Source organism: Pseudomonas retamae, assembly GCF_043496865.1.
Taxonomy (GTDB): domain Bacteria; phylum Pseudomonadota; class Gammaproteobacteria; order Pseudomonadales; family Pseudomonadaceae; genus Aquipseudomonas; species Aquipseudomonas retamae.
This window is the reverse complement of sequence record NZ_JBIEIL010000010.1, coordinates 1-115,343: the sequence shown is the minus strand read 5'-3', so window position 1 is coordinate 115,343 and position 115,343 is coordinate 1. Positions and strand designations below refer to the sequence as shown.

The window sequence follows — 115,343 nt, the reverse complement described above, 5'->3', positions numbered from 1 at the left end:
GGCCCTCGCACTGACGCTTTGCGCCATCCTCGCCCTCGGTGGCGCGCTGTTGCTCGGCATCATCGCCTGGGCACCGAAGTGGCCGGATCAAGCCTGGCTGTGGGTGCTGAACAATCTGCTGCTGGTGACGCTGGTCGAGGAAGCGTTGTTTCGCGGCTATATACAGGGCGGCCTCAGCCGTCGCTTGCAGCACTTGCCCTACGGCGAAAACCTCGCGCTGTTGCTGGCCTCGCTGCTGTTTGGCCTGGCGCATGTCGGTGCCGGCTGGACCTGGGTGTTACTGGCAGGGATGGCGGGGGTCGGCTATGGTCTGGCCTACCGTTTCGGCGGACTGGGCGCGGCGATCGCCACGCATTTCGGCCTGAACCTGCTGCACTTCGGCCTGTTCACCTATCCGATGCTGGCCAGTTGACGCAAGCGCCGTTTTGCGACGCCGTACTTAAATCTGAAAAAAAACTTCAATAAAAACCTGTCAGCGCCGACAACCTTTCAAAGCCTTGCGGATTGAACAACATGCGTAATAACCAGCCCATCACACAACGCGAACGGACTTTTCCGGCACAGCAACGGTTGATTTCCACAACCGACGCCAAGGGCGTGATCACCTACTGCAACGACGCCTTCGTCGAAATCAGCGGGTTTTCGCGTGAGGAGCTGATCCGTGCGCCGCACAATCTGGTCCGTCACCCTGACGTGCCGTCGGCGGTGTTTTCGCACATGTGGGGCACACTGAAACAAGGCTTGCCATGGATGGGCATTGTCAAGAATCGCTGCAAATCCGGTGACCATTATTGGGTGAATGCCTACGTCACACCGGTATTCGATGGCAGCCAGGTGATCGGTTACGAGTCGGTGCGCGTCAAGCCCACTGCCGAACAGATCCGCCGTGCCGAAGCGCTCTACCAACGCATCAACCAGGGCAAGTCGGCGATTCCATCCACCGATAAATGGCTGCCGATCCTGCAGGACTGGCTGCCGTTCATTCTGGTTAGCCAGTTGAGCTTCATGATCGGCGCGACCCTGACCTCACAGTGGGGCTTCGCCCTCGCCGCCGCGCTGTCGGTGCCGCTGGGCCTGATGGGCCTGCAATGGCAGCAACGCGGGCTCAAGCGCCTGCTGCGCCTGGCCGAGCAGACCACTTCCGACCCGCTGATCGCGCAGATGTACACCGACAGCCGCGGTGCGCAGGCGCGTCTGGAAATGTCGATCCTCAGCCAGGAAGCCCGCCTGAAAACCTGCCTGACCCGCCTGCAGGACACCGCCGAACACTTGACCGACCAGGCCAAGCAGTCCGACGCCCTGGCACACAACAGCTCGACCGGTCTGGAACGCCAGCGTGTGGAAACCGAACAGGTCGCCACCGCCGTCAACCAAATGGCCGCCACCACCCAGGAAGTCGCCAGCCACGTACAACGCACCGCTGACGCCACCCAGGAAGCCAATCGCCTGACCGGCCGTGGCCGTGACATCGCCGGCGAAACCCGCGAAGCCATCCAGCGCTTGTCGGTGGTCGTCGGCGAAACCGGCCTGACCGTGACGCAACTGGCCAAGGACAGCGACGAAATCGGCGGTGTGGTCGACGTGATCAAAGGCATCGCCGACCAGACCAACCTGCTCGCCCTCAACGCCGCCATCGAAGCGGCGCGTGCCGGCGAGATGGGCCGCGGCTTCGCCGTGGTGGCTGACGAAGTCCGTCAACTGGCGCAGCGCACCAGCGAATCGACCGGCCAGATTCACGCACTGATCGCCAAGCTTCAGCAGACCGCCTCCAGCGCCGTACAAACCATGGAAGCCGGGCATCGCCAAGCCGAAGAAGGTGTCGCGCGGGTACTGGAAGCGGACCAGGCACTGGTCGGCATCAGCGAAGCAGTGGCCAACATCACCGACATGACCACGCAGATCGCTGCGGCAACCGAAGAGCAAAGTGCGGTGGCTGAAGAGATCAGCCGCAACATCAGCAACATCTCGGAACTGGCGGACCAGACCTCGGAACAAGCGCATAACTCGGCGTTGCTGAGTGAAGAGCTGACCAAGACGGCGAATACGCAGTATTCGTTGGTGGAGCGGTTTAACCGCTGATTGGAAGGCTGGAATCAAAAAACCCGGACGGCGTGAGCTTCCGGGTTTTTTGTTGCTTGTTGAAATGACGGTGTTCGGCGGAGCGCTTTCGAACAGGCGCTGGTCATGCGGGAATCTCGACGATCAAGTCACTGCGCAGAAGGCGTTTAAGACCAATCCAAAATACGTTTAAAACACGCACCAAATCATCACCTGCAGCCTACAGCCCCATTCGCCATTACCTACATCAACGACAGAATCCGCTGGCTTGAACGCCTGACGCACGGGCTCTATCGTGACCTTGTTCCAAAAAACCGCGAAACAATTGGAGAATAGGTTGCTCAGAGGAACGCCTGATCAAGAGAATTTTTCTTAATCTGCCCCGTTACTCAATACGCAATTCTCAACAATCATCCACAGCTTACTAAGGCATTCAACTTAGAAAAGAGGACTGGATCATGTTAAAAAGAAAAAAGTACGTGACTCTTGATAAAACAAACCGCCCTTTGATGTTCAAAGCGTCCCCAACGATAAATGGCTACGGTGGAGGCTGCGTCTTAGAAGGCAAATACTTTATTTATCGGCCAGACTGCGGCGGCCCTAGAATTCCGGGTCCGAGGTAACTCCTAAACGTCATTATTGAGCGCCCCACAGGGCGCTCATTAATCGGTCCAGTTCACATAAAGCCAAGGAGTGGCCATGAACAACGAAGGAAAGCGCTATCAAGCGCCCACCCCTAATTCAGCACAGCAATACCCCGCCGCAGATAAAATAGTGCACGTAAATCCCTTATCATCCTGCAAGTCGATAGTAATCGACAGTAGTATCGGCAGAATCATGAGTGGCAGTTTCGAGCAATCCATATCCAAAAAAGAACCGGACAGGGATCAAATAATTCGCCAACTCACCCAAGACGAACCTGTCTTAACGCCCACTTATTGGCAGGGATTAATAATACTGCCACCCGCCCACAAATACACATACGATACCAAATTAAAGACCGGCACCATTGAGACCAACCTCACCCACCTTCAAGACCAACATCTGTTCGAAAATCAAGACCCTTTTGAATTGATAATTGAACACATCGCCAAAGAGCATATTAAAAACAAACATGACAAGCTTGTAGTGCGTTTCTCGGGAGGTGTCGATTCAACGTGCTTGCTACTTGCAGCGATCGAAGTCGCTGGAAAAGATCGTGTTACCGCCATAACCTGGTTCGATGAGAAATGCAGTGCAAATAACGATAGAAACACAGCCACCGCTTTATGCAACACACTTGAAGTAAACCACATACTATTCAAGCTCGAACCCGAAGACTTCTTTCAGGAAGTGAGTCCGACTGATTATTTCCACATCAACTCCAGCATGGCTTCAGAGCAAGTATTCAGGAAAGAAAGAGAATTTATCCTCGCCCAGCTAGGAGACGAATTCATTATATTGGATGGGCATGGAGGTGATCATTTGTTTTTAGACCCCGTCCCCTCGGCTGCATTCCAACATCTAATTAGAGAAAATAGATTTTTCAAGGGTTTTAATATAGCTGCAACGATCGCCAAACTGACAGGGTCAAACCTCTACCAAACCCTTACTCGAAACAGGCGACAACAACACAACGAGACTGATCAATTAAGTTATTTTTTCAACAAGAAATTCTTGCCGCGTAGGGGTGCAGAAAAACCCAAGAGTCTAGCCGAGAAACATGTACAAGCTATAGCACAGGCCGTTTCTCAGAACGCGATGAGTACGACCCTTAACAAGTTCGGCAAAATAATATATCCATTCACAAGCCAGAAAATCATTGAATATGCACTCACACAAGACCCATACAGCATGTTCGATGAAAGTGAAACCAGAATACCATTAAAGCGAGCCTTCAGAAAAAAACACCCACACATACTACTTCGACGTGACAAAGGGCATATAACAGGCGCCTATCAAAAATCATTAAAATTTCATCAAAAAGACATTATAAGCAAGCTCCGCAGCAGTTGGATGAACAAAGAAAACATCATTAACATGCCCAACATAGAAAACTCTATAAATCGCTCAGCAATGGGATTTGGAGGCGTCGAAAAAAATCTGCTCAACATTATATGCGCGTCCTTAATTAAAAACCGTTAAGTAGAGAAAAGGCAAAATGGATTTTACTTTTCAGCCTCACGCACACGCCATCTTAATAGACAAGCAACTCGTCATCCTTGATGAAAAGCTCGACACATACTTGATTTTTAACGAATCGAAAACCAATACGCTGATTAACGGCGATAAGGACTGCGATGAATACAACGAGATTCGACATGAGCTCACCTCTCTAAACATCATCACTGACTCTATGAACAACACTAAACCTTTAACAAAAGCGAATGATGACTACGAAGGTATTGATAACTACACGTGGAGAATAAAAACGCAAAACCCTCGTCAGCCATTTAAATTGCTACCGACAATGAGGGCATGCCTGGATCTCCTGCATTTAAAGCTAACAATCGCACTCGGCGGCCTGGAAACCTGTCTAAATAGCATGAGAGCTTCAAAAAAAGCTCTATCAGGAAACCCTTTATCAGCTTGGCACGAAGGTATTGAAAGCTATGCGCAAGGCGTTCGTATCGCTTCATTTGTATTGCCATTTAAGGTCAAGTGCCTCGAGTCTTCTATCTGCCTTTTCAAATACGCCATAAGAAACAATAAGAACTGTGACTTCTTTATTGGCGTTCAGTTATATGATTTCCTTTCGCACGCATGGATCGAAATAAATGGAGAAGTCATTGCCGATGATCCACACCTATCACGCAAGCTCCCTAAAATACTAACAATATAAGGCTGCCCAACAATGAACTGGCTTCATCAATACATAAAAATCTTTAAAATAATATCGAAAAACTATCGCTGGTTTACAGCCAGCTTTGTCGGAATATCAGCCATATTTCTCCTCTGCAGCGCCCTTAACTCCGCACTCCCGGTAATATTGAGGAATGCTGCCAACTCGATTCACGAGTCAAACAGCATGCAAACACAGTTTCTGTTTTTTGCAGCATCTTATTCGGCCATATGGACTCTCTCGCAGGTTCTTTCGAATATACGTGGAATATTATCAGCCTGGATACTTGCAAAGTGCGACACTACAATCTACGAAACAATCATTAACAAGATTTTTCAATACCCATATAAAAAACAAAAAAAACTGGACCCAGGATTTGTTGTAGCCGACATAAACAGATCCGCAAGCAGTTTCAGCATGATAACCATAGGCGTATTTTGGACAATTACCCCTATTGTTGTGGAAATCATCATCGCCATAAGTGTGCTGTACACGATCATGGGCTCCGCCTATGCATTCCTGTTTCTTCTCTCCTCGTTAGTACTTATATGCATATCGATCTACGTCGCCAGGTCCAGCTCCAGCATTCACCGAGAATTATTTGAGGCAGACGCCAAACTGTCCAGCTATACAGTCGAAAGACTTGGCCGCACCTACGACATAACGCTCAATAGCACCCAACTTAAGGAGTGCCATTCAGGAAAAAATTTTTTTAACAACTACGTCAAAACAATCAGAAAAGCCAATCTTCATATGGGCATTCGCATCGCCGCCCAGGGATTAGCAATTGGAATCGTTTTGGCTTTTTTCGTAATCTTGTCAGGAGTTGATTATCGTTTAACCTTTACCTCAGGTGATTTCATCATGATCACCGGCTATATCACAATGTTCACGATGCAATTACATCTCATGGCTGGAACACTGATAAATCTTCAGGGAAACCTTGTCTCCCTGGATGACGGTGTGAAATATATTGAAGAAAAAACCAACATCTCGCATTTCCCGCGCACTTCTCCCACCGGGCAAGGTTTTGTTCTTAGAGACCTATCTCTTACCAAGGAAAACAACGTTATATTTTCCAGAATCAACTATCAATTCAAACAAGGTGTGAATATTATATCGGGTAGCTCTGGCGCAGGAAAAACAACACTCATCAATACACTTTTAGGTCTCGAAGATAACTACACTGGAGCAGTACATTATAGAGGACACTTGATAAACGAGACCATGAGCGAATTCATACTCTCTGAGGTTTCCGTTGCACCACAGCAACCTATACTCATAGCTGGCACCTTTAAAGACAACCTGCTTTATGGAGCGAAAAATGTCTCATCGCAAAAGCTAAGATGGGTCATAGAACTTCTGGGGTTTTCAGAAGACGACTCTGAAACAGAAAGATTATTGGATACCGTGATAGGCGCTGCGAACAGCGAACTCAGCGGGGGAGAGAAACAACGAATTGCCATCGGCCGAGCAATTCTAAGAGATAAACATACGTTAATACTAGACGAGCCGACCTCTTCACTTGACGAGATAACTGCTCACAAAATCATTGATTGGCTTGCCGCCAACATACCTTGCTTAATAATTGTCACTCATGATGCTGGTTTGAAGAAAAAATACGGCGTGGCAATAGAGCTGAGCGAACATTACCCTCAGAGCACTTAGCCGCTCAGCGTGTTCCCCGCCCGCGAGGAGTGTTACCACTTCCGAGGACGACCTCACTGAAACAACACAGACATTGCCTACAATTGCGCCGGAATGCGCTGACTGGAAAGCCCGGACGGTGAAAGGTGCCCGGTCTTTTTGGTTCCGGGATTGGTGACGTCTGGCAGACCGCTATCGCGAGCAGGCTCACTCCTACACTCGATCTGCCGTGGTCACCAATTATGCGTCCGGCCACGGCTTCCTGGAGTGAGCCTGCTCGCGATGAGACCTTTGGTGTGGACGGATTGCTCTTTTTCGCCAACGGCCCCGTGCCTTTGATATCCGGCCCGTGGCACACCGCGCATCGCTGGAAATAGAGAGCTTTGCCGTTGACGTTTTCCGCCTGGGCCGGCGACGGCTGACTGGCCAACAACGCCGCGAACGACGTGCACACCAGATATTTCATGCGCCCGGATAATGTAGCCAACAGGTCATCCATGACAGGTCTCTCGCAATAGAGCGCGAGACGCTAGCCTTTGCGGCTGTGTGTGTCCAGCGAGTTTTCCGATACACGCTTCCACGTTCTGGCAGCAGCGCAATTCAGGCGCGGGACTGTGTCGCCGCAATAGCGGCACATTAGCATGACTACCCCTTCAGAACTCCTGCATGCGGACGACAACCTCCGCAAATCCGTTCCTTGTTGTGAGTCCTTCATGAAGAAGTTCGCTGTCCTGATGTTCGCCGTTCTGTTCCTGGTCGGATGCGCCAACCAGAAATTCAAGCCTGAATACCGTACCCAGATCCACACCGTGAAAATCCTCCCGGTGTCATGGAAACCCCGGGAAATGAGCTATATGGGCCGCGAACAAGCTTGGGGCGCCGCCATTGGCGCGGGCGTCGGCACCGGCGTCGGTCTGGCGGCGGGCGCTGGCAAAATCGGTACGGCGGCACTCGGCGGCGCCGGTTTTGCCGCTGGTTTGAAGGCCGGCGACCTGGCCTCCATGTCGACCGTCGATGCGATTCTGTACAACATGGAAACCGCCAACATCAACCTCGGCGACCTGGTGAAAAAGAGCTTCGAAGAAAAACTCGCCGCCAGCGGCCGCTTCAAAATCGTCGGTGCCAACGAACCGGCGGACGCGCAGATTGAACTGACCGTATTCAACTGGGGCTTCGCTCTGACCCAGGGGTTCAGCAGCGTGGTTTACCCGACCATCGCGGTCAGCGGCGTGATGAAGCGCGGCGACGAGTTGATCTGGCAGCGCAACGAACCGATCACCGCGTTTAACGGCGCCAACACCTACGGTTACGAGCCACTGCGCTATCGCACCGAACCGGAACTGGTACGCACCGCGTTGAACGGTGTTTCGCAGATTGTCGCCGACTATCTGGTCAAGGATTTGAACGAGTAAGGGGATGGCGCTGCGCGGAGCTGCGCCACACGCAATTCCACGCTGCTGGGCCGCTATTTCCTCGACGCCGGCAATCGTCGACAGCGAGTCACCCGCCGAACTGCTGAACCCAGCGACGGGTGGCTGAAATAGCGCAGCCATCCCGCGTCGCCCGTTTTACACTTGAAAGCCCGGACCGCGAAAGCTGTCCGGGCTTTTTGTTTGTGATCTGGAATTCTTGGGGGCAGGCAGATCGTCATCGCGAACAGGCGAAGGCCTACATTGGATCTGCGGTGATCACAGGTTTATGTACCCGGTCACGATCCCCTGTAGGAGCGAGCCTGCTCGCGAAGAGGCCTTCTCTGCCGACGACGATCTCACTCAAGCAATGCCGACACTGCCTACAACTCGCCCAGAATGCGCCGACTGGTGCTCGTCGAGGCAAGGTTCTATCGTTTGCCGGTCAAAACTTATTCACATAAGCTGGTCAGCATGAATACACATCCTTCGGAGGCTCCGATGGCCACCACCCGAAAAACCGACAAACCCAGCAAAAAGGAAGTTCGTGAAGAACTGACATTCCTTGATGTTCGGCAAGCCGCGCGTGATGGGCAGAAAGTGTTCGATAAATTTGTGATTACTGGCAGGCTACCTATTACAAAGTAGGCTTGGATGCCAGCCATCAAAATTTCTGCACTTTTTGAACGAATCAAGAACTGGCAAAACTTTGCTGCACACTTCTACAACTACAAAATTTGCGATGAATTACCTGCCATTTTCGAGCGGGATGAACGACTCGATCTGAGCGACATGCATCATATTCATCTTGCCAGTACACAGGCGCTGCAGGCTCGATGGGCAAAAATCAATCGTCAGTATTACCGGACAGCATTGCGTGACGACGCTGACAATGACTTTTGGTTGATCTATGCGTATGACGCCTTTCGCGATGAGTATTTACTACTGACAATTACCGGCCCGGATGCTCATAACCGAAAAGAGTGGGGATCTTTTTTGCGCAGCGTGCATTGTGAAATCGTTGAACCCTGGGCACTAGGCAGGATTATCTTTCCCGATCTGGATGATTTGTGATTCAAAGAGCTGATCGAGACCGGCAACAAGCGAAAGATCGCTACCTGCGCACCGTCCATACCGATCATCCGTAAGAGCTGTGGCAGGCTGCGATCTTTTTATCCTGCAAAACCGGGTAGCGAAAGCTTCCGGTTTTTTTATTAGGTGTCTGAAATTGATAGTGCTTGGCAGACCACCCTCGCGAGCAGGGCTCCCACTTCGGAGCGTAGTGGGATCACAGATTTGTGTCCGACGACAACTCCTGTGGGAGCGAGCCTGCTCGCGATGAAGCGATAACAGCCAATGAAATTATTGAGGCAACTTCAGCTTATCCAACAGTCGATTGACCAACAGCTCGTTCAGCATGATCACCTGTTGCAGCGCCAGCAGCGGTTTACGCTCCGGGCCGCCTATGGAATGGGCGATGTTGCCGGCCATGGCATGAGCGTATGAAAGCGACGCGCTCGCCTCGACCAACAAGGTTTCGTCATCCAGCGACGGGTCGACGAGATAGACCGGGCGATTTTTCGGCGAGCTTGGCGCGGCTGCCAGGTCTTCGGGCTTGAGGTAGTAATCGAGGGCGCGGTCGGTGGCTTCTTTGACCTTTTGCGGGGTCAGCGCCGGGTCGTGGGGGATTTGGTCGGTGACGGGTGGGTTGGGTGTGATTTTGAACATGGATGAAACTCCTATCGCAGTTTAGGAAGCCATCACGCTCGCTACCAAACGAGTGGGTGGTGGCCATACGCGGGTTGGTAGACCGGCTGCAATAGGAACCCGGCGCCCGCGAACGAGCCCCACGCATGACCACCATAAAGTCGAGCATCAGTTAAGAAACTCCAATCAGGTGTTGCCACACGGCTACTACAGACGGGCTACCAAACCCGATCACTGTTTTGCAGTGACCGGCAAACGATATAGCCCGCCCCATAGCCGTGTAAGCCGGCGGATTCTGGCGTAGGCGTAGGTAATGGCGCAAGGAGTTGTAGCCGTTATGGCGTAACGGCTCGTGTAGTTTAAACGCTGGTATCCGATGATTTTTAAGTGCTGGGATCACCTCTGACAGGCTGGTTGGTTTGATGTCGTTTGAACGAGAGCTTTCGCGAGCAGGCTCGCTCCCACATTTGGATTGGGTGCATCAGTGGGGGATTGGTCGGCTCGGAGGTCGCCATCGCTGGAAAGCCAGCTCCCACAGGGATTGAGTTCAGCCGGTAGATAATCGTCGGTTGTCAGGGCGTCATCGCGAGCAGGCTCACTCCAGTTGGATTGGGTACATCCGTAAGAAACAGGTCGGCTGTCAGACCGCCTTCGCGAGCAAGCTCGCTCACAAAAGCAAAGCAGCGCAGCTGCCCGCGGCGAAGCCGCACCACTCAACAATGAGCGTTAGCTCGAGTGCTTTTGATCTTGCGTCACCGGCGACGTCGGAAGGCTGAGTGGAGGGATTGATCCGGGCGTGGGAGCGCAGCGACCGTCTGGCGCAGCCAGACACAGCGGAAGGAGGTGCAGCGAAGCAAACCGTAGCCGCTGCGCCCGGATCAGTCCCGGAGCGAAGGGACCCGAGCCTGCGAGGGCCGAACGCAGGAGCGAGCCTTTTCAGTTACCTTTTTGGCGTTTGAAAAAGGTGACCCGCCGTAAGGGCGGAACCCTAAGCAGCCGTTACCGCAGCAACGGATATGCCCTCAAGAGCCAAGATCAAAAACGCCCCCCTCACCCCAACCCTCTCCCCCAAGGGGGCGAGGGAGAAAGGGGGCTGATCTTCATGCGGTTTAAAATTTCGGCCCGGCTCAAAATCAATTGCGGAGAAATTCAGCCACCTTCTGCGCAGCACTCGCCAAATGATCCGAATGCGTAAAGCCAGAAGCCTTGAGCGGCTTCAAATCATGGTCCCCGGAGGCCAACCAAAACATCTCAATACTCGGCGATAGATCGTAAGCCTCGACAGCGTCCCGATTGCCGAGAGCATCCCGCTCACCTTGCACCATCAACGTCCGCGTGCTCAGCAAAGCCAAATGCTCAACCCGCGGCTTCTCCGGCTTGCCCACCGCATAAAACGGATACCCCAGACACACCAGCGCGTCTGCCGCCAACTCATCCGCCAGCAAACTGGCCATCCGCCCGCCCATCGACTTGCCGCCAACCGCCAAACCGCCAGCGACATGACGCCGCACAACCGCAAACACCTCCCGCCAGCAATCCAACAACTTCGCCGCAGGATTCGGCGGACGTTTAACCCCATCCACCCGCCGCTGCGCCATATACGGAAACTCAAACCGCAATACATTGACCCCAAGCCCGGCAAGGCGCCCGGCCATGTCGTTCATCCAGTCGCTATCCATCGGCGCACCAGCACCGTGCGCCAGGATCAACGTCGCCGAAGCCTCACCAACAGCCGCATCCCAAAGCCACCCATGATCACGCACACAGTGCGCCCATTGATCCCCGTCAATACTGGCCTTGTGCTGTTTGTCCATGCTTGCCTCGCTTTTAGTCTGCCTATAACTCCAGGCGAAGGATTCGCGCGGTTTGCGCGCGCTCACTTCGGCTGAACCGTGGATGGGGAACCATGAACACTTCTATCAGTACCGCCTACAACTACAAGGTGGTCCGCCAATTCGCCATTATGACGGTGGTGTGGGGCATCGTCGGCATGGGCCTCGGGGTTTTTCTCGCCGCTCAATTGGTCTGGCCGCAGCTCAACTTCGATTTGCCCTGGACCAGTTTCGGCCGTCTGCGCCCGCTGCACACCAACGCGGTGATCTTCGCCTTCGGTGGCTGCGCACTGTTCGCCAGTTCGTTCTACTCGGTGCAACGCACCTGCCAGACGCAACTGTTTGCACCGAAAATCGCCGCGTTCTGCTTCTGGGGCTGGCAATTGGTGATCCTGTTGGCGGCGATCAGCCTGCCGCTGGGCTACACCAGCTCCAAGGAATACGCCGAGCTGGAATGGCCGATCGATATCCTGATCACCATTGTCTGGGTCGCCTACGCGATCGTGTTCTTCGGCACGATCATGCAGCGCAAGACCAAGCACATCTATGTCGGTAACTGGTTCTTCGGCGCCTTCATCATCACCGTGGCGATTCTGCACATCGTCAACAACCTTGAGCTGCCGGTGAGTTTCACCAAGTCCTACTCGCTGTACGCCGGCGCGACCGACGCCATGGTGCAGTGGTGGTACGGCCACAACGCCGTGGGCTTTTTCCTCACCGCCGGCTTCCTCGGCATGATGTATTACTTCGTGCCGAAACAGGCCGAGCGTCCGGTGTATTCGTATCGCCTGTCGATCGTGCACTTCTGGGCGTTGATCACCCTGTACATCTGGGCCGGCCCGCACCACTTGCACTACACCGCGCTGCCGGACTGGGCGCAGTCGCTGGGCATGGTGATGTCGTTGATTCTGCTGGCGCCGAGCTGGGGCGGCATGATCAACGGCATGATGACGCTGTCGGGTGCCTGGCATAAGTTGCGCAGCGACCCGATCCTGCGCTTCCTCGTGGTGTCGCTGGCGTTCTACGGCATGTCGACCTTCGAAGGGCCGATGATGGCGATCAAGACTGTAAACGCCCTCTCCCACTACACCGACTGGACCATCGGCCACGTTCACGCCGGCGCGCTCGGCTGGGTGGCGATGATCTCGATCGGCGCGCTGTACCACATGATCCCGAAAATCTTCGGCAAAGCGCAGATGCACAGCATCGGCCTGATCAACGCGCATTTCTGGCTCGCGACCATCGGCACCGTGCTCTACATCGCGTCGATGTGGGTCAACGGCATCGCCCAAGGCCTGATGTGGCGCGCAGTGAACGAGGACGGCACGCTGACCTATTCCTTCGTCGAAACCCTGGTGGCCAGCCATCCGGGCTTTGTCGTGCGGCTGATTGGCGGGGCGATTTTCCTGAGCGGCATGTTGCTGATGGCTTACAACACCTGGCGCACCGTGCGGGCCTCGCAGCCTGCCGACGTCGTCGCTGCCGCGCAGATGGCCTGAGGAGTCCGCCATGAAACACGAAACGATTGAAAAAAACGTCGGCCTGTTGATGTTGCTGATGGTGTTCGCCGTGAGCATCGGCGGCCTGACCCAGATCGTCCCGCTGTTCTTCCAGGACGTCACCAACAAACCGGTGGAAGGCATGAAGCCCTACACCGCGCTGCAACTGGAAGGGCGCGACATCTATATCCGCGAAGGCTGCGTCGGCTGCCACTCGCAGATGATCCGCCCGTTCCGCGCCGAAACCGAGCGCTACGGGCACTACTCAGTGGCCGGTGAGAGCGTATGGGATCACCCGTTCCTCTGGGGCTCGAAACGTACCGGTCCGGACCTGGCGCGGGTCGGCGCGCGTTACTCGGATGACTGGCACCGCGCGCATTTGTACAACCCGCGCAACGTCGTACCGGAATCGAAGATGCCGGCCTACCCGTGGCTGGTCACCCAAGCGGTCGACAGCAGCCACACCGAAACCAAGCTGAAAACCATGCGCACCCTCGGCGTGCCGTACACCGACGACGACATCAGCGGCGCGGTCGCCAGCCTCAAGGGAAAGACCGAAATGGACGCCCTCGTTTCCTATCTGCAAGTGCTCGGCACTGCGATCAAGAGCAAGAGGTGATTCATGATCATTGAAATGAGCACTGGCCTCATACGCGGCCTCGGCACGGTCGTGGTGTTCGTCGCCTTCGTTGGCCTGACATTGTGGGTATTCAACCGCAAGCGCACGCCGGAGTTTGCCGAAGCACGCTTGCTGCCGTTCGCCGACGAACCACTACCCGAAACACCTTCAGCCCCTGAAACAAGGAGTACCCGGCCATGACCACCTTCTGGAGTACGTGGATCTGCGTACTGACCATTGGCAGCCTGATCGGCCTGACCTGGTTGCTGATCGGCACCCGCCGGGGCGAGACCAAGGGCAGCGTCGACCAGACCATGGGCCACAGCTTCGACGGCATCGAGGAGTACGACAACCCGCTGCCGCAGTGGTGGTTCATGCTGTTCGCCGGCACGCTAGTGTTTGCTGTGGGCTATCTGATTCTGTATCCGGGCCTGGGTAACTGGAAAGGCATCCTGCCCGGTTACGAGGATGGCTGGACCGGCGTGCACGAATGGGAAAAGGAAATGAACAAGGCTGACGCCCGCTTCGGGCCAATCTTCGCCAAATTTGCGGCGATGCCGCTGGAAGAAGTAGCCAAGGACCCACAGGCGCTGAAAATGGGTGGCCGTCTGTTCGCCTCCAACTGCTCGGTGTGCCACGGCTCGGATGCCAAAGGCGCGTTCGGCTTCCCTAACCTCGCCGACAGCGACTGGCGCTGGGGCGGCGACGCCGAAACCATCAAGACCACCATCATGGGCGGGCGGATGGCGGCGATGCCAGCCTGGGGCGAAGTGCTGGGTGAAGCCGGGGTGAAAAACGTTGCGGCCTACGTGCGCCACGAACTGGCCGGCCTGCCACTACCCGCCGACAACAAGGCGGATCTGCAGGCCGGGCAGCAAGCATTCAGCACGACTTGCGTCGCCTGCCATGGCGCCACCGGCCAAGGCACTGCGGCGATGGGCGCGCCGAACCTGACGCACCCGGCCGGCTTCATTTATGGCACCAGTCTGACCCAATTGGAACAGACCATTCGCCACGGTCGCCAAGGACACATGCCAGCGCAGAACGAGCTGCTGGGCAACGATAAAGTACAACTGATTGCCGCTTATGTGTACAGCTTGAGCCATGAATTGAACACAGAAAAACTGATTACTGAAGACACCAAGAAATAGGCATTGCGTACATAACTGCCGCGGTTTTCTCGCTGCGGCAGTTTCCCGCCCCTTTGCGACGCATTGTCGCACCCCTCACACCCTCTCCTTTCGGAACCCCGGATTCGGGTCTACGCTTCATCGAAGCGGACCGGCTCGTTGCGGTCGTAGATTGATTTTGCGCGATGCGTTCGATGAACCGGCAGATGGATTCGCCGCCAACGCCAATGGATACCGGCTGTTGCGCCGATTGCCCTTCATCCTCCCGAATACGACGCTGGAACAGACGCCGTCGGCAGCGATCCGGACCACGCAGATTTTTCGTCCACTGCGACATTTTGTCAGAGGCCATTTTTGACCTTACGCGGCACATGGAAAGGCCGCAGAATCAGCGTTGGAAAGCATTGACTCAGGTCATGGCGCGTTGCAATGACCCCCTGCTTTATACATACTTGCGGCCGATTTTATCCCTATAAAAATACCCAAACCGTGGAACCTTAGAATGAGCACAGCAATCAGTCCGACTGCTTATAACTATAAGGTAGTCCGCCAGTTCGCCATCATGACGGTGGTCTGGGGGATCCTTGGCATGGGGCTCGGTGTCTTCATCGCCTCTCAACTGGTCTGGCCGGAACTGAACTTCGGTCTGCCGTGGACGAGCTTTGGACGCTTGCGCCCGTTGCACACAAACCTGGTGATTTTTGCCTTCGGTGGTTGTGCACTGTTCGCCACTTCCTACTATGTCGTGCAGCGAACCTGCCAGACGCGACTGATTTCCGATAGCCTCGCGGCCTTCACCTTCTGGGGCTGGCAAGCGGTGATCGTCGGCGCCATCATTACCTTGCCGCTGGGTTACACCACCACCAAGGAATACGCCGAGCTGGAATGGCCGATCGCGATTCTGCTGGCAATTGTCTGGGTCACCTACGGTCTGGTGTTCTTCGGCACCATCACCAAGCGCAAGACCAAGCACATCTATGTCGGTAACTGGTTCTACGGCGCGTTCATTGTCGTGACCGCGATGCTGCACATCGTCAACCACATGTCGCTGCCGGTCAGCCTGTTCAAGTCGTACTCGGCCTACTCCGGTGCCACTGACGCGATGATCCAGTGGTGGTATGGCCACAACGCGGTGGGCTTCTTCCTGACCACCGGTTTTCTCGGGATGATGTACTACTTCGTGCCGAAACAGGCCGAACGCCCGATCTACTCCTATCGGCTGTCGATCGTGCACTTCTGGGCACTGATCACCCTGTACATCTGGGCCGGCCCGCACCACCTGCACTACACCGCCCTGCCGGACTGGGCGCAGTCGCTGGGCATGGCAATGTCGATCATTCTCCTGGCGCCAAGCTGGGGCGGCATGATCAACGGCATGATGACCCTCTCGGGCGCCTGGCATAAATTGCGCACCGACCCGATCCTGCGTTTCCTCGTGGTATCGCTGGCGTTCTACGGCATGTCGACCTTCGAAGGGCCGATGATGGCGATCAAGACCGTCAACTCGCTGTCGCACTACACCGACTGGACCATCGGCCACGTACACGCCGGTGCTCTCGGCTGGGTAGCGATGATCTCGATCGGCGCGATCTACCACATGATTCCGAAACTGTTCGGCCGTGCGCAGATGCACAGCACCGGCCTGATCAACGCGCACTTCTGGCTCGCCACCATCGGCACCGTGCTCTACATCGCCTCGATGTGGGTCAACGGCATCACCCAGGGCCTGATGTGGCGTGCAATCAACGATGACGGCACCCTCACCTACTCGTTCGTCGAAGCACTGCAGGCCAGCCACCCGGGCTTCATCGTCCGCGCGCTGGGCGGGGCGTTCTTTGCCAGCGGCATGCTGCTGATGGCGTACAACGTGTACCGCACCGTCCGTGCGTCGGACCCGGTTGAAGCCGAAGCCGCCGCCAAGATTGCCGTCGTTGGAGCTCACTGATGAAGCATGAAGCTGTCGAGAAGAATATTGGCCTGCTGGCCTTCTTCATGGTCATCGCCGTCAGCGTCGGTGGCCTGACCCAAATTGTTCCGCTGTTTTTCCAGGACGTCACCAACAAGCCGGTCGAGGGCATGAAGCCGCGCTCGGCGCTGGAACTGGAAGGCCGCGACGTCTACATCGCCAACGGTTGTGTCGGCTGCCACTCGCAGATGATCCGCCCGTTCCGCGCTGAAACCGAACGCTACGGGCACTATTCGGTTGCCGGTGAAAGCGTCTGGGACCACCCGTTCCTGTGGGGTTCCAAACGTACCGGTCCGGACCTGGCCCGTGTCGGCGGTCGTTACTCCGATGACTGGCAACGTGCGCACTTGTACAACCCGCGCAACGTGGTGCCCGAGTCGAAAATGCCGGCGTATCCGTTCCTCGTGGAAAACAAGCTCGACGGCAAGGAAACCGCGAAAAAAATGGAAGTGTTGCGCACCCTCGGCGTCCCTTACACCGACGAAGACATCGCCGGTGCACAGGATGCGGTGAAGGGCAAAACCGAAATGGACGCGCTGGTGGCCTATCTGCAAGGCCTGGGCACCATCATCAAAAGCAAACGGTGAATCTGATGGATATCGGGATGATTCGCGGCCTGGGCACCGTTGTCGTGATGGTGGCCTTTATCGGTCTGGCATTGTGGGTGTTCAGCCCCAAGCGCAAGTCGGAGTTTGAAGACGCGACCTTGTTGCCTTTTGCGGATGATCCCGAAGCCATCAAGCACGTCGAGCAAGCTTCTAGGAGTAACAAAGAATGACTACATTCTGGAGTCTGTACGTCACAGTCCTCAGTCTCGGTACGATCTTCGCCCTGACCTGGCTGTTGCTGTCGACCCGCAAGGGCCAGCGCAGCGAACAGACGGACGAGACGGTCGGCCACTCCTTCGACGGGATCGAGGAGTACGACAACCCGCTGCCGAAATGGTGGTTCATGCTGTTCGTTGGCACGATCATTTTCGCCTTGGGCTACCTGGTGCTGTACCCGGGTCTGGGCAACTGGAAAGGCCTGTTGCCCGGTTACAACTATCTGGATAACGAGAAGCAGACCGCGTTCGCCAACGGCCAGACCGGCTGGACCGGCGTACACGAATGGGAAAAGGAAATGGCCCGTTCGGACGCCCGCTTCGGCCCGATCTTCGCCAAGTTCGCGGCGATGCCGATCGAAGAAGTCGCCAAGGACCCACAGGCACTGAAAATGGGCGGCCGACTGTTCGCCTCCAACTGCTCGGTGTGCCACGGTTCCGACGCCAAGGGTGCCTACGGCTTCCCTAACCTGACAGACGCCGACTGGCGCTGGGGCGGCGAGCCGGAAACCATCAAGACCACCATCATGGGCGGCCGCCACGCGGTGATGCCGGCGTGGGCGGAAGTGATCGGCGAGCAAGGCGTGGCCGACGTGGCAGCGTTTGTCGTGACCAACCTCGACGGGCGCAAACTGCCGGAAGGCACCAAGGCCGATCCGGCCAACGGGCAAAAACTGTTCGCCGCCAACTGCGTGGCCTGCCACGGCCCTGCCGGTAAAGGCACCCCGGCCATGGGCGCGCCTGACCTGACCCATCCGGGCGCGTTCATCTACGGCTCGAGCTTCGCGCAACTGCAGCAAACCATCCGCTACGGTCGTCAGGGCCAGATGCCGGCGCAGGAACAACTGCAGGGCAACGACAAGGTGCACCTGCTCGCGGCGTATGTTTACAGCCTGTCCCACGGTGAAAAAACACCGGAAGCGAACGCCGAATAAGGCTGACGCTCGATGTAAAAAAGGCCCCGCCAGTTTCGATTGGCGGGGCCTTTTTCATACTGGCATTCACGCTTTGAGACATTTGGTTGATGGACCGGTGCAGCGCTGCCCTGTAGGTTTTTTTTACCGCGATAAACCGCATCGCGGATAACCTTCAAGGATGAAGCCGAATGTTGAACACAGACGAACGTACGCTGCAAACGCAACCACAGCCTTACCCTGATGATCAGTCACCAGCCACAACATCGGCACAACCCGAACAATCAACATCGCAAAATGCCCTGAGCCCCCCCGGTAACGGTGGCGGTCTGGACGGCCTCGGCGGAGGCAGATTGCCCTGACAGGCCCGCGAGTCGCACCTGATGCTTCCCAAACTCAGCGCCCCTCTCCTATGGCGTGGGGTGGGCTTTCGCCAGTGCCGTTATGACAGTGACAAACCGATCGTCTGCAAATCAGTTTTTCGATTGCTGGGAAAATCCGCAGTAGTAACGTTCTACTTAATATCCTTTGGAGGGCGGACATGATGGCCATCACGATCATTTCTAACGGCGAGTTCAATCGGGACACCTGTGCCGCCAAAAAAGCCGCGCATCAAGGTCCCGTCATCATTACCGACCGGGGCAAGCCTGCCCATGTACTGCTTAGCATCGAGGAGTACCATAAACTGACCGGCAGCCAGGCCAGCATCGTCGAGCTTCTGGCGATGCCGAGCACACTGGAAATCAAGTTCGAAGCCGAACGTGCCGTTATTACCCCCCGTAACGTTTACCTTTCTTAATGCCCAGTCACCGGCGGTTTTTTTTCATGGGCGTTGGGCAAAGATTGAATGCACCGCAACGGTGTCGATCAGCGTCCGGTCACGCCACTGGTTGTTCTTCACCAGATAGATTTCCAGCTGCTTGCGGTCATCGGTAAAACTGGCGGTCAGATACGTCTGCTGAGAGGTACTGCCACTCAAGAACATCGGCACGCTCCCCTTCCAGTAGGCGTCCCCTCCGTCCTGATGCCAATGGCCGGCAAAAATGGCTGTCACCTGATATTTGTTGATCATGTCCAGGAAGCGCTTGTTTTGCTCCGGGGCAACTTTATCGCCGAACGGTTTATGCATATTGATGATGATGGCGTAGCCCCCGATCCGGGCGAGTCGGAGGTCGTTTTCCAGCCAGTCCAGCGCGTTATTGATTTGAAACGTTGTCGGGTTCAGTGGGTGAGCAATTCGGGTGGTATAAGATGGATCGTTATTGAGCTGAACCATGTGAACTTCACCTATATTCTTCGAATAAGCGAGGCTGCCTGAATAGGTTTTGCTTAAAAATCCACTGGTGATTTGCAGGTCAAAGCTGTCGACCCGACCTTCATGATGCTCTTTGAACTCGACGATACTTCCCGCCGCACAACTATTGCTAAAACAATCGTCGACATTATTTTCATAGTCGTGGTTACCCAAACCGTACAGGTACTCACCCTTGAAGTGTTTGTCCAACATCTCCCTCATGAACGAACGTTGCCAGCCATGTCCAAAAGCGGTTATATCGCCGTTGATCATCAAAGGGACCTGCGCTTGAGTACCATGTTGATTTCTGAAGTCGGCGATGCTCGCCAACTGCGTTTCCACCAGCCACTTGGAGCGGGCGTCGAATTCGGAATCGGGTTCGAAGTCCCCGCTGTCCGTCTTGTCTGTCCACGGGTATTGCGTATCCGATGCAAAAACCATGTGCTTCGGCGTACCCGTTACAGCCTGAGCGGAGGCACCGGATGCCAATAAACACACACTTAGCACGGCGCTCGCAAACTTATTGAAAGGCATACATTAAACTCCATTTAAATTATCTACAGGCGAACCACTTTCGCCCCAAAAGAACTTATTCGAAAACAAGACGAAGTACAAAGCACCAACCCATGACAATTAATTAGTTATATTTCAGACACACAAACCAACAAGCGCCAGAACGACTGCTCAATGCGTGACGAACATTGCCTCAACAACTAAACACAACAAGCCTTCTCAACCATACATAACGTTTTCTGCCATTGAAAACGTGCAGATGCCTCCATTGAGCCAAGCCGGTTTATAGTCAGGCAGCACCGGCAGCGGCGGTGGACTGGTCAAGCCGTGGAATACTCAAGGAGCTGCGTGGCAAAAACCGTCCATACTCAACAAGTCAATTGATCTGCGTCAGGCTTTCACACGATCGCTACACCATCCGCACCCTTTACCCAACGCGACCAAAGGTCGCACCCTTGAGCCAGAGCGACAGGCGTATCATCGCGCCACTGCAACAGCCCTTTTTGACCTTGGTTGGCACGTATCGACCAAGGCATTTTTCCACTGCCGTGGGATGCAATGATGAGCAACCAGATTCCGGTACACGACGTCACACCGCCGAGCAAAAACCCGAACAACAGCGTCGACCTTTACGCCTCGCGTGAAAAAATCTACACCCGCGCCTTCACCGGCCTGTTCCGCAATCTGCGGATGCTCGGCGGTGCGGCGTTGTTTCTGCTGTATTTCGGTACGGTGTGGCTGAACTGGGGCGGCCATCAGGCCGTGTGGTGGAACCTGCCGGAGCGCAAGTTCTTCATTTTCGGCGCGACGTTCTGGCCGCAGGACTTCATCTTGCTGTCGGGCCTGTTGATCATTGCCGCGTTTGGCCTGTTTTTCATCACCGTGTATGCCGGACGGGTCTGGTGCGGGTACACCTGTCCACAAAGCGTGTGGACATGGATTTTCATGTGGTGCGAAAAGGTCACCGAAGGCGACCGCAACCAGCGCATCAAACTCGACAAGGCGCCAATGAGCGCCAACAAGTTCCTGCGCAAAGCGGCCAAGCACGCGCTGTGGCTATTGATTGGTTTTGTCACCGGCATGACCTTCGTCGGTTACTTCTCGCCGATCCGCGAACTGGTCATTGAGTTCTTCACCGGCCAGGCCGATGGCTGGTCGTACTTCTGGGTCGGTTTCTTCACCCTCGCCACCTATGGCAACGCCGGCTGGTTGCGCGAGCAGGTGTGCATCTACATGTGTCCGTATGCGCGCTTTCAGAGCGTGATGTTCGACAAGGACACGCTGATCGTTTCCTACGACCCGCGCCGCGGCGAAAGCCGTGGCCCGCGTAAAAAAGGCATCGACTACAAGGCGCTGGGCCTGGGCGACTGCATCGACTGCACGATGTGCGTGCAGGTCTGCCCGACCGGCATCGACATTCGCGACGGCCTGCAGATCGAGTGCATCGGCTGCGCCGCGTGCATCGACGCCTGCGACAGCATCATGGACAAGATGGATTACCCGCGCGGCTTGATCAGCTACACCACCGAACACAACCTGTCGGGGCAGAAAACCCATAAACTGCGGCCACGCCTGATCGGTTATGCCGTGGTGTTGCTGGCGATGATCAGCCTGCTGGTCACGGCGTTCTTCATGCGTTCGCTGGTCGGTTTCGACGTCAGCAAGGACCGCGTGCTGTACCGGGAAAACGCCGAGGGCCGGATCGAAAACGTCTACAGCCTGAAAATCATGAACAAGGATCAGCGCGATCACACCTACATGCTGCAAGCCGAAGGTCTGCCGGACCTGCGCCTGCAAGGCAAGCGCGAGATCAAGGTGGCTGCCGGCGATATCGTCAGCATGCCGGTCGAGTTGTCGAGCGCACCGGAACGACTGCCATCGAGCACCAACGAGGTGAAATTCATCCTCAAGGATGCCGATGACGACAGCGTCCACATTGAAGCCAAGAGCCGATTCATCGGCCCGCAAATTCGTTGAGAGAACTGCATATGTCTGCCGCAAACGCTGCAAGCCCCTGGTACAAGCACCTCTGGCCATGGATCATCATCGGCATTCTGGCCTGCTCGGTGGCGCTGACCCTGTCGATGGTGACGATTGCGGTGAACAACCCGGACAATCTGGTCAACGACAACTATTACGAGGCCGGCAAAGGCATCAACCGTTCGCTGGACCGTGAACTGCTGGCGCAAACCCTGAAAATGCGCGCGGCGGTGCATCTGGACGATGTCACCGGTGAAGTCGACCTGCGCTTGAGCGGTGACAGTCAGCCGAAGACACTGGAATTGAATCTGATCTCGCCGACGCAGCCGGAGAAGGATCGCAAGATTGTTCTGGCTCGCAGCGAGAGCGAGACCGGGCGTTACATCGGTCAGTTGAATGACAAGGTTGAAGGTCGGCGGTTTGTCGAGTTGCTGGGCAGTCAGGATGAGCATGTGTGGCGCATGTTCGAAGAAGAACTGGTCAGCCATGACAAGGATTTGCTGCTGGGCGATGAGCCGTTGCAGGGTGCGGAAGACCTGAAAAAGTGAGTCAAGGTCAAAAGCCCCTCACCCTAACCCTCCCCCCGAGGGAGAGGGGACTGATCTTCAGCGCTTCGGGGTCTTGCGGATGACCGTAACAATGTCGGCGACTGACACCGCTTTGATCGTTCCCACTCTCCAGCGTGGGAACGCAGCCAGGGACGCTCTGCGTTCCAGCCGAAGCGGACGCGGAGCGTCCGGGGAGGCATTCCCACGCGGAGCGTGGGAACGATCATCGGAACGCGCACCATGACCACCCCGCTCGCCTGCTACCACTGCGCCCTGCCCGTCCCCTCCGGCAGCCGCTTTACCGCCGTCGTCCTCGGGCAACCGCGCGAATTCTGTTGCCCAGGCTGTCAGGCCGTGGCCGAAGCCATCGTCGCGGGTGGCCTGGAAAGCTATTACCAACACCGCAGCGAAGCCTCGGCCAACCCCGAAGCCCTGCCGGTGCAATTGACCGACGAACTGGCGCTGTACGACCGCGCTGACGTCCAGCAACCGTTCGTGCGCCACGAAGGCGAGCTGGCCGAAACCACGCTGTTGATGGAGGGCATCAGTTGCGCCGCCTGCGGCTGGCTGATCGAGAAACATCTGCGCACCCTGCCTGCGGTTGCCGAAGCGCGGCTGAACCTGTCCAACCACCGCTTGCACGTGCGCTGGGCCGATGCGCAACTACCGCTGAGCCAGATCCTCGCCGAACTCCGCCACATCGGCTACGCCGCCCACCCCTATCAGGCCGACCGCGCCAGTGAACAACTGGCCAGCGAAAACCGCCGCGCCCTGCGCCAGCTCGGCGTCGCCGGGCTGTTGTGGTTCCAGGCGATGATGGCGACCATGGCGACGTGGCCGGAATTCAACATCGACCTCAGCCCCGAGCTGCACACGATCCTGCGCTGGGTCGCGCTGTTTCTGACCACGCCAATCGTGTTTTACAGTTGCGCACCGTTTTTCAAGGGGGCGATGCGCGATCTGCGCACGCACCACCTGACCATGGACGTGTCTGTTTCATTGGCGATTGGTAGTGCTTACATCGCCGGCATCTGGACAGCGATCACCGGTGTCGGCGAGTTGTATTTCGATGCGGTCGGCATGTTTGCGCTATTCCTGCTCGCCGGTCGCTATCTGGAACGCCGCGCCCGCGAGCGCACCGCTGCCGCCACCGCGCAACTGGTCAACCTGCTGCCGGCTTCCTGTTTGCGGCTGGATGCCAACGGTCAGAGCGAGCGCATCCTGCTCAGCGAACTGCACGTCGGCGAGCGGATTCTGGTGCAGCCCGGCTCGGTCCTGCCGGCGGACGGCAGGATCATCGACGGCCAGTCGAGCATCGACGAGTCGCTGCTGACCGGCGAATACCTGCCGCAACCGCGCACGCTCGGCGATGCCGTGACCGCCGGGACGCTGAATGTCGAAGGCGCGTTGACCGTCGAGGTTCAGGCGCTGGGCCACGACACGCGCCTGTCAGCGATCGTGCGCCTGCTCGACCGCGCCCAGGCCGAGAAACCGCGACTGGCAGAAATCGCCGACCGCGCCGCGCAATGGTTCCTGCTGTTGTCGCTGATTGCTGCTGCCGCCATCGGCCTACTGTGGTGGCAACTGGATGCGTCGCGGGCGTTCTGGATCGTTCTGGCGATGCTGGTCGCGACCTGCCCGTGCGCACTGTCGCTGGCGACGCCGACCGCGCTCACAGCCGCCACCGGCACCTTGCACAAGCTCGGTTTATTGCTGACCCGCGGGCATGTACTGGAAGGCTTGAACCAGATCGACACGGTGATTTTCGACAAGACCGGCACCCTCACCGAAGGCCGCCTGGTGCTGCGCTCGATCCGCCCCCTCGGCGCGCTCGACAGCGAGCAGTGCCTGAGCCGGGCCGCTGCCCTGGAAAACCGTTCGGAACACCCGATCGCCCGCGCTTTCGGCCGTGCGCCGTTGGCCGCTGATGAAGTACACAGCACGCCGGGGCTAGGCCTTGAAGGCTCGGTGGCCGGGCAGCGCTTGCGCATTGGTCAGGCAGACTTCGTTTGCGCGCTGAGCGGTGCCAGCGTCCCATCGATGCCGAATGAAGCAGGCCAATGGTTGCTGCTCGGTGATGAAGCCGGTCCGCTGGCGTGGCTGGTACTCGACGATCGCCTGCGCGACGATGCCCCCGCCCTGCTCGCCGCGTGCAAGGCGCGCGGCTGGCGCACCCTGCTGCTGTCCGGCGATAGCTCGCCAATGGTCGCCAGCGTCGCCGCCGAACTGGGCATTGACGAGGCTCGCGGCAGTTTGCGCCCGGACGACAAGCTGCAAGTACTGCAACAACTGCACAAGGAAGGCCGCAAAGTGCTGATGCTCGGCGACGGCGTCAACGACGTGCCGGTGCTGGCGGCGGCCGACATCAGTGTGGCCATGGGCTCGGCGACCGATCTGGCGAAAACCAGTGCCGATGCAGTGCTGCTGTCGAACCGCCTCGACGCGCTGGTGCAAGCGTTCACATTGGCACGGCGTACCCGTCGGGTGATCATCGAGAACCTGCTGTGGGCCGCGCTGTACAATGGCCTCATGTTGCCGTTCGCCGCCCTCGGCTGGATCACTCCGGTGTGGGCCGCGGTCGGCATGTCGATCAGTTCGCTGACCGTGGTGCTCAATGCCCTGCGCCTGACTCGCCTGCCGGGTCCGCCGCACACCAGCACCCGGGCAGAAACCCGCCCGCTACCGGCCTGAGCCGCGCGGGCCTGGAGTACCGATGCCAGCTCTCTACGTGATGATCCCCGCTGCACTGCTGATCGTGGCGATCGCCGTGTACATCTTCTTCTGGGCGGTGGACAGCGGCCAGTACGACGACCTCGACGGCCCGGCGCACAGCATTCTGTTCGATGATCAGGATCCGAACCACACCGCTGCCGTGGACGAAGCCAAGGCCGGCAAACCGGACGACAAGGCGCCACCGCATGCTTGAACTGGCGCCACTGCTGGTTTCCGCCCTGATTCTTGGCCTGCTGGGTGGCGGCCACTGCCTGGGCATGTGCGGCGGCCTGATGGGCGCACTGACCCTGGCGATTCCCAAGGAGCAGCGCAGCCGGCGCTTTCGTTTGCTGCTGGCGTACAACCTCGGGCGGATTCTCAGCTATGCCACGGCCGGCCTGCTTATCGGCCTCGCCGGCTGGGCGGTGGCCAACAGTCCGGCGGCGCTGTTCATGCGTGTACTGGCCGGATTGCTGTTGATCGCCATGGGCTTGTATCTCGCCGGTTGGTGGAGCGGGCTGACGCGTATCGAAAGCCTCGGGCGTGGACTGTGGCGTTATATTCAGCCCGTGGCCAATCGCTTGTTGCCGGTGTCGAGCCTGCCGCGTGCATTGGTGCTCGGCGCGCTGTGGGGCTGGCTGCCGTGCGGGCTGGTTTACAGCACGTTGCTGTGGTCGGCGAGTCAGGGTAATGCGCTCGATAGTGCCTTGCTGATGCTTGCGTTTGGCCTGGGGACCTGGCCGGTGTTGCTGGCAACCGGGCTGGCGGCGGAACGGGTCACCGCGATCTTGCGCAAGCGCAGCGTGCGTATGGCCGGTGGGTTGTTGGTGATTGTGTTTGGTGTCTGGACCCTTCCCGGTCCGCATCAGCATTGGCTTATGGGTCATTGATCGGCGGTGCGGCCTTCGCGAGCAGGCTCGCTCCCACACTGATCGCATGAACACCACAGATCTCATGTGGGAGCGAGCCTGCTCGCGAAGAGGCCCGCACAAACAATACAAATCCCCTGTTGATGCAAATCAAGATGCCCCGCCGCCCCCTCCCCTAGACTCGCCCACACTGCCAGCCTATCCGGGGGAATGCCCGCATGCTCGACGCCATTCGTTGGGACACCGATTTGATCCGCCGCTATGACCTGGCGGGGCCGCGCTACACCTCGTATCCGACCGCCGTGCAATTTCACGGTGAGGTCGGCACCTTCGATCTGTTCCATGCCCTGCGCGACAGCCGCAAAGCCCAGCGCCCGTTATCGCTGTACGTGCACGTGCCGTTCTGCGCGAACATCTGCTACTACTGCGCCTGCAACAAGGTCATCACCAAGGACCGCGGACGCGCCGCACCGTACCTGCAGCGGCTGGAGCAGGAAATCCAGCTGATCGCCTGTCACCTTGACCCGGCCCAGAAAGTCGAGCAACTGCACTTTGGTGGCGGCACGCCGACTTTCCTCAGCCACGACGAACTGCGGCAACTGATGGCGCACCTGCGCAAGCATTTCAATCTTCTGGACGATGACTCCGGCGATTACGGCATCGAAATCGACCCCCGCGAGGCCGACTGGTCGACCATGGGCCTGCTGCGCGAGCTGGGTTTCAACCGCGTCAGTATAGGCCTGCAAGACCTCGATCCGGCCGTGCAGCGCGCCGTCAATCGCCTGCAAAGCCTGGAAGAAACCCGCGCAGTGATCGATGCCGCGCGCACGCTGCAATTTCGCTCGATCAACATCGACCTGATCTACGGCCTGCCCAAGCAGACCCCGGACAATTTCGCGCGCACCGTCGAGGAAGTAATCAGCCTGCAGCCGGATCGGCTCTCGGTGTTCAACTACGCGCATCTGCCGGAACGCTTCATGCCGCAGCGGCGGATCAATGGCCACGAACTGCCTGCGCCGGCGCAAAAGCTGGAAATGCTCGAACGCACCATTGCGCAGCTCACCGCCGCCGGCTATCGCTACATCGGCATGGACCACTTCGCCCTGCCCGACGATGAACTGGCGATTGCCCAGGAAGAACAGACCCTGCAACGCAACTTCCAGGGCTACACCACCCACGGCCATTGCGACCTGATTGGCCTGGGCGTTTCGGCGATCAGCCAGATCGGTGACCTGTATTGCCAGAACACCAGCGATCTCAGCCAGTACCAAAACACCTTGGCGAGCGCACAACTGGCGACCAGCCGTGGCCTGGTGTGCAACGCCGACGATCGTTTGCGCCGCGAAGTGATTCAGCAACTGATCTGCAATTTCAGCCTGCAATTCGCCGACATCGAGCAGCGGTTCAACATCGACTTTCAGGGCTATTTTGCTGAACTGTGGCCGCAACTGCAGGGCATGGCCAACGATGGCCTGATTGAACTGGATCGCGAGCGGATCAGTGTGTCGCCGGCCGGGCGCCTGCTGGTGCGCTCGGTGTGCATGGTGTTCGATGCGTATCTGCAACAACAGAACCGTCAGCGCTTTTCGCGGGTGATCTAGTTTTTGGTGAGCAAGGCGCCGACCTTGAGGTTCTGGTCAGGGGTCATTGCGGACTGGCCCATGACTTTGGACAGGGCCAGGTTGGCGGTGACCACGCCGCTGTTCAGCGCGGCAATGGCCCCGCGCAGGGCGGCAAGCTTGTTGATTCGTTCTTCGTTGGACAGGGTCTTGTCAGCCATGACCTTGTTCATCTGCGCCTTCTTTTCAGCGATCTGTTTTTGCAACTTGCGGATCATCTTCAGCAATTGCTGGATGTTTTCCGGCAGGCCGCTGTTGTCGATATCGCTGTTTTCACCGCCGACGCTGGCGGCCTTGGCGATCGACGCACCGGACAGCGACACTTTGACGCCCTCGACCAAGGTCGGGGTTGCGGTGTTCAACGCGTCAGCGTCGCGCTCGTTGGCGACGTCGTTGCCGGCGACCTCGAGCAATGCCGGAACGCCGCTGTTACCGGGGCTTAGCGTGCCAATGGCAGTCATCGGATCCTTCCTTTCATGCGGTCTGATACCTGTTTATCGGCCGCTTTTGCGCTGACTTGATGTCTGTGGGACAACGCCTTCATACGCTGGCCTGAAGGTCCCTCGGTGAGTTACCCTTACGTCTTATGTGTGTTTTCCCACAAGGATTGAAGAAATGTCCGAGCCAGTCAAACTGCGCGCTCACACCCAGGCCCATTGCAAGGATTGCAGCCTGGCCCCGCTGTGTCTGCCACTCTCGCTGAATCTGGAAGACATGGATGCGCTGGACGAAATCGTTAAACGCGGCCGCCCGTTGAAAAAGGGTGAATTCCTGTTCCGCCAGGGCGACACGTTCGATTCCGTTTATGCAGTACGCTCCGGCGCTCTCAAAACGTTCAGTCTCAGCGACAGCGGCGAAGAACAATTGACTGGCTTCCACCTGCCGAGCGAACTGGTCGGCCTGTCTGGCATGGACACCGAGAAACACCCGGTATCGGCCCAGGCACTGGAAACCACCTCGGTCTGCGAAATCCCTTTCGAACGCCTCGACGAACTGGCCCTGCAACTGCCCCAGCTGCGCCGTCAGTTGATGCGCGTGATGAGCCGGGAAATCCGCGACGACCAGCAAATGATGTTGCTGCTGTCGAAGAAAACCGCCGACGAGCGCATCGCCACGTTTCTGGTCAACCTGTCCGCACGTTTCCGCGCCCGCGGTTTCTCGGCCAACCAGTTCCGCCTGAGCATGTCGCGCAATGAGATCGGTAACTATCTGGGCCTGGCGGTGGAAACCGTGTCGCGGGTGTTCACGCGTTTTCAGCAGAACCAACTGATCGCCGCCGAGGGCAAGGAAATCCACATCCTCGACCCGATACAGCTGTGCGCGCTGGCCGGTGGCTCGATCGAAGGCTGATCACGACCCGCGGTTGAGCGAATCGTTTCAGCCGCGGGTATACTGCGCTGTTTGCAGCCCTGCCAGGACACCTCGACGATGGTCTTCGACTCCTTCGACATCAAATCCCTTATCCGCCCTGTGATCGACTTCCCGAAACCGGGCGTGATCTTTCGCGACATCACCCCGCTGTTCCAGTCGCCGACGGCGCTGCGCCTGGTGATGGACAGCTTCGCCCACCGCTATGTCGAAGCCGACTTCACCCACATCGGTGCGATGGATGCCCGCGGTTTCCTGATCGGTTCGGTATTGGCCTATCAGTTGAACAAGCCGCTGGTGCTGTTCCGCAAGCAAGGCAAACTGCCGGCGGACGTGCTCGCCGAAGGCTATGCCACCGAATACGGCGAGGCCTTTCTGGAAGTGCACGCCGACAGCCTGTGCGAAGGCGACTCGGTGGTGATGTTCGATGACCTGATCGCCACCGGCGGCACGCTGATCGCGGCCGCCAACCTGATCCACCGCATGGGCGCGCGCGTGCATGAAGCGGCGGCGATTATCGACTTGCCGGAGCTGCAAGGCTCGCAGCGTCTGCAGGACATGGGCATTCCGACATTCTGCCTGACGCAGTTTGCCTTGACCGATAAATAAGCAGCGCCTGTTTAAACGCCTTCGCGAGCAAGCTCGCTCCCACAGGGGAACGCAATTCAACTGTGAGCGAGCTTGCTAGCGAAGGGAGTCAGCAGGCACACCGCAAGGCCTCAAGCCCCATCTTTCTTTGATCGCCAATGTTGATCATCAAGCCATCGAATACTTCAACTCAGCGATCTGGATCTGGCTTGATCGCGATATCAGGTACCGGCTGGTAGAACGGTCCATAGTCCAACAGCAATTCCTCCCCCTTCTTGATATCCGACAGCGCTACGTAGAACGTGAGGTTTTTCCCTACCGCGATGGAGATGACATTGTTCGATTTCCACACGGGTCCGCTTTTCAGTTGCGAAGTGTTGATCAGGCTCAGAGTATTCCCCGTGTGCAGCCCGCTCACGGTGCGTTCACCCGAACGTGTACCGAAAATATAGGTCAGCACAGCCTCGGAACCTTGCTTGCGTTGTTCCTGAAACAACGACGCCTCTGATGGGTGGTATTTGCCCGCATAAGGTCCGAGCACTTCAAACTGGGCAATATCGCGCCGCGCCCATACCGAAGCGCCGCGGGCCGGCCCGCCATCATCCAGCGCGGTGATCACTTCCACGCTTTCATCAAATCGGGACTGGTGTTGTCCCTCGCTACGCAGCCAGTCTTTGATCGACGCCTTGATCTGAGTCGAAACCCGCGTCTTCGTCGCACTGTCGAGTCCGTCAAGCAGGCCATTCCAGTAGGCGATACGGATTTCCTCAATGGGCCCTTCAAGTGACCGGGTCAAGCTGAGTCTTGGGTCTGCCGGATCCTGCAGAATCGGCAGCGTATTGTCGATCTGATGGCGACGTAATGGCGTAGAGACACCGGGCTCAATCTTGATCACAACAGGCTCGACCGCCGACGAGGGGCCGGGGACTTCTGCATCCTGTGGCGTATCGGTCCACCTGGCCTGATCCGCCGCCTTCGGCGGCGGCGGATCCAAAGGATCTGATGCTGGCCGCTTTCGTGTCGTGCTCGCACCAGCCTGCTCCGCCGCGACATGTTGCTCCGCTCGATCGAGACGGCGCATGGTGCCCTCTTTCAAGGTGCCGTCTGCATCAACCAAAGTTGCCCAACGGCTCGGGTTGAGCTCGTATTTGCGCATGAACTCCTCAGGTGTCATTGAGTTGTCAGGCTGCTCGAACTGCACTCGCCATTGGTGTAAATGGTCGTCGGTAATCGTTTTGTAGCTGCGACCGGCCAGCCTGTTCATCAGCGCCTCGCCGCTGGGGGTCAAACGGCCATTTAGCCCCACATACGATTTCAGCCGGTCGGGATCAAGGTGGTAGTGGTCAGCAAAGACTTTCCTGGTCATTGCATAACGCGCCTGCTGGGTCATGCTCTGCCAACGACGAATGTTGACTTCGCTTATCTTGTTGAAAGGCATGTCAGCAGGGCGATCACGCACAATCACCCCAGTAGCACTCAGCGTGCCATCAGGCTGTACGTAATGTTCGAAGGTTTTAGGGAAGAGATTATGCTTTCGGGCAAACTCTTTAGGGGTCAGCCTTAACCGCTTCTTGAGCCGTAATGCCTCCCAGGCCCGCAAATGTTCAGCGGTTACCGCGGTTGTTTTGGCGTCCTGGCCCGCTTCGGCAACGTCAGAAGACGGCGTGGTGTTCTGCCCTGCCCGATCCAGACGCCGCACCGCTTCATCTCTTAATGAACCGTTGTCATTAACGAATCTTTTCCATTTGACTGGATTCAGTTTGTTGCGCCTGACGAATTGTTCTGGCGTGACAGCGTCGTCCGCACTGGCCATGAGCTTGCTCCAATCGCGTAAATGCTCATTGGTAATCGGTTCGTAGATACCACCGTCTGCCTTGAACAAAAGCGTCTCACCAACCGCAGTCAAGCGCCCGTCCGCATACACGTGGTTTTTCAGTGTTCCCGGGTGTAAATGGTACTGACCGGCAAACCCTTCCAGGGTCGTTGCGTCTCGCACTGGTTCTGACATGCCTTGCCAGTTGCGGACGTGCGTAGCCGTCACCATATCGAAGGGCAGGTTGGCGGGGCGGTCGCGCACCAGCACGCCGACGTCACTCAGCCGGCCGTCAGCCTGCACATAGTGGGCAAAGGTTTTCAAAGACAGGTGGTTCTGTTGGGCAAAGCCTGCCGGGGTCAACCTGCGCTGCTCTTGCGGTGAATGCGCCTCCCAGGCCCGCAAATGCTCGGCAGTGATCCTGTTCCTGTGCGTACCCGGCGCCTGGACCGGCGGTAGTGCGAGGTTTTTCTTCGCCTGTTGCAGACGTTGCGCAGCCGCCTTTCTCAAGGAGCCATCAGGCTTGACTTGATACCTCCACAGATTCGGGTTCAGCCCATGCTGACGCAGGAACGCCTCCTCGGCAATCGGTCCATCCGCTTGGGCAAAAAGCTTGCTCCACTGAAGCAAATGCTCATCGGTAATCGCCTTGTAGGCGCCCCCATCCGCCTTGAACAATAGAGCTTCTCCGGCGGGTGTCAGCGTCCCTTTGCTCCGTATGTACGACCTGAATGTATTGAGAAACAAGTGGTGATGTGCGGCAAATCCATCAATGGTCATTGCATCGCGCGCCGGCTGTGTCATGTTTTGCCAATGACGGACGTGCTCGGCGGTTATCTCATTGTAGGGCGAGTCCACTGGACGGTCTCGCACCAGCACGCCCGTAGCGCTTAACTGACCGTCAGGTTGTACAAAGTGCTCAAAGGGTTTTATGGACAAATGATGTTCCTGCGCAAAACCCTTTCGTGTAACCCGCAATTGTTCCTCGGCTGACAGGGCTTCCCACGTTCGCAGATGTGCGCCCGTGATTCTTTGCGGGCGTGAAGGGCCTGCTGCAGGCTCGGTGGTGCTGATCCGCGCGACACGTTGCAGAGCAGCTTTTTTCAGAGAATCATTGCTGTGGACGTATTTCTCCCAGAGTCGTGGATCGAGCCCGTGTTGTTGCCTGAACTGCCCTGCCGTAACTGCGTTGTCAGGTTGCTCGTATAGCGCCTTCCACTGGCGTAAATGGTCATCGGTGATTTTGTTATAGATGCCACCCCCCTCCCGATACAGCAGCGATTCACCTTGGAGCGACAGGCTGCCATCGACGTGTACGTGATTTTTGAACGTCTGCGGCTGCAGGTGATGATGAGCGGCAAATCCTTCCTGGGTCATCGCATCGCGCGCTTGCTTACTCATGGATTGCCAGCTACGAACGTGCGCTGCAGTGATCGTATTGAAGGCCGTCCCGATAGAGCGGTCACGCAGGAGCAGTCCCGTAGCACTTAGCTGGCCGTCAGCGTTTACGTAATATTCAAAGGTTTTTACAGAGACGCGATTCTGACGTGCAAAGCCTTGGCGGGTGAGTGTCAGCTGTTCCTCGCGCGACAACGCCTCCCACGCTCGCAAATGTTCAGCGGTAATATTCCCGCCGCCGGATAAACCCAGGCGTTGCCATTGGTCACCGTGAACATGCTGGATCAGCAACTCGGTTTGCCGGGTATTGTGATAAACCCGCGCCTGAACGACGCCGTCTTCCGTGCGCGTGACCTGTCGCACTTGGTACACAGCCGTTTTACCCCGGTTATCAATATGGCGTACATGGGAAAGATGCCCATCGGCTGCAACATAGACACCCTGGCTGTTGCGCGTAAGTCCGGCGATACGGGATTCGGGCACGGCGAGGCGAGCGTAGCGCTTATGACTCAGCCCCTGCGCCTCGTCTATGTGGGCTGTCCAGACCTGGCCTGCAACAGCCTGGGTCGCAACCTCGAACGCCTCGAGCGGACTACCGAAAGGCCTCATGGAATCGGCGTCAAAGGCGTACCAATGTCCGCCCCTGAGGACCGCGGCGACCTCCAACTTCTGTCCCGCTACATACACCCCCCCTGTTGCCGCTGCGTCGTACTGTTTGCTGACCGCCTTCAAGACATCGTAACTGGCGGCGCCCCCCCTGAGCCTGTTGATCGCTCTGGCGCCTTTGGACAGTACGTACAAACCTCCAATACCGGCAAGCTTGGCCAAATCTCCCAACCCACTGACGGGATTGAGCAATTCTATGGCCGATACACCAATAACATTGACCGACCTTGAGACTTTGGCTCCGGCAGAAACGGCAGTACGTCCGATCTTGAGGAGTTTTCCGGCAGTGGCGGCGCCAGCGGTGAGGAACCCGAATACGTCCAGCAGCAGATCAAATACGCCCTCGCCATAACGACCATCCCGAAGGTTGACTATCGCAGCCCGAAAAGGAATCAGGTTCAGCACAAAATCGTTCAAGGGCTTGGGAGCGAAATACTCGTCCAAAGGGGTTTGCCCGCGTGCCAGTTGCTTGATTGCTGGATCATCAAGATCAAGGTGCTGGACAAATACATCGGCAATGCAATGGGCTCGATCGCTGTTGAAGCTGTTCAATAGCGAGTCGTCAAAAGATCGCTCGCGATCCAGATCATTTCCGGTATCACGTGGTTCAAGCGCTTTGGTCGTGAAGTATTTGTTGCCTTCCCTTGATTCCCTGCTCTTCGCTTTGTTCAAATTCGCCCGTTCAATCGCACCTTTGTCGAAGTTGATTTCGTAGGCTTGAAAGCTTCCACACAGTTCGGTCCTGAGGAGCAGCCAGGGTTCTTTTTGTTCCGGGCTATTATTGAAAAAACCGTCGGTGGTATACCAACTTTCCTGGAAAAAGCTGAGTTTTCCAAATTGCAGATTTTTCCTGTCTGCCAATGGAAGCTGCGCGATCATGTGCCTGACCGTTGTTGCCACTGCGGATTTTTTCGCTCTGATTGCAATGGCGAACTGTTCTTCGAAAGCTGCCAGTACACCGAATGTCGGATTGTCGTTTATTGCCCCCAGCGGGAGGCGAGGGTCGCTGGACTTGAGGGGCCGCAGATTGGGCAAGTCCATCATGGCGTAATCCAGGAGCGAATGAGTACCGGCAAATCCGCTTTGCCCGCTTTCCCCGCGATACGTATCTGTACTGAGCGCCTTCACCTCAAACAGCGCACCTAAATCACCGAATCGCTTCTTCAGGATTGCCAGTGCGATGTCTTTGCGCGTTGATATCTCCTTGATGAGTACGCTGGAGGCGGTGAGCCGATCATCAAGTTGTGCGTTGAATGCATTTCTCGCCGTTTCAAGTGTCGCGGCAATGTAGGTGTCATCGTTGGATTTTTTTATCACTCCGTCAGCTATTGCCCAATCGACTACCGCAGTAGTCTGGGCGCGTTGAGTGGCGGCGGAGTCGATCTGGCGGAATTGGTCAGCATCATTCATGACCTGAGCAAACGTCATGTCGAGCACCTTGCCCGGCTGCAAAGCCTCGATCGTCATTGCCGCGATCGTCAGGTTGGCCCAGGCCTGGCTGCCAATTGTTACGCCAGGGGGAACCCGGTGAATCAAAAAAGTCGGCGCCGTTCGGGCCAGCAAGATGCGGGCACCGACTTTTGCCAATACGGCGCTGGTGCGACCGGTCGAGCTCAGGTGCTCAGCAAGTCCATCCACGACCGCGCGAGGAGCTTCTCCCCAGAACTGCTCACTGGCCAGATCAAAGCCAGCGATTTTATTGCGAACGGGAGCGACGATTGACTCGGGATCCATCTGCAGAGCAATCCCGGCCAGCAGATAATCCGTCACGCTGCTATCGCTTTCTATGCCCTGCATCTTCTGTTGCAGCGCTTTGCCCATCAGTTGCCCCTGTGGGGAGGCGACCAACGCTTGGAGCATCTGCGCCGGCTCATGCTGGAGCTGTGTCGGCACAGAGTGGCAATAATTCAGGAACTCGAGCACACCGCCTTTGGTTTGCATGACCAGCGGCTGATCACCCGAATGGTGTTGATGGCTCATTGTGAAAAGACGCAAGCGGCGTCGTTCGTCTGCGTTCAAAGGAATAGACCATGACAGCGCTCCTCCCAGATTGCCCAAGGGGCGCACCTGGGCAGTGGCGGCTTCGGCAAGGTCCGGACGCATCGTCGAGTGATCACGCAACGGAAAATCCCCGCTTGATCGCTCAGGCGTGGTCAACGGATCGTCTTTGTCGGCTGGTGGGTCTGCCTGTTTATCTGGCGTACGGGCTAAAAACGGTAGACGTGAGGGTGCTGGGGTAATGCCGGTCATGAAAAATACCTGTCCATGGTAAAAAATCATCCTGCTGTGCTGCTCTCAGGGAATGTACTTGCCAACCCGTGATGCAGTCACCTCACGCCCGCACTGAATTTGATTCAAATTATCTTCGCTGTCATCCAGACAAGCTTGCTCACAGCAGCCTCACGCGCTGAGTCAAAGCCCCATCTGCTTGCTGATGATCTCGTTCATCACTTCCCGCGTGCCCCCGCCGATTGAAAGTATGCGGTTATCCCGATACAACCGCTCCACCAGACTTTCGCGCATGTAACCGAGCCCGCCGAGAATCTGCACCGCTTCGCTGGTAATGCGGTCGGAGGTGTCCGTGGCAAAGTTCTTCGCCATGGAAATTTCCTTGATCACGCTCTGCCCCGCCGCCATCTTCGCCGCTTGCCGATAGGTGAATTCCCGCGACACTTCCAGCGCCGTGGCCATTTCGGCGAGGCGATGCTTGATCACTTGAAACTTGCCGATCGGTTTGCCAAAGGCCTCACGCTCGCGCGCCCATTTCAGGCTCTGTTCCAGTGCAAGTTGCGAGGTCATGTTGGCCATCAGCGCCAACGCCAGACGTTCGCTCTGGAAATTGCCCATGATGCAGGCGAAGCCCATGTTTTCGGCACCGATCAGATTGCCCAGCGGCACTCGGCAATCGTCGAAGAACAGCTCGGCGGTGTCCGACGCCCACCAGCCCATCTTCTTCAACGAGCGGCCGACGGTGAAACCCGGCGTGCCCTTCTCGATCAGCAGCAGGCTGATGCCGCCGAAACCCGGCGCACCGGTACGCACCGCGACCGTGTAGAAATCGGCGCGCACGCCACTGGTGATAAAGTTTTTGCTGCCACTGACCCGGTAGCTCTCGCCGTCACGCACGGCACGCGTCTGCAGGTTGGCGACGTCGGAACCGCCGCCGGGTTCGGTCACCGCCAGGGCACTGATCTTCTCGCCGCTGAGCACTTGCGGTACCACCTGATCACGCACTTCAGGCCGTGCCCACTTGACGATCGGGGGCAAGCCGATGTCCAGCGAGCCGAGCCCCGCCACCAGGCCACCAGAGCCGCAGCGCATCAATTCCTCGCTGGCGGCGACCTTGGCAAACAGATCGCCCGCATGGCTGCCACCGAGGGCTTCGGGATAACCGATACCGAGGATGCCCGCCGCGCCGGCCTTCAGGTACAGCTCACGCGGGAAGCTTTCGGCTTCTTCCCACTGGTCGACGTCCGGCAGGATCTCGCGCTCAACAAAACGCCGGACGCTGTCGCGGACCAATTGATGGCTGGGGTCGAAGTATTCCTGGAAGGCAGGCATGGGCGAACTCCACGGAGGGGTTCGCCGAACTTAACCGAGCGCTTGCTTGGTTTTCAACACAATTGTGCGGAGTCAGTTAAACCGAGGCGCGCCATTCGCGAGCAGGCTCGCTCCCACAGGGGATTTGTAGTGCACACAGACCCCATGTGGGAGCGAGCCTGCTCGCGAAGGCGTCAGAACAGACACCGCATGATCAGAGGGAAATCGGTTTGCGCCCGGCAAACGAATGCGCCAGCGTGCCGCCGTCGACCAGTTCCAATTCGCCACCCAGCGGCACGCCGTGAGCAATCCGCGAGGCAATCAGACCCTTGTTCTGCAGCAGTTGCGCAATGTAATGCGCGGTCGCTTCACCTTCCACCGTCGGGTTGGTCGCGAGGATGACTTCGGTAAACGTGCCCGCTTCTTCAATCCGCGCCATCAACTGCGGAATGCCGATCGCCTCAGGCCCGAGGCCATCGAGCGGCGACAAATGCCCCTTGAGCACGAAATAACGTCCACGAAAACCGGTCTGCTCGACCGCGTAAACGTCCATCGGCCCTTCGACCACGCACAGCAACGTGTCGTCGCGGCGATTATCGGCGCATTGCGGGCACAGATCGTCTTCGGTCAGCGTGCGGCATTGCCGGCAATGGCCGACCCCTTCCATGGCCTGACTCAGCGCCTGGGCCAGACGTATGCCGCCGCTGCGATCGCGCTCGAGCATCTGCAACGCCATGCGCTGGGCGGTTTTCTGACCGACGCCGGGCAAGGTGCGCAAGGCGTCGATCAGTTGGCGAATCAAAGGGCTGAAGCTCATGGGGAAAAGTCCGACAAAACAACGAGACGCGGTTTATACCCGCGCCTCCGGCCAGCGTCAAATGCTCAATCCTCGGCGACCTTTACCACCAGTTTGCCGAAATTGCGCCCTTCCAGCAGACCGATAAACGCCTCGGGCGCCTGCTCCAGACCTTCGACCACGTCCTCGCGGAACTTGACCTTGCCATCACGCACCCACGGCACCATGTGGCTGATGAATTCCGGCTGGCGATCGCCGTAGTCGTCGAAGACGATAAAGCCCTGAATGCGCACGCGCTTGGTCAACAACGTGCGCTGCAACATTGGCAGGCGATCCGGGCCTTTCGGCGCTTCCGAAGCGTTGTACCCGGCAATCAGGCCGCACAACGGAATGCGCGCCTTGGGATTGAGCAACGGCACCACCGCATCGAAGACATGGCCGCCGACGTTCTCGAAATAAATGTCGATGCCCTCGGGGCAGGCCTTGGCCAATTGCTCGGCGAAATCGTCCGCCTTGTGGTCGATGCAGGCGTCGAAGCCCAATTCCTCGACCACGTATTTGCATTTCTCGGCACCGCCGGCCACACCGACCACACGCAGGCCTTTGATCTTCGCCACCTGGCCGACCACCGAGCCGACCGCACCGGAAGCGGCGGCGACCACCAGGGTCTCGCCTTCTTGCGGCTGGCCAATGTCCATCAGGCCCATATACGCGGTCATGCCCGGCATGCCCAGCACACCGAGGGCCATGGACGGACTCGGCAGGCCGGCGGGAATCGGGATGATGTTACGGCCGTCGCTGATGCTGTGGCTTTGCCAACCAGTCGCGCCGACCACCAGATCGCCCTTGTGGAATTTCGGATGACGCGAATCCTCAACCCGGCTGACCGCGCCGCCGGTCATCACTTCACCGATCTGCACTGGCGCGGCGTAGGACGGTGCATCGCTCATGCGCCCGCGCATGTACGGATCGAGCGACAGGTACAGGGTTTTCAGCAGCACCTGACCGTCTTCGAGATCCGGCAACGCTTCGCGCTCAAGACGGAAATTCTCCGGGGTCGGCGCACCGGTCGGGCGCGAGGCGAGGACGAAGCGTTGGTTGAGGGTGAGAGGGTCGGACATGTCAGCGTCTCCTGGGAATTGGAATTCGGCGGTATAGGGAGCAGACCGTTGTGGCTTTGGTGTGTTCGATGTTTCTTCAGTTGTGCCGAGGTTAGTTCATTCGCGAGCAGGCTCGCTCCCACAAGGGAATGCATTCCAAATGTGGGAGCGAGCCTGCTCGCGAAGGCGTCAGTCCAGCCGGCACATGTCCACCAGGCAGAAACAAAAATGCCAGGCACGATGCCTGGCATTTTGTGTAGCTCATCTGCCGCCGGTTGGCGAATCAGAATGGCAGTTTCATCCCCGCTGGCAGGTTCATGCCGGCGGTCATGCTGCCCATTTTTTCCTGGCTGTTGGCTTCGATCTTGCGCACCGCGTCGTTGACGGCGGAGGCGACCACGGCTTCGAGCATTTCCTTGTCGTCTTCGCTCATGCCTTCGACCAGGCTCGGGTCGATGGTCACGCTCTTGACGTCATGACGGCCGGTCATCACCACGGTGACCATATCGCCGCCGGCCTTGCCGATGACTTCGGCGTTGGCCAGTTCTTCCTGCATCTTGGCCATTTTTTCCTGCATCTGCTGCGCCTGCTTCATCAGGCCGGCCATGCCACCTTTCATCATGGTAATCACCTCAAATGTACTTGGATCAAAACAGCGCCCGGCGAAGTCGGCCGGGCACCTTCAGTTATTAGCCTTGGGTGACCAAGGCGTCGACAGGTTCAATAGTATCGTGTCGCACCACCGCGCCGAACTGCTGAACCATCTGCTGGATGAACGGATCGCCGTGGATCGACTCCTCCGCCTCGCGCTGACGGTTGGCACGGCGCCGTGAGGCCGCCTGGGCCGGAGTTTCCTGCTCGGGCTTGATCAGCTCGATGGTCAGGCTCAGCGTACGCCCGTGGAACTGGTTCAGCGCGTCATTGAGACGGCGCTGCTGGGTGGCGTTGAACAGCGCACTGTGCGCCGGATCAAGGTGCATCAGCCAGTGATCGCCATACACCGCGATCAGCGTGCAGTTGGCGGCGATGCTGCCGGTCATGCCGGAAATCGGCAGTTTCGGAAACAGCTCCAGCCATTGCGCTGCCAGACCGGTGGCCGGGGCCGCAGCCGGTTCAGGCTCGGGTTCCGGTTCGGGGTCGGCGGCGTGTTCGCTGGCCAGTTCGTCGAGGTAGCTATAGGCCGAATCGATGTCCGGCTCGATGTAGTCCTCGTCCAGCGGCGGCTCGTCATCCAGATCAATGCCCGGCGTGGCGGCATCGACATCAGCAACCGACGGCTCGGGAATCGGTGCAGCGGCCCACTCCGGCGCATCCGGTACGACGCTGTCCGGCGTCGGCAGCGGCATCGGCGGCAACTCGGGTTGCTCGGCGGCGGTTTCCAGCACCGGCTCGACGGCGGGTTGCTGCGCCGGCGCAGGCTCGGCCTCGGCTTCTACCGGGTCGTTCCACGGCAGATCAACCACCGCTTCGACGGCCACGGGCTCAGGCTCTGCCACGGGTTCCGGTTCAGCGGCTGCAACTGGCGCGGGCGCAGCGGCCGGCACAGGTGCGGCCACTGGCGTCGGGGCTGGCGCAATGGGCGCGACGACCACCGGCGCAGGCTTGGGCGCGGCAGCCACGGCGTTTGCGGAATCAACTGTGGCCTGGCTGATCCCCACTGGCTTTAGCGGCTGCCTCGGGGCGTCCGCCGTGTCGGCCGGTCGGAACGCCAGCATCCGCAGCAAGACCATCTCGAAACCACCGCGCGGGTCTGGCGCCAGCGGCAAGTCGCGACGACCGATCAAGCCCATCTGGTAATAAAACTGGACGTCTTCGGCCGGCAACGCGTGGGCCAGCGCCAGCACGCGATCACGGTCGCCGTGGCCATTGTCGACGCCTTCCGGCAATGCCTGGGCGATCGCCACACGGTGCAATACGTTGAGAATTTCCGAGAGCACGCCGTTCCAGTCAGGGCCCTGCTCGGCCAGATGCCGCACGGCTTCGAGCAACGCTTTGGCGTCGCCTTCGATCAATGAATGCAGGACGTCATAGACCTGCCCATGATCCAGCGTGCCGAGCATCGCCCGCACGTCGGTGGCAAGGACCTTGCCTTCACCGAAGGCGATGGCCTGATCGGTCAGGCTCATGGCATCACGCATCGAACCGTCAGCGGCGCGACCGAGCAGCCACAATGCATCGTCTTCGAACGGCACGTTTTCCGCCGTCAGCACGTGGGTCAAATGCTCGACCACCCGCTCCGGCGTCATGTTCTTAAGGGAAAACTGCAGGCAGCGCGAGAGAATCGTTGCCGGAAGTTTCTGCGGATCGGTGGTCGCCAGGATGAACTTGACGTACGGCGGCGGCTCTTCGAGGGTTTTCAACAGCGCATTGAAGGAATGGCTGGAGAGCATGTGCACTTCGTCGATCAGGTAGACCTTGAAGCGCCCACGGCTCGGCGCGTACTGCACGTTATCGAGCAGCTCGCGGGTATCTTCGACCTTGGTCCGGCTGGCGGCGTCGATCTCAATCAGGTCGACAAAACGGCCCTCATCGATTTCCCGGCACACCGAGCACTCGCCGCACGGGCTGGAGGTGATACCTGTTTCACAGTTCAGGCATTTGGCAATGATCCGCGCGATGGTGGTCTTGCCGACCCCACGCGTGCCGGTAAACAGGTACGCATGGTGCAGCCGCTGGCTGTCCAAGGCATTGATCAGAGCCTTGAGCACATGGGTCTGGCCGACCATTTCGCGGAACGAGCGCGGACGCCATTTACGTGCAAGAACCTGATAACTCATCGAAAACCGTCGCAACGAAGGAAGCTGAAGCGGCTAATGCTAGCGGAGCAAGGGCAAAATTGCATCCGGTGTCCGCGCCTAAAATGGCTAAGCTGCACAAGCAGAGGCTTTTATCGGCTCGGGATCGGGAATTACCGGAGCGTTTATGCGGTGGGCCATGGGGGCATTGCTGGGTATCAGCCTGAGCGCGACGGCGGTCGAACCGCCGCTGCGCTTCGCGGTGTCCGACAGCTGGGCGATGCCGATGGTGCAACTCGAACGCAATCGTCCGACCCAGGGCATCCTCTACGACCTGATGCTCAGCCTGTCGACGCAGGTCGGCGTGCCGGCTGAATTCATCGTGCTGCCCCGCGCCCGCGTGCAAAACGCCATGGAAAATGGCGAGATTGATGTGCGCTGCTATGCCGCCCAGTCGTGGCTGCCGAATCAGTCCGGCGATTACCTCTGGAGCGTGCCGCTGCTGTTCCAGCGCGACCTGCTCATCAGCCGCAAGGACCAGCCTGCGGCCACCGATCCCGCTCGCCTGCCCCGCCAGGCCATCGGCACGGTGCGCGGTTACAGCTACCCGACCCTGCAACCGCTGTTCGAAGCCGATCAACTGCAACGCGAAGACGCGCGCAATCAGGAACAAGTGCTGGAAAAACTGCTGGCCGGGCGCTACCGCTATGCCGTGAGCAATCAATGGACGCTGGACTGGTTCAATCAGCGCCTGCTGCCGGTCCAGCAACTGCGAGCGGTGGCCGTGCTGCAGGAGCAGGAGGTGGGGTGTTACGTGAGGAATGATCCGAGCGTGCCGGTGCAGCGGATATTACGCACGTTGCTGCGGATGAAGATGTCGGGGGAGATTGAGGAGATTATCCGGCTGTACACCGGTAACCCCGAAAACAACCGATAACACTGTGGGAGCGAGCCTGCTCGCGAAAGCGGTCTCACAGTCAACTCATCTCTGGCAGGTCTGACGCCTTCGCGAGCAGGCTCGCTCCCACAGTTGATCCAGGGTGCTGGCCAAATCGCAGACACAAAAAAACCGCAGTGGGCGAAACCCATGCAGTTCTGGTTGAAGCGTTAGATTGTTCGTTAAGGTGGCAACCCCACCAGCCACACCCCGGCACACAATGTTCCCGCTGTGGCTGCTGCCTTCCGGCTCTGACCAGGTTCACGGGTAATCGTTGCGGGGGGACCGATGGGGTCACCATAACGACGCTTGCCTGTCGGCGAGCCGCGCCATTGTACCTGTCTGAGACGAAGTTACAACCCTGGTTGCAGATTAAAAATATCAAGGGGCTCAAGCACTTGCTATTGCGCCTGGAGCACCTCGTCCGCCCGCCCTCCCGCCTGCTGGATGACCAGATGGATGAAGTGCAGCTTGGCAATCGCCGGCGCTGGCAGCACGAACGGGTAGAAATCCGGCTGCCCCATGCTGCGCGACAATTCGTTGAGCATCCCGGCCAGTTCGATCCACGCGTTGACGAATGACAGAAACGCCGCGCCACCGGGATGCTCCGGGTCGTACAGCGTGCTGGATGGAAACGGTTGGTAGTCGAAGTCCATTTCCCGCGCGCTCATGCCAAAGCCCAGCGCAGTATCCACGGCGTCCATCATGTGCAGGTAATGCGCCCAGGTTTCCGCCCAGTCTTCCCACGGGTGCATGGTCGCGTAAGCGCTGACGTACTGCTGCGGCCAGTCCAGCGGGGCGCCCTGCTGGTAATGCCGGTCGAGCGCTTCGGCGTAACTGGCGCGCTCGTCGCCGAACAGGCTGCGGAACGCGCCGAGCCAAGGGCCGTTGGCGATCAGGCGATCCCAGTAATAGTGGCCGACTTCGTGGCGAAAATGCCCGAGCAGCGTGCGATAGGGTTCATGCATCTGCGCCCGCACCTGCTCGCGATGGGCGTCGTCGGCTTCCTTGATGTCGAGGGTGATCAGGCCGTTGGCATGGCCAGTCATCGGCGCGTTGCCTTCGAGGTCAATGCCGATGAAGTCGAAGGCCAGCCCGGTTTCTTCGTCGACGCTTTTCGGGATGACCGGCAGGCCGAGGGTGATCAGTTGCGCGACGAGGCGGCGTTTGGCGATTTCGACTTTGCGCCAGCGCTCCGGATTCTCCGGGACGGAGAGATCGGGAATGGTGCGATTGAGACTGCAGGCGATGCACAGGTTGTCGTGCTCGTTTGCCGGCAGCAGCCAGTTGCACGCAGCGGCTGTATCGAGGTTGGCGCAGCGGCGAAACAATCCGGCGTCGGGATCGGCATCCAGGGTCCAGGTACCGGCCTGCGGCCCCGGTTGCAGGGAGGTCAGGCGGCTTTCTTCGGGTTGATAGCCAAGCAAGGCGTTGCACGCCAGGCACTGGCTGTTGCGAAAGAACAGCGACTGCCCGCAGCGGCACGGCCAGATTTTGCTGTTGCGTGAAGACCCGGCCATGAACGGCGCGATGATGCGGGAACTGAGCTGCTCGAAGAAGCGGTGCATGGCGATCTCTCCCTGGGACTGGCCAAGACTAGATCATCCTGGCGCGAAGATTGTTCCCACGCCTTCTCGACTGATCGTTCCCACGCTCCGCGTGGGAATGCCGCCCCGGACGCTCCGCGTCCGCTGTGACGCAGAGCGTCACGGGATGCGTTACCACGCGGAGCGTGGGAACGATCAGTTGGGGGGGGGGGCGTGGGAACGATCAGGTCGAGCTCATACGGAAATACCGTGGGTTTTGAGAAAAGCGATAAACGCCTCTTCATCCATGACCTTCACGCCCAGCTCATTAGCCTTGGTCAGTTTCGAGCCGGCACCGGGGCCGGCGACCACGCAATGGGTCTTGGCCGACACCGAGCCCGCGACTTTCGCGCCGAGGCTCTCCAGATGCTCCTTGGCGACATCGCGGCTCATCAATTCGACCTTGCCGGTCAGCACCCAGGTCTCGCCGGACAACGGCAGGCCTTCGACGACTTTCTTCTCGCTCTGCCAGTGCATGCCGAAATCACGCAGCTGTTTTTCCGATGCTTCAGCCAGTTGCCGATGCTCGGGAACCGCGAAAAACTCGCGCACCGAATTCGCCTGCTTCTCCGGCAAGGCCTGGCGCATGTCCAGCCAGTCGGCCATCATCACGGCTTCAAGCGAGCCGAACTTGTCGGCAAGTTTCTGCGCGCCACCCGGGCCCACCGAAGGAATATGCAGCTTGTCGAGAAACCCACCCAGCGTGGTGCTCGCGGCGAACTCGGCGCCCAGTTCGCCCTGATCCTGAATCTGCAAACCGTGGCCAAGCAACTCGCTGATGACCTGCTGGTTATGCGCATCTTCAAAGAAACTGTGAATCTCGTGAGCCACTTCCAGACCGACGTCCGGCAGGTAGGTCAGCACTTGCGGCAGGGCCTGTTGTACCCGCTCCAGCGACCCCAGCGAGCGCGCCAGCACCTTCGCCGTCTCCTCGCCAACATCAGGGATGCCGAGGGCGTAGATGAAACGCGCCAGGCCCGGCTGTTTGCTGTCCTCGATGGCCTTCAACAGCTTGTTGCTGGACACCTCGGCAAAGCCTTCCAGATCGACGATGTCGTCGAACTTCAGCGCGTACAGATCAGCCGGGGAATTGACCAGACCTTCGTCGACCAATTGTTCGACGCTCTTGTCACCCAGCCCTTCGATATCCATGGCCCGGCGCGAGACGAAATGAATGATCGCCTGTTTGAGTTGCGCGCCACAGGCCAGACGGCCGACGCAGCGATACACCGCACCTTCGCTGACGGTTTCCTTGCCCTTGCTGCGCTTGATCAGTTGCGTGCGCTCGACATGAGAACCACAGACCGGGCAATTCTCTGGAATGGCCACTGCTCGCGCGTGTTCCGGGCGACGCTCGGTGACCACTTGCACCACTTGCGGAATCACATCACCGGCGCGGCGAATGATCACCGTGTCGCCGATCATCAGCCCCAGTCGCGCGACTTCGTCCATGTTGTGCAGCGTGGCATTGGCGACGGTAACGCCGGCGACTTTCACCGGCTTCAAGCGCGCCACTGGCGTTACTGCACCGGTGCGGCCGACCTGGAATTCCACGTCGAGCAGTTCGGTGAGCTCTTCCATGGCCGGGAATTTGTGCGCGATCGCCCAGCGCGGCTCGCGGGCGCGAAAGCCCAGTTCGCGCTGGTCGGCAATGCTGTTGACCTTGAACACCACGCCGTCGATTTCATAGGCCAGCGAGTCACGCCGCGCGCCGATGTCGCGGTAGTAATCCAGGCATTCGTCGATGCCCTTGGCCAGTTTCAGTTCGTGGCTGATCGGCATACCCCACTTCTGCAATTGCTTGAGGTTGCCGATGTGGGTGTCGGAAATGTCGTGCGAGACCTGGCCGATGCCGTAGCAGCAGAATTCCAGCGGCCGGTTGGCGGTGATCTTCGAGTCGAGCTGGCGCAGGCTGCCAGCCGCGGCGTTGCGCGGGTTGGCGAAGGTCTTGCCGCCGATTTCCAGTTGCGAGGCATTGAGGCGCTCGAACCCGGCCTTGGACATGAACACTTCGCCGCGCACTTCCAGCGTCGCCGGCCAGCCTTCGCCGTGCAGCTTGAGCGGGATGTTGCGCACGGTGCGCACGTTGACGCTGATGTCTTCACCCGTGGTGCCGTCGCCACGGGTGGCGCCACGCACCAGCACACCATCCTGATACAGCAGGCTGACCGCGAGGCCATCGAGTTTTGGCTCGCAGCTGTACTCCACGGCCGCCCCGCTGCCGAACAGATCGCCCGCGGGCAGGTCGAGGCCTTCGGTGACGCGGCGATCAAACTCGCGCATGTCGGTTTCTTCGAAGGCGTTGCCGAGGCTAAGCATCGGCACTTCATGCCGCACCTGAGTGAACGCGGTGAGCGCCACGCTGCCGACGCGCTGGGTCGGCGAGTCGCTGGTAATCAGTTCCGGGTTGGCCGCTTCCAGCGCCTTGAGCTCGTGGAACAACCGGTCGTACTCGGCGTCCGGAATGCTCGGCTCGTCGAGAACGTGGTAGCGGTAGTTGTGCTGGTCGAGTTCAGCGCGCAGCTCGAGGATGCGGTTTTTCGCGGCGGTCATGGTGGTCTCTCATAAAGCAAAAGAGCAGCCGAGGCTGCTCAATCATTCTGCCGATCGTCCCGTTAAACAGGAACAACCTTTTGTATCAACGCTTCTGGGTCAGGGCACGGCGCTCGAATTCGACGATGCGCTGGCGGTAGTGCTCGATGGTCTGCGCGGTCAGAACGCTGCGCTGGTCATCTTTCAGTTCGCCATTGAGTTCCTGAGACAGCTTGCGGGCTGCGGCCACCATCACGTCGAAGGCTTGCTTCGGATGACGCGGGCCTGGCAGGCCGAGGAAGAAGCTCACCGCCGGGGTGCTGAAATGGTCGATGTCGTCCAGATCGAAAATGCCCGGTTTGACCGCATTGGCCATGGAGAACAGCACTTCACCGTTGCCAGCCATGCTTTCGTGACGATGGAAAATATCCATTTCGCCGAAACGCAGACCGCTTTCGAGGATGTTCTGCAACAGCGCCGGGCCTTTGAAGCCGGCTGGATCGCGGCAGATCACGCTGATCACCAGGACTTCTTCGGCCTGCGGCTGATCCTTGTCGGCCACCGCCGGCGAAGGCTTGCTGTCTTCAGCGAAGTCGTCGTCACGGCTGTTGAAGCTCGGGCCACCGTCCAGATCAAGGTCAAGGTTCAGGTCGCCCTGTGCCGGACCGTTGCTGCCCCGCTTGCCACGTTTCGAACCGGATTCGCGCGGCTCGCGGGCTTCACGGGCCGGCATGCTCACCGACGGCAGATCGTGCTCGTCCAGTTGCGGTTCCTTGTGCGTGTCCAGTACGCGGGCCGGGCCCAGCAGCTCGGCGCTGCTGTCCTCGTCCGGCAGGTTGGACAGACTTCGGTCAAGACGGAATTTCAGTTTTCCCTTGCCGCCGCGCATACGGCGCCAGCCATCGAAAAGAATACCGGCTATCACAATGATGCCGATGACGATCAGCCACTCGCGCAGACCGATTTCCATGTAATCCCGTGCCTCTATAAAAAATGCTGAAAAATAAGGGGTTTACACTGCGTAAACCGCTTTAAAACGTGGCGCCAACTCTATGTTCTGACAGGCGTTTTGCCCACGTATACGAAAAATTGACATTAAACTAGCACGACCAAAGGCAACTTTACACCGTCTGTCTCAATGGCTTGCGCGAATATGTCGAATCGCCAGCTCATTCGCCTCGGTAAAAAAGTCCTACAGACCTCGATTACCTTTCCGACGCACGCCGCATCAGGCGTCCACCATCGCCATCGCCTCCTCGACATCCACCGCCACCAGCCGCGAACAGCCCGGCTCGTGCATCGTCACGCCCATCAACTGTTCGGCCATTTCCATGGCGATCTTGTTGTGGGTGATATAGATGAACTGCACGGTCTGCGACATCTCTTTGACCAGGCGTGCATAGCGTCCAACGTTAGCGTCATCCAGTGGCGCGTCAACTTCATCGAGCATGCAGAACGGTGCCGGATTCAACTTGAAGATGGCAAAAACCAGGGCCAGTGCCGTCAGGGCTTTTTCGCCGCCAGAGAGCAAATGGATGGTGCTGTTCTTCTTTCCGGGCGGCTGCGCCATGATCGTCACCCCTGTATCGAGTAGATCTTCGCCCGTCAGTTCCAAATACGCGCGCCCGCCGCCGAAAACTTTTGGGAAAAGCGCCTGTAAACCGCCGTTGATCTGATCAAAGGTATCCTTGAAACGGTTACGGGTCTCCTTGTCGATCTTGCGAATGACGTTTTCCAGAGTCTCGAGCGCTTCGACCAGATCGGCATCCTGCGCATCCAGATAACGTTTACGCTCCGATTGTTGCGTGTATTCGTCGATGGCCGCGAGGTTGATCGCGCCCAGGCGCTGAATCCGCGCGTTGATGCGTTCGAGTTCTTCTTCGGCTTCGCGTTCACTGGCCTGTGCGGTCAATGTCGCGAGCACACCGTTGAGATCGTAGCCGTCTTCGAGCAACTGATCCTGCAAGGCCTTGCGCCGCACGGTCAGGGCTTGCCATTCCATGCGTTGCTGTTCGAGCTGGCCGCGAATCAGCTGCGATTGCTGCTCGGCCTGGGTGCGGCGTTTTTCCGCGTCGCGCAGTTCGCGGTCGGCGTCTTCCAGGGCGATTTGTGCGGTCTTGAGTTCTTCGTCGACGGTCATGCGTTTGTCGAGCAGCTCTTCGAGTTTCAGGCGCAGCTCTTCCAGCGGCGCCTCGCCCTCCTCCAGATTCAGACTCAACTGTTCGCGTTTTTCGGTGAGGCGCTCGGCCTGCATTTCCAGACGCTCAAGCGCCTGGCGCGTGGAGTCGTGCTGCGCGCGCAACGAGCCGAGACGCACGGCCAGCTGATGGGCGTGATCCTTGTGCTGGCGGGCTTCCTGACGCACCCGATCGAGGCGTTCGCGCAGGCTGTCGCGCTGGGCCAGCAGCAACTCGCGCTGCTCGGTATCGAGCGCCATGGCGTCCAGCGCTTCCTGCAATTGCATGCGCGCTTCGCCGACCTGTTCGTGTTCCAGCTCGCGTTGTTCGGCGAGTTCTACCAGTTCTTCATCGAGACGCGTGCGGCGCAGGGTCAGTTGCTCAGCCTTGGCTTTGCCGGCGGACAGCTGCGCTTTCAATTCGCCTTGCTGACGGGCTTCGTCCTGCAGCAAACGGCGCAGATGTTCGCGACCGTTTTCCTGCTGACGCTGCTGCGCACGCAGGGTTTGCAGGCGCGCTTCCATGGCTTCGACCGTGGCTTCTTTCTCTTCGCGTTCGAGGTGCAGCGCTTCGATTTCCTGACCACGGGCGAGCATGCCGCTTTCCGCTTCGCTGGCCCGGCGCACGCGCAAAAAGTGCCGACCGACCCAATAGCCATCGCGACTGATCAGGCTTTCGCCAGCGCCGAGCTGCCCGCGCATGGCCAAGGCCTGCTCGAGGCTGTCCACCGGTTTGACCTGAGCGAGCCACGGCGACAAATCGATCTGCGCCTCGACTTTATCCAGCAGACTGCCGGCCACGCGCACGCCATCGCTGGCCGGGCTGAGCAGACGCAGATCGCCTTGGCTGAAGCCGGACAAATCGAAGCCGCTGAAGTCGTCGACCAGCACCGCTTGCAGATCGGCGCCGAGCACGGTTTCCACCGCCAGCTCCCAACCGGCCTCGACCTTGAGGCCTTCGGCCAGACGCGGGCGCTCGGTGAGGTTGTGTTCCTTCAACCATTCAGCGGTGCCGGTGCCCGGGTCGAGCGCCGCCTGTTGCAAGGCTTCAAGGGATGCGAGGCGACCGTTGAGCCGCTGCAGATCACCCTGTGCCTGTTGCTGCGCGGTCAGCGCTTGCTGCAGTTCCTGGCGCAGCTGTTCGAGTTTTTCGACCTGCGCTTCTTCGCTGGTCTGCAAATCTTCCAGCGTCGCTTCGGACTCGGCAAGTTGCTCGTTGAGCGCCATGATCGCCGCGTCTTCCGGGTCGGCGGACAGCAGCGCGCGTTCTTCGCCGAGGCGTTTCTGCCGGTCGGCCAGACGCTCCATGCTCGACTCGAGTTGCTGAATGCGCGACTGCTGCACTTCGGCCTGACGCCGCGGTTCGGCCGAGGTCAGGTTGAACGCGTCCCACTGCTCCTGCCAGCCGTGCATCACGCTTTCGGAATCTTCCAGTGCAGCGGCGGCTTCTTCGGCAGCGGCGCTGGTGACTTCCTGCTCGGGGACGAGCATGTCGAGCTCTTCGCCGAGGGTCAGCAACAAGGTGCGGTCGTGGCCCAAGTGCGATTCGGTTTCCAGACGCGCGCGTTCGGCTTCTTTCAGATCGTCCTGCAATTGGCGCAAGCGTTGCTGCCCATGCTGGATGCTCTGCTCGACCCGGGCGATGTCGCCGCCGACCGAATAGAAACGCCCCTGCACCAGATTGAAGCGCTCGGACAGATCGTGGTGGCCGTCGCGCAGGCGCTCGATGGCCGCGTCAGCGTTACGCTGCTCGGCGACCAACGCTTCGAAACTGATTTCCTGGGTGCCGATGATCGACTCGCGCTGGCCGACCTGCTCGTTGAGATCCTGCCAGCGCAGGGCCGACAGTTGCGCCTTGAGCTGACGCTCCTCGGCCTTGAATTCCTGATACTTCTTCGCTGCTTCGGCCTGCCGGTGCAGGCGTTCGAGCTGGCGCTCCAGCTCTTCGCGCAGGTCGGTCAGGCGCGCGAGGTTTTCGTGGGTGCGGCGAATGCGGTTTTCGGTCTCGCGGCGGCGCTCCTTGTACTTGGAGATGCCAGCGGCTTCTTCGATAAAGTTGCGCAGATCCTCGGGCTTGGATTCGATCAGCTTGGAGATCATCCCCTGCTCGATGATCGAATAGCTGCGCGGGCCGAGGCCGGTGCCGAGAAAGATATCGGTGATGTCGCGCCGACGGCATTTGGTGCCGTTGAGGTAATAAGTGGTCTGGCTGTCGCGGGTGACTTTGCGGCGAATGGAGATTTCCGCGTACGCCGCGTATTCGCCGAGCAGTGTGCCGTCGGAGTTGTCGAACACCAGCTCGATGCTCGCCTGGCTCACCGGTTTGCGGCTGGTCGAGCCGTTGAAGATGACGTCGGTCATCGACTCGCCGCGAAGGTTTTTCGCCGAACTTTCGCCCATCACCCAGCGTACGGCGTCGATGATGTTCGACTTGCCGCAACCGTTCGGCCCGACCACTGCCGCCATGTTACTGGGGAAGTTCACCGTGGTCGGATCGACGAAGGATTTGAATCCCGCCAGTTTGATGCACTTGAGCCGCACGCTTAAGCGACCGTCAGCGCAGACACCACCAGATCACAACTGCGCTGGGCGTACGCCGTCAGCACGATGCGGATCTGCGGCAAATCACGGGCGAGCACGGCAGCGAGCAGGCGTTCGAACAGCTCGAGGAATTCGCTCATTTCTGCCTTGCGCTGTTCGAGGGCGAGAAAGTACGCACGGCTCATCGCCGGTTGCAGGTTCTCGACGGTTTCCTGCAGATACGGGTTGTTGGCGAACGGATAGGCGGCGCGCATCACCGCGAAGCTGTCATCGACAAAGCTGCGGATATCGCCGCGTTCGTAATGCCCGGTCAGGCGCTGCTGGATCTGCACGAACGGCGCCATGTCCGACTGCACTTGCCAGCCGTTGGCTACCGAATTGCCGAGCAGGATGTACAGCTCGCTCATCAGCGTGCACAGGCTCTGCACCTTGTGCGCAGTGAGTTCGGTGACGTGGGCGCCACGCCGCGGCAGGATCGCAATCAGGTGGCGGCGTTCGAGGATGAGCAAGGCTTCGCGGACCGAGCCGCGGCTGACATTGAGCGCCAGCGTGACCTTCTGTTCCTGGATGCGCTCTCCCGGCTTCATTTCGCCACGAATGATGCGCTCGGCGAGGTGGTGAGCGATTTGCTCGGCGAGGCTGTCCGGCGCCTTGAACGTCATGGTTGTCCTTCAAACTCTATCGATCTGCACAAGCGGCGCAGTGTAGCGCAAATGCACGGTCATGGCGGAGTGCCCACTCAGCGGTTTTTGGCACGATTCCCGCAAAAAAGCGCAGTGACCGATGAGGGTCAATACTGAATAGACACGTTGTTGATCGGCGAAACCGATTTTCCTGACCTTTAAGTCAGAAAACCATTGACCGAAAAGTCAGACCTGCTAAATTCGGTTCACGTCGGTTAACAACAATAATGAGTCTGCGAGGCCTTCCGTGATCCAGTTTTTACTTAACCAGGAACTCCGTAGCGAGCACGCCCTGGACCCGAATCTGACTGTGCTCAATTACCTGCGCGACCATGTCGGCAAGCCTGGCACCAAAGAAGGTTGCGCCAGCGGTGACTGCGGCGCGTGCACCGTGGTGGTCGGCGAGTTGCAGACGGATGACGCCGGGCGTGAGCACATTCGTTATCGCAGCCTCAATTCGTGCCTGACCTTCGTCTCGTCACTGCACGGCAAACAACTGATCAGCGTCGAAGACCTCAAACATAAAGGCGAACTGCATAGCGTCCAGCAAGCCATGGTCGAGTGCCACGGCTCGCAGTGCGGCTTCTGCACCCCCGGTTTCGTCATGTCGCTGTTTGCCCTGCAAAAGAACAGCGATGCCCCGGATCACGCCAAGGCCCACGAAGCGCTGGCCGGCAACCTCTGCCGCTGCACTGGCTATCGGCCGATTCTGGCGGCGGCCGAGCAATCGTGCTGCGCTAAACAGCCAGACCAGTTCGACGCTCGCGAAGCCGAAACCATCGCCCGCCTCAAAGCCATCGCCCCGACCGATATCGGCGAGCTCAACAGCGGCGACAAACGCTGCCTGGTGCCGCTGACCGTGGCCGATCTGGCCGACCTCTACGACGCTTATCCACAAGCGCGCCTGCTTGCCGGCGGCACCGACCTGGCCTTGGAGGTGACGCAATTTCACCGCACCTTGCCGGTGATGATCTACGTCGGCAACGTCGCGGAAATGAAGCGCATCGAAACCTTCGCAGACCGCCTCGAAATCGGCGCCGCCACCGCCCTCTCCGACTGCTACGAAGCGTTGAAAGCCGAGTACCCGGACTTCGGCGAACTGCTGCAGCGCTTCGCCTCCCTGCAGATCCGCAATCAGGGCACGCTCGGCGGCAACATCGGCAACGCCTCGCCGATCGGTGATTCGCCACCGCTGCTGATCGCCCTCGGCGCGCAGATCGTGCTGTGCAAAGGCGAGACCCGCCGCACCCTGAACCTGGAAGATTACTTCATCGATTACCGCGTCACGGCCCGTCAGGAAAGCGAGTTCATAGAAAAAATCATCGTTCCGCGTGCCCGCGCCGAGCAGCTGTTCCGTGCCTATAAAGTGTCGAAGCGTCTGGATGACGACATTTCCGCCGTCTGCGCCGCGTTCAATCTGCGCGTGGAAAACGGCGTGATCGCCGACGCCCGTGTCGCCTTCGGCGGCATGGCAGCCATTCCGAAACGCGCCGCGCATTGCGAAGCCGTGCTGCTCGGCCAGCCGTTCAATAACGCCGTGATCGAACGCGCCTGCGCCGCACTGGCCGAGGACTTCACGCCGCTGAGCGACTTCCGCGCGAGCAAGGAATATCGCCTGCTCAGCGCGCAGAATCTGCTGCGCAAATACTTCATCGAACTGCAAACACCGCACATCGAGACTCGGGTGACCGCTTATGTCTAACCATCACGGCGTAGAGAAAACTCAAGCTGAACTGGCTGAACTGTTCGCCAAAGACCTGACCACCGGCGTCGGCCGCAGCGTCAAGCACGACAGCGCCGCCAAGCATGTGTCCGGTGAAGCGCAGTACATCGATGATCGGCTGGAATTCCCCAATCAATTGCACCTGTACGCGCGTCTGTCGGACCGTGCCCACGCAAAAATCCTCAGCATCGACACCCAGCCCTGCTACGCCTTCGACGGCGTGCGCATCGTCATCACCCACGAAGACGTGCCGGGCCTGAAAGACATCGGCCCGTTGCTACCCGGCGATCCTTTGCTGGCGATCGACGATGTGCAATTCGTCGGGCAACCGGTGCTCGCCGTCGCGGCGAAGGATCTGGAAACCGCGCGCAAAGCGGCGATGGCCGCGATCATCGAATACGAAGACCTGGAACCGGTGCTCGACGTGGTCGAAGCCCTGCGCAAGCGCCACTTCGTACTGGACAGCCACACCCACCAGCGCGGCGATTCCGTTTCGGCACTGGCCAGCGCCGAACACCGCATTCAGGGCACGCTGCACATCGGCGGCCAGGAACACTTCTATCTGGAGACGCAGATCTCCTCAGTGATGCCCACCGAAGACGGCGGCATGATCGTCTACTGCTCGACGCAGAACCCCACCGAAGTGCAGAAACTGGTCGCCGAAGTGCTGGATGTGTCGATGAACAAGATCGTCGTCGACATGCGCCGCATGGGCGGTGGTTTCGGTGGCAAGGAAACCCAGGCTGCGAGCCCGGCGTGCCTGTGCGCGGTGGTCGCGCACCTCACCGGCCAGCCGACCAAGATGCGCCTGCCGCGCGTCGAAGACATGCTGATGACCGGCAAGCGCCACCCGTTCTACGTCGAGTACGACGTCGGTTTCGACAGCACCGGTCGCCTGCACGGGATCAACATGGACCTGGCCGGCAACTGCGGCTGCTCGCCGGACCTGTCGGCGTCGATCGTTGACCGCGCGATGTTCCACTCGGACAACTCCTATTACCTCGGCGATGCGACCATCAACGGTCACCGCTGCAAGACCAACACCGCGTCGAACACCGCCTATCGCGGCTTCGGCGGCCCGCAAGGCATGGTCGCCATCGAAGAAGTGATGGACGCGATCGCCCGCCACCTCAACCTCGATCCGCTGGCAGTGCGCAAGGCCAACTATTACGGCAAGACCGAACGCAACGTCACCCACTACTACCAGACCGTCGAGCACAACATGCTCGAAGAGATGACCGCCGAACTGGAAGCAAGCAGCCAATACGCCGAGCGCCGCGAAGCGATCCGTCGCTACAACGCCAACAGCCCGATCCTGAAAAAGGGTCTGGCGCTGACCCCGGTGAAATTCGGTATTTCTTTTACCGCGAGCTTCTTGAACCAGGCCGGTGCGCTGATCCACATCTACACCGACGGCAGCATCCATCTGAACCACGGTGGCACGGAAATGGGCCAGGGTCTGAACACCAAAGTCGCGCAGGTCGTGGCTGAAGTGTTCCAGGTCGAAATCGACCGCGTGCAGATCACCGCGACCAACACCGACAAGGTGCCGAACACCTCGCCGACCGCCGCTTCCAGCGGTGCCGACCTCAACGGTAAAGCGGCGCAGAACGCGGCAGAAACCATCAAGCAACGTCTGGTCGAATTCGCCGCGCGGCATTTCAAGGTCAGCGAAGAAGACGTCGAATTCCGCAACGGCCATGTGCGCGTGCGTGAACACATTCTGACCTTCGAAGCGCTGATCCAGCAGGCGTATTTCAATCAGGTGTCGCTGTCGAGCACCGGCTTCTACAAGACCCCGAAAATCTACTACGACCGCAGTCAGGCCCGTGGTCGTCCGTTCTACTATTTCGCCTTTGGCGCGGCGTGCTGCGAAGTGATCGTCGACACCCTGACCGGCGAGTACAAGATGCTGCGCACCGACATTCTTCACGACGTCGGCGCCTCGCTGAACCCGTCGATCGACATCGGTCAGGTCGAGGGCGGATTCGTCCAGGGCATGGGCTGGCTGACCATGGAAGAGTTGGTCTGGAACAACAAGGGCAAGCTGATGACCAACGGCCCGGCCAGTTACAAGATCCCGGCCGTGGCGGACATGCCGCTGGACCTGCGGGTGAAACTGGTGGAAAACCGCAAGAACCCGGAAGACACGGTGTTCCATTCCAAGGCTGTCGGTGAACCGCCATTCATGCTCGGGATTGCCGCCTGGTGCGCGATCAAGGATGCGGTGGCGAGCCTCGGTGACTACAAGCATCAGCCGAAAATCGACGCGCCGGCGACCCCGGAGCGGGTGCTGTGGGGCTGCGAGCAGATGCGCCAGCTCCAAGCGGTGAAAGCTGTCGAAGCTGAAACCGAGCTGGCTCCGCTCTAGAACCGAGGCGCGGCTTTCGCGAGCAGGCTCGCTCCCACATTTGGAATGCATTGCCAATGTGGGAGCGAGCCTGCTCGCGAAGAGGCCGGCACAGACAACGAAGATGTCGAGGTGAACATGTACAACTGGATCGACGCCCTCGCCGACCTGCAGAACCAGGGCGAGCCCTGTGTGCTGGTGACGATCATCGAAGAACTCGGCTCGACGCCACGCAATGCCGGCTCGAAAATGGTCGTCAGCGCCCACCGGATGTTTGACACCATCGGTGGCGGGCATCTGGAATACAAGGCCATGCAGATCGCCCGCGACATGCTCGCCAGCGGCAAGCAGGACACCCATCTGGAGCGCTTCAGTCTCGGTGCCAGCCTCGGCCAGTGCTGCGGTGGCGCCACGGTGCTGCTGTTCGAACCGATGGGCCAGGTGCAGGCGCAAATCGCTGTATTCGGCGCCGGCCATGTCGGTCGCGCCCTGGTGCCGCTGCTCGCCAGCCTGCCCTGCCGGGTGCGCTGGATCGATTCGCGCGAGGCGGAATTCCCTGAGCACATCCCCCACGGCGTGCGTAAAATCGTCAGCGAAGAGCCTGTGGATGAAATCGATGACCTGCCCGCCGGCAGCTATTGCATCGTCATGACCCACAACCATCAGCTCGATCTGGAACTCACCGCCGCCATTCTCAAACGCAACGACTTCGCCTGGTTCGGCCTGATCGGCTCGAAAACCAAGCGCGCCAAGTTCGAACATCGCCTGCGTGATCGCGGCTTCGACCCCAACGTGGTGCAACGCATGCGTTGCCCGATGGGCATCAGCGAAGTCAAAGGCAAACTGCCGGTGGAGATCGCCATTTCCATCGCCGGGGAAATCATCGCCACCTACAACGCCAACTTCGGCCAGCACAGCGCCAGCGCCGAACCGATTGCCCGATTGCTGCCGGCCTCGCGCCGCAGCCAGTCCGCAAAACTCAAAGCCTCAAACTGATTAGAGAACCCTCATGCCTCTGACTCGCAAAGCCTACCGCGCCGCCATCCTGCACAGCATTGCCGACCCCGCCGAAGTCGGCATCGAAGCCTCCTACGAATATTTCGAGGATGGCCTGCTGGTGGTTGATGGCGGCAAGATCAGCGCCCTCGGCCACGCCAGCGACCTGCTGCCGACCCTGCCGGCGGACATCGAAATCGAGCATCATCAGGACGCGTTGATCACCCCGGGCTTCATCGACACCCACATCCACCTGCCGCAAACCGGCATGGTCGGTTCCTATGGCGAGCAACTGCTCGACTGGCTCAACACCTACACCTTCCCCTGCGAAAGCCAGTTCGGCGACAAGGCCCACGCCGACGAAGTCGCGGACATTTTCATCAAGGAACTGCTGCGCAACGGCACCACCACCGCGCTGGTGTTCGGCAGCGTGCACCCGCAATCGGTGAACTCGTTCTTCGAAGCGGCGGAAAAGCTCGACCTGCGAATGATCGCCGGCAAAGTGATGATGGACCGCAACGCCCCGGACTACCTGGTCGACACCGCTGAATCCAGCTACGTCGAAAGCAAGGCGTTGATCGAGCGCTGGCACGGCAAGGGCCGCCTGCACTATGCGGTGACCCCGCGCTTCGCCCCAACCAGCACCCCGGAACAACTGACCCTCGCCGGGCAACTGCTGACCGAATACCCGGACTTGTACATGCAGACCCACATCAGCGAGAACCTCAAGGAAATCGAGTGGGTCAAGGAGCTGTTCCCGGAACGCAAAGGCTACCTCGACGTTTACGATCACTATCAGCTGCTCGGCGAGCGCTCGGTGTTTGCTCACGGCGTGCACCTGTGCGATGAAGAATGCGCGCGGCTGGCCGAGACCGGTTCGGCGATCTCGTTCTGCCCGACCTCCAACCTGTTCCTCGGCAGCGGCCTGTTCAACCTGCCGATGGCCGAGAAGCACAAGCTCAATGTCGGCCTGGGCACGGATGTCGGCGGCGGCACCAGTTTCTCGCTGCTGCAGACGCTGAACGAAGCGTACAAGGTGATGCAACTGCAAGGCGCGCGGCTGAGCCCGTTCAAGTCGCTGTATCTGGCGACGCTGGGCGGTGCGCGGGCGCTGCGTCTGGAGGATAAAATCGGCAACCTGCAACCGGGTTCCGATGCGGACTTCCTGGTGCTGGATTACAACGCTACGCCGCTGCTCAGTTACCGGTTGAAGCAGTCCAATAACATTGCCGAAACGTTGTTTGTGCTGATGACTTTGGGCGACGACCGCACCGTGGCGCAGACCTATGCGGCGGGGGCGTTGGTGCATCAGCGCTAAGCCTCCGCACTGATCGTTCCCACGCGCATAAAAAATCCCCCGAGAGTGTTCACCTCGGGGGATTTTTATTGCAGGTCGGATCGCCTTCGCGAGCAGGCTCGCTCCCACCTTTGAAATGCATTCCCCTGTGGGAGCGAGCCTGCTCGCGAAAGCCGCGACTCGGTTTCAGCTCAGAGCTTGGCGCTCGAACGCCCCGGCTTCTTGGTCTGCAACAAATGCGAGAACACCGCATGCAGGTCATCCGACGCGCCTTCCTCGTCGAGGTTGAGCTTGCTGTCGATGTGATCCATGTGATGCATCATCAGGTTCACCGCCAGTTCGCCGTCGCGTTTTTCGATCGCGTCGATCAACTGGGTGTGTTCATCGTACGAACAGTGCGAACGGTTGCCGCTTTCATACTGGGCAATGATCAGCGAAGTCTGCGAGACCAGGCTGCGCTGAAAGCTGATCAATGGCGCGTTCATCGCCGCTTCCGCCAGCTTCAGGTGAAATTCGCCCGAGAGACGAATACCGGCGCCGCGATCACCGCGCGAGAAGCTGTCGCGTTCATCATTGACCATCTGCCGCAATTCGGCGATCTGCTCGGCCGTGGCGTGCTGCACCGCCAGTTCAGTGATCGCACGCTCGACCAGACGGCGTGCGAGAAACACCTGACGCGCCTCTTCAACGCTCGGGCTGGCGACCACCGCGCCACGGTTGGGCCGCAACAACACCACGCCTTCATGGGCCAGACGCGACAGCGCGCGGCGAATGATGGTGCGGCTGACCCCGAAGATTTCCCCCAGCGCTTCTTCGCTCAACTTGGTGCCGGGCGCCAGACGCTGCTCGAGGATTGCCTCGAAGATATGCGCGTAGACAATATCGTCCTGGGTTCCGCTGCGCCCGGCTTTGCCTGCTCGCGGTTGTTTCTTGAGGGGTTGCAACTGTTCGTTCATGGGCACTCGGGTCGGAAGAACTGCGGCGAATAGACCGTGACTGTAATACGGCACAGTAGGTCGCTGGCAAGTATCGCGTAAAAAACAGCGCGATTGTACACAATGAATGGTGGCAACACGACTGTACGGCTGTTTGTGAGTTCGGCTGTATTGCAACGATGTGTCAGGTTTGAGTTTAGGCTTGATCGTAGAATCCGCCTTCGCCCACGCCCCCTGTAGGAGCGAGCCTGCTCGCGAAAGCCATTTCACATTCACTATGAATGCTGACTGACCCACCGCTATCGCGAGCAGGCTGACTTCTACAGGTGCTGTGTTGAGGCGGGGATCTTCATTGGTATAAGGAACACCACCGTCATGACCGACGCCACTCACGCCCGCCTGCGCCCCCTCGCTGACACCACACCGTCCGCCATCGTCGCCGGTTTCATTGCGATGATGACCGGTTACACCAGTTCGCTGGTGCTGATGTTTCAGGCCGGGCAAGCGGCGGGCCTGACCAGCGGGCAGATTTCCTCGTGGATCTGGGCGATTTCGATCGGCATGGCGGTGTGTTCGATCGGCCTGTCGCTGCGCTATCGCACGCCGATCACCATCGCCTGGTCGACGCCCGGCGCCGCACTGTTGATCACCAGCCTCGGCGGTGTGAGCTACGGCGAGGCAATCGGCGCCTACATCACCTGCGCAGCGCTGGTGACCATTTGCGGCCTGACCGGCAGCTTTGAGCGGCTGGTAAAAAAGATCCCCGCCTCGCTGGCCGCAGCATTGCTGGCCGGGATCCTGTTCAAGATCGGCAGCGAAATCTTCGTCGCTGCGCAGCACCGTACCGGGCTGGTGCTGGGGATGTTCTTTACTTATCTGCTGATCAAACGGCTGTCGCCACGCTACGCGGTACTTGCCGCCTTGTTGGTCGGCACCGCGCTGTCGGGCGCCATGGGCCTGCTCGACTTCAGCGGCTTCCATTTGGAAGTGGCCACGCCGGTCTGGACCACACCGCACTTTTCACTGGCCGCGACCATCAGCATTGGCATCCCGCTGTTCGTGGTGGCCATGACCTCACAGAACATGCCCGGCGTCGCGGTCCTGCGCGCCGACGGCTACAACGTCCCGGCCTCGCCGCTGATCACCACCACCGGCATCGCCTCGCTGCTGCTGGCGCCGTTCGGCTCTCATGGCATCAACCTCGCCGCCATCAGCGCCGCGATCTGCACCGGCCCGCACGCCCACGAAGACCGCAACAAGCGTTACACCGCTGCCGTCTGGTGCGGAATTTTCTACGGGCTTGCCGGGGTGTTCGGCGCGACGTTGGCGGCACTGTTTGCCGCGTTGCCGAAAGAGCTGGTGCTGTCGATTGCGGCATTGGCGCTGTTTGGTTCGATCATCAATGGCTTGAGCATTGCCATGACTGAGGTGAAAGAACGTGAGGCGGCGCTGATTACCTTTATGGTTACGGCGTCGGGGCTGACGTTGTTTTCGATTGGGTCGGCGTTTTGGGGGATTGTCGCGGGGGTGCTGACGCTGGTGATCCTCAATTGGCGCAAAGCCTGAGATCAAAAGCCCCTCATCGGAACGCCGCCCGCCTAACCCTCTCCCGGGGGGAGAGGGAACTGACCTGGGTGTCTGGAAAAGGTGCGCCGACATGGGATACCGAGTCGAACTCACATCTTGAAAAGCCCACAGATCGGCTCCCTCTCCCTCCGGGAGAGGGCTGGGGTGAGGGGCGAATCCACCACCAAACCCAAGCCGACCATAAAACCCCAGACGAAAAAAAACGGCGACCCTCAGGTCGCCGTTCTTTTCAGTATCACTTGGCCGCGTTGATCGGCTTTTCCGGATACCACACGTCCAGCAACGGGCTGACTTCGTACTTGGTCAGCTCGGAGCGGTTTTTCAGCCAGGCTTCAACGGCAGCGCGCTGCTCTTCGTTGACCGAGCCACGCTTCTGCAGGCACACCAGACCGAAGTCATCGCCGCCGACATAACCCAGACCGTTGGCTTCCATGGCTTCTTTGATGAATGCTTCGAGGAAAGCGTCAATGGCTTCTTCGGACAAGTCTTCTTTGAAGTCCAGGTTCAGTTCGAAACCCAGCTCTTGAAATTCATCAACGCACAGTTTTTTGCGCAGACGCTGGGAACGGTTAGTCGCCATTGGAACAATCCTCTTAAGTAATAACGGCCGGCACTTTACCAGTTTAAGCCGGCGATTGCCCGACTCTCTGGCCTCTGTGGCCGACCGCCTGTAAAAAATAACGATTTGCAACGCCCCGACACGGCACAAGCTGTTACAGCTTGGGGCATAATGCCGACACTTTCATGACCACTGAGGGCTTTTTCATCCATGCCCTCGTTATTTTCCCCTCGGCTGTAGGGTTTTATTTCATATGATCAAATCGTTGCGTCCATTGCTTCTCGCCGGCCTTCTTCTGCCGCTGGCCCTGCCTGTCTCCGCTGCCACCATCAACACCGCCCTCACCCCCAACGTCGAAAAAGCTCTCAAGGCCAGCAAGCTGCAGCCCAGCGCCCTGTCGCTGGTGATGGTGCCACTGGAAGGTCCGGGCACGCCGACCGTGTTCAACGCCGACGTGTCGGTGAACCCGGCCTCGACGATGAAACTGGTGACCACTTACGCGGCGCTGGAAATGCTCGGCCCCAACCACCAGTGGAAAACCGAGTTCTACACCGATGGCGATCTGAGCGGCGGCATTCTCAACGGCAACCTTTACCTCAAGGGCGGCGGCGATCCGAAGCTGAACATGGAAAAGCTCTGGCTGCTGATGCGCGACCTGCGCGCCAACGGCGTGACCCAGATCACCGGAGATCTGGTGCTCGACCGCAACTTCTTCATTCAGCCGCAACTGCCGGAATTCAACGACGACGGCAACGACGACAACAAGCCGTTTCTGGTCAAACCCGACTCGCTGCTGGTCAACCTCAAGGCGCTGCGCTTCGTCGCGCGCAACGACGGTGGCCGTGTGCTGATTTCCGTTGAGCCACCGATCGCCAGCATCCATATCCAGAACACCGTCAAGGCGCTGCCGTCCAAGCAGTGCACCGGCGGCGTGCGCTACAACCCGGTGCCGCAGGCTGACGGCAGCGTCAACGTGACGGTTGCCGGGCAGTTGGGCGAAGGTTGCAGCTCGCAGACCTACCTGTCGCTGCTCGACCACGCGACCTATACAGCAGGTGCCGTGCGCGCGATCTGGAAAGAACTGGGTGGCAGCATCCAGGGCCAGGATCGTCTGGCCTCGACGCCGAGCAATGCCAAGCTGTTGGCACGCGCCTACTCGCCGGACCTCGCCGAGATCATCCGCGACATCAACAAATACAGTAACAACACCATGGCCCAGCAGTTGTTCCTCAGCCTTGGTCAGCGCTTTCGCAACGAAGCCGACGGTGACGACGCCAAGGCCGCGCAACGCGTAGTACGTCAGTGGCTGGCGAAGAAGGGCATTACCGCGCCGCATCTGGTGATGGAGAACGGCTCCGGCCTGTCCCGCGCTGAACGTGTCAGCGCCCGTGAAATGGCGAGCATGCTGCAGGCCGCGTGGCACAGCCCGTATGCTGCCGAATACATCAGCTCGATGCCCATCGCCGGCACCGACGGCACCATGCGCAAACGCCTGAAGACCACCGCCATGCGCGGTGAAGCGCACATCAAGACCGGTACGTTGAACACCGTGCGGGCGATTGCCGGGTTCAGCCGCGATGTGAACGGCAACACCTGGGCGGTGGTGGCGATTCTGAATGACAAGGCACCATTCGGTGCATCGTCAGTGCTCGATCAGGTGCTGCTGGATCTGTACAAACAGCCGAAGCTGCCGCAGACCGCGTCGGTCCTGTAACCGGATTCTGCAAACACCATAAGCCCCTGTGGGAGCGAGCCTGCTCGCGAATGCGGAATGTCAGTCGACATCAATACCGACTGAACGACCGCTTTCGCGAGCAGGCTCGCTCCCACAGAAGCAAGCATCTGGTTTGAATCAGTTCATCTGCCGCTCAACCCGATCCCGGCCATTCTGCTTCGCTGCGTAAACACCCGAGTCAGCGCGCAGCAACAACGCATCTGCGCCCTCCCCCGGCCGCCAACTGGCGATGCCGAAACTCGCCGTGACCACGCCCACCACATCCACCGGCGCACTGCGCAGGCCTTCCCACAGCTCCATCGCCAGCATGTAAGCGTGCTCGCCATCGATGTCCGGGCACAGCACCATGAACTCCTCGCCGCCCAGACGGCAGAACACATCGGTGCGGCGCAGGCGATGGCCGATCCGCTCGCACACCGCTTGCAACACCCGGTCGCCCACGGCATGGCCGTAGTGGTCGTTGATGCGTTTGAAGTGGTCGATGTCGAGCATGATCACTGACAGTTCGCCACCGCCGCGCTCGACCCGGGCCATTTCGGTGGTCAGGCGCTCCTGGAAGTAGCGGCGGTTGTGAATGCCGGTCAGCGAGTCGGTGATCGACAACGCGCGCAGTTCTTCTTCCACGCGTTTGAGGTCGGAAATGTCCGAGATGTAGCCGTGCCACAACACGCCGCCGCCCGGCTGCTCCTCCGGCGTTGCTTCACCGCGCACCCAGCGCAGGCCGCGCTCGGGCAGTTGCACGCGATACTCCTCGCGCCACGGACTGAGGCTTTCGGCCGAGGCGCGGATCGAGGAGCGCACACGGGTCACGTCCTGCGGATGGATGCGAGTGAAGATCGCCTCAGCGTTGAACAGCAGCACATCCGGTTCCAGCTCGTAGATCTCGCGGATACCGTCGCTGGCATAGATCACGCTGAAGCGCCCGTCGAATTCCATCTTGAACTGGTAGATGCCCCCGGGCACATGGGCGCTGAGCTTCTTCAGCAGTACATCGCGCGCCGCTAGCACCTCATGCACGCGCTTGCGCTCGGTGATGTCGATGCAGATCGCCAGATGTCCGACCCACAAACCCTGCTCATCGAGCACCGGGGTGGCGAGCATGTTCACTGGCAGGTGACTGCCGTCGCTGCGCACCAACGTCCATTCGCGGGCCTCGTGACCGCCGACTTCGCCGCCCTCGACGAGCATGGCATGGCAGGTCGGGATGCTCTTGCCGTAGCGCGCGCTCAGCTCCGCCGCGCGGGCGGCCAGTTCGCGGGGCAGGTGCAGGTTTTCCAGAGTCATGCGGCCGACGACTTCGGCGCTGCTGTAGCCGAGCATCTGCTCGGCGCCGGGGTTGAACGTATTGATCACACCGCGCAGGTCCGTGGCGATGATTGCCACCTGGGTCGCCGCGTTGAGCACCCCGCGCAGTTGGCCGTGGGTACCGCGCAGTTCCTGTTCGCTGGCATGCAGTTCCTGGGTGCGCAGTTCAACCAGGCGCAAGGCGCGCTGGCGCTGGCTGACCAGCACATAAAGCAGCGCGCTGAGCAACAGACTGAGCAAGCCGCCCAGCACAACCACGCTGCTGAACGACGAGTGGTTGGCCTGCATGAATCCTTCGCTCGGCAGGATATCGACCTGATAGTCGTGATCAGCCATGCGCACCAGCCGCGTAGCCGCCAGATCGCTCGGCGCCGCTTGATTGCTCGACTCGAACAACACCTCATGCTGGTCATGGGTCGACAGATCGAGAATGCGCACCGAGAGATAATCATGCAGCGCATCCGGCAAGCCGTCGGCCAGCAACTGGCGCATGCTGATCACCGCCATCACATAGCCGAACGGCTGTGTCTCGCCTGGACGAATCACCGGTGCCAGCAGCAATACCCCACGCGCATACGACGGCTCTATGCCGACCAGATGCATCGGTTGCGACACCACCAGGCTGCGCAACCGGTCAGCGCGCTGCAAGGTTTCGCGGCGCAATGGCTGAGCGAGCAAGTCATAGCCCAGCGGCGCCGGCAGCCGGCTCTGCGTCTGGGTGTACAGCACCGGCACGTATTCATCGCGCGGTGCCGCCAGTTGCAGTTCGCCGTTTGCGTCCAGCTCACGGAGGGTGAACGTGCTCAGGCCTTCGTCACGCACGCGTTGCTCGAACAGCGCACGTTCGGCGCCGCTGATTCTGGGGGCATAGGTATAGGCTTGGGTGCGCAGCAATAACGGTCGGGAGTAACCGTCGAATTCGGCGCGGGAGACTGATTCGGAATTGGCGAAGAAGCGGCGCAGGCCATCAAGGCGTTGTTCCTGATCCTGAAAACGTTCTTCGATGCGGCTGTAGCGCTCGTTGGCCAGCAGCTGGAAGCGCTGACGCAGTTGCTGCTGAAACTGGTTGTAACTGGCCCAGGCGAGCAGCCCCGTGAGGATCCCGCCGGCGAGCAATACCAGCATCGCGACCAGCCAGGCCGAGACGTCTTCACTGATAAAGCCCAGTATCTTCGGGCGCACGGGGTGCAACGACATAAAGACCACTCACTGCGCGAGCATTACGGGAAAACCCCATTGACCGTGTGTGAGTTATAGCTATTAGCCACTAATTTAGCTAGCGCGGGCGAATCCGCGGAGCCTTTTAAAATCAAGGCTCTGAGGATCCAATCCCGGCAGGCGTCAACGAGCCGTGATTTTCCAGGCGCGATGGATCTTGGTATTGCGAGCGAAATCCGGATCAATGGTCTGCGCGCTGATTTCCTCGACTGCATAACGCTCGGCGAGGTTTTCTTCCAACTGGAACTTGCGGAAGTTGTTGGAGAAATACAGCACCCCGCCCGGCGCCAGACGCGCCATCGCCAGATCGATCAACTGCACCTGATCACGCTGCACGTCGAAGATGCCTTCCATGCGTTTGGAGTTGGAGAAGGTCGGCGGGTCGATGAAAATCAGGTCGTACTCGTCACGACTGCTTTCCAGCCAGGCCATCACGTCGCCCTGCTCCAGACGGTTCTTGTCCGAGAAACCGTTCAGCGACAGGTTGCGGCGCGCCCAGTCCAGGTAGGTTTTCGACAGGTCGACGCTGGTGGTGCTGCGCGCGCCGCCCTTGGCCGCGTGCACGCTGGCGGTCGCCGTGTAGCAGAACAGATTGAGGAAGCGCTTGCCGGCGGCCTCTTTCTGAATGCGCATGCGCATCGGCCGGTGATCAAGGAACAGGCCGGTGTCGAGGTAGTCGGTGAGGTTGACCAGCAGCTTCACCCCGCCTTCATTGACCTCGACGAACTTGCCCTGCGCCGCCTGACGCTCGTACTGCTTGGTGCCGCTCTGACGCTCGCGACGCTTGACCACCACGCGGCTCTTGTCGACATTCAGCGCCTGCGGAAGCGCTGCCAGCGCGTCGAACATGCGCGCCGAGGCTTTTTCCGGGTCGATGGATTTCGGCGCGGCGTATTCCTGAACGTGCACCCAGTCGTGGTACAGATCGATCGCCATCGCATACTCAGGCATGTCGGCATCGTAGACACGGTAGCAATCGATGCCTTCGCGCTTGACCCACTTGCCCATGGCCTTGAGGTTTTTCTGCAGGCGGTTGGCGAACATCTGCCCGCCTTCGCTCAAGCGCGGCTGCTCGATCACCGGCGCCGGGGCTGGGGTCGGCTTGATCGGGTTGCCGTTTTTGTTGAACTTGCGTTCCTGCGGCTCGTCCGGGGTCTGATCGTAGGCCGCTTGCTCACGCTCGGCCTGACGCTGTTCCGGGGTCCGCCGCTCGCCAGTGACAAACTGGTCCGGCAGGACCTTGATCAACAGCAGCTTGCACGGCAGCGCGCCGTTCCAGAACGAATACTGTTTGTGGCTGCGAATGCCCATGCGCTTGCCCAGGTCCGGGGCTCCGGTGAACACCGCCGCTTCCCAGTTCAGGCAGGCCTGACGCAGACGCTCGCCGAGGTTCTGGTAGAGATACAACAGGCTGGCTTCGTCACCCAGACGCTCGCCGTACGGCGGGTTGCAAATAACCAGGCCTTTCTGGTTCTGGTCCGGGCGCGGCTCGAACGTCGCGACTTCGCCCTGATAGATCTTGATCCACTCGCTCAGGCCGGCGCGTTCAACGTTGTTGCGGCCCGGCTGGATCAAGCGCGGATCGGCTTCGTAACCACGAATCCACAGCGGTGGCTTGGCCAGACCGGTCGCGGCGCGCTCGACGGCTTCTTCGTGAAGTTTTTTCCACAACGCCGGGACGTGACCCAGCCAGGCGGTGAAGCCCCACTGCTCACGGCGCAGGTTCGGTGCCATGTCGGCGGCGATCATCGCCGCTTCGACGAGGAACGTACCGACACCACACATCGGGTCAGCCAGTGCGCCACCTTCGGCAGCAATACGCGGCCAGCCGGAACGGATCAGAATGGCGGCGGCGAGGTTTTCCTTCAGCGGCGCCGCGCCCTGCTGCAAGCGATAGCCGCGCTGGTGCAGGCTGTGGCCGGAAAGGTCGAGGGAGAGGATCGCTTCGCCGCGATCCAGACGCAGGTGAATGCGCAGGTCCGGATTGAGCTTGTCGATCGACGGGCGGTCGCCCTGAGGCGTGCGCAGTTTGTCGACGATGGCATCTTTGACTTTCAAGGCGCCGAAGTGGGTGTTGTCGATGCCCGAACCGTGGCCGCTGAATTCAACGGCGAGGGTGCCGTCGCTGAGCATGTGGTCCTGCCAGTCGATGTCGAGCACGCCGTGGTACAGGTCTTCGGCGTCTTTCATCGGGAAGCGCTTGAGCACCAGCAACACACGGTTGGCCAGACGCGACCAGAGGCACAGGCGATAGGCGGTTTCCATGGTCGCCATGCCGCGCACGGCGGAGGTGTGCTCGCGCGCTTCTTCAAGGCCAAGCCCGACGGCTTCCTCGATGAGCAGGCCTTCAAGGCCTTTGGGGCAAGTGAGGAAGAGTTCGAAACGGTCGGACATGGTGATTTCCAGAGCCTTTGGCTAGTGGATCGGCAACGCATTGCCGATCCGGTTTTCAATCAGGCGCTTTTCTGAAAGAGCGCCCGCGTGGCACGAAGGTGTGCCGTTCCATCCCCGCTGCTCGGGTTAAAAGAGCTTAGATGCCGGGACAGATAAAAAAGTTGAAGCAACAAAATGTCTTGAAGTGACCCTTCGTCGCTTATTACCTGAGCGCAAACGTGGGTCATTCTCACTAAAGAATTAACCCCATCATCCAGCGCGGCGCCGATCATACCGGGGTTTGCTCAACAAACGTTCAATTAATACGCGGTTACTTATTGCCATAGCATCCTTTCCGTTACGTGCTTATGACAAAACGGTCATTCCCTCGCTGTGACTCATTGGTTAGAACTGCATACAGGTTGACGTCGCAACGGCGTCAACACCTTGGCTCGCCACGCCGGCAGCGAGCCGCACCATGGCAGGTTTTTTCTGCCAGACCTCAATTGAGGTCAACGCGACACTACAGTCAACAAGTGAGGGAAACACCCTATGAGAAGACTTAAGCGTGATCCGTTGGAAAGAGCGTTTTTGCGCGGATATCAATATGGCGTTGGTGGCAAATCCCGTGAGCTTTGCCCATTTACTCTACCGTCGGTACGTCAAGCCTGGATCAACGGCTGGCGAGAAGGACGCGGCGACAACTGGGACGGTATGACCGGCACTGCGGGAATCCACAGACTCAACGAACTTCACGCCGTCGGCTGACACAGGGCATTTATTCCGACACGACAATCTGAATATGTAACGAATTAACCACGCACGTCCCTCCCGGACGGCGGGCTACGGCCCAGGGGCTCCTTCGAGGAGCCCTTTTTATTGCCTGCGAAAACACTGAGCTGAACACCTAACCTGTGGGAGCGAGCCTGCTCGCGAAGGCGGTGTATCAGACCCTGATAATGTGACTGACAAACCGCTTTCGCGAGCAGGCTCGCTCCCACAGTAGATCACCGTGGTGTCAGATGGCTCAGCGCAGCGCGGCGATGGCGTCGACCGCTTCGCGAATCAGTGCCGGGCCTTTATAGATGAAGCCCGAATAAATCTGCACCAGGCTGGCACCCGCCTCGATCTTCTCGGCCGCGTGCTTGCCTTCGGTGATCCCGCCGGCGGCAATGATCGGCAAACGCCCGGCCAACTCACCCGCCAACACCTTCACGGTGTGGGTGCTCTTCTCGCGCACCGGTGCGCCGGACAGACCGCCCGCCTCGTCGCCATGCTCCATGCCTTCAACGCCGACCCGGCTGAGGGTGGTGTTGGTCGCGATCACCGCGTCCATGCCGGTTTCGATCAACGCCTGCGCCACTTGCACGGTTTCTTCGTCGGTCATGTCCGGGGCGATCTTGATTGCCAGCGGCACATGCTTGCCGTGGCGCAGCGCCAGTTCGGCGCGGCGCGTGGCCAGGTCCGCAAGCAACTGCTTGAGCGAATCACCGAACTGCAGGCTGCGCAGCCCCGGGGTGTTCGGCGAGCTGACGTTAACCGTCACATAGCTGGCGTGGGCATAGACCTTGTCGAGGCAGATCAGGTAATCGTCGACCGCACGCTCGACCGGGGTGTCGAAGTTCTTGCCGATGTTGATGCCCAGCACGCCCTGGTATTTCGCTGCGGCGACGCGCGCCAGCAGGTTGTCGACGCCGAGGTTGTTGAAGCCCATGCGGTTGATGATCGCCTCGGCTTCCGGCAGGCGAAAAATCCGTGGTTTCGGGTTGCCCGGCTGCGGACGCGGGGTCACGGTGCCGATTTCCACAAAGCCAAAACCCAGTTGTGCGAAACCATCGATGGCCGCGCCGTTCTTGTCCAGACCGGCCGCCAGCCCGACGGGGTTTGGGAACTCCAGGCCCATGACGGTCACCGGCACCTGCGCCGGCGCCTTGCACAGCAAGCCGTTGAGGCCCAAACGTCCACCCGCGCCGATCAGATCCAGCGACAGATCGTGGGAGGTTTCCGGGGAAAGTTTGAACAACAGCTGACGGGCCAGGGTGTACATGGGCGGCGATGACTCGGGCGGCGAAAAGAGGCGGCGATTATAGCCGGGCATCACCCTGCGGCGCGAGGCGCACGCCACAAATCGCGCCGGTGGCATATGCCTTGCACTTTCCCGGTTATCAACTCGCCGGCCAATGACGGCAGACGAGCACGGACAATGGCGTCGTCGACAAGTTTGCCTGGGCAAAGTCCGCGGCGGCGCTTTTTTTTCGAGGTGGCGATGTATGAATGAACTGACGGTCGGGCCACTGGCCTGGGTCAATGGCAGCGATGCGCCAGAAAAGAGCGCGATCAACCTCGGCTTCATGGCCCTGAGCGATTGCGCCTCGGTCGTCGTCGCGGCCACGCAGGGCTTTGCCCAGCCTTACGGCCTGACGCTGAACCTCAAGCGTCAGGCCTCGTGGGCCAATCTGCGCGACAACCTGGTCAGCGGCGAACTCGACGCCGCGCACAGCCTTTACGGGCTGATCTATGCCGTGCACCTGGGCATCGGCGGTGTCGCGCCCACCGACATGGCGGTGCTGATGGGCCTCAACCAGAACGGCCAAAGCCTCAACCTTTCACGCAACCTGCAAAACCTCGGCGTGAACAGTCCTGAAGCGCTCGACCGCCACGTGCACCAAAGCCGCGCAAAACTGACCTTCGCCCAGACTTTCCCCACCGGCACCCATGCGATGTGGCTGTATTACTGGCTGGCGAGCCAGGGCATTCATCCGTTGCAGGATGTCGACAGTGTGGTGGTGCCGCCGCCGCAAATGGTCGCGCACCTGCAAGCCGGGCGCATCGACGGTTTTTGCGTCGGCGAGCCGTGGGCCGCCAGCGCGGTGCAGCAGGACCTGGGTTTCACCCTCGCCACCAGCCAGACCATCTGGCCCGATCACCCGGAAAAAGTCCTCGGTTGCACACGTGAATTCGTCGAGCAATACCCGAATACCGCGCGGGCGCTGGTGATGGCGATTCTCGAGGCCAGCCGCTTCATAGAAGCCAGCCCGGAAAATCGTCGCAGCACCGCACACCTGCTCAGCGCGGCGGAATACCTCGATGCGCCGGTGGCATGCATCGAACCGCGTTTTCTCGGCGACTATGCCGACGGCCTCGGCAATCGCTGGCAAGACCCGCACGCGCTGCGCTTCCACGGCAACGGCGAGGTCAACGTGCCGTACCTCTGCGATGGCATGTGGTTCATGACCCAGTTCCGCCGCTGGGGCTTGTTGCGCAGCGACCCGGACTACCTCGCCGTCGCACGTCAGGTTCAGCAACTGCAGTTGTATCGCGACGCCGCAACCGCTGTCGGCGTGGCCGCCTGGGGCTCCGACATGCGCAGCAGCCAGTTGCTCGACGGCAAGGTCTGGGACGGCAGCGATCCGGCCGGCTACGCGCGCAGCTTCAAGCTGCACGCGCTGAGCGACGACGCTCCCCTGCTTGCCCAGCGCTGACCGGAGGCCGCGAACATGTTGCGCATTCTGCTGATCAACGACACCGCGAAAAAAGTCGGCCGTCTCAAGGCCGCATTGACCGAGGCCGGTTTCGAGGTGATCGACGAGTCCGGCCTGACCATCGACCTGCCCGCACGCGTCGAAACGGTGCGCCCGGACGTGATCCTGATCGATACCGAGTCACCGGGGCGCGATGTCATGGAGCAAGTGGTGCTGGTCAGCCGCGACCAGCCACGGCCGATCGTGATGTTTACCGATGAACATGACCCGACGGTGATGCGCCAGGCGATCAAGTCCGGGGTCAGCGCCTACATCGTCGAAGGCATTCACGCCCAGCGCCTGCAGCCGATTCTCGACGTGGCGATGGCGCGCTTCGAAAGCGACCAGGCCTTGCGTGCGCAGTTGCAGGCACGGGATCAGCAACTGGCAGAGCGCAAGCGCATCGAGCTGGCCAAGGGCTTGTTGATGAAAATGAAGGATTGCAATGAAGAAGAAGCCTACACGCTGATGCGACGCCAGGCCATGAGCCGGCAGCAGAAGCTGATACAGGTGGCGGAGCAGATTATTGCGATGAGCGAGTTGCTCGGCTGACTGATCGTTCCCACGCTCTGCGTGGGAACGATCTGAAAAATCAAAAGCCCCTCACCCTAGCCCTCTCCCGGAGGGAGAGGGGACTGATTGGGGGATGCTCTGGGAGTGCGCCATCCTGTGATTTCTGCTGTGAATCCATAATCGACGCGGTCTCTCAGGGCGATGTTTGACGTCATACACCTCGATCAGTCCCCTCTCCCTCTGGGAGAGGGCTAGGGTGAGGGGCTTTTGATCTTTCCCCTGTTGGCACAAATCTCGCTTTGTAAAACGCACAGGTAACCAACGGCGGTTGCCCCACCCTCGACAAAGACGTCGCTCACCCCATTCGCCCTTGCGCGAATCCGGTAGCGGCGTTTTTGCGTTTTGGCCCCACAGACCGGGGCCGGTGGTGCGGCCGTGCAGGCGCTCCACCTGCTGTGCATGACTCCCGAGACTCTTATCAGCTGAGGTGCGCGATGAATTCAAGCTTCTGGAAATCCGGCCACACCCCGACATTGTTCGCGGCCTTTCTGTATTTCGACCTGAGCTTCATGGTCTGGTACCTGCTCGGCCCGCTGGCGGTGCAGATTGCCACCGACCTGCAACTGACCACCCAACAACGCGGCCTGGTCGTCGCCACGCCGATTCTCGCCGGCGCGGTGCTGCGCTTCATCATGGGCATGCTGGCCGATCGGCTGTCGCCGAAAACCGCCGGGCTGATCGGTCAGGTCATCGTTATCTGCGCGCTGTTCGGTGCGTGGAAACTCGGTATTCACAGTTACGAGCAGGCGTTGATCCTCGGCCTGTTCCTCGGCATGGCCGGCGCGTCGTTTGCCGTGGCCCTGCCGCTGGCCTCGCAATGGTATCCGCCAGAGCATCAGGGCAAAGCCATGGGCATTGCCGGTGCGGGCAACTCCGGCACGGTGTTCGCCGCGCTGCTCGCGCCGGTGATTGCCGCTGCATTTGGCTGGAGCAATGTCTTTGGTTTCGCCCTGATCCCGCTGATTCTGACGTTGGTGCTGTTCGCCCTGCTGGCGAAAAACGCCCCGCAGCGGCCGAAACCAAAAGCCATGGCCGATTACTTCAAAGCCCTCGGCGACCGTGACAGCTGGTGGTTCATGTTTTTCTACAGCGTGACCTTCGGCGGCTTCATCGGCCTGGCCAGCGCCCTGCCCGGCTATTTCAACGATCAATACGGCCTGAGCCCGGTCACCGCCGGTTACTACACCGCCGCCTGCGTATTCGGCGGCAGCCTGATGCGCCCATTGGGCGGCGCGCTGGCTGATCGCTTCGGTGGCATCCGCACCTTGCTGGCGATGTACACCGTCGCCGCCATCTGCATCGCCGCCGTCGGCTTCAACCTGCCAAGTTCCTACGCCGCTCTGGCGCTTTTCGTCTGCACCATGCTCGGTCTGGGCGCCGGCAACGGTGCGGTGTTTCAACTGGTGCCGCAGCGTTTTCGTCTGGAAATCGGTGTGATGACCGGGTTGATCGGCATGGCCGGTGGCATCGGCGGTTTCGCTCTGGCGGCCGGCATGGGCGCGATCAAACAGAGCACCGGCAGCTATCAACTGGCGCTGTGGTTGTTCGCCAGCCTCGGCGTACTGGCATGGTTTGGCCTGCACGGCGTCAAGCGTCGCTGGAGGACCACCTGGGGCTCGGCAGCGGTAACGGCGGCGCGAGTCTGAGGCGTCGATGGCTCTGCAACTGAGCTTTGCCGAAGCCAGCGCCACCGGCCCGCGCGCGGAGAATCAGGACGCGCTGCGTTCGGTGACGCCGGCGCCAGCGCTGGCCGCAAGCAAAGGTTATCTGTTCGCCATTGCCGACGGCGTCAGCCAATGCGCCGATGGCGGCCTCGCCGCGCGTTCGACCTTGCAGGCGCTGGCGCTGGACTACTACGCCACGCCGGAAACCTGGAGTGTGGCGCAGGCACTGGATCGTCTGTTGCTTGCGCAAAACCGCTGGTTGCAGGCCAATGGCGGCGGGCAACCGCTGCTGACCACGATCAGTGCGCTGGTGCTGCGCGGCCGGCGCTTCACCCTCGCCCACGTCGGCGATTGCCGGGTGTATCGCTGGCACGCCGAGACGTTGCAGCGCATCTCCGAGGATCATGTCTGGGACCAACCGGGCATGCAGCATGTGCTCAAGCGCGCGCTGGGGCTGGATCAGCACCTGGTACTGGATTTTCTCGACGGTGAACTGCAGGAAGGCGAAAGTTTCGTGCTGCTCAGCGATGGCGTCTGGTCGACGCTGGGCGATACCGCAATCGCGGCGATTTTGCGTGATCAACCGGATCTGACGAACGCCGCACAAACGCTGATCAACGCCGCGCATCTGGCCGGCAGTCAGGACAACGCCAGTGCCTTGCTGGTGCGCGTCGATGCGCTCGGTGAGTCGAGCATTGGCGATGCCTTGATTCATCTGCAGCAATGGCCCTTGCCGCCGCCGCTGAAACCCGGTCAGTCATTCGAAGGCTGGCAGGTGCAAGGCATTGTTGCGCAGAGCCAGCAATCGCTGCTGTATCGGGTCGCCGATGGCCAGGGCCAGTCGTGGCTGTTGAAAACCTTGCCGGCGCGCTTGGCGGACGATCCGCAGGCCGGGCAAGCGCTGCTGTCCGAGGAGTGGTTTCTCAGGCGCGTCGCCGGTCGGCACTTCCCCGAAGTACATGCCTGCCCGCAGCGCCAGCATTTGTATTACGTGATGCGCGAATACCCCGGAACGACCCTCGCCCAATTGTTTCAACAACGCGGCCCGCTGCCGCTGGCGCAGTGGCAGGACATTGCCGAGCGCTTGCTGCGCGCGGTTGGCCTGCTGCATCGGCGGCAGATTCTGCACCGCGACATCAAACCGGAGAACCTGCATTGGGGCGATGACGGCGAATTGCGTCTGCTGGATTTTGGCCTCGCCTACTGCCCCGGTCTGTCGCAGGACGCGCCGTCGACGTTGCCGGGAACCCCCAGCTTCATTGCCCCGGAAGCCTTTCGCGGGGATTTGCCAAACGTGCAGCAGGATCTGTATTCCGTCGGCGTGACCCTGTATTACCTGCTCAGCGGGCATTTTCCGTATGGCGAGATCGAAGCCTTTCAGCGGCCGCGATTTGGCGTGCCGGTCAGCGCCAGTCGTTTCCGCCCGGACCTGCCGGAATGGCTGGCGCAGAGCCTCGAGCGCGGCGTCGCGGCCGATCCACAGCAGCGCTTTGAAACGGCGGAAGAATGGTTGCTGCTGCTGGAACAGGGCGAGCGGCGCAGTTTAAGCGTGCGGCCCAGACCATTGCTGGAGCGCGAGCCGTTGAAGGTCTGGCGGACCATGGCGCTGGTGGCCTTGTTGGGGAATGTGGTGCTGCTTGTGTTGTTGTTTCATGGTTGAAACCGTGGCGCGCTATTCGCGAGCAGGCTCGCTCCCACAGGGGTTTTGTGAACGATACACAACCCATGTGGGAGCGAGCCTGCTCGCGATGACGCCAGATCCGACACTGCAAATCTCTCCGCTTGAATGCGCCACGAACGAGCAACACGCCTCCAATCGGTGCAGAAAACGCCCTCCATTTTCAGCCAATCCCCAATAAACCCGCCATTCCCCAAGTTGGCACAACCACTGCATTACCCCATTCAACACACACATAAAGCCCAACCTTCAACGACGAAGGCTGGGTTCCCCGAGAGAACGGGACCAGGACAAAGGCGTCCTCGCTAGGCAACTAGCGGGACGCCTTTTTTTGTTTGCGCAAAATTTGTCGAGCACGGCCCGACGGCCCAACAGAGGCCCGCCGCAGCTCCCCGGAGAACCTGATGAAAAAACTCAAACTGGTGATGATCGGCAATGGCATGGCCGGGGTTCGCACCCTCGAAGAGCTGCTGAAACTGAGCAACGAGCTGTACGACATCACGGTCTTCGGCGCCGAACCGTACACCAACTACAACCGCATCCTGCTGTCGCCAGTGCTGGCCGGTGAGCAGACCTTCGAAGAGATCGTACTCAACGACCTCGACTGGTACCTGGAAAACAACATCAAACTGCTGCTCAACCGCAAAGTGGTGGAGATCGACCGGGTCAAGCGCCGGGTGATTGCCGAGGACGGCAGCGAAGCCGAATACGATCGCCTGCTGATCGCCACCGGCTCGACGCCGTTCATCCTGCCGATCCCCGGCAACACCCTGCAGGGCGTGATCGGTTACCGCGACATCGCCGACACCCAGGCGATGATCGACACCGCCAAAACCCATAAGCACGCCGTGGTCATCGGCGGCGGCCTGCTCGGCCTCGAAGCGGCCAACGGCCTGATGCTGCGCGGCATGCACGTCACCGTGGTGCATCTCGGTGAATGGCTGCTGGAGCGACAACTGGACAAGACCAGCGGCCAGCTTCTGCAATCGGCGCTGGAATCGCGCGGGCTGCATTTCCGCCTGTGCGAACAGACCCAGGCCCTGCATGACGCCGGCAATGGCCGGGTCGGTTCTGTGCAGTTCAAGAACGGCGACATCATCCCCGCCGATCTGGTGGTCATGGCCGCAGGCATCCGCCCTAACACCGAACTGGCGGAAAAGGCCGGCATCCCGTGCAACCGCGGGATTCTGGTCAACGACACCCTGCAAACCTACGACCCGCGTATCTATGCGATCGGCGAATGCGCAAGCCACCGCGGCATCGCCTACGGCCTGGTCGCGCCGCTGTTCGAACAGGCCAAGGTCTGCGCCAACCACCTCGCGCAATTGGGTTTCGCCCGTTATCAGGGCTCGGTGACCTCGACCAAACTCAAAGTCACCGGCATCGACCTGTTCTCCGCCGGCGACTTCATGGGCGGCGAAGGCACCGAAACCATTACCCTCTCCGACCCGATCGGCGGCGTGTACAAAAAACTGGTGATCAAGGATGACGTGCTGGTCGGCGCCTGTCTGTACGGTGATACGGCAGATGGCGGTTGGTATTTCCGGCAGATTCGTGAGAATCACGCCATCGGCGAGATCCGCGATCACTTGATGTTCGGCGAAAACGCTTTGGGCGACGTAGGACATCAAGGCCAGGACAAAGCCATGGTCATGGCCGACAGCGCCGAGGTCTGCGGTTGCAACGGCGTGTGCAAAGGCACCATCGTCAAGGCAATTCAGGAACACGGCCTGTTCAGCGTCGACGAAGTGAAGAAACACACCAAGGCTGCCAGCTCCTGCGGTTCCTGCGCCGGCCTGGTCGAGCAGATCCTGATCAACACGGTCGGAGGTGCGGCGGACGTCAAACCGAAAAGCGAAAAAGCCATTTGCGGTTGCAGCGATCTCAACCACGGCCAGATCCGCCAGGCGATTCGCCAGGAGCATCTGCTGACCATCGCCGAGACCATGAGCTACCTGAACTGGCGCACGCCCAACGGCTGCGCGACCTGCCGCCCGGCGCTCAACTACTACCTGATTTCCACCTGGCCGGGCGAAGCCAAGGACGATCCGCAATCGCGCCTGATCAACGAACGCGCCCACGCCAACATTCAAAAGGACGGCACCTATTCGGTGGTGCCACGGATGTGGGGCGGCGTGACCAATCCTTCAGAGCTGCGGCGTATTGCCGATGTGGCTGACAAGTACAACGTGCCGATGGTCAAGGTCACCGGCGGTCAGCGCATCGACTTGCTCGGCATCAAAAAGCAGGACCTGCCCGGCGTGTGGAAAGACCTCGACATGCCGTCCGGCCACGCTTATGGCAAATCCATCCGTACGGTGAAGACCTGCGTGGGTAGCGAGTTCTGCCGCTTCGGCACGCAGAATTCGACGCAACTGGGCATCGACCTCGAGCACGACCTGTTCAACATGTGGTCGCCGCACAAGGTGAAGCTGGCAGTGTCCGGTTGCCCACGCAACTGCTCGGAAGCGGGCATCAAAGACGTAGGAATCATCGGCGTCGACTCCGGCTGGGAGATGTACATCGGCGGCAACGGCGGGATCAAAACCGAAGTTGCCGAGTTCTTCGTCAAACTGAAAACCGCCGATGAAGTACGCGAATACAACGGCGCCTTCTTGCAGCTGTACCGCGAAGAAGCCTTTTACCTCGAACGCACCGTGCATTACCTGCAACGGGTCGGCATGGAGCACATCAAGAAGAACGTGCTCGAAGACGCCGAGCGGCGCAAAGCCTTGAACGAGCGCCTGCAATTCTCCCTGTCGTTCGAACAGGACCCGTGGAAAGAGCGTCTGGCGCAGCCGCAACTGAAGAAAGAATTCGATGTGATCCCCGTGAAAAACCTGGAGGTGCCGGCATGAACTGGCTCGATATCTGTGGCCTCGACGAGATCAATGCCCTCGGTTCGCGAATCATTGCCGGGCCGAAAGGTGACATAGCGATTTTTCGTACCAGCGACGATGAGGTTTTCGCCCTCGACGACCGCTGCCCGCACAAGGGCGGGCCGTTGTCGCAAGGCCTGATCTACGGCAAACGCGTAGCCTGCCCGCTGCACAACTGGCAGATCGACCTCGAAACCGGCGAAGCCCAAGCGCCGGATATCGGCTGTGCCCATCACCATCCGGCGCGGGTCGAGAATGGTCGGGTGCAACTGGCCCTGCGGGACGCCATCTGATGAACCGCCAGACGACCGCCTCGACCTGCTGCTATTGCGGGGTCGGCTGCGGCGTACTGATCGAGCATGACGGCGAGCGCATCCTCGGCGTCAGCGGCGATCCGGCGCACCCGGCCAACTTCGGCAAACTGTGCAGCAAAGGCTCGACCCTGCACCTGACCGGCGACCTCGCCGCCCGCGCGCTCTACCCGGAGCTGCGTCTGGGCAAAGGCCTGGCGCGCAGCCGCACAGACTGGGACACCGCGCTGGAACACGCGGCCAATGTTTTCGCCGACACCATCGCCGAGCACGGACCGGACAGCGTGGCGTTCTATATCTCCGGGCAGTTGCTCACCGAGGATTATTACGCCTTCAACAAACTGGCGCGGGCGCTGGTCGGCACCAACAACATCGACAGTAATTCACGGCTGTGCATGTCTTCGGCCGTGGTCGGCTACAAACGCAGCCTTGGTGCCGACGCGCCGCCGTGCAGTTATGAAGATCTGGAGCTGAGCGATTGCGTGATGATCGTCGGCAGTAACATGGCCTACGCCCATCCGGTACTTTTCCGCCGGCTGGAAGAAGCCAAAGCGCGGCGCCCGCAGATGAAAGTCATCGTCATCGATCCGCGGCGTACTGACACCTGTGATCTGGCCGACCTGCACCTGGCGATTCTGCCGGGCACCGATGTCGCGCTGTTTCATGGGATTTTGCACCTGCTGCTGTGGGAAGACTGGGTCGACCGCGATTTCATCAAGGCACACACCGAGGGTTTGGCCGAACTGAAAAATCTGGTCCGCGACTACACTCCGCAAATGGTCTCGCAACTGTGCGGCATCAGTGTCGAGCAATTGCAGCAGTGCGCCGAATGGGTCGGCACGTCCCCGAGCTTTCTGTCGCTGTGGTGCATGGGCCTGAATCAGTCCACCGCCGGCAGCGCGAAAAACAGCGCGTTGATCAATCTGCACCTGGCCACCGGGCAAATCGGCCGGCCGGGCGCAGGACCTTTCTCCCTGACCGGTCAGCCGAATGCCATGGGCGGGCGCGAAACCGGCAGTCTGTCGAATCTGCTGCCCGGCCACCGCGACGCGGCCAACCCGGCGCATCGCGCTGAAGTGGCGGAATACTGGGGCGTAGAAAATTTGCCGGAAACGCCCGGTCTCAGCGCCATCGAACTGTTCGAGAACCTGCGCAGCGGCAAGGTCAAGGCGCTGTGGATTGCCTGTACCAACCCGGCGCAATCGATGCCGGACCAGAGCGCGGTGCGCGCGGCCCTTGAGGCCTGCCCGTTTGTGGTACTACAGGAAGCGTTTCGCACCACCGAAACCGCCGCCTTCGCTGACCTGTTGCTGCCCGCCGCCAGTTGGGGCGAGAAGGAAGGCTCGGTGACCAACTCCGAGCGGCGCATTTCCCACGTTCGCCAGGCGATTCTCCCTCCAGGCGAAGCACGGCCGGACTGGGCGATCACCGTGGATTTCGCCCAGCGTCTGGAGCAACGTCTGCGTGCGCAGCAACCGAGCCTGTTTGCCTTCGCTGAGCCGGCGCAATTGTTCGATGAATTCAAATGCCTGACCCGTGGCCGCGATCTCGATCTGTCCGGCATCAGCCATGCGCTGATTGACCAGATCGGCCCGCAACAGTGGCCGTTCCCGATCGGTGCCCGGCAAGGCACGTCACGCTTGTACACCGACGGGGTTTTTCCGACCGCCAGCGGTCGCGCGCAATTCATCGCCGAGCCGTACCGTGCCGCCAAGGAGCAACGCGACGCGCGCTTCCCGCTGACCCTGCTCACCGGGCGCCTGCGCGATCAGTGGCACGGCATGAGCCGCACCGGCACCGCTGCGCAACTGTTCGGCCATGTCAGCGAAGCCGTGCTCAGTCTGCATCCCGACGAGATGCGCCGGCACCGTCTGCAACCAGGCGATCTGGTCAATCTGAAAAGCCGTCGCGGCGCGGTGATTGTCGCCGTCAGCAGTGATGACAGCGTGCGTCCCGGTCAGGCGTTTTTGCCGATGCACTGGGGCGATCGTTTTCTCAAGGGCGGTGTGAACAGCCTCACCCAGCCGGCCTTCGATCCGTTATCGAAACAACCGGAACTGAAACACAGTGGCGTACGCCTGGAGCCGGTCCATCTGCCATGGCAGCTGTTCGCTTTGATCGAGGGCGATGTGCAGCGGCATTTCGAGACGCTACGGACGCTCTGCGAGGCGTTTTCCTACGTCAGCCTCAGCCTTGTCGGACGCGAACGTCCGGCGCTGCTGATACGCGCTGCCAGCCACGAGGCGCCGGATGCGCCATTGCTCGCGCAAATCGATCAATGCCTGGCATTGATCGACGGCCCGGTCCTCGCCTACGACGATCCACGCCGCGCGATTGGCAAGCGCGTGCGCATCGAGAACGGCCGGATTACCGCGATTCGTCTGGCCGGCGAAACCCTCGCGCAACATTGGCTGCAAGGTTTGTGGCTGGAGGGTCGTGCCGACGAACAACTGCGCCGCTGGTTGCTGGCGCCGATGAGTGCGCCGCCGGGCAATGCCGGGATGCAGGTGGCAGCAAACAAGACTTTGTGCAACTGCAAAAACGTCAGCCTCAACGCCGTCTGCGCTGGCATTCGCCAGGGTCTGGATCTGCAGGGTCTGAAAAATCAATTGGGCTGCGGCACGCAATGCGGCTCGTGCGTCCCGGAAATCAAACGCCTGCTGGCCGCCGATGTGCAGCCGGCCGCCGCCATATGATGAGGAAAACACCATGAATGCAAAAGTCTGGCTGGTGGGTGCAGGTCCTGGTGATCCGGAATTGCTGACCCTCAAAGCGGTACGCGCGTTGCGCGCGGCCGATGTGGTGCTGATCGATGACTTGGTCAACGAAGCGGTGCTGGAACACTGCCCCGACGCGCGGATCATCAGCGTAGGCAAACGTGGCGGCTGTCGCTCGACCCCGCAAGCGTTCATCCACCGGCTAATGCTGCGTTACGCACGCCACGGCAAATGCGTGGTGCGGCTCAAGGGTGGTGATCCGTGCATTTTCGGCCGTGGCGGTGAAGAAGCACAGTGGCTGCGCGAGCGCGGCGTCGAGGTGGAACTGGTCAACGGCATCACCGCTGGCCTGGCCGGCGCCACGCAATGCGATATTTCCCTGACCTTGCGCGGCGTCGCCAGGGGCGTAACGCTGGTGACCGCGCACACTCAGGACGACAGCCAACTGAACTGGCAGGCACTGGCACAGAGCGGGACGACGCTGGTGATCTATATGGGTGTGGCCAAACTCGGCGAGATTCGCGAGCAACTGCTGGCCGGAGGGATGGCGGCGGAGACGCCGGTGGCGATGATCGAGAATGCTTCACTGCCGCAGCAGCGCGAATGCCGCAGTGACCTGAGCGCCATGAGTGAGGATGCCCGGCTGTTCGAACTCAAAAGCCCTGCGATTCTGGTGATCGGGGCAGTCGCCGCGACTCAGTCCGCGCAGTACGATCTGCCTTCGATGGTGACGGCCTGAGCAATCCCCGCCTCGGCAAATCGCAGACAAAGAAAAGCCCGGCCTAAGCCGGGCTTTTCTCAGAGCGGCAGCTAATTACTTAGCTTGAGCTTCAACCTGCGCTTCTACGCGACGGTTAACAGCACGGCCAGCGTCAGTTTTGTTGTCAGCAACTGGGCGGGATTCGCCGTAGCCAACAGACTGAACGCGGGACGATTCAACACCGTACTGGTTGGTCAGAACTTGCTTAACGGCGTTTGCACGACGCTCGGACAGTTTCTGGTTGTAAGCGTCAGGACCGACGGAGTCAGTGTGACCTTCAACAGTAGTGGTGGTGGATGGGTACTGCTTCATGAAGTCAGCCAGGTTCTTGATGTCGCCGTAGCTGTTTGGCTTGACGACCGACTTGTCGAAGTCGAATTTCACGTCCAGCTCAACACGAACAACTTCAGCAACTGCTGGGCAGCCATCAGCGTCAACAGTTACGTTGGCTGGGGTGTCCGGGCACTTGTCAACGTTGTCGCAAACGCCATCGTTGTCGCTGTCGGAGCAGACTTCAGCTGGTGCTGGAACTGGAGCAGCAGCAGGCTTGGAGCCGCCACCGAAGTTCACACCGATACCGACGCTAGGAGCCCACTCGGTGTCGCCCTGGTCGATGTTGTATTGAGCTTCAACGCCAGCACGGGCGTAGAAGTTCTCGGTGAAGTACAGCTTGGCACCGCCGCCAACGTTGGCGAAGGTGGAACGGTTACGACCGTTCGAACCGTTCTGGTCGATGCTCTGGTCAGAGAAACCGGCCGAAACGTATGGACGAATCATGTCGCCTGGGTTGTTGAAGTGGTACAGAGCGTCCAGAGCGGTGTTAGCGCCTTTGACGTTCTTGCCATCGTCGGCACGTACGTTGTGCACTTCGTCGTAGCCCAGACGCAGTTCTACGTCGTCGGTCAGGAAGTAACCGATCGAACCGCCGAACAGGTTGCCGTTGTTCTTGAAGTTACGAGCGCTGTCGAATTGTTCTTTCTTAGCGAAGCCTTCGATTTCAACTGCGCCTTGGCCTTGTGCCAGAGCGCCGAACGAAGTGGCGGCAATCAGAGAACCAATGGCCAAGCCCAAGGTGTTTTTCAGTTTCATCCGTTAAATCCCCATCTGGTGATTGTGAAGCAGTCCCGCAAACCGGGGGACAACTCGGCGGCAAGTCTATCAGAACTTGCCTACACGTAAGAGATATTTGCGCTGAACTAAGTTTCAGCAATGCCTGCAAATTTCTCACGCAATTTATCTAGAGCGCGTTTGTAACGCATTTTTGTCGCACTCAAACCCATGTGCATGATGTCTGCGATCTCCTGAAACTCCAGCTCTGCGACAAATCGTAGCACCAGAATTTCGCGGTCAATCGGATTCACATACACCAGCCAGCGATCAAGCCCACCCTTCTCCTCCGGTTTCGGCGCCTTTTCTTCAGACGCTTCTTCAAGAGGGTCGAGGCTGAGAGCGTCCATCAAGCGACGCTTACGCCGTTCCTTCCGATACTGCGTGATGCATTCGTTGTAAGTGATGCTGTAAAGCCAGGTTTTGAACTTCGATTTCCCCTCGAAGTTCTTCAGGCCATACAGCACCTTCAGCATCACTTCCTGACAGACATCGTCTGCGTCGCGATCGTTCCCAAGATATCTCGCACAGACATTAAATAATGTTCGCTGGTAACGCCGCATCAACTCTTCGTAGGCGCGCGTTACGTGAAAAAGCTCGGTGTGCGAGCGCGCGACCAACTCCTCATCAGAGAGCTCGCGGGGGTCGTAGCGCGTGGATAGCGTTTGGGCTTTATTCAAAACAAGTCGTGCCGACAGTCAGGTCAATGTCCACCGCAGCCAGCCTCGGCTGGCATTTTGCGGCGGCATACATTAGCAGGGTTTGCCGGTTTAGCGGCTACTCACATGCTGTTCCAGCAGGATCCGATTGGAGAGAGAGACTAGCTCACCCTCATCGGTCAGCAATGTGGTTTTAACCGTGCCGATCTCTTCGATCTGGCCTTCGACCTCGCCAACACGCACTTGTTGCCCAACCTCGTACAACTCACGCACATAGATTCCCGCAAGAATCTGACCGGCAATTTCCCGGCTTCCCAAACCCATGGCCAGCGCAACGGCCAGACCAACGGTAATCAATACGATCACAATCACGTGGTTCAGCAGGTCGGTCTTGACCTCGAGCTGACTGATCGCCACCGAGATACTGATGATGATCACCAGCCCCTGCGCGATACGCCCCAGCCCCGAAGCGTAGTCCAGGCCTACGCCTTCCGCCGCCCCGCGCACCAGGCCATTGGCCAATTGCGCGAGCAACACACCGACCAGCAACACCAGCGCGGCGCCGAAGACTTTCGGCAGATACAGCGCCAGCATGTCCAGCGTAGCTGAAACTCGCTCAAGGCCAAGGGATTCTGCTGCAGACACCAGGAAAATCAGCAGAACGAACCAGTAAACGATTTTACCGATCAGGGTCGAGATCGGCACCTGCAGCCCGGCACGCGACAACAGCTTGGTCAGACCGGTGCCGCCCATCAGGCGATCGAGGCCCAATTTGGCCAGCAGCTTGGAGAGCAAGGTGTCGAGCAGCTTGGCCACGACGAAACCCAGCAGCAGCACCACCAGTGCGCCGAACAGGTTCGGTATGAAATTAGCGACTTTGGTCCACAACGCAGTCATTGCAGTGACGAGGCTCTGAGTCCAGAGATCAAGTTCCATATTCAATCAGCCTTATCAGCAGTGCGAACAGCAGGTTTACGAAGACGGGAAACCGGCGAGACATGCGCCGAGCCATTGTTCAGGGCGATCATCAGCGCGGGCAGCCAGCGGCCCAGCAGGCTGAACAGATCACCGGCGCCGACCTGGCGGTTGGCGGTTTTGAGTACGCGGCCCAGGCAAGCGTCGTCGTCGCGGCTGGACGGCGAGGCGTTGAGCATGTCGCGCAAAGACTGTTCAAACGGATCGTGCATACGCACCTCTCGTGATGTCTGTGAAAGACGCGGGCAAATTTGGTCGGGTCACATGCGGCCTCTTCAAACCCAGCGCAAACGTCGGAACAACCACCACTGACCGAAGGCCAGGGCAAGCACCGTCGAGCATGCGATGAGGAAACCGTACGGGCTGCTGGCGAACGGAATTCCGCCAACGTTGATGCCCAGAAGACCGGTGATAAAACTCATCGGCAGGAAGATGCAGGTGATGATGCCGAAGCGGTACATGGTGCGATTCATGTGCACGTTCAGACGCCGGTCCTCAGCCTCCAGCACAAGCCCCACGCGCTCTCGGGTCAATTCCAGCTCTTCCAGATAGCGGGTCAGGCTGTTGTTCAGTTCGTTCCAGTAATCGGCATCGTCTTCAACGAACCACGGCAGCTTTATGCGCGTCAGCTGGCCAAAAATATCCCGCTGTGGAGCGAGAAAACGCTTGAGCCCGGCCGCCCGCCGACGGATGTGCAAAACCGAGCCATGCTCGGGGGTATACCGTTCGTCGGCATCCATTTTTTCTTCTTCCTCATCGGCGATTTCCGAGAGGCAAGTGACCAGATCCTGCACTTTATTGGTGAGGAACTGCGCCAGATAGAGGATGAGTTCTGATGATGTCTTCGGGCCTCTGCCGTCAGCCAATTGCCCAAGCAATTCATCGGTGGCCCGCAGTGGCCGCAAACGCAGGGAGATCACCCGCTGAGCAGAAGCAAAGATCCGCACCGACACCATGTCTTCCGGCTCGGCACCCGGATTGAGATTGACCCCGCGCAAAAACAGCAGCAATTCGGAGTCGGGCAGCGGCAACAGACGCGGGCGGGTGTTCTCTTCCAGCAGCAGGTCGCAGGTGAACTCGTTGAGTCCGCTGGATTTGCGCAGCCAGGTCTGGGTCTGCGGATGGCTGCGATCCCAATGCAGCCACAGGCTTTCGTGAGCCTGCAGCTGCAGATCGTCAAGCTCCGTCCGGGCTATCGAACGCGCACCACCCTTGCCGTCCAGCACCAGGGCATGCACCAGCCCCCACTGCGCGTTTTCTTCCTCGAACATCTGCATCCCTTTGTCGAACAGCTTATTCAGGCATCTGCAGCGGACTCGGCGAAACGATCACGCCGTTGTTGTCCGCATAGATATAGTGGCCCGGATGGAAAGTCACGCCGGCGAAGGTCACCGCGACGTTGAGGTCGCCGATGCCGCGCTTTTCGGTCTTCATCGGGTGGCTGGCCAATGCCTGCACGCCGAGATCGGTCTGGGCCAGAACATCGACGTCACGGATGCAACCGTAGATCACCATGCCTTCCCAACCATTTTTCGCAGCCTTTTCGGCAATCATGTCGCCCAATAGTGCACGGCGCAGCGAGCCACCGCCATCGACCACCAGCACTTTGCCGGTGCCGTCGAGTTCGGCCTGCTCCTTGACCAGCGAGTTATCTTCGAAGCATTTGATGGTCACGATTTCGCCGCCGAAGGAATCACGGCCGCCGAAATTGCTGAACATCGGTTCCAGCACCTGCACCAGCTCCGGGTAGGCGTCGCACAGGTCAGGCGTAAGGTAATGGTTCATCGAAAAACTCCTGTAAAAAGCAAGACGATCAAAGATGCCGCATTCTGATGAGACGAGTCCGGCCAGTCGCTGTTTACCTTAGCCCACGCCATGGTCGCTGAGCGAACCTGAACACAGCCTGAAACGTAATCGCTAAACAGCCACAAAATATGACCAGAACCGCACAACGCGTCATATCTTAGCCGCAAGCCAGGCTTAACGGAACGCCCCTTACACCGCCGTGGCCAGATCCGCCGCTTGCGCCAGCAATGGCGTCTGCTGATCATTCAGCCAGCGCGCCACCAGCGGCCACACTTCGGTCTGCGCCGCTTTGCTCACCAGCATTTCGACATGGCCAAAATTGTCGCCGAAACCTTGCTCGCGCCCCAGATTCACGAACTGCTTGTGCTCGGAGCCGATCTGCTCGAACAGCTTGCGACAGGCCCACGCCGGGTCCTGATGATCGCCCGCCGCCGTCACCGCCAACACCGGCACCTGAACATCGGCGAGCCCGGCCCACCAATCCTTGTCCTTGTCGCCAAAGCGGCCGAACAAGCCGTACCAGCGCATGCTTTCGATGGCCAGGCCGATCGGCTCGTCTTCCGGGCCCCGCCGCAAACGTGAACCGGACAACTGCGCGAAACGCTTGAGAATGAAGCGACTGCCCCACTCCAGCGGCGGAATCTTCAGCGGCCAGTACGTGCGGCTGACCTGCGTGCCGAAAAACGCCGCCGACGCCACCGCCGGTTCGCCGAGATATTCGCCACCCAACGCCGCCGCCAGGGTGATGCCGCCCAGCGAGTGGCCGATCCAGTGCGGAATCTGACCGCTCTGCTCACGGACGAACGCGGCAATCGCCGGCAGATCGTAACGCGCATAATCGGCGACCCGGTTGCGCCGATAGTCCTCGTTGCGCTGCGACAGACCGTGGCCGCGCATCTCCGGAATCCACACGTCGAAGCCCAGCCGCGTCAGGTACGCGCCCAGGCCCAGACCTTTGGGGGAAAACCAGAAACGTCGATTGGAAAAACTGCCGTGCAGCAAGATCACCGGCACACCACGCGGCGCCGAGTCATCGGCCATGCCCAGGCGGGTCACGGCGATTTCCACGGACCAGTCGGGGCTGTTGCCGGGTTTGAGTCGATACACATCTTCGCTCAGATCGTCGCGCCGTTCGGCGCTGATCAGGGCGACAGGAAACAGGTTGCTGCTGCTTTGCATAATGCTCTTGCACAAAAAAGGGCGGCATCTACTAGAGCCCGCCCTACTTCAATCTCAAGGCCCGGCCCATGTGGGAGCGAGCCAGCTCGCGAAAGCGGTGTGTCAGCGAACATCCATGGCGGATGTTGCTCCGTCTTCGCGAGCAGGCTCGCTCCCACAGGGTCAGGCCATCATTCACATGTTGATCAAGCCTGCGCCTGACCTTCGGCGAGGAAGAACCAGGTTTCCAGCACGGTGTCCGGGTTCAGCGACACGCTTTCGATGCCCTGCTCCATCAGCCATTTGGCCAGGTCCGGGTGGTCCGAAGGGCCCTGACCGCAGATACCGATGTACTTGCCGGCCTTGTTGCAGGCCTGAATCGCGTTGGCCAGCAGCTTCTTGACCGCTGGATTACGCTCGTCGAACAGGTGCGCGATGATACCGGAATCGCGGTCCAGACCCAGGGTCAACTGGGTCAGGTCGTTGGAACCGATCGAGAAACCATCGAAGAACTCAAGGAATTCATCGGCCAGAATCGCATTGGATGGCAGTTCGCACATCATGATCACGCGCAGACCGTTGTCGCCACGGGCCAGGCCGTTTTCGGCGAGCAGGTCCACTACCTGGCTGGCTTCACCAAGCGTACGGACGAACGGCACCATGATTTCGACGTTGGTCAGGCCCATCTCGTTGCGCACACGCTTAAGCGCGCGGCATTCGAGTTCGAAGCAGTCGCGGAACGATTCGCTGATGTAACGCGAAGCGCCACGGAAGCCCAGCATCGGGTTTTCTTCTTCCGGCTCGTAGAGCTTGCCGCCGATCAGGTTGGCGTATTCGTTGGACTTGAAGTCCGACAGACGCACGATGACTTTCTTCGGTGCGAACGCGGCCGCCAGGGTGCTGATGCCTTCGACCAGTTTCTCGACATAGAAACCGACCGGATCATCGTAACCGGCGATGCGCTTGTCGACGCTTTCCTTGATTTCCTGCGGCAGACCGTCGTAGTTCAACAGCGCTTTCGGGTGCACGCCAATCATGCGGTTGATGATGAATTCCAGACGGGCCAGGCCCACACCGGCGTTCGGCAGTTGCGCGAAGTCGAAGGCGCGGTCCGGGTTGCCGACGTTCATCATGATCTTGAACGGCAGCTCCGGCATGGCGTCAACGGAATTTTTCTTGATGTCGAAGCCCAGTTCGCCTTCGAAGATGTAACCGGTGTCGCCTTCGGCGCAGGACACGGTCACGCCCTGGCCATCCTTCAGCAGTTGGGTGGCGTTGCCGCAACCGACCACCGCCGGAATGCCCAGCTCGCGCGCGATGATCGCCGCGTGGCAGGTACGCCCGCCACGGTTGGTGACGATGGCGCTGGCGCGTTTCATCACCGGTTCCCAGTCCGGGTCGGTCATGTCGGACACCAGCACGTCGCCCGGCTGGACCTTGTCCATCTCGGAAACGTCTTTGATGATCCGCACTTTGCCGGCGCCGATGCGCTGGCCGATGGCGCGACCTTCCACCAGCACGGTGCCGGTTTCCTTGAGCAGGTAACGTTCCATGACGTTGGCCTGGGTGCGGCTTTTCACGGTTTCCGGACGCGCCTGCACGATGTACAGCTTGCCGTCGTCACCGTCCTTGGCCCACTCGATGTCCATCGGGCAGCCGTAGTGCTTCTCGATGATCATCGCCTGCTTGGCCAGTTCGCTGACTTCAGCGTCGGTCAGGCAGAAACGTGCGCGTTCGGCCTTGTCGACATCGACCGTCTTGACCGAACGACCGGCCTTGGCCTCGTCGCCGTAGATCATCTTGATGGCTTTGCTGCCCAGGTTGCGACGCAGGATCGCCGGACGACCGGCTTTCAGCGTGCCCTTGTGCACATAGAACTCATCCGGGTTGACCGCGCCTTGTACGACGGTTTCGCCCAGGCCGTAGGCGCCGGTGATGAATACCACGTCGCGGAAGCCCGATTCGGTATCGAGGGTGAACATCACGCCGGCGGTGCCGGTTTCCGAACGCACCATGCGCTGCACGCCGGCCGACAGGGCGACCAGCTTGTGGTCGAAGCCCTGGTGCACGCGGTAGGAAATCGCACGGTCGTTGAACAGCGAAGCGAACACCTCTTTGGCGGCGCGGATAACGTTTTCCACGCCACGGATGTTCAGGAAGGTTTCCTGTTGACCGGCGAACGACGCGTCCGGCAGGTCTTCGGCGGTGGCAGAGGAACGCACGGCCACAGCGACATCAGGATTACCGGCCGACAACGCGGCGAACGCGGTACGGATCTCGGTGTTGAGTTTTTCAGGGAATTCGGCGTCCATGATCCACTGGCGGATCTGCGCGCCGGTCTTGGCCAGGGCATTGACGTCGTCGACGTCGAGCGCGTCGAGGGCCTTGTGGATCTGCTCGTTCAGGCCGCTCAGTTCGAGGAAGTCACGATAGGCCTGAGCCGTCGTGGCGAAGCCGCCGGGGACCGAAACACCGGCGCCTGCCAGGTTACTGATCATCTCGCCCAGGGATGCGTTCTTGCCCCCCACATGCTCAACATCGTGTTTGCCGAGCTTATCGAGGGAAACTACGTACTCTACCAAGGTGATCTCTCCACTAACTGTGTTGGAAAAGCTCAGAAGCCGGCGGCCCGGGGGAGCCTTGGCCGGCTGTATGGCCTGGACCTGGAAAATAAGTGAGAATGCGGGCCAATCGCGGCCGACAAATCGCGCCTATCATATCCAAGAGCGTCAATTAACTTAAGGCCCAAGGTGCAAATGAAACGATCCGCTTTCTTCATCTCCGATGGCACCGGCATCACTGCCGAAACCCTGGGTCAAAGCCTGTTGGCGCAGTTCGAAAACATTACCTTCAGCAAGTTCACGCGGCCGTACATCGACAGCGTTGAAAAAGCGCGGGCCATGGTACAACAAATCAACAAAGCCGCTGAAACCGACGGCTTTCGGCCGATCATCTTCGACACCATCGTCAATCAGGACATCCGTGAGATTCTCGCAACGTCCAATGGTTTCATGATCGACATTTTCTCGACCTTCCTCGCCCCGCTCGAACAGGAACTGACCGAGCATTCGTCGTACACCGTCGGCAAGTCGCATTCGATCGGGCACAACTCCAATTACATGGAGCGCATCGAGGCGGTGAACTTTGCCCTCGACAACGATGACGGCGCCCGCACCCACTATTACGACAAAGCCGATCTGATACTAGTCGGCGTGTCGCGATGCGGCAAAACGCCGACGTGTCTGTATATGGCGATGCAGTTCGGCATCCGTGCGGCCAACTATCCGCTGACCGAAGACGACATGGAACGCCTGACCCTGCCGACCGCCCTGCGCGCCCATCAGCACAAGCTGTTCGGCCTGACCATCGACCCGGACCGCCTCACCGCCATCCGCAACGAGCGCAAGCCCAACAGCCGCTATTCGAGCTACGCCCAGTGCGAGTTCGAAGTGCGCGAAGTGGAAAACCTGTTCCGCCGCGAGAACATCCCGCACATCAACTCCACGCATTTTTCCGTGGAAGAGATTTCCGCGAAGATTCTGGTGGAGAAAGGGGTTGAGCGGCGGTTCAAGTAGTTTTGCGGTGCCTCATCTGACGCTATCGCGGGCAAGCCCGCTCCCACAGGTTCTGAAGGCGTTCACAATTGCTGTGTCCATCACAAATCCCTGTGGGAGCGGGCTTGCCCGCGAAGAACGATAACGCGGTCTGTCAGATCACGAACAGGTCGATGAATCGATTCACCGGTGTCGCTTCCAGCCGCGCCTGATCCTCGCACAGCGCAAAAATCTCTGCGCAACGCTGCCCGACATAACGCGTCGCCAGGTTGGCCTTGAACTTGTCCTCCAGCAACGGAATGCCCTCAGCCCGGCGGCGGCGATGGCCGAGCGGGTATTCCACGAGCACGTTGTCGGTGCTGCTGCCGTCCTTGAAAAACACCTGTACCGCATTGGCAATCGAGCGCTTGTCGGGCTCGAGGTATTCGCGACTGAATTGCGGATCTTCAACGATGACCATTTTTTCGCGCAGCACGTCGATGATCGGGTGCGCCTTGTGGAAATCGTCTTCGTACTGCTCGGCGATCAAAGTGCCGAACGCCAGCGGCACGGCGGTCATGTACTGCAGGCAATGATCGCGGTCGGCAGCATTGGCCAGTGGCCCGACCTTGGAAATGATACGGATCGCCGATTCATGGGTGGTGATGACGATCCGGTCGATTTCATGCAGACGATTGCGCACCTGCGGGTGCAAGGTCACCGCCGCTTCGCAGGCCGTTTGCGCGTGAAACTCGGCAGGAAAGCTGATCTTGAACAGCACGTTTTCCATCACATAACTGCCGAACGGTCGGGAAAAACTGAAAGCGCGTTTGTCCTCTGGCTTCAGCGCCAGATCATTGTTGGTGTGGCTGAACGACACGTCGTAAAAGCCCCACTGTTTCGCACTCAGGACACCGGGAATGCCCATCTCGCCGCGCATGGCGATATCGGCCAGACGCACACCACGACTCGCCGCATCGCCCGCTGCCCAGGATTTGCGCGAACCGGCGTTCGGCGCGTGACGGTAGGTGCGCAATGCCTGACCATCGGCAAAGGCATGCGACAGCGCTGACAGCAATTGCTCTCGATGAGCACCCATGAGTCGGGCGCTGACGGCGGTCGAGGCGACTTTGACCAGCATCACGTGGTCGAGGCCGACGCGATTGAAAGAGTTTTCCAAAGCGATCACACCCTGAATCTCGTGGGCCATGATCATCGCTTCCAGCACATCGCGAATCGTCAGCGCTGCTTCGCCGTTGGCGATACGTTTTTGCGACAAGTGATCGGCGACCGCGAGAATGGCGCCGAGGTTGTCCGACGGATGCCCCCACTCGGCGGCGAGCCAGGTGTCGTTGTAATCCAGCCAGCGGACGATGCAGCCGATGTCCCACGCGGCTTTCACCGGATCGAGGCGGAAGCTGGTGCCGGGCACTCGCGCACCAAAAGGCACAACCGTACCCTCGACGATCGGGCCGAGGTGTTTGGTGCATTCGGGAAACCGCAGCGCCAGCAGGCCGCAGCCCAACGTGTCCATCAGGCAGTTGCGGGCGGTGTCGAGGGCTTCGGCGGAGGGGGTTTTGAAGGTCAGGACGTAGTCGGCGATCGTCTGCAGGACATCGTCGTAGTCGGGGCGGTTGTTCAGGTCGACGTTGGCGCTCATGGCTGTTTTCCTGTTCTGAATGTGAGTGGTGGGGTCTTCCTCAAAGGCCTGGCGGGTTATGGTCGAGTGGTGTCTGGTTATTGTGTGTCGTGTCAGAGGGTAGCCCCTCACCCTAGCCCTCTCCCGAGGGAGAGGGGACCGATCGGGGGATGCTGTTGAGGTTCACCGACCTGAAAGCACGTCGCTGAACCCCGAATCACAGGAGTCGAACGCTTCGCTCAATCCATAATCGACTCGATCTCTCAGGTCGATGTATGACGCAAGACACCTTGGTCGGCCCCCTCTCCCTTTGGGAGAGGGCTGGGGTGAGGGTAAAAAATGCCGGGTCAGAAAGAATCCCCGGGCACGCGCACGTAGCCTTCCATCAGAACCCGCGCACTGCGACTCATGATGGCTTTCTTCACCACCCACTCGCCGTTTTCCAGACTAGCCTCGGCACCGACGCGCAACGTCCCGGACGGATGGCCAAAGCGCACGGCATTGCGCTCGACTCCGCCAGCGGCAAGGTTGACCAGCGTGCCAGGAATCGCCGCGGCCGTGCCGATGGCCACCGCCGCGGTGCCCATCATCGCGTGGTGCAGCTTGCCCATCGACAGCGCGCGCACCAGCAGATCGACGTCGCCAGCGTTAACAGCCTTGCCGCTGGACGCCAGGTAATCCGCTGGCCTGGCGACAAACGCGACTTTCGGCGTGTGCTGACGCTTCGCTGCTTCCTCAATGTTCGCGATCAGGCCCATGCGTAGTGCGCCGTACGCGCGAATCGTCTCGAACAGCAGCAGCGCTTTCGGATCGCTGTTGATCGCGCCTTGCAGTTCGGTGCCGGTGTAGCCGATGTCTTCAGCGTTGACGAAAATGGTCGGAATGCCTGCGTTGATCAGCGTTGCCTTGAACGTGCCGACACCCGGCACTTCCAGTTCGTCGACCAGATTGCCGGTGGGGAACATCGAACCGCCGCCGCCCTCTTCTTCCGCCGCCGGGTCCATGAACTCCACCTGCACTTCAGCAGCGGGAAAGGTCACGCCATCAAGTTCGAAGTCACCGGTTTCCTGCACTTCGCCATCGGTGATCGGCACGTGGGCAATAATCGTTTTGCCGATGTTGGCCTGCCACACGCGCACCACCGCGATACCGTCGTGCGGGATGCGGCTGGCGTCGACCAGACCGTTGCTGATGGCAAACGAACCGACCGCCGCCGAGAGGTTGCCGCAGTTGCCGCTCCAGTCCACGAACGGTTTGTCGATGGAGACCTGACCGAACAGGTAGTCGACGTCGTGATCGGCGCGGGTGCTCTTCGACAGGATCACGGTTTTGCTGGTGCTCGACGTCGCGCCGCCCATGCCGTCGATCTGCTTGTCGTACGGGTCGGGGCTGCCAATTACCCGCAGCAAGAGAGCATCGCGAGCCGGGCCGGGAACCTGCGCGGCCTTGGGCAGATCCTTGAGGCTGAAGAACACGCCTTTGCTGGTGCCGCCGCGCATGTAAGTGGCGGGGATCTTGATTTGTGGTGCGTGAGCCATATTGCTCCTTACCGAAAGCATGGGACTTAAGATCCCATGCCCACATCAGTTGATTTAAACGGCAACCGCCGACTCTTCAAGGAAGTCCTGAGCGAAGCGCTGCAACACGCCGCCGGCCTCGTAGATCGACACTTCTTCAGCGGTATCCAGACGGCAGGTCACCGGCACTTCCACCCGCTCGCCATTTTTACGATGGATCACCAGCGTCAAGTCCGCGCGCGGTTTGCGCTCGCCGATCACGTCGTAGGTTTCGCTGCCATCAATTGCCAGCGTGTGACGGTTGGTGCCCGGTTTGAACTCCAGCGGCAGCACGCCCATGCCCACCAGATTGGTGCGGTGGATGCGCTCGAAGCCTTCGGCGGCAATCGCCTCGACACCGGCCAGGCGCACGCCTTTGGCTGCCCAGTCACGGGACGAGCCCTGACCGTAATCGGCGCCGGCGATGATGATCAGCGGCTGCTTGCGTTCCATATAGGTTTCGATGGCTTCCCACATGCGCATCACTTTGCCTTCCGGCTCGACACGGGCCAGCGAACCCTGCTTGACCTGGCCGTTTTCCACGACCATTTCGTTGAACAGTTTCGGGTTGGCAAACGTTGCGCGCTGCGCGGTCAAGTGGTCGCCACGGTGGGTGGCGTAAGAGTTGAAGTCCTCTTCCGGCAGGCCCATTTTTGCCAGGTATTCGCCAGCGGCGCTGTCGAGCATGATCGCGTTGGAGGGCGACAGGTGATCGGTGGTGATGTTGTCCGGCAGCACCGCCAGCGGGCGCATGCCCTTGAGCGGTCGCGCGCCGGCCAGCGCGCCTTCCCAGTACGGCGGACGGCGGATGTAGGTGCTCATCTTGCGCCACTCGTACAGCGGCGCGACTTTCGGGCCGGTGTCTTCGTGAACGGCGAACATCGGAATGTAGACCTGACGGAACTGCTCAGGCTTGACCGAAGATTTCACCACCGCATCGATTTCTTCGTCGCTCGGCCAGATGTCTTTGAGGCGGATTTCCTTGCCATCGACCACGCCCAGCACATCCTTTTCGATGTCGAAGCGGATGGTCCCGGCGATGGCGTAAGCGACCACCAGCGGCGGCGAAGCGAGGAATGCCTGCTTGGCATACGGGTGAATGCGCCCGTCGAAGTTGCGGTTGCCGGAAAGCACGGCGGTCGCATACAGATCACGGTCGATGATTTCTTGCTGGATCACCGGATCGAGCGCGCCGGACATGCCGTTGCAGGTGGTGCAGGCGAAGGCGACCACGCCGAAACCGAGCTGCTCCAGCTCAGTGGTCAGCCCCGCTTCGTCGAGGTACAGCGCCACGGTTTTCGAACCCGGCGCCAGCGACGATTTCACCCACGGCTTGCGGGTCAGGCCGAGCCGATTGGCATTGCGCGCCAAAAGGCCTGCGGCGATGACGTTGCGCGGGTTGCTGGTGTTGGTGCAACTGGTGATGGCGGCGATGATTACCGCGCCGTCGGGCATCTGGCCCGGCACGTCATCCCACTGCCCGGAGATGCCTTTGGCGGCCAGATCGGACACCGCGACGCGGGCGTGCGGGTTGCTCGGCCCGGCCATGTTGCGCACCACCGACGACAGATCGAAGGTCAGACCACGCTCGTATTGCGCGCCTTTCAGGCTGTCGGCCCACAGGCCGGTGAGCTTGGCGTACTGCTCGACCAGTTGTACCTGCTGGTCTTCGCGACCAGTGAGTTTCAGGTAATCGATGGTCTGCTGGTCGATGTAGAACATCGCTGCGGTGGCACCGTATTCCGGGGCCATGTTGGAGATGGTCGCGCGGTCGCCGAGGGTCAGGGCTGCGGCGCCTTCACCGAAGAATTCCAGCCACGCGCCAACAACTTTCTGTTTGCGCAGGTATTCGGTCAGCGCCAGGACCATGTCGGTGGCGGTGATGCCCGGCTGCAGCTTGCCGGTCAGCTCGACGCCAACACTCTCCGGCAAACGCATCCACGAGGCGCGACCGAGCATCACGCTTTCGGCTTCGAGGCCGCCGACGCCGATGGCGATTACGCCCAAGGCATCGACGTGCGGGGTGTGGCTGTCGGTGCCGACGCAGGTGTCAGGGAACGCCACGCCTTCACGCACCTGAATCACCGGAGACATTTTCTCCAGGTTGATCTGGTGCATGATGCCGTTGCCCGGCGGGATCACATCAACGTTCTTGAAGGCCTTCTTGGTCCAGTTGATGAAGTGAAAACGATCCTCGTTGCGACGGTCTTCAATCGCGCGGTTCTTTTCGAACGCCTGAGCATCGAAACCACCCGCCTCGACGGCCAGCGAGTGGTCGACGATCAGTTGCGTCGGCACCACCGGGTTGACCTGCGCCGGGTCGCCGCCCTGCAAGGCGATCGCGTCGCGCAGACCGGCAAGATCGACCAGTGCGGTCTGGCCGAGAATGTCGTGGCAGACCACCCGCGCCGGAAACCACGGGAAATCGAGGTCGCGTTTACGCTCGATCAATTGCTTGAGGGAATCAGTGAGCGTGGCCGGGTCGCAGCGCCGCACGAGGTTTTCCGCGAGTACGCGCGAGGTGTACGGCAGGGTGTCGTAGCTGCCGGGCTGGATTGCCTCGACTGCCGCACGGGCGTCGAAGTAATCCAGAGGACTGCCGGGCAGGGTTTTACGAAATTGTGTGTTCATCGGGTCAGGACTCGGGTCACGGTAAATGCAAAAAGTGACGTCTGACACAGGCCTTGAATTCCACCTGCCCCCTGTGGGAGCGAGCCTGCTCGCGAAAGCGGTAGATCAGTCGACATCCATAGTGAATGTCAGTCCGTCTTCGCGAGCAGGCTCGCTCCCACAGGGTCATGGGGTGTACTCAGGTTCCCGTCAGCTCACCATTCAGCGACGTTCGATTGGCACGAACTTGCGCTGTTCGACGCCGGTGTACTCGGCGCTTGGACGGATGATGCGGTTGTTGGCGCGCTGTTCGAACACGTGCGCGGCCCAGCCGGTCAGGCGCGAGCAGACGAAGATCGGCGTGAACAGCTTGGTCGGGATGCCCATGAAGTGGTACGCCGAGGCATGGTAGAAATCGGCGTTCGGGAACAGCTTCTTCTGCTCCCACATGGTCTTGTCGATGGCTTCGGAAACCGGGAACAGCACCTTGTCGCCGACTTCGTCCGCGAGTTTTTTCGACCAGCCCTTGATCACCTCGTTGCGCGGGTCGCTGTCCTTATAGATCGCGTGGCCGAAGCCCATGATCTTGTCCTTGCGCTCGAGCATGCCGAGGGTGCCTTTGATCGCCTCTTCCGGTGACGAGAAGCGCTCGATCATTTCCATCGCTGCTTCGTTGGCGCCGCCGTGCAACGGGCCGCGCAGCGAACCGATCGCCGCGGTGACGCAGGAATACAGATCGGACAGGGTCGAGGCGCACACGCGGGCGGTGAAGGTCGAGGCGTTGAATTCGTGCTCGGCGTAGAGGATCAGCGACACGTTCATCACTTTGACGTGCAACTCGCTCGGTTTCTTGCCGTGCAGCAGGTGCAGGAAGTGGCCGCCAATGGTCGGCTCGTCACTGACGCAATCGATGCGTTTGCCGTCATGGCTGAAGCGATACCAGTAGCACATGATCGCCGGGAACGCGGCAAGCAGGCGGTCAGTCTTGTCGCGCTGCTCGGAGAAGTCTTTCTCCGGCTCGATGTTGCCAAGGAACGAGCAACCGGTGCGCATCACATCCATCGGATGGGCGTCGGCCGGGATGCGTTCGAGCACTTCCTTCAAGGCTTGTGGCAGGTCGCGCAGTTTGCCGAGCTTTTGCTGGTAATCGGCGAGTTGCGCCTGGGTCGGCAGTTCGCCGTACAGCAGCAGGTAGGCGACTTCCTCGAATTGCGCGTCGGCGGCCAGTTCACGCACGTCGTAGCCGCGATAGGTCAGCCCGGCACCGGCCTGGCCCACGGTGGACAGCGCGGTTTGCCCGGCCACCTGGCCACGGAGCCCGGCGCCACTGAGTACTTTTGCTTCGGCCATTGTTGTCTCCAGTTTTCTTGAATTTGTAGGGGAAACAGGTGGGAGCAGCCCCCCACAGGGTTTTGATCAGCCTTTCTTCTGTGCAAACAGCGCATCGAGCTTCTGTTCGAAGGTGTGGTAGTCAATGCGATCGTAAAGCTCCATGCGAGTCTGCATGGTGTCGATGACATTCTGTTGCGTGCCGTCGCGGCGGATCGCGGTGTAGACGTTTTCCGCCGCCTTGTTCATCGCGCGGAACGCCGACAGTGGGTAAAGCACCAGCGACACGTCGGCGCCGGCCAGTTGCTCGGTGGTGTACAACGGCGTCGCGCCGAATTCGGTGATGTTGGCCAGGATCGGCGCTTTCACGCGGCTGGCGAACAGCTTGTACATGTCCAGTTCGGTGATGGCTTCCGGGAAAATCATGTCGGCACCGGCCTCGATGCATGCGGCGGCACGATCAAGTGCCGATTCCAGCCCTTCCACCGCCAGCGCATCGGTGCGCGCCATGATCACGAAGCTGTCGTCGGTGCGCGCATCGACGGCGGCTTTGATGCGGTCGACCATTTCCTGCTGGCTGACGATTTCTTTATTGGGACGATGGCCGCAGCGCTTGGCGCCGACCTGATCCTCGATGTGAATGGCCGCCGCGCCGAACTTGCTCATCGACTTGACGGTACGCGCGACGTTGAACGCCGAGGAACCGAAACCGGTATCCACATCCACCAGCAACGGCAGATCGCAGACGTCAGTAATGCGCCGCACATCGGTGAGCACGTCATCCAGACCGGTGATGCCCAGATCCGGCACGCCGAGCGAACCTGCGGCCACCCCGCCACCGGACAGGTAGATCGCCTTGAAACCGGCGCGCTTGGCCAGCAGCGCGTGATTGGCGTTGATCGCGCCGACCACTTGCAAAGGGTGCTCGCTGGCGACCGCATCGCGGAAACGCTGGCCTGGAGTGTTCGGGTTGGAACTCATGACTCACCTCGTTCAGTGGCTGTCTGGTTATGGGCGCCGTCCTGGTAATGACGGGCAATGTTGCGTTTCGAGGCGCCGATGTGGCGGCGCATCAACAATTCGGCGAGCTCACCGTCACGGTCGGCGATGGCATCGAGAATCCGGTGGTGTTCGGCAAAGGCCTGGCGCGGGCGGTTCGGCGTGGTGGAAAACTGGATGCGGTACATGCGCACCAGTTGGTACAGCTCGCCGCAGAGCATTTGCGTCAGCGTGCGGTTGCCGCTGCCCTGAATGATCCGGTAGTGGAAATCGAAATCGCCTTCCTGCTGGTAATAACCGACGCCGGCCTGGAACGCCGCGTCGCGCTCGTGGGTTTCCAGCACCCGGCGCAATTCGTCGATTTCTTCGACGCTCATGCGCTCGGCGGCGAGCCGGCAGGCCATGCCTTCAAGGGATTCGCGGATTTCATAGAGTTCGAGCAGTTCGGCGTGGCTGAGCGACACCACCCGCGCGCCGACATGCGGCACCCGCACCAGCAGGCGCTGGCCTTCCAGACGATGGATCGCCTCGCGCAACGGCCCGCGACTGATGCCGTAGGTGCGCGCCAGCTCCGGTTCGGAGATCTTGCTGCCCGGCGCGATCTCGCCTTTGACGATGGCCGCCTGAATGCGCCGGAAGACGTTCTCCGAGAGCGTTTCCGTATCGTCGCCGCTGATGACCGGGGGATCGAGTTGATCCAGCATGATTGTCGACACCTTTAAATCCAATGCGGCAAAAACTAGCCAATTGAACGCCATACGTCAAAGGATAAATACGGATTGTCGACAATCGTCTAATAACCAGATTAATAGAACGCTTTGATACCTGTCGGAGCGAGCCTGCTCGCGAATGCGGTGTGTCAATCAAAGATGTTTCGAATGACCCACCGCTTTCGCGAGCAGGCTCGCTCCCACAAGGGGAACCCGTCAGGGGTTATAGACCGGCTGTGGCGCTGGCGCCATAAAACCACCGTGCTAGAATGCCGCCCGCATTTGCTGGCCATTTGTACGGCTTGTCATAAAAAGCTGCCAGGCACACGAAAGGTCTTGGGCAACTACTGCCAAAGGCCTGAACCGACCACGGAACGCTGCGCACCAGGATTTATGAGACTCAAGCCTTATCCCGCCTTTTTTGCCCTTTTCTGCCTGCCCGGCCTCGCCGCCGCGGGGGAAAAAACCGTGTACGGCCTCAACGAATACGCTTCGCTTGACGGCATCAACCTCGAAGTCGCGGCCAAACTCGACACCGGCGCGAAAACCGCCTCGCTGAGTGCCCGCGACATCAAACGCTTCAAACGCAACGGTGAGTCCTGGGTACGTTTCTATCTGGCGATCGATGCCGCGCATTCGCACCCGATCGAACGGCCGCTGGCACGGGTCAGCAAGATCAAGCGCCGCGCCGGCGACTACGACCCGGAAGAAGGCAAGAAGTACACCGCCCGTCCGGTGATCGAGCTGGATATCTGCATGGGTTCGGCGCTGCGCAGCATCGAAGTGAACCTGACCGACCGAAGTGCGTTCCAATATCCGCTTTTGATCGGCTCCGAGGCGCTGAAACGCTTCGACGCGCTGGTCGACCCCAGTCTTAAATACGCTGCCGGCAAACCTGCCTGCACCATCGCCGCTCATACCGCCGAGTAATTTCCATGCGTTCTCTAACCTTCCACCTGAAAATCCTGATCGCCGTTCTGGTGCTGCTGGGCGTTTCGGTTACGGCCTATCAGATTTTCGTGCTCGGCATCCCGGTGACCGAAGACGCCACCGACGACTTGTGGAACATCGACGCCAAGGTCGAGTTCGTCGCCAGCACCAAGGATCCGGTGAAGATCCAGATGTTCGTGCCGCCGCTGAGCCGCGATTACGTCAGTCTCAACGAGAGCTTCATCTCCAATAATTACGGGGTCGCGGTGAACCGCGTCGATGGCAACCGCAAGGTGACCTGGTCGGCCCGGCGTGCCAAGGGCAACCAGACCCTGTATTACCGTCTGGTCCTGACCAAGCGCTACACCGCGGAGAAATCCAAGGTCAAAGGCCCGACGTTCCGCGACAGCATGGTCATCGAAGGCCCGGAAAAGATCGCTGCCGAAGCCCTGCTCGCACCGATCCGCCAGCACTCGGCGGACGTCGAAACGTTTATTGGCGAGGCGATCAAGCGCGTCAACAATCTCAATGACGACAACGTGAAACTGCTGCTGGCCGGCGACCCGTCGACCGCGCACAAAGCCAAGATCGTCGAACTGCTGCTGTCCATCGCCCACGTACCGGTGGAAAAAGTCCACACCATCCGCCTCGTCGCCGACCAGCCGCAAATGCCTGAATTGTGGCTGCGCAGCTTCAACGGCAACGACTGGCTGTACTTCAACCCGGAAACCGGTGAGCAAGGCCTGCCGACCGACCGCCTGCTGTGGTGGACCGGCGACGAAAACCTGATCACCGTCGACGGCGGCAAGAAAGCCAACGTGACCTTCAGCCTCAACAACAGCGAGATGAACGCGATTCGTCTGGCCAAGCTGACCGACGAAAACACCGACGCCAACTTCCTCGAATACTCGCTGTACGGCCTGCCGCTGCAGACCCAACAGACGTTCATGATCATGGTGATGATCCCGATCGGCGTGCTGGTGATTCTGATCCTGCGCAACCTGATCGGCCTGCAGACCCTCGGTACCTTCACCCCTGTACTGATCGCCCTCGCCTTCCGCGAAACGCAACTGGGCTTCGGTATCTTGCTGTTCACGGTGATTACCGCGCTGGGGCTGTCGCTGCGTTCGTATCTGGAACACCTGAAACTGCAAATGCTGCCGCGCCTGTCGGTGGTGCTGACGTTTGTCGTGGTGCTGATCGCGGCGATCAGTTTGTTCAGCCATAAACTGGGTCTGGAACGCGGTCTGTCGGTGGCGCTGTTCCCGATGGTGATTCTGACCATGACCATTGAACGGCTGTCGATCACCTGGGAAGAACGCGGTGCCAACCATGCGCTGAAAGTGGCGATCGGCACGCTGTTTGCCGCCTCGCTGGCGCACCTGATCATGACCGTGCCGGAGCTGGTGTACTTCGTGTTTACCTTCCCGGCGATCCTGCTGATTCTGGTCGGCTTCATGCTGGCGATGGGTCGCTATCGCGGCTACCGCCTGACCGAGCTGGTGCGTTTCAAGGCTTTCCTGAAGAAGGCTGACGCCTGATGTTCGGTTTCTGGAAGACCTGGAAGGCCCTGGAGGCGCGCGGCATCATGGGCATCAATCGGCGTAATGCCGACTACGTGCTCAAGTACAACAAGCGCAGCCTCTACCCGATCGTCGACGACAAGATCCTCACCAAGGAGCGCGCCATCGCCGCCGGCATTCATGTGCCGGAGCTGTACGGGGTGATCTCCACCGAGAAGGAAATTGACAAGCTCGACGAGATCATCGGCGGGCGCAGCGACTTCGTGATCAAACCGGCCCAGGGCGCGGGCGGCGACGGCATCATTGTCATCGCCGACCGCTTCGAGGGTCGTTATCGCACGGTGTCGGGCAAGATCCTCGCCCACGAAGAGCTCGAGCACCACATCTCGAGCATCCTCACCGGCCTGTATTCGCTGGGCGGTCACCGTGACCGCGCGCTGATCGAATACCGCGTTACGCCGGACCAGATCTTCAAAAGCATCAGCTACGAAGGTGTGCCGGACATCCGCATCATCGTGCTGATGGGCTACCCGGTGATGGCCATGCTGCGCCTGCCAACCCGCCAGTCCGGCGGCAAGGCCAACCTGCACCAGGGCGCGATCGGCGTCGGTGTCGATCTGGCAACCGGCCTGACGCTGCGCGGCACCTGGCTGAACAACATCATCACCAAACACCCCGACACCACCAACGCGGTGGACGGCGTGCAACTGCCCTACTGGGACGGTTTCATGAAACTCGCCGCCGGCTGCTATGAGTTGTGCGGGCTGGGTTATATCGGCGTGGACATGGTGCTTGATCAGGAGAAAGGCCCGCTGATTCTCGAGCTGAATGCGCGGCCGGGGCTGAACATCCAGATCGCCAATGACTGCGGACTGACCTTGCGTACCCATGCGGTGGAAGCACGGCTGGAAGAGCTGAAGGCGCGCGGCGTGACGGAATCGGTTGAAGAGCGGGTGGCGTTTACTCAGGAGATGTTTGGGCATATTCCGGCGGTCGAGGGCTGATCCGCCACAATGATCGTTCCCACGCTCTGCGTGGGAACGATCAAAAAGCCAAGGGCAAAAGCCCCTCACCCTAGCCCTCTCCCGGAGGGAGAGGGGACTGACCGTGGTGGATGCGAGCGATACGCTGACCTGGGAAGTCCAGTCGAACTCAGGCCTTGAATAGCATGGAGATCGGCTCCCCTTCCCCCTCGCCCCCCTGGGGGAGAGGGCTGGGGTGAGGGGGTGGCTTTTGACTTTGCTCTGGCAGCGCAGAGGACTACAATCCCCACCCCGCCTCCACGGCCGATCTGCCCCGCCCATGTTGACCTGCTCCGTACACCCGCTGCCCTATCGCGCCAATCCCGCCGACTACTTCGCGGTCATCCGCAACGCGCCCGGCGCCGTGCTGCTCGACAGTGGTCGGCCGAGTGCCGAGCGGGGTCGCTTCGACCTGCTCAGCGCCTGGCCGCTGGAGCAATTGGCGGTGTTGCCGGATGAAAGCGGTGCGCATTTTCTGCAGCGCCTGCGCGATAACCTCGACCGCTTGGGCGAGGCTGATCTGCCAACGGGCTGCGAGCTGCCATTCGCCGGCGGCCTGATCGGCTACCTGAGCTATGACTTCGGCCGACATCTGGAGAATCTGCCGAGCCAGGCCCAGGATGATCTGCAACTGCCGGACGCGCGTTTTGGGTTATACGACTGGGCACTGATCAGCGATCACCACGCGCAAACCAGCCAATTGGTCTTTCACCCATCGCTTGCAAACAATGAACAGCAGCGACTGATCGCTCTGTTCACGCAGCCGGCGGTTGATGCGTTGATTCCGTTCAAACTCAATCAACCAATGACCGCCGACCTCTCGGCCGACGATTACCGTCAGGCGTTCGAGCGCATTCAGCAGTACATCCAGGCCGGCGACTGCTATCAGGTCAACTTTGCGCAACGCTTCCGCGCTGAGTGCCAGGGCGATCCATGGCTGGCTTACTGCAAATTGCGCGAAGCCTGCCCGACGCCGTTCTCCGGTTTCCAGAGCCTGCCCGACGGCGGCGCGGTGCTGAGCCTGTCGCCGGAACGTTTCGTCAAAGTCAGCCAGCGTCAGGTCGAAACCCGCCCGATCAAAGGTACCCGCCCCCGCGGTCTGACGCCAACCGAAGACGCCGCCAACGCCGCGGAACTGCTGGCCAGCCCCAAGGATCGTGCGGAAAACCTGATGATCGTCGACCTGTTGCGCAACGATCTTGGCCGTACCTGTCGCATCGGCTCGGTGCAGGTACCGGAGTTGTTCAGCCTGGAAAGCTATCCGAATGTGCATCATCTGGTCAGCAGCGTGACCGGGGAACTGGCAGAGGATCGCGATGCACTGGACCTGATCGCCGGCAGCTTCCCCGGCGGCTCGATCACCGGCGCCCCGAAGATTCGTGCGATGCAGATTATCGACGAACTGGAGCCGACCCGGCGCGGCCTGTATTGCGGGTCGTTGCTGTATCTGGACGTGCGCGGCGAGATGGACAGCTCCATCGCCATTCGCAGTCTGTTGGTCAAGAATGGGCAGGTGTGCTGCTGGGGCGGCGGCGGGATCGTCGCCGATTCGGACTGGCAGGCGGAGTATCAGGAGTCGATCACCAAGGTCCGCATCCTCCTCGACACCCTGCAAAACCTCTAAAAGCTTCGTCGGAACGCCGCCCGGAGCATGTTGATGATCGTTCCCACGCTCCGCGTGGGAACGCAGCCCGGGACGCTCCGCGTTCCCATCCAAAGCCGAACGCGGAACGTCCGTTGAGGCATTCCTTTGCTGCGCGTGGGAACGATCACCGTGTAGGAGCGAGCCTGCTCGCGAAGGCGCCCTTTCAGACAACTACAAACTCAACTCTCTATTCGAGGCTTTCAGGAATTCCTGCTTCAGTTCCTCAAAAGTATGCACCGCCGGAAACTGCGGAAACTCGCGGATCACATTGTCCGGCGCATGAAACAGAATCCCGGCATCCGCTTCACCCAGCATGCTTGTGTCGTTGTACGAATCCCCTGCCGCAATCACCCGGTAATACAAGCTCTTGAACGCCAGCACCGATTGGCGCTTGGGGTCTTTCTGGCGCAACTGATAGCTGGTCACGCGCCCGGTTTCGTCAGTAATCAGACGATGGCAAAGCAGCGTCGGGAAACCCAGCTGGCGCATCAGCGGCTGGGAAAACTCATAGAACGTGTCCGACAGAATCACCACCTGAAAGCGCTCACGCAGCCAGTCGACGAACTCCACCGCGCCGTCCAGCGGCTTGAGCGTGGCGATCACTTCCTGGATGTCCGACAGTTTCAAGCCGTGCTCATCGAGGATGCGCAGACGTTGCTTCATCAGCACGTCGTAGTCGGGAATGTCCCGGGTGGTGGCCTTGAGCGAGTCGATGCCGGTTTTCTCAGCGAACGCGATCCAGATTTCCGGTACCAGTACCCCTTCAAGATCCAGGCAAGCAATTTCCACAAGACACTCCCGTTTGTAGTGATTATTGAGTCGAGCGAGGCCGAACTCTAGCGACTCGACTGCCGACGCGCAACGCACGGCGCGCCCCCGAGCCTTGCTGCTTTTTGTTACCATCGGCGCCATATAGAGCGCCCAGCGCCACCGACCTGTAGGAAGCCGCCCTGATGAGCCCAACGTTCGACGTCGTGGAACTCGCCACGACCTATGCCAACAAATCCGCACAAGACATCCTCAAACTCGCCTTCGCCGAGTTCGGTGATGAGCTGTGGATATCTTTCAGCGGTGCCGAGGATGTGGTGCTGGTGGACATGGCCTGGAAGCTCAACAAGAACGTCAAAGTGTTCAGCCTCGATACCGGTCGCCTGCACCCGGAGACCTACCGTTTCATCGAACAGGTGCGCGAGCACTACAAGATCGACATTGAAATCGTCTCGCCGGACCACGCGAAACTCGAGCCGTTCGTGAAGGAAAAAGGCCTGTTCAGTTTCTACCGCGACGGCCACGGCGAATGCTGCGGCATCCGCAAGATCGAACCGCTGCGGCGCAAGCTCGCTGGCGTCAAGGCCTGGGCCACCGGCCAGCGCCGCGATCAAAGCCCGGGCACACGCAGTGCCGTCGCGGTACTGGAAATCGACACGGCGTTCTCCACCCCGGAGCGCACCTTGTACAAGTTCAACCCGTTGGCGCAGATGACCAGCGAAGAAATCTGGGGCTACATCCGCATGCTCGAGCTGCCTTACAACAGCCTGCATGAACGCGGATTTATCAGCATCGGCTGCGAACCCTGCACCCGCCCTGTCCTGCCCAACCAGCACGAGCGCGAAGGCCGCTGGTGGTGGGAAGAAGCGACGCAGAAAGAGTGTGGGTTGCATGCGGGGAATATCATCAGCAAGAGCAAGGCGTGATCGCCTGTTGAAATGAGGTCCCCTGTGGGAGCGAGCCTGCTCGCGAAAGCGTAGTTTCAGTCAACATATTGTTTGCCTGTTCCACCGCATTCGCGAGCAGGCTCGCTCCCACACTGATATGTGCCGGCCGCCAACAAATGTGTACACACAAATGTCACCATCGGTGCCATTTATGTGTGCACTTTTCATTTCTGCGCCCTGAAAAGTTACATCCCCGCTCAACCCCCCTCCTTCGCGCCCTCGAGCAGAATCTTCCGCCGAAAATAATTACCTGTGCAATCGGTCAGTTTTTACCGCCCGGTTTTCAGCCACTTATCGTCTGTCAATAACCTTTCGAAATCAGTCACGCTGCGCATAGACCCGCAATTGGCACAGATCTCGCTTTAGTGCATACATGTTTTGTATACAAAACTGCAGAACATGAATCCACTTTCGATCCGCAAGCCTGAAGCGCCCTATCCCGTACAGGCTGCAGATGCCCCGTAACCAGTGATGTTGTCATTGTCGCGACGAAGATATGTCGAGCCCGCCGGCTCATGCACAGTCATCGCGGCCTGAACATCAGGAGCCTGCCGGAATGCGTACAAGTCTCTCCAATAACATCGCGCTGAATCTGCCCTCCTCCACGCTTGATCAGCCGTTGCCCGACGCCGGACCGAGCGAGCCGCTGCAACTGAGCCCACGTCTGCATAACAGCGACCTGGCGCCGACCAAGGTCGAAGGCCGGCGCTGGGGCAAATACAGCATCTTCGCGCTGTGGACGAATGATGTGCACAACATTGCCAACTATTCGTTCGCCATCGGCTTGTATGCGTTGGGTCTGGGCGGTTGGCAGATTCTGCTGTCGCTGGGGATCGGTGCGGCGCTGGTGTATTTTTTCATGAACCTGTCCGGTTACATGGGGCAGAAAACCGGGGTGCCGTTTCCGGTGATCAGCCGGATCAGTTTCGGCATTCACGGGGCGCAAATTCCTGCATTGATCAGGGCAGTTATCGCCATTGCCTGGTTCGGTATCCAGACGTATCTCGCCTCGGTGGTATTCCGCGTTTTGCTGACTGCCGTGCATCCCGGCTTCGCCGAATACGATCACAACTCGATCCTTGGTTTGTCGAGCCTGGGCTGGGTGTGTTTCGTGGCGATCTGGCTCGTGCAACTGGCGATTCTTGCTTATGGCATGGAGATGGTGCGTCGATACGAAGCGTTTGCCGGTCCGGTGATTCTGCTGACCGTCGCTGCCCTCGCCGCGTGGATGTACTTCCAGGCCAACGCAACCATCGCCTGGTCGATCCGCGAACCGCTGAGCGGTGCCGAGATGTGGCGCAACATTTTTGCCGGCGGCGCATTGTGGTTGGCGATCTATGGCACGTTGATTCTGAATTTCTGCGATTTCGCCCGCTCTTCGCCGTGCCGCAAGACTATCAAGGTGGGAAACTTCTGGGGCCTGCCGGTAAACATTCTGGTATTCGCTGCGATTACTGTCCTGCTCTGCGGCGCGCAATTTCAAATCAACGGGCGAATCATCGAAAGCCCGACCGAGATCATCGCCTCGATTCCCAACACGTTCTTTCTGGTACTCGGCTGCCTGGCGTTTCTGATCGTCACCGTGGCGGTGAACATCATGGCCAACTTCGTCGCGCCGGCATTCGTTTTGAGCAACCTGGCGCCGAAGTACCTGACCTTCCGTCGAGCCGGGTTGATCAGCGCGACCATCGCGGTGCTGATCCTGCCGTGGAATCTTTACAACAGCCCGCTGGTGATCGTGTATTTCCTCTCCGGTCTCGGCGCCCTGCTCGGCCCGCTGTACGGGGTGATCATGGTCGACTATTGGCTGATCCGCAAAGGCCGGATCAACGTGCCGCAGCTCTACAGCGAAGCCGCCGATGGCGCTTATTACTACAGCGGTGGCGTCAATTTCCGCGCCGTGGCGGCGTTCATTCCTGCGGCGCTGATCGCCATCGTCCTGGCGCTGGTGCCGGGTTTCCACAGCGTCTCACCTTTTTCCTGGCTGATCGGCGCCGGGATCGCCGGGATGCTTTATCTGATCATCGCCAAACGCCAGCCGCACTACGCCGACGTCAGCGGCGAGTCCATCGCGGTCGATAACGTCTGCCATTAATCCCTTCGCGGCCCGGTTTTCGGGCCGCACTACTGCCCGCAATAAGGATGTCCCCATGCGTATTCTCGTGGTCAACGTCAACACCACCGAATCCATCACCGAAGCCATCGCCCGTTCGGCGCAGGCGGTCGCGTCACCAGGCACCGAAATCGTCGGCCTGACCCCGTACTTCGGCGCCGACTCGATCGAAGGCAACTTCGAAAGCTACCTCGCCGCTATCGCCGTGATGGACCGGGTGATGTCTTACGACCAGCCGTTCGACGCGGTCATTCAGGCCGGCTACGGCGAACACGGCCGCGAAGGTCTGCAGGAACTGCTCAACGTGCCAGTGGTGGACATCACCGATGCGGCGGCGAGTACGGCGATGTTTCTCGGCCACGCCTATTCGGTGGTAACCACGCTCGATCGTACCGTGCCGCTGATCGAGGATCGGCTGAAACTGTCCGGTCTGTGGGACCGTTGCGCGTCGGTACGCGCCAGTGGGCTGGCCGTGCTCGAGCTGGAACACGAGCCGCAGCGGGCGCTGGAAGCGATTGTGCATCAGGCTGAATTGGCGGTGACTCAGGATAAGGCCGAGGTGATCTGTCTGGGTTGCGGCGGCATGGCCGGGCTCGATGAGCAGATTCGTCGGCGGACCGGGGTGCCGGTGGTCGATGGCGTGACGGCGGCGGTGACGATTGCCGAATCGCTGGTGCGCTTGCGTCTGTCGACGTCGAAAGTGCGCACTTACGCGACGCCGCGGCCGAAGAATATTGTGGGCTGGCCGGGGCGGTTTGCTCGCTGAGGTCATCATCGAAAACCCCGTCGCCCCATTCGCGAGCAGGCTCGCTCCCACATTAGCAATGCATTCCCTGTGGGAGCGAGCCTGCTCGCGAAAGGAACAACTCGGTCAAAAGCCCTGCTCAGATGGCACTGAACCGCCGCGCCAACCCCCGCTCCGCAAACTGCTCAATCACAAAGTCGACAAACGCCCGGGTCTTGCCCGGCAACAATTTATGCTCGGCGTAGTAAATCGAAATATTGCCATCGTCGACAAACCAGTCCGGCAGCACCCGCTGCAATGTCCCCGCCTGCAGATACCCGACCGCAAACGGCATGCTCACCAGCGCAATGCCCAACCCTTGCATCGCCGTCGCACACGCCGCTTCGGAATCGCTCATGGTCATCCGCGCCTGCAGCGTCAACGGACTGTGTTGCCGGTCCCGGTGGGTCAGTTGCCAGGAACGCACGCGCCCGGTTTGCGGCGAGCGAATCAGGATGCCGTCGTGCTGCTTGAGGTCGTCCGGCTGAGTGATCGCCGGGTGCGCCGACAGATAGTCCTGCGACGCGACGAGCACCCGATGAGCCGGGGTCAGTTTGCGTGCGACCACGCCCTGAGGCAGTTCGAAACCACCGCCAATTGCTGCATCGAAACCCTGGCCGATCAGATCGACCTGACGATTATCGAAATGCCAGTCCGGGTTGATCGCCGGGTAGCGCCGCAAAAAATCACCGAGCAGCGGCACGATATACAGACGCCCGAACACCGTGCCCATGCTGACTTTCAACGTGCCGGCGGGCTGGCCTCCGGCGCTGGCCAGATTGGCTACGGCATTCTGGATCGTGGTCAGGCTGGCGCTGACTTCGCTCAAAAACAATTGCCCGGCCTCGGTCAGCGTCAGGCTGCGTGTACTACGCTGGAACAGCCGCACGCCGAGCCGCGCCTCCAGTTTCGCCACACTCTTGCCGACTGCCGCGGGGGTCAGACTCAAGCGGCGCGCGGCCTCGGCAAAGCTGCCAACCTCGGCACTGCGCACGAAGCATTCGATACTGCTGAACGTTTCCATGATTACCACTATAAACTTCTGGTTTACACAGACTATAGCAATCAGGGTCTACACGGTTGTCGATACCACGCCGATACTCGGCACCAACAGCAAGGCATTCCGCCTTGAACATTTGGAGATCGAACATGACCACTCAACACCTCAGCGGCAAAGTCGCTCTGATCCAAGGCGGTTCGCGCGGCATCGGCGCTGCTATCGTCAACCGTCTGGCCGCTGAAGGCGCGGCCGTCGCCTTCACCTACGTCAGCTCCGCCGCCAAGGCTGAAGAATTGCAAAACAGCATCACCGCCAACGGCGGCAAAGCCTTGGCGATCAAGGCTGACAGCGCCGACGCCGAAGCCATCCGCCACGCCGTCAGCGCCACGGTCGAAGCCTTTGGCCGCCTCGACATTCTGGTCAACAACGCCGGCGTGCTGGCCATCGCGCCACTGGAAGACTTCAGTCTGGAAGATTTCGATCGGACGCTGGCCATCAACGTGCGCAGCGTATTCATCGCCTCGCAGGAAGCAGCGAAGCACATGAGCGAAGGCGCGCGAATCATCAACATCGGTAGCACCAACGCCGACCGCATGCCCTTCGGCGGTGGCGGTGTGTACGCCATGAGCAAGTCGGCGCTGGTCGGTCTGACCAAAGGCCTGGCCCGCGATCTCGGCCCGCGCGGAATCACCATCAACAACGTGCAACCCGGCCCGGTCGACACCGACATGAACCCGGCACACGGTGACTTCGCCGACAGCCTGATCCCGCTGATGGCCGTCGGGCGTTACGGCACCGCCGCGGAAATCGCCGGTTTCGTCGCTTATCTGGCAGGACCGGAAGCCGGGTACATCACCGGTGCCAGCCTGACCATCGACGGTGGTTTCGGCGCCTGATCGTACTGAGTTGCCTGAAAGTAAAAACGCCGCCGCTCCATTTATAGAGCGGCGGCGTTTTTTTATTTCAGATGTTCAGGCCCATTCCAGCATCGGCAAACCGAAGGCGCTTGGCGTAAAGCCTTTCAACGTACGAAGAATGCCGTCGGCGTGTGCGTACTTTTCGTCGGGCATCGCGGCATCGGGGATCGCGATGGCGGTCATTCCGGCTGCTTTCGCGGCGGTCACGCCGAACGGCGAATCCTCGAACACCAGACAATCCTGCGGCGCGACGCCCAGACGCCGTGCGGCGGTGAGGAAGATATCCGGTGCAGGCTTCGCTGCGCCGACTTCCGGATCGTCCGCCGTAACGATGAAATCGAACAGCGCGAACCAGTCGCGGTGCAGCGTGGTTTTCTGGCCGAACGACTGACGCGAGGAACTGGTGCCCACGGCGATCGGAACATTGTGCGCCTTGAGATGGCGGACCAATTCCTCTGCGCCCGGCATCGCTTGCGCCTTGGGGAAACGTTCGCGCATCAACGGCTCGCGGATCTGCAGGAACTCTTCAGCGGTGATCGGCAGCTCCAGCGCCTGCACCACGTAGTTCGCCAGGTCGTTGGCGCCACGGCCAATGATGTTCTGTTTGATGCTCCAGTCGAAGGTGCGCCCGTAGCGCCCGACAATCAGCGAAGTAACTTCGGTGTAGATGCCCTCGGTATCCAGCAGCAAACCGTCCATATCAAAAATCACGGCCTTGATCGGGCCAAACGCCTTCAGCGGTGCATTCATCGTGGATCCGTTATCAATGACATCCCAGGCGGCAAAATGGCCGCTGCCCGGATCGGATTAAAGGGTTCAGCAGCATAGCGAGCCCGACAGACACTGAGCAACGGCCAATGTCCGCGGGGCGCTGAAACACTCGCGAAAAATTAACGAAACATCCTACAGACACTGCCTACTTCCCCGACTTCTTTCTCTGTTGATCCCCCGCAAAGTCGCCGCACCTTTTTGAAGTGCGCGAGCGACTGCGAATGTTTGAACCTGATCGGCTCCTGGCCCTGAACAACAGCATCGGTTTGCTGGTGGTGGCCGCGCTGAATCCAAAGCAACCGGATTTCGAAGCCCTGATCGGCGAATTCCGCCTCTGCCTGAACAATTACGACGCCTGGGCCGAGCAGTTCTGGACCGGCACCGCGCTCGACATCGAGCAGGTGTTTACCGTCGGCAACGACGTGCGCCTCAGTGCGCCGATCACCTCGCGTGAGCCGCTGAGCTCATCGGTGGTCATGTGTTCGGCCAGCGGGTCTTTGACCCTGGTGCACCTGTTCGAAGCCGCGCGTTTTGTACCGATCGGCAATACACCGGTGATGCTTGAACCGCTGCTCGGCGAAGTCGACGGCGTCCCGTCCTTCGGCGAACCGCTGCGCTACACCATCGGCCCCAGCGGCATTCTGCAAGTCACCGACTGCGAGCGGGGCCAGCGTTATCGCATCACCTTCTTTCCCGATGTTTCCACTGCGCAGGTGCGGGCGCTGTATGCCTCTTATGAAGGGCTTATCGCGGAACTCGAAGGCTGGCTGCGCGGCGAGTGGGCGGGGTTTCAGCCGCAGTGGACGGAGTTTTCCAGCGCCGGATTTCTTGACCGTTACGGGCAGTTGCAACAGGCCGACTGGCGCGGTTTCGAGAACGCGCTCAACGGCGTTTGGGACGACGTTAAACAGGTCTTTGCCCTCCTCGCCGACTTGCAGCTCAACAGCGAAAAACTTCTCGATTTTTTGAGCGATGTCGAACTCGACGCACTGCTCGCGGCCTCCAGCGAGGCCATCGCCAACGCGCTGTTGATGCTCAGCGACGAGCCGCTGCTGTTCATTCATCTGGCCGCGTTTACCAGTTGGCTGAAGATGTTGCCGCCGCAGTACCTGGCCGAAGTGGTGGCCGAGGTGCGGGTCGAACTGCTGGTCAGTTTTTTGTTGATGCGCGTGGCGGGCGGTGCCGGTGTGTCGCTGCGTTTGAGCAGCAAGGTCTTGGACAAAATCAAGTCGCCACGGGCGCGGCAATGGCTGGCCGCCTCGGCGCTGCGTCTGACGGAGCTGACGTCGACGACGCCGGAACTGAACAAGCATGCCAGTGCGTTGAAACCGTTGATGCTGCATGCGCGTGACGTGGCGCTGAAACCCACACCCTCCATCCCGCTGAACATTCGTCAGGCCGATTCGGTGGTGCTGACGGTGCCGAATCCGGCGCCGCTGGCGCGGGGCAAGACTGGCGGCTCGACGCGGATGGAGCGCCACGAACCTCACGACGACTCGCCCGACCAAGCGAAAAACCCCAACGGCGACAGCGCCGATTGCGTGCCGCTGACCTGCACCAATGGTTGCCCGGTGTCGATGGTTACCGGTGAAGAGCTGCTGACACTGACGGATGCGGTGCTTGATGGTGTGCTGCCGTTCGAGTTCAGCCGTTTGTATCGCAGCAGTGCGGCTGAAATCGATGTGGGGATGGGGTTTGGCTGGAGCCATTCGCTGGCGCATCGGCTGGAGTTTTCCGCTGATGAAGTGGTCTGGGTCGACCATGAAAACCGGCGTACGCGGTTTCCTTTGCCGAATGCGACCCGGCCGGCGATTCACAACAGTTTGTCGCGGGCGGCGGTTTTTCTGGGGGATGAACCGGAGGAGCTGATTCTCGCGCTGGCCGGCGAGGCGGCGCGGTTTTATCACTTTCGCGCCGGGCGGCTGACGGTTGTCAGTGATGCGTATGGCAATCGGCTTTCGGTGCAGCGTGATCGGGCTGATCGGGTGCAGCGACTGGATAACGGCGCCGGTCGGGCTTTGTCGCTGCGTTATGACCGCGCACAACTGGTTGGCGTGGATTATCAGGTGTTTCGTGAGGGTGCCTGGTACACCGAACAGACGCTGGTTAGCTACCGCTTTGACGCTTATCAAAATCTGATCGAAGCCACCAACGCGGTCGGCGACAGCGAGCGTTACGACTACGACGACGCTCATGTGATTTTGCAGCGGCAACTGGCCGGCGGCGCCAGTTTCTTCTGGGA

The 115,343-nt window shown here is 59.8% G+C and carries 89 protein-coding genes and 1 other RNA gene (1 of these 90 running past the window's edge); 51 read left to right on the top strand and 39 right to left on the bottom strand.

Annotated elements, in window-relative coordinates:
- The 5 genes from ACGSLL_RS19900 to ACGSLL_RS19880 form a co-directional block, all read left to right on the top strand.
- A protein-coding gene (locus ACGSLL_RS19900) for a CPBP family glutamic-type intramembrane protease (protein WP_394507638.1) crosses the window boundary here: on the top strand, window positions 1-412 show its 3' portion. 380 nt of this gene lie to the left of the window's left edge; only the last 412 of its 792 coding nucleotides appear in the window; the start codon falls outside the window, past its left edge; the stop codon is at window positions 410-412.
- A 101-nt stretch (window positions 413-513) separates the two neighbouring features.
- Window positions 514-2,079: a methyl-accepting chemotaxis protein gene (locus tag ACGSLL_RS19895; protein WP_090282598.1), complete on the top strand. Its 1,566-nt coding sequence runs from the start codon at window positions 514-516 to the stop codon at window positions 2,077-2,079.
- 678 nt (window positions 2,080-2,757) lie between these two features.
- On the top strand, window positions 2,758-4,182 hold the full coding sequence (locus ACGSLL_RS19890) for an asparagine synthase-related protein (RefSeq protein WP_394507637.1): 1,425 nt from the start codon (window positions 2,758-2,760) through the stop codon (window positions 4,180-4,182).
- A 16-nt stretch (window positions 4,183-4,198) separates the two neighbouring features.
- Window positions 4,199-4,879 (top strand): lasso peptide biosynthesis B2 protein, encoded by a 681-nt coding sequence (locus ACGSLL_RS19885; protein WP_394507636.1) that lies wholly within the window; start codon window positions 4,199-4,201, stop codon window positions 4,877-4,879.
- A 12-nt stretch (window positions 4,880-4,891) separates the two neighbouring features.
- The gene (locus ACGSLL_RS19880) at window positions 4,892-6,547 is read left to right on the top strand and encodes an ATP-binding cassette domain-containing protein (RefSeq protein ID WP_394507635.1); all 1,656 of its coding nucleotides are present in this window, start codon (window positions 4,892-4,894) and stop codon (window positions 6,545-6,547) included.
- A gap of 4 nt (window positions 6,548-6,551) precedes the next feature.
- On the opposite strand, the gene ACGSLL_RS19875 is transcribed toward ACGSLL_RS19880, so the two are convergent.
- Window positions 6,552-6,992 carry a c-type cytochrome gene (locus tag ACGSLL_RS19875; RefSeq protein WP_394507736.1) on the bottom strand — a complete coding sequence of 147 codons (441 nt, stop codon included), beginning with the start codon at window positions 6,990-6,992 and terminating at the stop codon, window positions 6,552-6,554.
- A gap of 247 nt (window positions 6,993-7,239) precedes the next feature.
- On the opposite strand from ACGSLL_RS19875, the gene ACGSLL_RS19870 reads away from it, so the two are divergent.
- The 3 genes from ACGSLL_RS19870 to ACGSLL_RS19860 all read left to right on the top strand — a co-directional run bounded on the left by ACGSLL_RS19870 (window position 7,240) and on the right by ACGSLL_RS19860 (window position 9,009).
- The gene (locus ACGSLL_RS19870) at window positions 7,240-7,938 is read left to right on the top strand and encodes a hypothetical protein (protein WP_394507634.1); all 699 of its coding nucleotides are present in this window, start codon (window positions 7,240-7,242) and stop codon (window positions 7,936-7,938) included.
- A gap of 498 nt (window positions 7,939-8,436) precedes the next feature.
- Complete coding sequence (locus ACGSLL_RS19865; protein WP_163005103.1) at window positions 8,437-8,583, top strand: hypothetical protein; 147 nt, start codon at window positions 8,437-8,439, stop codon at window positions 8,581-8,583.
- 6 nt (window positions 8,584-8,589) lie between these two features.
- Window positions 8,590-9,009 (top strand): type II toxin-antitoxin system YafO family toxin, encoded by a 420-nt coding sequence (locus ACGSLL_RS19860; RefSeq protein ID WP_394507633.1) that lies wholly within the window; start codon window positions 8,590-8,592, stop codon window positions 9,007-9,009.
- 288 nt (window positions 9,010-9,297) lie between these two features.
- On the opposite strand, the gene ACGSLL_RS19855 is transcribed toward ACGSLL_RS19860, so the two are convergent.
- Window positions 9,298-9,663 (bottom strand): DUF6124 family protein, encoded by a 366-nt coding sequence (locus tag ACGSLL_RS19855; RefSeq protein WP_394507632.1) that lies wholly within the window; start codon window positions 9,661-9,663, stop codon window positions 9,298-9,300.
- 1,112 nt (window positions 9,664-10,775) lie between these two features.
- Entirely contained in the window at window positions 10,776-11,456 is a 681-nt protein-coding gene (locus tag ACGSLL_RS19850; protein WP_394507631.1) for an alpha/beta family hydrolase, read from the bottom strand.
- 92 nt (window positions 11,457-11,548) lie between these two features.
- Here ACGSLL_RS19850 and ccoN (ACGSLL_RS19845) point away from each other — a divergent pair, with 92 nt between their 5' ends.
- From ccoN (ACGSLL_RS19845) to ACGSLL_RS19805, 9 genes are all read left to right on the top strand, one after another.
- Window positions 11,549-12,973, top strand: a complete 1,425-nt coding sequence (gene ccoN / locus ACGSLL_RS19845) for a cytochrome-c oxidase, cbb3-type subunit I (RefSeq protein WP_101157387.1) — start codon at window positions 11,549-11,551, stop codon at window positions 12,971-12,973.
- A gap of 10 nt (window positions 12,974-12,983) precedes the next feature.
- A complete protein-coding gene (gene ccoO, locus ACGSLL_RS19840) occupies window positions 12,984-13,592 on the top strand; it encodes a cytochrome-c oxidase, cbb3-type subunit II (protein ID WP_003223389.1) in 609 nt (202 codons plus the stop codon).
- 3 nt (window positions 13,593-13,595) lie between these two features.
- A complete protein-coding gene (locus ACGSLL_RS19835) occupies window positions 13,596-13,793 on the top strand; it encodes a cbb3-type cytochrome oxidase subunit 3 (RefSeq protein WP_394507630.1) in 198 nt (65 codons plus the stop codon).
- The gene (gene ccoP / locus ACGSLL_RS19830; RefSeq protein WP_394507629.1) at window positions 13,790-14,743 is read left to right on the top strand and encodes a cytochrome-c oxidase, cbb3-type subunit III; all 954 of its coding nucleotides are present in this window, start codon (window positions 13,790-13,792) and stop codon (window positions 14,741-14,743) included. Before ACGSLL_RS19835 ends, ccoP (ACGSLL_RS19830) begins: the two co-directional genes overlap by 4 nt.
- 481 nt (window positions 14,744-15,224) lie before the next feature.
- Entirely contained in the window at window positions 15,225-16,667 is a 1,443-nt protein-coding gene (ccoN, locus tag ACGSLL_RS19825; RefSeq protein ID WP_024012334.1) for a cytochrome-c oxidase, cbb3-type subunit I, read from the top strand.
- Complete coding sequence (gene ccoO, locus ACGSLL_RS19820; protein ID WP_007917161.1) at window positions 16,667-17,275, top strand: cytochrome-c oxidase, cbb3-type subunit II; 609 nt, start codon at window positions 16,667-16,669, stop codon at window positions 17,273-17,275. Before ccoN (ACGSLL_RS19825) ends, ccoO (ACGSLL_RS19820) begins: the two co-directional genes overlap by 1 nt.
- A gap of 5 nt (window positions 17,276-17,280) precedes the next feature.
- Window positions 17,281-17,466 (top strand): CcoQ/FixQ family Cbb3-type cytochrome c oxidase assembly chaperone, encoded by a 186-nt coding sequence (locus ACGSLL_RS19815; protein ID WP_003175465.1) that lies wholly within the window; start codon window positions 17,281-17,283, stop codon window positions 17,464-17,466.
- On the top strand, window positions 17,463-18,446 hold the full coding sequence (gene ccoP / locus ACGSLL_RS19810) for a cytochrome-c oxidase, cbb3-type subunit III (protein ID WP_394507628.1): 984 nt from the start codon (window positions 17,463-17,465) through the stop codon (window positions 18,444-18,446). The genes ACGSLL_RS19815 and ccoP (ACGSLL_RS19810) overlap by 4 nt, the downstream gene beginning before the upstream one ends.
- Window positions 18,447-18,969: 523 nt before the next feature.
- Entirely contained in the window at window positions 18,970-19,224 is a 255-nt protein-coding gene (locus tag ACGSLL_RS19805) for a type II toxin-antitoxin system Phd/YefM family antitoxin (RefSeq protein ID WP_394507735.1), read from the top strand.
- Between the two features lie 24 nt (window positions 19,225-19,248).
- On the opposite strand, the gene ACGSLL_RS19800 is transcribed toward ACGSLL_RS19805, so the two are convergent.
- A complete protein-coding gene (locus tag ACGSLL_RS19800) occupies window positions 19,249-20,253 on the bottom strand; it encodes a metallophosphoesterase family protein (protein WP_394507627.1) in 1,005 nt (334 codons plus the stop codon).
- Between the two features lie 540 nt (window positions 20,254-20,793).
- Between ACGSLL_RS19800 and ccoG the strand changes: the two genes are divergently transcribed.
- The 6 genes from ccoG (at window position 20,794) to hemN (ending at window position 27,942) form a co-directional block, all read left to right on the top strand.
- Window positions 20,794-22,209 carry a cytochrome c oxidase accessory protein CcoG gene (ccoG, locus tag ACGSLL_RS19795; RefSeq protein ID WP_394507626.1) on the top strand — a complete coding sequence of 472 codons (1,416 nt, stop codon included), beginning with the start codon at window positions 20,794-20,796 and terminating at the stop codon, window positions 22,207-22,209.
- Between the two features lie 11 nt (window positions 22,210-22,220).
- On the top strand, window positions 22,221-22,760 hold the full coding sequence (locus ACGSLL_RS19790) for a FixH family protein (RefSeq protein ID WP_394507625.1): 540 nt from the start codon (window positions 22,221-22,223) through the stop codon (window positions 22,758-22,760).
- A gap of 240 nt (window positions 22,761-23,000) precedes the next feature.
- Window positions 23,001-25,451 (top strand): heavy metal translocating P-type ATPase, encoded by a 2,451-nt coding sequence (locus ACGSLL_RS19785; protein WP_394507624.1) that lies wholly within the window; start codon window positions 23,001-23,003, stop codon window positions 25,449-25,451.
- A 22-nt stretch (window positions 25,452-25,473) separates the two neighbouring features.
- Window positions 25,474-25,686: a cbb3-type cytochrome oxidase assembly protein CcoS gene (gene ccoS / locus ACGSLL_RS19780; RefSeq protein ID WP_394507623.1), complete on the top strand. Its 213-nt coding sequence runs from the start codon at window positions 25,474-25,476 to the stop codon at window positions 25,684-25,686.
- On the top strand, window positions 25,679-26,362 hold the full coding sequence (locus ACGSLL_RS19775; RefSeq protein WP_394507622.1) for a sulfite exporter TauE/SafE family protein: 684 nt from the start codon (window positions 25,679-25,681) through the stop codon (window positions 26,360-26,362). The genes ccoS and ACGSLL_RS19775 overlap by 8 nt, the downstream gene beginning before the upstream one ends.
- Before the next feature lie 197 nt (window positions 26,363-26,559).
- Window positions 26,560-27,942, top strand: coding sequence for an oxygen-independent coproporphyrinogen III oxidase (gene hemN / locus ACGSLL_RS19770; protein ID WP_394507621.1), 1,383 nt, complete (start codon window positions 26,560-26,562; stop codon window positions 27,940-27,942).
- Here hemN and ACGSLL_RS19765 read toward each other — a convergent pair.
- Window positions 27,939-28,421 carry a hypothetical protein gene (locus tag ACGSLL_RS19765; protein WP_394507620.1) on the bottom strand — a complete coding sequence of 161 codons (483 nt, stop codon included), beginning with the start codon at window positions 28,419-28,421 and terminating at the stop codon, window positions 27,939-27,941. The genes hemN and ACGSLL_RS19765 overlap by 4 nt on opposite strands.
- 154 nt (window positions 28,422-28,575) lie before the next feature.
- Here ACGSLL_RS19765 and fnr point away from each other — a divergent pair, with 154 nt between their 5' ends.
- Together fnr and ACGSLL_RS19755 are read left to right on the top strand one after the other, a co-directional pair.
- A complete protein-coding gene (gene fnr / locus ACGSLL_RS19760) occupies window positions 28,576-29,310 on the top strand; it encodes a fumarate/nitrate reduction transcriptional regulator Fnr (RefSeq protein ID WP_394507619.1) in 735 nt (244 codons plus the stop codon).
- A gap of 78 nt (window positions 29,311-29,388) precedes the next feature.
- Complete coding sequence (locus tag ACGSLL_RS19755; RefSeq protein WP_394507618.1) at window positions 29,389-29,937, top strand: adenine phosphoribosyltransferase; 549 nt, start codon at window positions 29,389-29,391, stop codon at window positions 29,935-29,937.
- A 169-nt stretch (window positions 29,938-30,106) separates the two neighbouring features.
- Here the strand turns inward: ACGSLL_RS19755 and ACGSLL_RS19750 are convergent, their stop codons facing one another.
- From ACGSLL_RS19750 to dnaX, 6 genes are all read right to left on the bottom strand, one after another.
- Window positions 30,107-36,043 (bottom strand): SET domain-containing protein-lysine N-methyltransferase, encoded by a 5,937-nt coding sequence (locus ACGSLL_RS19750; RefSeq protein ID WP_394507617.1) that lies wholly within the window; start codon window positions 36,041-36,043, stop codon window positions 30,107-30,109.
- 162 nt (window positions 36,044-36,205) lie between these two features.
- Entirely contained in the window at window positions 36,206-37,354 is a 1,149-nt protein-coding gene (locus ACGSLL_RS19745; RefSeq protein ID WP_394507616.1) for an acyl-CoA dehydrogenase family protein, read from the bottom strand.
- 193 nt (window positions 37,355-37,547) lie between these two features.
- The gene (gene recR / locus ACGSLL_RS19740) at window positions 37,548-38,150 is read right to left on the bottom strand and encodes a recombination mediator RecR (protein ID WP_394507615.1); all 603 of its coding nucleotides are present in this window, start codon (window positions 38,148-38,150) and stop codon (window positions 37,548-37,550) included.
- 65 nt (window positions 38,151-38,215) lie between these two features.
- Window positions 38,216-39,250 (bottom strand): NADP-dependent oxidoreductase, encoded by a 1,035-nt coding sequence (locus ACGSLL_RS19735; protein WP_394507614.1) that lies wholly within the window; start codon window positions 39,248-39,250, stop codon window positions 38,216-38,218.
- Window positions 39,251-39,512: 262 nt separating this feature from the next.
- Window positions 39,513-39,851 carry a YbaB/EbfC family nucleoid-associated protein gene (locus ACGSLL_RS19730; protein WP_093103000.1) on the bottom strand — a complete coding sequence of 113 codons (339 nt, stop codon included), beginning with the start codon at window positions 39,849-39,851 and terminating at the stop codon, window positions 39,513-39,515.
- 67 nt (window positions 39,852-39,918) lie between these two features.
- Complete coding sequence (gene dnaX / locus ACGSLL_RS19725) at window positions 39,919-42,006, bottom strand: DNA polymerase III subunit gamma/tau (protein WP_394507613.1); 2,088 nt, start codon at window positions 42,004-42,006, stop codon at window positions 39,919-39,921.
- Window positions 42,007-42,151: 145 nt separating this feature from the next.
- Between dnaX and ACGSLL_RS19720 the strand changes: the two genes are divergently transcribed.
- On the top strand, window positions 42,152-42,901 hold the full coding sequence (locus ACGSLL_RS19720; protein WP_394507612.1) for a substrate-binding periplasmic protein: 750 nt from the start codon (window positions 42,152-42,154) through the stop codon (window positions 42,899-42,901).
- 194 nt (window positions 42,902-43,095) lie between these two features.
- On the opposite strand, the gene ffs is transcribed toward ACGSLL_RS19720, so the two are convergent.
- From ffs to ACGSLL_RS19690, 6 genes are all read right to left on the bottom strand, one after another.
- An RNA gene (gene ffs / locus ACGSLL_RS19715) (signal recognition particle sRNA small type) lies at window positions 43,096-43,192 on the bottom strand.
- A 110-nt stretch (window positions 43,193-43,302) separates the two neighbouring features.
- Window positions 43,303-44,469 carry a zinc-binding metallopeptidase family protein gene (locus tag ACGSLL_RS19710; RefSeq protein ID WP_394507611.1) on the bottom strand — a complete coding sequence of 389 codons (1,167 nt, stop codon included), beginning with the start codon at window positions 44,467-44,469 and terminating at the stop codon, window positions 43,303-43,305.
- Window positions 44,470-44,682: 213 nt separating this feature from the next.
- Window positions 44,683-47,040, bottom strand: coding sequence for an NAD-dependent DNA ligase LigA (gene ligA / locus ACGSLL_RS19705; RefSeq protein ID WP_394507610.1), 2,358 nt, complete (start codon window positions 47,038-47,040; stop codon window positions 44,683-44,685).
- A gap of 85 nt (window positions 47,041-47,125) precedes the next feature.
- The gene (gene zipA, locus ACGSLL_RS19700; RefSeq protein ID WP_090282571.1) at window positions 47,126-47,989 is read right to left on the bottom strand and encodes a cell division protein ZipA; all 864 of its coding nucleotides are present in this window, start codon (window positions 47,987-47,989) and stop codon (window positions 47,126-47,128) included.
- A 258-nt stretch (window positions 47,990-48,247) separates the two neighbouring features.
- Window positions 48,248-51,736, bottom strand: a complete 3,489-nt coding sequence (gene smc, locus ACGSLL_RS19695) for a chromosome segregation protein SMC (RefSeq protein WP_258449872.1) — start codon at window positions 51,734-51,736, stop codon at window positions 48,248-48,250.
- 2 nt (window positions 51,737-51,738) lie between these two features.
- On the bottom strand, window positions 51,739-52,398 hold the full coding sequence (locus tag ACGSLL_RS19690; RefSeq protein WP_093103020.1) for a GntR family transcriptional regulator: 660 nt from the start codon (window positions 52,396-52,398) through the stop codon (window positions 51,739-51,741).
- 268 nt (window positions 52,399-52,666) lie between these two features.
- On the opposite strand from ACGSLL_RS19690, the gene xdhA reads away from it, so the two are divergent.
- The 4 genes from xdhA to guaD all read left to right on the top strand — a co-directional run bounded on the left by xdhA (window position 52,667) and on the right by guaD (window position 58,806).
- Complete coding sequence (gene xdhA, locus ACGSLL_RS19685) at window positions 52,667-54,121, top strand: xanthine dehydrogenase small subunit (protein ID WP_394507609.1); 1,455 nt, start codon at window positions 52,667-52,669, stop codon at window positions 54,119-54,121.
- On the top strand, window positions 54,114-56,513 hold the full coding sequence (gene xdhB / locus ACGSLL_RS19680) for a xanthine dehydrogenase molybdopterin binding subunit (RefSeq protein WP_394507608.1): 2,400 nt from the start codon (window positions 54,114-54,116) through the stop codon (window positions 56,511-56,513). Before xdhA ends, xdhB begins: the two co-directional genes overlap by 8 nt.
- A gap of 117 nt (window positions 56,514-56,630) precedes the next feature.
- Complete coding sequence (xdhC, locus tag ACGSLL_RS19675) at window positions 56,631-57,488, top strand: xanthine dehydrogenase accessory protein XdhC (RefSeq protein ID WP_394507607.1); 858 nt, start codon at window positions 56,631-56,633, stop codon at window positions 57,486-57,488.
- Window positions 57,489-57,501: 13 nt separating this feature from the next.
- Window positions 57,502-58,806: a guanine deaminase gene (gene guaD, locus ACGSLL_RS19670; protein ID WP_394507606.1), complete on the top strand. Its 1,305-nt coding sequence runs from the start codon at window positions 57,502-57,504 to the stop codon at window positions 58,804-58,806.
- A gap of 170 nt (window positions 58,807-58,976) precedes the next feature.
- Here guaD and ACGSLL_RS19665 read toward each other — a convergent pair whose 3' ends face one another.
- Window positions 58,977-59,741 (bottom strand): GntR family transcriptional regulator, encoded by a 765-nt coding sequence (locus tag ACGSLL_RS19665; RefSeq protein ID WP_039763010.1) that lies wholly within the window; start codon window positions 59,739-59,741, stop codon window positions 58,977-58,979.
- A 354-nt stretch (window positions 59,742-60,095) separates the two neighbouring features.
- Here ACGSLL_RS19665 and ACGSLL_RS19660 point away from each other — a divergent pair, with 354 nt between their 5' ends.
- Entirely contained in the window at window positions 60,096-61,286 is a 1,191-nt protein-coding gene (locus ACGSLL_RS19660; protein ID WP_394507605.1) for a benzoate/H(+) symporter BenE family transporter, read from the top strand.
- Window positions 61,287-61,542: 256 nt separating this feature from the next.
- Here ACGSLL_RS19660 and ACGSLL_RS19655 read toward each other — a convergent pair whose 3' ends face one another.
- Window positions 61,543-61,887: a YggL family protein gene (locus ACGSLL_RS19655; RefSeq protein ID WP_016773843.1), complete on the bottom strand. Its 345-nt coding sequence runs from the start codon at window positions 61,885-61,887 to the stop codon at window positions 61,543-61,545.
- 232 nt (window positions 61,888-62,119) lie between these two features.
- Here ACGSLL_RS19655 and dacB point away from each other — a divergent pair, with 232 nt between their 5' ends.
- Window positions 62,120-63,580: a D-alanyl-D-alanine carboxypeptidase/D-alanyl-D-alanine endopeptidase gene (gene dacB / locus ACGSLL_RS19650; protein WP_090282563.1), complete on the top strand. Its 1,461-nt coding sequence runs from the start codon at window positions 62,120-62,122 to the stop codon at window positions 63,578-63,580.
- A gap of 138 nt (window positions 63,581-63,718) precedes the next feature.
- Here the strand turns inward: dacB and ACGSLL_RS19645 are convergent, their stop codons facing one another.
- Window positions 63,719-66,103, bottom strand: coding sequence for a sensor domain-containing diguanylate cyclase (locus ACGSLL_RS19645; RefSeq protein WP_394507604.1), 2,385 nt, complete (start codon window positions 66,101-66,103; stop codon window positions 63,719-63,721).
- Window positions 66,104-66,247: 144 nt separating this feature from the next.
- The gene (rlmKL, locus tag ACGSLL_RS19640; RefSeq protein WP_394507603.1) at window positions 66,248-68,518 is read right to left on the bottom strand and encodes a bifunctional 23S rRNA (guanine(2069)-N(7))-methyltransferase RlmK/23S rRNA (guanine(2445)-N(2))-methyltransferase RlmL; all 2,271 of its coding nucleotides are present in this window, start codon (window positions 68,516-68,518) and stop codon (window positions 66,248-66,250) included.
- A gap of 531 nt (window positions 68,519-69,049) precedes the next feature.
- On the opposite strand from rlmKL, the gene rmf reads away from it, so the two are divergent.
- A complete protein-coding gene (gene rmf / locus ACGSLL_RS19635; RefSeq protein WP_003223300.1) occupies window positions 69,050-69,265 on the top strand; it encodes a ribosome modulation factor in 216 nt (71 codons plus the stop codon).
- A 259-nt stretch (window positions 69,266-69,524) separates the two neighbouring features.
- On the opposite strand, the gene ACGSLL_RS19630 is transcribed toward rmf, so the two are convergent.
- Window positions 69,525-70,544, bottom strand: coding sequence for a quinone-dependent dihydroorotate dehydrogenase (locus tag ACGSLL_RS19630; protein WP_093103045.1), 1,020 nt, complete (start codon window positions 70,542-70,544; stop codon window positions 69,525-69,527).
- A gap of 223 nt (window positions 70,545-70,767) precedes the next feature.
- On the opposite strand from ACGSLL_RS19630, the gene ACGSLL_RS19625 reads away from it, so the two are divergent.
- From ACGSLL_RS19625 to cobA, 8 genes are all read left to right on the top strand, one after another.
- Window positions 70,768-71,979 carry a CmpA/NrtA family ABC transporter substrate-binding protein gene (locus ACGSLL_RS19625; RefSeq protein WP_394507602.1) on the top strand — a complete coding sequence of 404 codons (1,212 nt, stop codon included), beginning with the start codon at window positions 70,768-70,770 and terminating at the stop codon, window positions 71,977-71,979.
- A 15-nt stretch (window positions 71,980-71,994) separates the two neighbouring features.
- Window positions 71,995-72,570, top strand: a complete 576-nt coding sequence (locus ACGSLL_RS19620; RefSeq protein WP_394507601.1) for an ANTAR domain-containing response regulator — start codon at window positions 71,995-71,997, stop codon at window positions 72,568-72,570.
- Between the two features lie 455 nt (window positions 72,571-73,025).
- On the top strand, window positions 73,026-74,237 hold the full coding sequence (locus ACGSLL_RS19615; RefSeq protein ID WP_394507600.1) for a nitrate/nitrite transporter: 1,212 nt from the start codon (window positions 73,026-73,028) through the stop codon (window positions 74,235-74,237).
- Window positions 74,238-74,244: 7 nt separating this feature from the next.
- Window positions 74,245-75,915 (top strand): protein kinase domain-containing protein, encoded by a 1,671-nt coding sequence (locus tag ACGSLL_RS19610; RefSeq protein ID WP_394507599.1) that lies wholly within the window; start codon window positions 74,245-74,247, stop codon window positions 75,913-75,915.
- Between the two features lie 422 nt (window positions 75,916-76,337).
- A complete protein-coding gene (gene nirB, locus ACGSLL_RS19605; RefSeq protein ID WP_394507598.1) occupies window positions 76,338-78,791 on the top strand; it encodes a nitrite reductase large subunit NirB in 2,454 nt (817 codons plus the stop codon).
- Entirely contained in the window at window positions 78,788-79,105 is a 318-nt protein-coding gene (nirD, locus tag ACGSLL_RS19600) for a nitrite reductase small subunit NirD (protein WP_394507597.1), read from the top strand. Before nirB ends, nirD begins: the two co-directional genes overlap by 4 nt.
- Entirely contained in the window at window positions 79,105-81,819 is a 2,715-nt protein-coding gene (locus ACGSLL_RS19595; RefSeq protein ID WP_394507596.1) for a nitrate reductase, read from the top strand. The genes nirD and ACGSLL_RS19595 overlap by 1 nt, the downstream gene beginning before the upstream one ends.
- Window positions 81,820-81,832: 13 nt before the next feature.
- Window positions 81,833-82,579 carry a uroporphyrinogen-III C-methyltransferase gene (gene cobA, locus ACGSLL_RS19590; RefSeq protein WP_394507595.1) on the top strand — a complete coding sequence of 249 codons (747 nt, stop codon included), beginning with the start codon at window positions 81,833-81,835 and terminating at the stop codon, window positions 82,577-82,579.
- A 75-nt stretch (window positions 82,580-82,654) separates the two neighbouring features.
- Here cobA and ACGSLL_RS19585 read toward each other — a convergent pair whose 3' ends face one another.
- From ACGSLL_RS19585 to ppsA, 8 genes are all read right to left on the bottom strand, one after another.
- The gene (locus ACGSLL_RS19585; protein WP_016773833.1) at window positions 82,655-83,689 is read right to left on the bottom strand and encodes an OmpA family protein; all 1,035 of its coding nucleotides are present in this window, start codon (window positions 83,687-83,689) and stop codon (window positions 82,655-82,657) included.
- Between the two features lie 107 nt (window positions 83,690-83,796).
- Window positions 83,797-84,387 (bottom strand): RNA polymerase sigma factor SigX, encoded by a 591-nt coding sequence (sigX, locus tag ACGSLL_RS19580; RefSeq protein ID WP_011333251.1) that lies wholly within the window; start codon window positions 84,385-84,387, stop codon window positions 83,797-83,799.
- A gap of 90 nt (window positions 84,388-84,477) precedes the next feature.
- On the bottom strand, window positions 84,478-85,302 hold the full coding sequence (locus ACGSLL_RS19575; protein ID WP_007944522.1) for a mechanosensitive ion channel family protein: 825 nt from the start codon (window positions 85,300-85,302) through the stop codon (window positions 84,478-84,480).
- 2 nt (window positions 85,303-85,304) lie between these two features.
- Complete coding sequence (locus ACGSLL_RS19570) at window positions 85,305-85,553, bottom strand: CrfX protein (RefSeq protein WP_090282551.1); 249 nt, start codon at window positions 85,551-85,553, stop codon at window positions 85,305-85,307.
- Window positions 85,554-85,616: 63 nt separating this feature from the next.
- A complete protein-coding gene (locus ACGSLL_RS19565) occupies window positions 85,617-86,612 on the bottom strand; it encodes a zinc transporter ZntB (protein ID WP_394507594.1) in 996 nt (331 codons plus the stop codon).
- 22 nt (window positions 86,613-86,634) lie between these two features.
- Window positions 86,635-87,126 (bottom strand): ribonuclease E activity regulator RraA, encoded by a 492-nt coding sequence (gene rraA / locus ACGSLL_RS19560; protein ID WP_332761697.1) that lies wholly within the window; start codon window positions 87,124-87,126, stop codon window positions 86,635-86,637.
- A 210-nt stretch (window positions 87,127-87,336) separates the two neighbouring features.
- Window positions 87,337-88,326 (bottom strand): alpha/beta fold hydrolase, encoded by a 990-nt coding sequence (locus ACGSLL_RS19555; RefSeq protein WP_394507593.1) that lies wholly within the window; start codon window positions 88,324-88,326, stop codon window positions 87,337-87,339.
- Window positions 88,327-88,511: 185 nt separating this feature from the next.
- Window positions 88,512-90,887: a phosphoenolpyruvate synthase gene (ppsA, locus tag ACGSLL_RS19550; protein WP_394507592.1), complete on the bottom strand. Its 2,376-nt coding sequence runs from the start codon at window positions 90,885-90,887 to the stop codon at window positions 88,512-88,514.
- A 174-nt stretch (window positions 90,888-91,061) separates the two neighbouring features.
- On the opposite strand from ppsA, the gene ppsR reads away from it, so the two are divergent.
- Window positions 91,062-91,880: a posphoenolpyruvate synthetase regulatory kinase/phosphorylase PpsR gene (gene ppsR / locus ACGSLL_RS19545; RefSeq protein WP_016773826.1), complete on the top strand. Its 819-nt coding sequence runs from the start codon at window positions 91,062-91,064 to the stop codon at window positions 91,878-91,880.
- A 133-nt stretch (window positions 91,881-92,013) separates the two neighbouring features.
- Here the strand turns inward: ppsR and prpD are convergent, their stop codons facing one another.
- The 6 genes from prpD to ACGSLL_RS19515 all read right to left on the bottom strand — a co-directional run bounded on the left by prpD (window position 92,014) and on the right by ACGSLL_RS19515 (window position 100,672).
- On the bottom strand, window positions 92,014-93,498 hold the full coding sequence (gene prpD, locus ACGSLL_RS19540) for a 2-methylcitrate dehydratase (RefSeq protein WP_394507591.1): 1,485 nt from the start codon (window positions 93,496-93,498) through the stop codon (window positions 92,014-92,016).
- A gap of 326 nt (window positions 93,499-93,824) precedes the next feature.
- Window positions 93,825-95,015: a 2-methylaconitate cis-trans isomerase PrpF gene (gene prpF / locus ACGSLL_RS19535; RefSeq protein WP_394507590.1), complete on the bottom strand. Its 1,191-nt coding sequence runs from the start codon at window positions 95,013-95,015 to the stop codon at window positions 93,825-93,827.
- Window positions 95,016-95,069: 54 nt separating this feature from the next.
- The gene (gene acnD / locus ACGSLL_RS19530) at window positions 95,070-97,664 is read right to left on the bottom strand and encodes a Fe/S-dependent 2-methylisocitrate dehydratase AcnD (RefSeq protein ID WP_394507589.1); all 2,595 of its coding nucleotides are present in this window, start codon (window positions 97,662-97,664) and stop codon (window positions 95,070-95,072) included.
- A 201-nt stretch (window positions 97,665-97,865) separates the two neighbouring features.
- Window positions 97,866-98,993: a bifunctional 2-methylcitrate synthase/citrate synthase gene (gene prpC / locus ACGSLL_RS19525; protein WP_394507588.1), complete on the bottom strand. Its 1,128-nt coding sequence runs from the start codon at window positions 98,991-98,993 to the stop codon at window positions 97,866-97,868.
- A gap of 66 nt (window positions 98,994-99,059) precedes the next feature.
- A complete protein-coding gene (prpB, locus tag ACGSLL_RS19520) occupies window positions 99,060-99,953 on the bottom strand; it encodes a methylisocitrate lyase (RefSeq protein WP_203421366.1) in 894 nt (297 codons plus the stop codon).
- Window positions 99,950-100,672 (bottom strand): GntR family transcriptional regulator, encoded by a 723-nt coding sequence (locus ACGSLL_RS19515; RefSeq protein WP_394507734.1) that lies wholly within the window; start codon window positions 100,670-100,672, stop codon window positions 99,950-99,952. The genes prpB and ACGSLL_RS19515 overlap by 4 nt, the downstream gene beginning before the upstream one ends.
- A 402-nt stretch (window positions 100,673-101,074) precedes the next feature.
- Between ACGSLL_RS19515 and rloA the strand changes: the two genes are divergently transcribed.
- From rloA to pabB, 4 genes are all read left to right on the top strand, one after another.
- The gene (gene rloA, locus ACGSLL_RS19510; RefSeq protein WP_258451494.1) at window positions 101,075-101,611 is read left to right on the top strand and encodes a retropepsin-like aspartic peptidase RloA; all 537 of its coding nucleotides are present in this window, start codon (window positions 101,075-101,077) and stop codon (window positions 101,609-101,611) included.
- Between the two features lie 5 nt (window positions 101,612-101,616).
- Window positions 101,617-103,152 carry an osmotic stress tolerance membrane protein RloB gene (gene rloB, locus ACGSLL_RS19505; protein WP_090282539.1) on the top strand — a complete coding sequence of 512 codons (1,536 nt, stop codon included), beginning with the start codon at window positions 101,617-101,619 and terminating at the stop codon, window positions 103,150-103,152.
- Window positions 103,152-104,138, top strand: coding sequence for an alpha-L-glutamate ligase-like protein (locus tag ACGSLL_RS19500; protein WP_056784132.1), 987 nt, complete (start codon window positions 103,152-103,154; stop codon window positions 104,136-104,138). Before rloB ends, ACGSLL_RS19500 begins: the two co-directional genes overlap by 1 nt.
- A gap of 298 nt (window positions 104,139-104,436) precedes the next feature.
- The gene (pabB, locus tag ACGSLL_RS19495; RefSeq protein WP_394507587.1) at window positions 104,437-105,780 is read left to right on the top strand and encodes an aminodeoxychorismate synthase component I; all 1,344 of its coding nucleotides are present in this window, start codon (window positions 104,437-104,439) and stop codon (window positions 105,778-105,780) included.
- A 192-nt stretch (window positions 105,781-105,972) separates the two neighbouring features.
- Here the strand turns inward: pabB and thrH are convergent, their stop codons facing one another.
- A complete protein-coding gene (thrH, locus tag ACGSLL_RS19490) occupies window positions 105,973-106,590 on the bottom strand; it encodes a bifunctional phosphoserine phosphatase/homoserine phosphotransferase ThrH (protein ID WP_394507586.1) in 618 nt (205 codons plus the stop codon).
- A gap of 164 nt (window positions 106,591-106,754) precedes the next feature.
- Between thrH and ACGSLL_RS19485 the strand changes: the two genes are divergently transcribed.
- From ACGSLL_RS19485 to ACGSLL_RS19475, 3 genes are all read left to right on the top strand, one after another.
- On the top strand, window positions 106,755-107,495 hold the full coding sequence (locus ACGSLL_RS19485) for a phosphoadenylyl-sulfate reductase (protein ID WP_093103105.1): 741 nt from the start codon (window positions 106,755-106,757) through the stop codon (window positions 107,493-107,495).
- 577 nt (window positions 107,496-108,072) lie between these two features.
- A complete protein-coding gene (locus ACGSLL_RS19480; RefSeq protein ID WP_394507585.1) occupies window positions 108,073-109,611 on the top strand; it encodes an NCS1 family nucleobase:cation symporter-1 in 1,539 nt (512 codons plus the stop codon).
- A gap of 55 nt (window positions 109,612-109,666) precedes the next feature.
- Entirely contained in the window at window positions 109,667-110,395 is a 729-nt protein-coding gene (locus tag ACGSLL_RS19475; protein WP_258449899.1) for an aspartate/glutamate racemase family protein, read from the top strand.
- 118 nt (window positions 110,396-110,513) lie between these two features.
- Here the strand turns inward: ACGSLL_RS19475 and ACGSLL_RS19470 are convergent, their stop codons facing one another.
- Window positions 110,514-111,437, bottom strand: coding sequence for a LysR family transcriptional regulator (locus ACGSLL_RS19470; RefSeq protein WP_394507584.1), 924 nt, complete (start codon window positions 111,435-111,437; stop codon window positions 110,514-110,516).
- Between the two features lie 125 nt (window positions 111,438-111,562).
- Between ACGSLL_RS19470 and ACGSLL_RS19465 the strand changes: the two genes are divergently transcribed.
- A complete protein-coding gene (locus ACGSLL_RS19465; RefSeq protein ID WP_394507583.1) occupies window positions 111,563-112,309 on the top strand; it encodes a 3-oxoacyl-ACP reductase family protein in 747 nt (248 codons plus the stop codon).
- Window positions 112,310-112,384: 75 nt separating this feature from the next.
- Here ACGSLL_RS19465 and ACGSLL_RS19460 read toward each other — a convergent pair whose 3' ends face one another.
- Window positions 112,385-113,080, bottom strand: coding sequence for an HAD-IA family hydrolase (locus ACGSLL_RS19460; protein ID WP_394507582.1), 696 nt, complete (start codon window positions 113,078-113,080; stop codon window positions 112,385-112,387).
- Window positions 113,081-113,322: 242 nt separating this feature from the next.
- Here ACGSLL_RS19460 and ACGSLL_RS19455 point away from each other — a divergent pair.
- Window positions 113,323-115,343: DUF6531 domain-containing protein (locus tag ACGSLL_RS19455; RefSeq protein ID WP_394507581.1), on the top strand; the 2,021-nt coding region annotated here is incomplete at its 3' end.

What these genes read in the sequence shown, in the direction of transcription:
- ACGSLL_RS19895 (WP_090282598.1), top strand. Translation starts at nt 514, where the DNA reads ATGCGTAATAACCAGCCCATCACACAACGCGAACGGACTTTTCCGGCA.
- ACGSLL_RS19890 (WP_394507637.1), top strand. Translation starts at nt 2,758, where the DNA reads ATGAACAACGAAGGAAAGCGCTATCAAGCGCCCACCCCTAATTCAGCA.
- ACGSLL_RS19885 (WP_394507636.1), top strand. Translation starts at nt 4,199, where the DNA reads ATGGATTTTACTTTTCAGCCTCACGCACACGCCATCTTAATAGACAAG.
- ACGSLL_RS19880 (WP_394507635.1), top strand. Translation starts at nt 4,892, where the DNA reads ATGAACTGGCTTCATCAATACATAAAAATCTTTAAAATAATATCGAAA.
- ACGSLL_RS19875 (WP_394507736.1), bottom strand. Translation starts at nt 6,992, where the DNA reads ATGAAATATCTGGTGTGCACGTCGTTCGCGGCGTTGTTGGCCAGTCAG.
- ACGSLL_RS19870 (WP_394507634.1), top strand. Translation starts at nt 7,240, where the DNA reads ATGAAGAAGTTCGCTGTCCTGATGTTCGCCGTTCTGTTCCTGGTCGGA.
- ACGSLL_RS19865 (WP_163005103.1), top strand. Translation starts at nt 8,437, where the DNA reads ATGGCCACCACCCGAAAAACCGACAAACCCAGCAAAAAGGAAGTTCGT.
- ACGSLL_RS19860 (WP_394507633.1), top strand. Translation starts at nt 8,590, where the DNA reads ATGCCAGCCATCAAAATTTCTGCACTTTTTGAACGAATCAAGAACTGG.
- ACGSLL_RS19855 (WP_394507632.1), bottom strand. Translation starts at nt 9,663, where the DNA reads ATGTTCAAAATCACACCCAACCCACCCGTCACCGACCAAATCCCCCAC.
- ACGSLL_RS19850 (WP_394507631.1), bottom strand. Translation starts at nt 11,456, where the DNA reads ATGGACAAACAGCACAAGGCCAGTATTGACGGGGATCAATGGGCGCAC.
- ccoN (WP_101157387.1), top strand. Translation starts at nt 11,549, where the DNA reads ATGAACACTTCTATCAGTACCGCCTACAACTACAAGGTGGTCCGCCAA.
- ccoO (WP_003223389.1), top strand. Translation starts at nt 12,984, where the DNA reads ATGAAACACGAAACGATTGAAAAAAACGTCGGCCTGTTGATGTTGCTG.
- ACGSLL_RS19835 (WP_394507630.1), top strand. Translation starts at nt 13,596, where the DNA reads ATGATCATTGAAATGAGCACTGGCCTCATACGCGGCCTCGGCACGGTC.
- ccoP (WP_394507629.1), top strand. Translation starts at nt 13,790, where the DNA reads ATGACCACCTTCTGGAGTACGTGGATCTGCGTACTGACCATTGGCAGC.
- ccoN (WP_024012334.1), top strand. Translation starts at nt 15,225, where the DNA reads ATGAGCACAGCAATCAGTCCGACTGCTTATAACTATAAGGTAGTCCGC.
- ccoO (WP_007917161.1), top strand. Translation starts at nt 16,667, where the DNA reads ATGAAGCATGAAGCTGTCGAGAAGAATATTGGCCTGCTGGCCTTCTTC.
- ACGSLL_RS19815 (WP_003175465.1), top strand. Translation starts at nt 17,281, where the DNA reads ATGGATATCGGGATGATTCGCGGCCTGGGCACCGTTGTCGTGATGGTG.
- ccoP (WP_394507628.1), top strand. Translation starts at nt 17,463, where the DNA reads ATGACTACATTCTGGAGTCTGTACGTCACAGTCCTCAGTCTCGGTACG.
- ACGSLL_RS19805 (WP_394507735.1), top strand. Translation starts at nt 18,970, where the DNA reads ATGGCCATCACGATCATTTCTAACGGCGAGTTCAATCGGGACACCTGT.
- ACGSLL_RS19800 (WP_394507627.1), bottom strand. Translation starts at nt 20,253, where the DNA reads ATGCCTTTCAATAAGTTTGCGAGCGCCGTGCTAAGTGTGTGTTTATTG.
- ccoG (WP_394507626.1), top strand. Translation starts at nt 20,794, where the DNA reads ATGAGCAACCAGATTCCGGTACACGACGTCACACCGCCGAGCAAAAAC.
- ACGSLL_RS19790 (WP_394507625.1), top strand. Translation starts at nt 22,221, where the DNA reads ATGTCTGCCGCAAACGCTGCAAGCCCCTGGTACAAGCACCTCTGGCCA.
- ACGSLL_RS19785 (WP_394507624.1), top strand. Translation starts at nt 23,001, where the DNA reads ATGACCACCCCGCTCGCCTGCTACCACTGCGCCCTGCCCGTCCCCTCC.
- ccoS (WP_394507623.1), top strand. Translation starts at nt 25,474, where the DNA reads ATGCCAGCTCTCTACGTGATGATCCCCGCTGCACTGCTGATCGTGGCG.
- ACGSLL_RS19775 (WP_394507622.1), top strand. Translation starts at nt 25,679, where the DNA reads ATGCTTGAACTGGCGCCACTGCTGGTTTCCGCCCTGATTCTTGGCCTG.
- hemN (WP_394507621.1), top strand. Translation starts at nt 26,560, where the DNA reads ATGCTCGACGCCATTCGTTGGGACACCGATTTGATCCGCCGCTATGAC.
- ACGSLL_RS19765 (WP_394507620.1), bottom strand. Translation starts at nt 28,421, where the DNA reads ATGACTGCCATTGGCACGCTAAGCCCCGGTAACAGCGGCGTTCCGGCA.
- fnr (WP_394507619.1), top strand. Translation starts at nt 28,576, where the DNA reads ATGTCCGAGCCAGTCAAACTGCGCGCTCACACCCAGGCCCATTGCAAG.
- ACGSLL_RS19755 (WP_394507618.1), top strand. Translation starts at nt 29,389, where the DNA reads ATGGTCTTCGACTCCTTCGACATCAAATCCCTTATCCGCCCTGTGATC.
- ACGSLL_RS19750 (WP_394507617.1), bottom strand. Translation starts at nt 36,043, where the DNA reads ATGACCGGCATTACCCCAGCACCCTCACGTCTACCGTTTTTAGCCCGT.
- ACGSLL_RS19745 (WP_394507616.1), bottom strand. Translation starts at nt 37,354, where the DNA reads ATGCCTGCCTTCCAGGAATACTTCGACCCCAGCCATCAATTGGTCCGC.
- recR (WP_394507615.1), bottom strand. Translation starts at nt 38,150, where the DNA reads ATGAGCTTCAGCCCTTTGATTCGCCAACTGATCGACGCCTTGCGCACC.
- ACGSLL_RS19735 (WP_394507614.1), bottom strand. Translation starts at nt 39,250, where the DNA reads ATGTCCGACCCTCTCACCCTCAACCAACGCTTCGTCCTCGCCTCGCGC.
- ACGSLL_RS19730 (WP_093103000.1), bottom strand. Translation starts at nt 39,851, where the DNA reads ATGATGAAAGGTGGCATGGCCGGCCTGATGAAGCAGGCGCAGCAGATG.
- dnaX (WP_394507613.1), bottom strand. Translation starts at nt 42,006, where the DNA reads ATGAGTTATCAGGTTCTTGCACGTAAATGGCGTCCGCGCTCGTTCCGC.
- ACGSLL_RS19720 (WP_394507612.1), top strand. Translation starts at nt 42,152, where the DNA reads ATGCGGTGGGCCATGGGGGCATTGCTGGGTATCAGCCTGAGCGCGACG.
- ACGSLL_RS19710 (WP_394507611.1), bottom strand. Translation starts at nt 44,469, where the DNA reads ATGCACCGCTTCTTCGAGCAGCTCAGTTCCCGCATCATCGCGCCGTTC.
- ligA (WP_394507610.1), bottom strand. Translation starts at nt 47,040, where the DNA reads ATGACCGCCGCGAAAAACCGCATCCTCGAGCTGCGCGCTGAACTCGAC.
- zipA (WP_090282571.1), bottom strand. Translation starts at nt 47,989, where the DNA reads ATGGAAATCGGTCTGCGCGAGTGGCTGATCGTCATCGGCATCATTGTG.
- ACGSLL_RS19690 (WP_093103020.1), bottom strand. Translation starts at nt 52,398, where the DNA reads ATGACGTTCAAGGCGCCGGACAGCCTCGCCGAGCAAATCGCTCACCAC.
- xdhB (WP_394507608.1), top strand. Translation starts at nt 54,114, where the DNA reads ATGTCTAACCATCACGGCGTAGAGAAAACTCAAGCTGAACTGGCTGAA.
- xdhC (WP_394507607.1), top strand. Translation starts at nt 56,631, where the DNA reads ATGTACAACTGGATCGACGCCCTCGCCGACCTGCAGAACCAGGGCGAG.
- guaD (WP_394507606.1), top strand. Translation starts at nt 57,502, where the DNA reads ATGCCTCTGACTCGCAAAGCCTACCGCGCCGCCATCCTGCACAGCATT.
- ACGSLL_RS19665 (WP_039763010.1), bottom strand. Translation starts at nt 59,741, where the DNA reads ATGAACGAACAGTTGCAACCCCTCAAGAAACAACCGCGAGCAGGCAAA.
- ACGSLL_RS19660 (WP_394507605.1), top strand. Translation starts at nt 60,096, where the DNA reads ATGACCGACGCCACTCACGCCCGCCTGCGCCCCCTCGCTGACACCACA.
- ACGSLL_RS19655 (WP_016773843.1), bottom strand. Translation starts at nt 61,887, where the DNA reads ATGGCGACTAACCGTTCCCAGCGTCTGCGCAAAAAACTGTGCGTTGAT.
- dacB (WP_090282563.1), top strand. Translation starts at nt 62,120, where the DNA reads ATGATCAAATCGTTGCGTCCATTGCTTCTCGCCGGCCTTCTTCTGCCG.
- ACGSLL_RS19645 (WP_394507604.1), bottom strand. Translation starts at nt 66,103, where the DNA reads ATGTCGTTGCACCCCGTGCGCCCGAAGATACTGGGCTTTATCAGTGAA.
- rlmKL (WP_394507603.1), bottom strand. Translation starts at nt 68,518, where the DNA reads ATGTCCGACCGTTTCGAACTCTTCCTCACTTGCCCCAAAGGCCTTGAA.
- rmf (WP_003223300.1), top strand. Translation starts at nt 69,050, where the DNA reads ATGAGAAGACTTAAGCGTGATCCGTTGGAAAGAGCGTTTTTGCGCGGA.
- ACGSLL_RS19630 (WP_093103045.1), bottom strand. Translation starts at nt 70,544, where the DNA reads ATGTACACCCTGGCCCGTCAGCTGTTGTTCAAACTTTCCCCGGAAACC.
- ACGSLL_RS19625 (WP_394507602.1), top strand. Translation starts at nt 70,768, where the DNA reads ATGAATGAACTGACGGTCGGGCCACTGGCCTGGGTCAATGGCAGCGAT.
- ACGSLL_RS19620 (WP_394507601.1), top strand. Translation starts at nt 71,995, where the DNA reads ATGTTGCGCATTCTGCTGATCAACGACACCGCGAAAAAAGTCGGCCGT.
- ACGSLL_RS19615 (WP_394507600.1), top strand. Translation starts at nt 73,026, where the DNA reads ATGAATTCAAGCTTCTGGAAATCCGGCCACACCCCGACATTGTTCGCG.
- ACGSLL_RS19610 (WP_394507599.1), top strand. Translation starts at nt 74,245, where the DNA reads ATGGCTCTGCAACTGAGCTTTGCCGAAGCCAGCGCCACCGGCCCGCGC.
- nirB (WP_394507598.1), top strand. Translation starts at nt 76,338, where the DNA reads ATGAAAAAACTCAAACTGGTGATGATCGGCAATGGCATGGCCGGGGTT.
- nirD (WP_394507597.1), top strand. Translation starts at nt 78,788, where the DNA reads ATGAACTGGCTCGATATCTGTGGCCTCGACGAGATCAATGCCCTCGGT.
- ACGSLL_RS19595 (WP_394507596.1), top strand. Translation starts at nt 79,105, where the DNA reads ATGAACCGCCAGACGACCGCCTCGACCTGCTGCTATTGCGGGGTCGGC.
- cobA (WP_394507595.1), top strand. Translation starts at nt 81,833, where the DNA reads ATGAATGCAAAAGTCTGGCTGGTGGGTGCAGGTCCTGGTGATCCGGAA.
- ACGSLL_RS19585 (WP_016773833.1), bottom strand. Translation starts at nt 83,689, where the DNA reads ATGAAACTGAAAAACACCTTGGGCTTGGCCATTGGTTCTCTGATTGCC.
- ACGSLL_RS19575 (WP_007944522.1), bottom strand. Translation starts at nt 85,302, where the DNA reads ATGGAACTTGATCTCTGGACTCAGAGCCTCGTCACTGCAATGACTGCG.
- ACGSLL_RS19570 (WP_090282551.1), bottom strand. Translation starts at nt 85,553, where the DNA reads ATGCACGATCCGTTTGAACAGTCTTTGCGCGACATGCTCAACGCCTCG.
- ACGSLL_RS19565 (WP_394507594.1), bottom strand. Translation starts at nt 86,612, where the DNA reads ATGTTCGAGGAAGAAAACGCGCAGTGGGGGCTGGTGCATGCCCTGGTG.
- rraA (WP_332761697.1), bottom strand. Translation starts at nt 87,126, where the DNA reads ATGAACCATTACCTTACGCCTGACCTGTGCGACGCCTACCCGGAGCTG.
- ACGSLL_RS19555 (WP_394507593.1), bottom strand. Translation starts at nt 88,326, where the DNA reads ATGCAAAGCAGCAGCAACCTGTTTCCTGTCGCCCTGATCAGCGCCGAA.
- ppsR (WP_016773826.1), top strand. Translation starts at nt 91,062, where the DNA reads ATGAAACGATCCGCTTTCTTCATCTCCGATGGCACCGGCATCACTGCC.
- prpD (WP_394507591.1), bottom strand. Translation starts at nt 93,498, where the DNA reads ATGAGCGCCAACGTCGACCTGAACAACCGCCCCGACTACGACGATGTC.
- prpF (WP_394507590.1), bottom strand. Translation starts at nt 95,015, where the DNA reads ATGGCTCACGCACCACAAATCAAGATCCCCGCCACTTACATGCGCGGC.
- acnD (WP_394507589.1), bottom strand. Translation starts at nt 97,664, where the DNA reads ATGAACACACAATTTCGTAAAACCCTGCCCGGCAGTCCTCTGGATTAC.
- prpC (WP_394507588.1), bottom strand. Translation starts at nt 98,993, where the DNA reads ATGGCCGAAGCAAAAGTACTCAGTGGCGCCGGGCTCCGTGGCCAGGTG.
- prpB (WP_203421366.1), bottom strand. Translation starts at nt 99,953, where the DNA reads ATGAGTTCCAACCCGAACACTCCAGGCCAGCGTTTCCGCGATGCGGTC.
- rloA (WP_258451494.1), top strand. Translation starts at nt 101,075, where the DNA reads ATGAGACTCAAGCCTTATCCCGCCTTTTTTGCCCTTTTCTGCCTGCCC.
- rloB (WP_090282539.1), top strand. Translation starts at nt 101,617, where the DNA reads ATGCGTTCTCTAACCTTCCACCTGAAAATCCTGATCGCCGTTCTGGTG.
- ACGSLL_RS19500 (WP_056784132.1), top strand. Translation starts at nt 103,152, where the DNA reads ATGTTCGGTTTCTGGAAGACCTGGAAGGCCCTGGAGGCGCGCGGCATC.
- pabB (WP_394507587.1), top strand. Translation starts at nt 104,437, where the DNA reads ATGTTGACCTGCTCCGTACACCCGCTGCCCTATCGCGCCAATCCCGCC.
- ACGSLL_RS19485 (WP_093103105.1), top strand. Translation starts at nt 106,755, where the DNA reads ATGAGCCCAACGTTCGACGTCGTGGAACTCGCCACGACCTATGCCAAC.
- ACGSLL_RS19480 (WP_394507585.1), top strand. Translation starts at nt 108,073, where the DNA reads ATGCGTACAAGTCTCTCCAATAACATCGCGCTGAATCTGCCCTCCTCC.
- ACGSLL_RS19475 (WP_258449899.1), top strand. Translation starts at nt 109,667, where the DNA reads ATGCGTATTCTCGTGGTCAACGTCAACACCACCGAATCCATCACCGAA.
- ACGSLL_RS19470 (WP_394507584.1), bottom strand. Translation starts at nt 111,437, where the DNA reads ATGGAAACGTTCAGCAGTATCGAATGCTTCGTGCGCAGTGCCGAGGTT.
- ACGSLL_RS19465 (WP_394507583.1), top strand. Translation starts at nt 111,563, where the DNA reads ATGACCACTCAACACCTCAGCGGCAAAGTCGCTCTGATCCAAGGCGGT.
- ACGSLL_RS19460 (WP_394507582.1), bottom strand. Translation starts at nt 113,080, where the DNA reads ATGAATGCACCGCTGAAGGCGTTTGGCCCGATCAAGGCCGTGATTTTT.